Origin of the sequence: Pseudomonas sp. B21-028, from assembly GCF_024749045.1 — a bacterium.
In the GTDB taxonomy this organism is placed as follows: Bacteria; Pseudomonadota; Gammaproteobacteria; order Pseudomonadales; family Pseudomonadaceae; genus Aquipseudomonas.
In genome coordinates this window covers 4,244,710-4,358,852 of sequence record NZ_CP087184.1, presented here as the reverse complement: position 1 = coordinate 4,358,852, position 114,143 = coordinate 4,244,710, and the positions used below count along the sequence as shown (strand labels likewise).

Annotated in this window: 105 protein-coding genes and 1 pseudogene (1 of these 106 running past the window's edge); 42 read left to right on the top strand and 64 right to left on the bottom strand. The window is 62.3% G+C overall.

The annotated features are described in order from the left end of the window. Nucleotides 1-1,415: the 5' portion of an NADH:flavin oxidoreductase gene (locus tag LOY35_RS18385; protein ID WP_258625489.1), read on the bottom strand. Its footprint begins 622 nt before the window's first position; only the first 1,415 of its 2,037 coding nucleotides appear in the window; it begins with the start codon at nt 1,413-1,415; its stop codon lies beyond the left edge, outside the window. Between the two features lie 289 nt (nt 1,416-1,704). On the opposite strand from LOY35_RS18385, the gene LOY35_RS18380 reads away from it, so the two are divergent. Both LOY35_RS18380 and LOY35_RS18375 read left to right on the top strand, forming a co-directional pair. Beyond that, nucleotides 1,705-2,607, top strand: coding sequence for a glycine betaine ABC transporter substrate-binding protein (locus LOY35_RS18380; RefSeq protein WP_258625486.1), 903 nt, complete (start codon nt 1,705-1,707; stop codon nt 2,605-2,607). A gap of 112 nt (nt 2,608-2,719) precedes the next feature. Next, on the top strand, nt 2,720-3,325 hold the full coding sequence (locus LOY35_RS18375) for a dimethylsulfoniopropionate lyase (protein WP_258625481.1): 606 nt from the start codon (nt 2,720-2,722) through the stop codon (nt 3,323-3,325). Between the two features lie 79 nt (nt 3,326-3,404). Here LOY35_RS18375 and LOY35_RS28640 read toward each other — a convergent pair whose 3' ends face one another. Further along, nucleotides 3,405-4,172, bottom strand: a complete 768-nt coding sequence (locus LOY35_RS28640; protein WP_370444541.1) for a methyl-accepting chemotaxis protein — start codon at nt 4,170-4,172, stop codon at nt 3,405-3,407. Between the two features lie 93 nt (nt 4,173-4,265). Further along, nucleotides 4,266-5,348, bottom strand: a pseudogene (locus LOY35_RS28635) (cache domain-containing protein); the annotation flags it as partial. Nucleotides 5,349-5,608: 260 nt separating this feature from the next. Between LOY35_RS28635 and LOY35_RS18365 the strand changes: the two are divergent. After that, nucleotides 5,609-6,649 carry a GlxA family transcriptional regulator gene (locus LOY35_RS18365; RefSeq protein WP_258625476.1) on the top strand — a complete coding sequence of 347 codons (1,041 nt, stop codon included), beginning with the start codon at nt 5,609-5,611 and terminating at the stop codon, nt 6,647-6,649. Nucleotides 6,650-6,712: 63 nt separating this feature from the next. Here LOY35_RS18365 and LOY35_RS18360 read toward each other — a convergent pair whose 3' ends face one another. The 3 genes from LOY35_RS18360 to LOY35_RS18350 form a co-directional block, all read right to left on the bottom strand. Beyond that, nucleotides 6,713-6,919, bottom strand: a complete 207-nt coding sequence (locus LOY35_RS18360; protein WP_258625474.1) for a hypothetical protein — start codon at nt 6,917-6,919, stop codon at nt 6,713-6,715. Nucleotides 6,920-7,126: 207 nt separating this feature from the next. Continuing rightward, entirely contained in the window at nt 7,127-7,528 is a 402-nt protein-coding gene (locus LOY35_RS18355) for a hypothetical protein (protein WP_258625471.1), read from the bottom strand. A 336-nt stretch (nt 7,529-7,864) separates the two neighbouring features. After that, a complete protein-coding gene (locus LOY35_RS18350; RefSeq protein WP_258625469.1) occupies nt 7,865-8,587 on the bottom strand; it encodes a pirin family protein in 723 nt (240 codons plus the stop codon). A 339-nt stretch (nt 8,588-8,926) separates the two neighbouring features. Here LOY35_RS18350 and LOY35_RS18345 point away from each other — a divergent pair, with 339 nt between their 5' ends. Both LOY35_RS18345 and LOY35_RS18340 read left to right on the top strand, forming a co-directional pair. Beyond that, entirely contained in the window at nt 8,927-9,877 is a 951-nt protein-coding gene (locus LOY35_RS18345; protein ID WP_258625466.1) for a GlxA family transcriptional regulator, read from the top strand. Between the two features lie 181 nt (nt 9,878-10,058). After that, on the top strand, nt 10,059-11,522 hold the full coding sequence (locus LOY35_RS18340; protein WP_258625464.1) for a helix-turn-helix transcriptional regulator: 1,464 nt from the start codon (nt 10,059-10,061) through the stop codon (nt 11,520-11,522). Here the strand turns inward: LOY35_RS18340 and LOY35_RS18335 are convergent. After that, on the bottom strand, nt 11,469-14,273 hold the full coding sequence (locus LOY35_RS18335) for a helix-turn-helix transcriptional regulator (RefSeq protein WP_258625462.1): 2,805 nt from the start codon (nt 14,271-14,273) through the stop codon (nt 11,469-11,471). The genes LOY35_RS18340 and LOY35_RS18335 overlap by 54 nt on opposite strands. A gap of 369 nt (nt 14,274-14,642) precedes the next feature. Here LOY35_RS18335 and LOY35_RS18330 point away from each other — a divergent pair, with 369 nt between their 5' ends. The 7 genes from LOY35_RS18330 to LOY35_RS18300 all read left to right on the top strand — a co-directional run bounded on the left by LOY35_RS18330 (nt 14,643) and on the right by LOY35_RS18300 (nt 21,579). Beyond that, nucleotides 14,643-15,464 (top strand): alpha/beta fold hydrolase, encoded by an 822-nt coding sequence (locus LOY35_RS18330; protein ID WP_258625459.1) that lies wholly within the window; start codon nt 14,643-14,645, stop codon nt 15,462-15,464. A 129-nt stretch (nt 15,465-15,593) separates the two neighbouring features. Continuing rightward, nucleotides 15,594-16,541: a LysR substrate-binding domain-containing protein gene (locus tag LOY35_RS18325; protein WP_258625455.1), complete on the top strand. Its 948-nt coding sequence runs from the start codon at nt 15,594-15,596 to the stop codon at nt 16,539-16,541. Continuing rightward, a complete protein-coding gene (locus LOY35_RS18320) occupies nt 16,538-16,951 on the top strand; it encodes a DoxX family protein (protein WP_258625452.1) in 414 nt (137 codons plus the stop codon). The genes LOY35_RS18325 and LOY35_RS18320 overlap by 4 nt, the downstream gene beginning before the upstream one ends. Next, nucleotides 16,944-17,570 carry an antibiotic biosynthesis monooxygenase gene (locus LOY35_RS18315; RefSeq protein WP_258625448.1) on the top strand — a complete coding sequence of 209 codons (627 nt, stop codon included), beginning with the start codon at nt 16,944-16,946 and terminating at the stop codon, nt 17,568-17,570. The genes LOY35_RS18320 and LOY35_RS18315 overlap by 8 nt, the downstream gene beginning before the upstream one ends. Before the next feature lie 186 nt (nt 17,571-17,756). Then, nucleotides 17,757-19,595, top strand: a complete 1,839-nt coding sequence (locus LOY35_RS18310; protein WP_258625446.1) for an amidohydrolase — start codon at nt 17,757-17,759, stop codon at nt 19,593-19,595. Between the two features lie 142 nt (nt 19,596-19,737). Continuing rightward, complete coding sequence (gene ycaC / locus LOY35_RS18305) at nt 19,738-20,367, top strand: isochorismate family cysteine hydrolase YcaC (RefSeq protein ID WP_041024338.1); 630 nt, start codon at nt 19,738-19,740, stop codon at nt 20,365-20,367. 333 nt (nt 20,368-20,700) lie between these two features. Beyond that, entirely contained in the window at nt 20,701-21,579 is an 879-nt protein-coding gene (locus LOY35_RS18300; protein ID WP_258625443.1) for a LysR family transcriptional regulator, read from the top strand. 49 nt (nt 21,580-21,628) lie between these two features. Here LOY35_RS18300 and LOY35_RS18295 read toward each other — a convergent pair whose 3' ends face one another. Then, a complete protein-coding gene (locus LOY35_RS18295) occupies nt 21,629-22,105 on the bottom strand; it encodes a hemerythrin domain-containing protein (protein ID WP_258625438.1) in 477 nt (158 codons plus the stop codon). Nucleotides 22,106-22,419: 314 nt separating this feature from the next. Further along, on the bottom strand, nt 22,420-23,526 hold the full coding sequence (locus LOY35_RS18290) for an NAD(P)/FAD-dependent oxidoreductase (protein ID WP_258625433.1): 1,107 nt from the start codon (nt 23,524-23,526) through the stop codon (nt 22,420-22,422). Between the two features lie 205 nt (nt 23,527-23,731). On the opposite strand from LOY35_RS18290, the gene ltnD reads away from it, so the two are divergent. From ltnD to otnI, 5 genes are all read left to right on the top strand, one after another. Continuing rightward, nucleotides 23,732-24,637, top strand: coding sequence for an L-threonate dehydrogenase (gene ltnD, locus LOY35_RS18285; RefSeq protein ID WP_175362079.1), 906 nt, complete (start codon nt 23,732-23,734; stop codon nt 24,635-24,637). Between the two features lie 9 nt (nt 24,638-24,646). Next, complete coding sequence (gene otnK / locus LOY35_RS18280) at nt 24,647-25,939, top strand: 3-oxo-tetronate kinase (protein ID WP_258625428.1); 1,293 nt, start codon at nt 24,647-24,649, stop codon at nt 25,937-25,939. After that, on the top strand, nt 25,936-26,574 hold the full coding sequence (locus tag LOY35_RS18275; protein ID WP_258625425.1) for an aldolase: 639 nt from the start codon (nt 25,936-25,938) through the stop codon (nt 26,572-26,574). The genes otnK and LOY35_RS18275 overlap by 4 nt, the downstream gene beginning before the upstream one ends. A 181-nt stretch (nt 26,575-26,755) precedes the next feature. After that, a complete protein-coding gene (locus LOY35_RS18270) occupies nt 26,756-28,216 on the top strand; it encodes an SLC13 family permease (RefSeq protein ID WP_258625418.1) in 1,461 nt (486 codons plus the stop codon). Nucleotides 28,217-28,238: 22 nt separating this feature from the next. After that, complete coding sequence (gene otnI, locus LOY35_RS18265) at nt 28,239-29,030, top strand: 2-oxo-tetronate isomerase (protein ID WP_258625415.1); 792 nt, start codon at nt 28,239-28,241, stop codon at nt 29,028-29,030. Between the two features lie 571 nt (nt 29,031-29,601). Here otnI and LOY35_RS18260 read toward each other — a convergent pair. The 24 genes from LOY35_RS18260 to LOY35_RS18145 form a co-directional block, all read right to left on the bottom strand. After that, nucleotides 29,602-30,420, bottom strand: a complete 819-nt coding sequence (locus LOY35_RS18260) for a DeoR/GlpR family DNA-binding transcription regulator (RefSeq protein WP_258625411.1) — start codon at nt 30,418-30,420, stop codon at nt 29,602-29,604. 113 nt (nt 30,421-30,533) lie between these two features. After that, nucleotides 30,534-30,902 (bottom strand): DUF6124 family protein, encoded by a 369-nt coding sequence (locus LOY35_RS18255; protein ID WP_258625409.1) that lies wholly within the window; start codon nt 30,900-30,902, stop codon nt 30,534-30,536. Nucleotides 30,903-31,478: 576 nt separating this feature from the next. Continuing rightward, nucleotides 31,479-32,942: an NADH-quinone oxidoreductase subunit NuoN gene (nuoN, locus tag LOY35_RS18250; protein ID WP_024779325.1), complete on the bottom strand. Its 1,464-nt coding sequence runs from the start codon at nt 32,940-32,942 to the stop codon at nt 31,479-31,481. 7 nt (nt 32,943-32,949) lie between these two features. Further along, on the bottom strand, nt 32,950-34,482 hold the full coding sequence (gene nuoM, locus LOY35_RS18245) for an NADH-quinone oxidoreductase subunit M (RefSeq protein WP_024779324.1): 1,533 nt from the start codon (nt 34,480-34,482) through the stop codon (nt 32,950-32,952). Between the two features lie 39 nt (nt 34,483-34,521). Then, a complete protein-coding gene (gene nuoL, locus LOY35_RS18240) occupies nt 34,522-36,375 on the bottom strand; it encodes an NADH-quinone oxidoreductase subunit L (protein WP_258625407.1) in 1,854 nt (617 codons plus the stop codon). Continuing rightward, nucleotides 36,372-36,680 carry an NADH-quinone oxidoreductase subunit NuoK gene (gene nuoK / locus LOY35_RS18235; RefSeq protein ID WP_024779322.1) on the bottom strand — a complete coding sequence of 103 codons (309 nt, stop codon included), beginning with the start codon at nt 36,678-36,680 and terminating at the stop codon, nt 36,372-36,374. Before nuoK ends, nuoL begins: the two co-directional genes overlap by 4 nt. A gap of 4 nt (nt 36,681-36,684) precedes the next feature. Then, on the bottom strand, nt 36,685-37,185 hold the full coding sequence (gene nuoJ / locus LOY35_RS18230) for an NADH-quinone oxidoreductase subunit J (RefSeq protein ID WP_024779321.1): 501 nt from the start codon (nt 37,183-37,185) through the stop codon (nt 36,685-36,687). A 9-nt stretch (nt 37,186-37,194) separates the two neighbouring features. Continuing rightward, nucleotides 37,195-37,743, bottom strand: a complete 549-nt coding sequence (nuoI, locus tag LOY35_RS18225) for an NADH-quinone oxidoreductase subunit NuoI (protein WP_024779320.1) — start codon at nt 37,741-37,743, stop codon at nt 37,195-37,197. A gap of 11 nt (nt 37,744-37,754) precedes the next feature. Beyond that, nucleotides 37,755-38,762: an NADH-quinone oxidoreductase subunit NuoH gene (gene nuoH / locus LOY35_RS18220; protein WP_258625399.1), complete on the bottom strand. Its 1,008-nt coding sequence runs from the start codon at nt 38,760-38,762 to the stop codon at nt 37,755-37,757. Then, a complete protein-coding gene (gene nuoG, locus LOY35_RS18215; protein WP_258625397.1) occupies nt 38,759-41,473 on the bottom strand; it encodes an NADH-quinone oxidoreductase subunit NuoG in 2,715 nt (904 codons plus the stop codon). Before nuoG ends, nuoH begins: the two co-directional genes overlap by 4 nt. A 135-nt stretch (nt 41,474-41,608) precedes the next feature. Next, complete coding sequence (gene nuoF, locus LOY35_RS18210; protein WP_258625396.1) at nt 41,609-42,967, bottom strand: NADH-quinone oxidoreductase subunit NuoF; 1,359 nt, start codon at nt 42,965-42,967, stop codon at nt 41,609-41,611. Beyond that, nucleotides 42,964-43,461, bottom strand: a complete 498-nt coding sequence (gene nuoE, locus LOY35_RS18205) for an NADH-quinone oxidoreductase subunit NuoE (protein WP_024779316.1) — start codon at nt 43,459-43,461, stop codon at nt 42,964-42,966. Before nuoE ends, nuoF begins: the two co-directional genes overlap by 4 nt. Before the next feature lie 2 nt (nt 43,462-43,463). Continuing rightward, the gene (nuoC, locus tag LOY35_RS18200; RefSeq protein WP_258625394.1) at nt 43,464-45,248 is read right to left on the bottom strand and encodes an NADH-quinone oxidoreductase subunit C/D; all 1,785 of its coding nucleotides are present in this window, start codon (nt 45,246-45,248) and stop codon (nt 43,464-43,466) included. A 73-nt stretch (nt 45,249-45,321) separates the two neighbouring features. Continuing rightward, entirely contained in the window at nt 45,322-45,996 is a 675-nt protein-coding gene (locus LOY35_RS18195) for an NADH-quinone oxidoreductase subunit B family protein (protein WP_024779314.1), read from the bottom strand. A gap of 10 nt (nt 45,997-46,006) precedes the next feature. After that, nucleotides 46,007-46,420, bottom strand: coding sequence for an NADH-quinone oxidoreductase subunit A (locus LOY35_RS18190; RefSeq protein WP_024779313.1), 414 nt, complete (start codon nt 46,418-46,420; stop codon nt 46,007-46,009). Between the two features lie 665 nt (nt 46,421-47,085). After that, complete coding sequence (aceA, locus tag LOY35_RS18185; protein ID WP_041021072.1) at nt 47,086-48,411, bottom strand: isocitrate lyase; 1,326 nt, start codon at nt 48,409-48,411, stop codon at nt 47,086-47,088. 492 nt (nt 48,412-48,903) lie between these two features. After that, entirely contained in the window at nt 48,904-49,665 is a 762-nt protein-coding gene (locus LOY35_RS18180) for a secretin N-terminal domain-containing protein (protein ID WP_047700708.1), read from the bottom strand. A 303-nt stretch (nt 49,666-49,968) separates the two neighbouring features. After that, on the bottom strand, nt 49,969-50,394 hold the full coding sequence (locus LOY35_RS18175) for a GNAT family N-acetyltransferase (RefSeq protein ID WP_258625392.1): 426 nt from the start codon (nt 50,392-50,394) through the stop codon (nt 49,969-49,971). Continuing rightward, a complete protein-coding gene (locus LOY35_RS18170) occupies nt 50,387-51,553 on the bottom strand; it encodes a cupin domain-containing protein (RefSeq protein ID WP_258625391.1) in 1,167 nt (388 codons plus the stop codon). Before LOY35_RS18170 ends, LOY35_RS18175 begins: the two co-directional genes overlap by 8 nt. An 84-nt stretch (nt 51,554-51,637) precedes the next feature. Beyond that, nucleotides 51,638-53,008 carry an adenylosuccinate lyase gene (gene purB, locus LOY35_RS18165; RefSeq protein ID WP_258625390.1) on the bottom strand — a complete coding sequence of 457 codons (1,371 nt, stop codon included), beginning with the start codon at nt 53,006-53,008 and terminating at the stop codon, nt 51,638-51,640. Nucleotides 53,009-53,133: 125 nt separating this feature from the next. Next, on the bottom strand, nt 53,134-53,757 hold the full coding sequence (hflD, locus tag LOY35_RS18160) for a high frequency lysogenization protein HflD (protein ID WP_258625378.1): 624 nt from the start codon (nt 53,755-53,757) through the stop codon (nt 53,134-53,136). Then, a complete protein-coding gene (gene mnmA / locus LOY35_RS18155) occupies nt 53,754-54,878 on the bottom strand; it encodes a tRNA 2-thiouridine(34) synthase MnmA (protein ID WP_258625374.1) in 1,125 nt (374 codons plus the stop codon). Before mnmA ends, hflD begins: the two co-directional genes overlap by 4 nt. 59 nt (nt 54,879-54,937) lie before the next feature. Then, nucleotides 54,938-55,384 carry an NUDIX hydrolase gene (locus LOY35_RS18150; protein WP_258625368.1) on the bottom strand — a complete coding sequence of 149 codons (447 nt, stop codon included), beginning with the start codon at nt 55,382-55,384 and terminating at the stop codon, nt 54,938-54,940. 238 nt (nt 55,385-55,622) lie between these two features. After that, a complete protein-coding gene (locus LOY35_RS18145) occupies nt 55,623-57,848 on the bottom strand; it encodes an NADP-dependent isocitrate dehydrogenase (protein ID WP_258625363.1) in 2,226 nt (741 codons plus the stop codon). Between the two features lie 482 nt (nt 57,849-58,330). Here LOY35_RS18145 and icd point away from each other — a divergent pair, with 482 nt between their 5' ends. After that, on the top strand, nt 58,331-59,587 hold the full coding sequence (gene icd, locus LOY35_RS18140; RefSeq protein ID WP_024779303.1) for an NADP-dependent isocitrate dehydrogenase: 1,257 nt from the start codon (nt 58,331-58,333) through the stop codon (nt 59,585-59,587). A gap of 77 nt (nt 59,588-59,664) precedes the next feature. Here icd and cspD read toward each other — a convergent pair whose 3' ends face one another. Beyond that, a complete protein-coding gene (cspD, locus tag LOY35_RS18135) occupies nt 59,665-59,928 on the bottom strand; it encodes a cold shock domain-containing protein CspD (RefSeq protein WP_258633674.1) in 264 nt (87 codons plus the stop codon). A 241-nt stretch (nt 59,929-60,169) separates the two neighbouring features. Here cspD and clpS point away from each other — a divergent pair, with 241 nt between their 5' ends. Together clpS and clpA are read left to right on the top strand one after the other, a co-directional pair. After that, nucleotides 60,170-60,532 (top strand): ATP-dependent Clp protease adapter ClpS, encoded by a 363-nt coding sequence (gene clpS, locus LOY35_RS18130; protein ID WP_041023703.1) that lies wholly within the window; start codon nt 60,170-60,172, stop codon nt 60,530-60,532. Between the two features lie 29 nt (nt 60,533-60,561). Next, complete coding sequence (gene clpA, locus LOY35_RS18125) at nt 60,562-62,832, top strand: ATP-dependent Clp protease ATP-binding subunit ClpA (RefSeq protein ID WP_258625361.1); 2,271 nt, start codon at nt 60,562-60,564, stop codon at nt 62,830-62,832. A 244-nt stretch (nt 62,833-63,076) separates the two neighbouring features. On the opposite strand, the gene infA is transcribed toward clpA, so the two are convergent. The 4 genes from infA to trxB all read right to left on the bottom strand — a co-directional run bounded on the left by infA (nt 63,077) and on the right by trxB (nt 65,908). After that, nucleotides 63,077-63,295 (bottom strand): translation initiation factor IF-1, encoded by a 219-nt coding sequence (infA, locus tag LOY35_RS18120; RefSeq protein WP_002553999.1) that lies wholly within the window; start codon nt 63,293-63,295, stop codon nt 63,077-63,079. Nucleotides 63,296-63,395: 100 nt separating this feature from the next. Then, complete coding sequence (locus LOY35_RS18115) at nt 63,396-64,103, bottom strand: arginyltransferase (protein ID WP_041023701.1); 708 nt, start codon at nt 64,101-64,103, stop codon at nt 63,396-63,398. Between the two features lie 56 nt (nt 64,104-64,159). Continuing rightward, nucleotides 64,160-64,840: a leucyl/phenylalanyl-tRNA--protein transferase gene (gene aat, locus LOY35_RS18110; RefSeq protein ID WP_258625360.1), complete on the bottom strand. Its 681-nt coding sequence runs from the start codon at nt 64,838-64,840 to the stop codon at nt 64,160-64,162. 108 nt (nt 64,841-64,948) lie between these two features. Then, nucleotides 64,949-65,908: a thioredoxin-disulfide reductase gene (gene trxB, locus LOY35_RS18105; protein ID WP_258625357.1), complete on the bottom strand. Its 960-nt coding sequence runs from the start codon at nt 65,906-65,908 to the stop codon at nt 64,949-64,951. Between the two features lie 318 nt (nt 65,909-66,226). Here trxB and LOY35_RS18100 point away from each other — a divergent pair, with 318 nt between their 5' ends. From LOY35_RS18100 to cysG, 6 genes are all read left to right on the top strand, one after another. After that, nucleotides 66,227-68,632 (top strand): DNA translocase FtsK, encoded by a 2,406-nt coding sequence (locus LOY35_RS18100; protein ID WP_144931154.1) that lies wholly within the window; start codon nt 66,227-66,229, stop codon nt 68,630-68,632. A 56-nt stretch (nt 68,633-68,688) separates the two neighbouring features. Continuing rightward, nucleotides 68,689-69,312, top strand: coding sequence for an outer membrane lipoprotein chaperone LolA (lolA, locus tag LOY35_RS18095; protein ID WP_258625355.1), 624 nt, complete (start codon nt 68,689-68,691; stop codon nt 69,310-69,312). A gap of 165 nt (nt 69,313-69,477) precedes the next feature. Next, a complete protein-coding gene (locus LOY35_RS18090) occupies nt 69,478-70,803 on the top strand; it encodes a replication-associated recombination protein A (protein ID WP_258625353.1) in 1,326 nt (441 codons plus the stop codon). Continuing rightward, a complete protein-coding gene (gene crcB, locus LOY35_RS18085) occupies nt 70,800-71,177 on the top strand; it encodes a fluoride efflux transporter CrcB (protein WP_041023696.1) in 378 nt (125 codons plus the stop codon). The genes LOY35_RS18090 and crcB overlap by 4 nt, the downstream gene beginning before the upstream one ends. A 13-nt stretch (nt 71,178-71,190) precedes the next feature. Next, a complete protein-coding gene (gene serS, locus LOY35_RS18080) occupies nt 71,191-72,471 on the top strand; it encodes a serine--tRNA ligase (RefSeq protein WP_258625351.1) in 1,281 nt (426 codons plus the stop codon). Further along, nucleotides 72,472-73,866 carry a siroheme synthase CysG gene (gene cysG, locus LOY35_RS18075; protein WP_258625350.1) on the top strand — a complete coding sequence of 465 codons (1,395 nt, stop codon included), beginning with the start codon at nt 72,472-72,474 and terminating at the stop codon, nt 73,864-73,866. A 141-nt stretch (nt 73,867-74,007) separates the two neighbouring features. Here the strand turns inward: cysG and LOY35_RS18070 are convergent, their stop codons facing one another. The 7 genes from LOY35_RS18070 to LOY35_RS18040 all read right to left on the bottom strand — a co-directional run bounded on the left by LOY35_RS18070 (nt 74,008) and on the right by LOY35_RS18040 (nt 78,031). Then, nucleotides 74,008-75,006, bottom strand: a complete 999-nt coding sequence (locus tag LOY35_RS18070) for a glutathione S-transferase family protein (protein WP_258625349.1) — start codon at nt 75,004-75,006, stop codon at nt 74,008-74,010. An 88-nt stretch (nt 75,007-75,094) separates the two neighbouring features. Further along, complete coding sequence (locus tag LOY35_RS18065) at nt 75,095-76,096, bottom strand: glycosyl transferase family protein (RefSeq protein WP_258625348.1); 1,002 nt, start codon at nt 76,094-76,096, stop codon at nt 75,095-75,097. Then, nucleotides 76,093-76,428 carry a TusE/DsrC/DsvC family sulfur relay protein gene (locus tag LOY35_RS18060; RefSeq protein WP_041023691.1) on the bottom strand — a complete coding sequence of 112 codons (336 nt, stop codon included), beginning with the start codon at nt 76,426-76,428 and terminating at the stop codon, nt 76,093-76,095. Before LOY35_RS18060 ends, LOY35_RS18065 begins: the two co-directional genes overlap by 4 nt. Further along, nucleotides 76,425-76,718, bottom strand: coding sequence for a sulfurtransferase complex subunit TusB (gene tusB, locus LOY35_RS18055; protein ID WP_258625344.1), 294 nt, complete (start codon nt 76,716-76,718; stop codon nt 76,425-76,427). The genes LOY35_RS18060 and tusB overlap by 4 nt, the downstream gene beginning before the upstream one ends. Continuing rightward, nucleotides 76,718-77,080 (bottom strand): sulfurtransferase complex subunit TusC, encoded by a 363-nt coding sequence (gene tusC, locus LOY35_RS18050; RefSeq protein ID WP_258633671.1) that lies wholly within the window; start codon nt 77,078-77,080, stop codon nt 76,718-76,720. The genes tusB and tusC overlap by 1 nt, the downstream gene beginning before the upstream one ends. After that, nucleotides 77,080-77,472 (bottom strand): sulfurtransferase complex subunit TusD, encoded by a 393-nt coding sequence (tusD, locus tag LOY35_RS18045; RefSeq protein ID WP_047701026.1) that lies wholly within the window; start codon nt 77,470-77,472, stop codon nt 77,080-77,082. Before tusD ends, tusC begins: the two co-directional genes overlap by 1 nt. A gap of 223 nt (nt 77,473-77,695) precedes the next feature. Next, complete coding sequence (locus LOY35_RS18040) at nt 77,696-78,031, bottom strand: DUF6388 family protein (protein WP_258625341.1); 336 nt, start codon at nt 78,029-78,031, stop codon at nt 77,696-77,698. 138 nt (nt 78,032-78,169) lie between these two features. Here LOY35_RS18040 and LOY35_RS18035 point away from each other — a divergent pair, with 138 nt between their 5' ends. Further along, nucleotides 78,170-78,520: a hypothetical protein gene (locus LOY35_RS18035; protein WP_258625339.1), complete on the top strand. Its 351-nt coding sequence runs from the start codon at nt 78,170-78,172 to the stop codon at nt 78,518-78,520. 181 nt (nt 78,521-78,701) lie between these two features. On the opposite strand, the gene LOY35_RS18030 is transcribed toward LOY35_RS18035, so the two are convergent. Beyond that, the gene (locus LOY35_RS18030) at nt 78,702-79,136 is read right to left on the bottom strand and encodes an N-acetyltransferase (protein WP_258625338.1); all 435 of its coding nucleotides are present in this window, start codon (nt 79,134-79,136) and stop codon (nt 78,702-78,704) included. A gap of 131 nt (nt 79,137-79,267) precedes the next feature. Between LOY35_RS18030 and ggt the strand changes: the two genes are divergently transcribed. From ggt to LOY35_RS18010, 4 genes are all read left to right on the top strand, one after another. Next, nucleotides 79,268-80,995, top strand: coding sequence for a gamma-glutamyltransferase (gene ggt / locus LOY35_RS18025; protein ID WP_258625335.1), 1,728 nt, complete (start codon nt 79,268-79,270; stop codon nt 80,993-80,995). 69 nt (nt 80,996-81,064) lie between these two features. Further along, nucleotides 81,065-81,598: a cysteine hydrolase family protein gene (locus tag LOY35_RS18020; RefSeq protein WP_258625334.1), complete on the top strand. Its 534-nt coding sequence runs from the start codon at nt 81,065-81,067 to the stop codon at nt 81,596-81,598. A 66-nt stretch (nt 81,599-81,664) separates the two neighbouring features. Further along, complete coding sequence (locus tag LOY35_RS18015) at nt 81,665-82,891, top strand: helix-turn-helix domain-containing protein (RefSeq protein WP_258625332.1); 1,227 nt, start codon at nt 81,665-81,667, stop codon at nt 82,889-82,891. A 34-nt stretch (nt 82,892-82,925) separates the two neighbouring features. After that, on the top strand, nt 82,926-83,558 hold the full coding sequence (locus LOY35_RS18010) for a DUF5074 domain-containing protein (protein WP_258625330.1): 633 nt from the start codon (nt 82,926-82,928) through the stop codon (nt 83,556-83,558). Between the two features lie 18 nt (nt 83,559-83,576). Here the strand turns inward: LOY35_RS18010 and LOY35_RS18005 are convergent, their stop codons facing one another. Together LOY35_RS18005 and LOY35_RS18000 are read right to left on the bottom strand one after the other, a co-directional pair. Next, the gene (locus LOY35_RS18005) at nt 83,577-84,437 is read right to left on the bottom strand and encodes a CAP domain-containing protein (protein WP_258625329.1); all 861 of its coding nucleotides are present in this window, start codon (nt 84,435-84,437) and stop codon (nt 83,577-83,579) included. Between the two features lie 275 nt (nt 84,438-84,712). Further along, entirely contained in the window at nt 84,713-85,684 is a 972-nt protein-coding gene (locus tag LOY35_RS18000; protein WP_258625327.1) for a DMT family transporter, read from the bottom strand. A 279-nt stretch (nt 85,685-85,963) separates the two neighbouring features. Here LOY35_RS18000 and LOY35_RS17995 point away from each other — a divergent pair, with 279 nt between their 5' ends. Next, entirely contained in the window at nt 85,964-87,055 is a 1,092-nt protein-coding gene (locus tag LOY35_RS17995) for an SMP-30/gluconolactonase/LRE family protein (RefSeq protein WP_258625325.1), read from the top strand. Between the two features lie 74 nt (nt 87,056-87,129). Here LOY35_RS17995 and LOY35_RS17990 read toward each other — a convergent pair whose 3' ends face one another. From LOY35_RS17990 to LOY35_RS17975, 4 genes are all read right to left on the bottom strand, one after another. Beyond that, nucleotides 87,130-87,516 (bottom strand): DUF1850 domain-containing protein, encoded by a 387-nt coding sequence (locus LOY35_RS17990; RefSeq protein ID WP_258625324.1) that lies wholly within the window; start codon nt 87,514-87,516, stop codon nt 87,130-87,132. Further along, nucleotides 87,513-89,540 carry a TRAP transporter permease gene (locus LOY35_RS17985; RefSeq protein WP_258625322.1) on the bottom strand — a complete coding sequence of 676 codons (2,028 nt, stop codon included), beginning with the start codon at nt 89,538-89,540 and terminating at the stop codon, nt 87,513-87,515. Before LOY35_RS17985 ends, LOY35_RS17990 begins: the two co-directional genes overlap by 4 nt. Before the next feature lie 78 nt (nt 89,541-89,618). Beyond that, nucleotides 89,619-90,569 carry a TAXI family TRAP transporter solute-binding subunit gene (locus LOY35_RS17980; RefSeq protein WP_258625321.1) on the bottom strand — a complete coding sequence of 317 codons (951 nt, stop codon included), beginning with the start codon at nt 90,567-90,569 and terminating at the stop codon, nt 89,619-89,621. Nucleotides 90,570-90,673: 104 nt separating this feature from the next. After that, nucleotides 90,674-91,699, bottom strand: a complete 1,026-nt coding sequence (locus LOY35_RS17975) for a LacI family DNA-binding transcriptional regulator (protein ID WP_258625320.1) — start codon at nt 91,697-91,699, stop codon at nt 90,674-90,676. Nucleotides 91,700-91,878: 179 nt separating this feature from the next. On the opposite strand from LOY35_RS17975, the gene LOY35_RS17970 reads away from it, so the two are divergent. From LOY35_RS17970 to LOY35_RS17960, 3 genes are all read left to right on the top strand, one after another. Further along, the gene (locus LOY35_RS17970; RefSeq protein WP_258625318.1) at nt 91,879-93,054 is read left to right on the top strand and encodes a Gfo/Idh/MocA family protein; all 1,176 of its coding nucleotides are present in this window, start codon (nt 91,879-91,881) and stop codon (nt 93,052-93,054) included. A 59-nt stretch (nt 93,055-93,113) separates the two neighbouring features. Beyond that, nucleotides 93,114-94,130, top strand: coding sequence for a sugar phosphate isomerase/epimerase family protein (locus LOY35_RS17965; protein WP_408981261.1), 1,017 nt, complete (start codon nt 93,114-93,116; stop codon nt 94,128-94,130). 181 nt (nt 94,131-94,311) lie between these two features. Further along, nucleotides 94,312-95,541 carry a nucleoside permease gene (locus LOY35_RS17960; protein WP_258625315.1) on the top strand — a complete coding sequence of 410 codons (1,230 nt, stop codon included), beginning with the start codon at nt 94,312-94,314 and terminating at the stop codon, nt 95,539-95,541. 26 nt (nt 95,542-95,567) lie between these two features. On the opposite strand, the gene LOY35_RS17955 is transcribed toward LOY35_RS17960, so the two are convergent. After that, entirely contained in the window at nt 95,568-96,224 is a 657-nt protein-coding gene (locus tag LOY35_RS17955) for a polysaccharide lyase family 7 protein (protein ID WP_258625313.1), read from the bottom strand. A 263-nt stretch (nt 96,225-96,487) separates the two neighbouring features. Here LOY35_RS17955 and LOY35_RS17950 point away from each other — a divergent pair, with 263 nt between their 5' ends. Next, nucleotides 96,488-96,823 carry a hypothetical protein gene (locus tag LOY35_RS17950; protein WP_258625312.1) on the top strand — a complete coding sequence of 112 codons (336 nt, stop codon included), beginning with the start codon at nt 96,488-96,490 and terminating at the stop codon, nt 96,821-96,823. 57 nt (nt 96,824-96,880) lie between these two features. On the opposite strand, the gene LOY35_RS17945 is transcribed toward LOY35_RS17950, so the two are convergent. Both LOY35_RS17945 and LOY35_RS17940 read right to left on the bottom strand, forming a co-directional pair. Continuing rightward, complete coding sequence (locus LOY35_RS17945) at nt 96,881-98,644, bottom strand: L-lactate permease (protein WP_258625310.1); 1,764 nt, start codon at nt 98,642-98,644, stop codon at nt 96,881-96,883. Nucleotides 98,645-98,733: 89 nt separating this feature from the next. After that, on the bottom strand, nt 98,734-99,291 hold the full coding sequence (locus LOY35_RS17940) for a thioesterase family protein (protein WP_258625309.1): 558 nt from the start codon (nt 99,289-99,291) through the stop codon (nt 98,734-98,736). Nucleotides 99,292-99,516: 225 nt separating this feature from the next. Between LOY35_RS17940 and LOY35_RS17935 the strand changes: the two genes are divergently transcribed. Next, nucleotides 99,517-100,947 (top strand): mechanosensitive ion channel family protein, encoded by a 1,431-nt coding sequence (locus LOY35_RS17935; RefSeq protein WP_258625308.1) that lies wholly within the window; start codon nt 99,517-99,519, stop codon nt 100,945-100,947. A gap of 581 nt (nt 100,948-101,528) precedes the next feature. On the opposite strand, the gene LOY35_RS17930 is transcribed toward LOY35_RS17935, so the two are convergent. From LOY35_RS17930 to LOY35_RS17915, 4 genes are all read right to left on the bottom strand, one after another. After that, nucleotides 101,529-101,909: a RidA family protein gene (locus LOY35_RS17930; protein WP_258625307.1), complete on the bottom strand. Its 381-nt coding sequence runs from the start codon at nt 101,907-101,909 to the stop codon at nt 101,529-101,531. A 67-nt stretch (nt 101,910-101,976) separates the two neighbouring features. Then, a complete protein-coding gene (locus LOY35_RS17925) occupies nt 101,977-102,843 on the bottom strand; it encodes an NmrA family NAD(P)-binding protein (protein WP_258625305.1) in 867 nt (288 codons plus the stop codon). 20 nt (nt 102,844-102,863) lie between these two features. Then, the gene (locus tag LOY35_RS17920) at nt 102,864-103,538 is read right to left on the bottom strand and encodes an SOS response-associated peptidase family protein (RefSeq protein ID WP_258625304.1); all 675 of its coding nucleotides are present in this window, start codon (nt 103,536-103,538) and stop codon (nt 102,864-102,866) included. 202 nt (nt 103,539-103,740) lie between these two features. Beyond that, entirely contained in the window at nt 103,741-104,643 is a 903-nt protein-coding gene (locus LOY35_RS17915; RefSeq protein WP_258625303.1) for a LysR family transcriptional regulator, read from the bottom strand. Between the two features lie 100 nt (nt 104,644-104,743). On the opposite strand from LOY35_RS17915, the gene LOY35_RS17910 reads away from it, so the two are divergent. Further along, nucleotides 104,744-105,607, top strand: coding sequence for an aldo/keto reductase family oxidoreductase (locus LOY35_RS17910; protein WP_258625301.1), 864 nt, complete (start codon nt 104,744-104,746; stop codon nt 105,605-105,607). Here LOY35_RS17910 and LOY35_RS17905 read toward each other — a convergent pair. Continuing rightward, nucleotides 105,604-106,380 (bottom strand): MBL fold metallo-hydrolase, encoded by a 777-nt coding sequence (locus tag LOY35_RS17905; protein ID WP_258625299.1) that lies wholly within the window; start codon nt 106,378-106,380, stop codon nt 105,604-105,606. The genes LOY35_RS17910 and LOY35_RS17905 overlap by 4 nt on opposite strands. Before the next feature lie 95 nt (nt 106,381-106,475). On the opposite strand from LOY35_RS17905, the gene LOY35_RS17900 reads away from it, so the two are divergent. Continuing rightward, nucleotides 106,476-107,444: a GlxA family transcriptional regulator gene (locus LOY35_RS17900; protein ID WP_258625297.1), complete on the top strand. Its 969-nt coding sequence runs from the start codon at nt 106,476-106,478 to the stop codon at nt 107,442-107,444. 12 nt (nt 107,445-107,456) lie between these two features. On the opposite strand, the gene kefC is transcribed toward LOY35_RS17900, so the two are convergent. From kefC to LOY35_RS17880, 4 genes are all read right to left on the bottom strand, one after another. Beyond that, entirely contained in the window at nt 107,457-109,283 is a 1,827-nt protein-coding gene (gene kefC / locus LOY35_RS17895; protein WP_258625294.1) for a glutathione-regulated potassium-efflux system protein KefC, read from the bottom strand. 1 nt (nt 109,284) lies between these two features. After that, on the bottom strand, nt 109,285-109,806 hold the full coding sequence (kefF, locus tag LOY35_RS17890; RefSeq protein ID WP_258625291.1) for a glutathione-regulated potassium-efflux system oxidoreductase KefF: 522 nt from the start codon (nt 109,804-109,806) through the stop codon (nt 109,285-109,287). A 100-nt stretch (nt 109,807-109,906) separates the two neighbouring features. Further along, nucleotides 109,907-111,256 carry an ATP-binding protein gene (locus LOY35_RS17885; RefSeq protein WP_258625289.1) on the bottom strand — a complete coding sequence of 450 codons (1,350 nt, stop codon included), beginning with the start codon at nt 111,254-111,256 and terminating at the stop codon, nt 109,907-109,909. After that, a complete protein-coding gene (locus tag LOY35_RS17880; protein ID WP_258625286.1) occupies nt 111,253-111,963 on the bottom strand; it encodes a response regulator in 711 nt (236 codons plus the stop codon). The genes LOY35_RS17885 and LOY35_RS17880 overlap by 4 nt, the downstream gene beginning before the upstream one ends. A 394-nt stretch (nt 111,964-112,357) precedes the next feature. Here LOY35_RS17880 and LOY35_RS17875 point away from each other — a divergent pair, with 394 nt between their 5' ends. The 3 genes from LOY35_RS17875 (at nt 112,358) to LOY35_RS17865 (ending at nt 114,024) form a co-directional block, all read left to right on the top strand. Continuing rightward, nucleotides 112,358-113,134: a VacJ family lipoprotein gene (locus LOY35_RS17875; protein WP_258625284.1), complete on the top strand. Its 777-nt coding sequence runs from the start codon at nt 112,358-112,360 to the stop codon at nt 113,132-113,134. Next, entirely contained in the window at nt 113,127-113,363 is a 237-nt protein-coding gene (locus LOY35_RS17870) for a hypothetical protein (RefSeq protein WP_258625283.1), read from the top strand. The genes LOY35_RS17875 and LOY35_RS17870 overlap by 8 nt, the downstream gene beginning before the upstream one ends. A 181-nt stretch (nt 113,364-113,544) precedes the next feature. Then, a complete protein-coding gene (locus LOY35_RS17865; protein ID WP_258625281.1) occupies nt 113,545-114,024 on the top strand; it encodes a VOC family protein in 480 nt (159 codons plus the stop codon). The last annotated feature ends 119 nt before the right edge of the window (nt 114,025-114,143 follow it).

Genomic DNA, 114,143 nt, shown 5'->3' with positions numbered 1-114,143 from the left:
ACATCCGGGTTTTCCGCCAGCACCGTCTCGGCCTCGGCCCAGGTGTTGAAACGGAATTTCACGCCCAGCCGTTCGCATTGCGCCATGCGCCAGTCGATGATGCTGATCATCTCGCGCCGCCGCTCGCTCTGCGCCGTCAGACGGATCTGGCCGCCGGGTTGATCGGCGACTTCAAACACCGTGACGTCGTGGCCGCGTTCGCCGGCGACCCGCGCCGCTTCCAGCCCCGCCGGACCGGTGCCGATCACCACCACTTTGCGCTTGAGCGGCGCCTTGGAGATCTCGTGGGGCATGGTGGTTTCGCGCCCTGTGGCGGCGTTGTGGATGCAGTACGCCGCGCCACCCTGGTAGATGCGATCCAGGCAGTAGTTGGCGCCTACGCAGGGGCGGATTTCTTCTTCGCGCTTCTCGATGATCTTGCGCACGATGTGCGGGTCGGTCATGTGCGCCCGGGTCATGCCGATCATGTCCACCTTGCCGGAGGCGATGGCATGACGCGCCGTGGCAACGTCGGGAATCTTCGCGGCATGGAAGGTGGGGAAGCCGGTGGCCGAACGGATCTCGCCGGCAAAATCCAGGTGCGGGGAATTGCGCATGCCCTGGATTGGAATCACATCGGTGAGGCCGGCATCGGTGTCGATGTGGCCGCGAACGACGTTGAGGAAGTCGACCAGGCCGCTGTCCTTGAGCATGTGCGAGATCCGGATGCCGTCGCTCGCACCGAAACCGCCGGGCAAGTCTTCATCGCCGGTGTAGCGCACCCCCAGCAGGAAATCCTCGCCGCAGCGCTGACGGATGCCGCGCAGGACGTCGAAGGTAAAGCGCAACCGGTTCTCCAGCGAACCGCCATAGGGGCCGTCGAGGTCGTTGGTCAGTGGCGACCAGAACTGATCCATGAGGTGTCCGTAGGCCTGCAGTTCCAAACCATCCAGCCCGGCGGCCTTCATGCGTTCGGCGGCATCCACATAGTCCTTGATGATGCGGTCGATGTCCCAGTCTTCCAGCTTTTTCGGAAAAGAGCGGTGCGACGCTTCCCGACGGTGTGAAGGCGAGACCACGGGTAGCCAGTCAGCCTTGTCCCACCGCGTACGCCGCCCCAAGTGGGTCAGTTGAATCATCACCGCCGCGCCATGCTCGTGGCATTCGTCGGTCAGGTCCTTCATCCATTTGACCACTTCATCCTTGTACGCCAGCACGTTGTTGAACACCGGCGGGCTGTCGCGGGAAACCGCGGCGGAGCCGGCGGTCATGGTCAGCGCCACGCCGGCCTTTGCCCGTTCAACGTGGTACGCCCGATACAGGTCCTTCGGCATGCCGTCGACAGGGTAGGCCGGCTCATGGGAGGTGGTCATGATCCGGTTCTTGAGAGTCAGGTGTTTGATCTTATAGGGCTGCAGCAAGGGGTCGCTGGACATGGTGTTGCGCTCCGGGAACAGAACATCAGGCTGGGTTTTGACATAACCGTATGTTCAATGTTCATCTGTGTCAACGTTACGTGACACATGTGTACATTTCTCTTGCGTGGCAAAAAAACCGGGACTAGTATCGGTTCGCAACCCGGTCGAACGACCTGAATGCGCGAATCATTTGCATAACTAGATCCAAGCGTTCCCTCGGAGGCACAGGACCACTGCGCTTCATGAGGGAGCATTAGTCTTTCTGCTGCCCTGCCAATAACTATTAATACAGACGCGGAGATGCATCATGATGACGTTGTTCAGCAAAACGAATATCGGATGGCTCGCCGGCCTGGCGATGGCGTCCAGTTGCCTGATGGCCCAAGCCGAGGAACCCACACCCATCCGGATTGGATGGGTGAACTGGTCGGATACGGAAATCGCTGTAAAGCTGGCAGACACGGCACTGCGGGACCATCTGAAACAGCCGGTCAAATTGGTTTTGGCCGATATCGGCATCCAGTTCCAGGCGTTGGCGAACGGCAGTATCGACCTGATTCCGATGGTCTGGCTGCCGAGCACCCACAAGTCTTTTTATGACAAGTACAAGGACAAGCTTGAAGACCTCGGCTCACTGTACGAAGGGCGAATCGGCATGGCGGTGCCGACGTCCATTCCGACCAGTGAGCTCGCCAGTGTCGAAGACCTCAACAAGCCCGAAGTGCGGGAAAAACTCGGCGGCAAGATCCTCACCTCCGAAGTCGGTAATGGTCAGTACAAACTCACGGAGAAAGCCATCCAGGAGTACAAGCTCGATGGCTACAAGATGGTCGCCTCCTCCGAATCCGGCATGCTGAGTGAGCTGGATCGTAATCTCAAGCGTGACAAATGGTCGTTGATCAATGCCTGGAGTCCACACTGGATGTTCTCCAAGTGGTCGCTGCGCTACCTGGATGACCCGAAGCAGATTTTCGGTGGCGCCGAACAGATCCACGCGGTTGCCCGCAAAGGGTTCAGCGCCGAACATCCCGACGTTGCCCGGTTCTTCGCCAACTTCAAGATCCCACAGGCCGATCTTGAGAAGTTGATGGCGACTGCCCGTGACAGTTCTGCCGACAAGGTGGTGGCTGAATACTATGCTGCCAACAAGCCGCGTTTCGAGGCGATGTTCGGCAATCAAACGGCCGCTGCAACAACTGCTCAGCCCTGACGGCGATGGTCCCCCATACTTGCAAACCGAATCAGTCTTCCGGTGGCGCTGCTGGGTGAGTTGAGCAGTTGTTAATCCACTGCAGAGTCGGGCTCAGGAAGGAATGGATACGATGGCGTTATTGTTGAATGCGGATCTCATTGAAAGCGCGCGGTTACTCCAGCGATCGCTGTATAAGATACTGTTGAATAGCGCGTGCCCTGACGCACAGGTTCATGCCGCTTCCATCGACCAGGCTCAATGGACGACCAAGCACCTGTGGGATGAGTCGAATGCGCTGCCAAGGTGCCTGCTACCGGACTTGTCCCAGGCGGTCGATGCAGCACCGAGGACCCACGAAGATCTGGACGCTGTGATAGGGGCGCTAAGTCCCTTGTTGCCCCATCTAACCTGGATCAAGCGCCAGGCCCAGGCGGGCCAGGACGATTCGTTCGTACAGAGACACCGTCATGGAATGATCACCGGCCCGGCGGGATTGTTTGAGTGTCCCTCTTTGACCTTGGGGTTGGCGCTCATGGCACCGCAGACCTGCTACCCCTTCCACCAACATCCTCCAGCCGAGTTCTACCTCGTACTTTCGCCAGGCGAATGGTACCGGGAGGACGTCGGCTGGTGGAGCCCGGGAGCAGGCGGCATCGTGTTCAATCCCCCATCGTGCATCCATGCGATGAGGTCGATGAACGTGCCGCTCCTGGCGCTTTGGGGGTTGATTCATTAATGCTTCGATGCAGACGAGGCGGGGCAGTTGCAATCAGTTTGACCGTTGAGCCGTCCCTGGCTCGTTCAGGCGATCTTGTTTAGAACTTGAATCGTCCGACCAAGCCCCTCAGTTGACCGGAGATGTCCGTCAGGCGGCCCGAACCGGTCTGCGCCGAGTGGGCAAACTCCTCGACCAGCTGCGCATCGGCGTGGATCTGCGCGATGTGCCGGTTGATGTCTTCGGCCACCTGGTGCTGTTCCTCGGCGGCGGTGGCGATCTGGGTGTTCTGGTCGCGGATCGAGTCCACCGAGTTGCGGATCTTGTCGAAGCTGTCGCGAGCCTGCTGGATACGTTCCACGCTGGTTTGCGACACTTGCAGGCTGCTCTGCATCTGTTGGGTCACTTCCTGGGTACGGCGGGCCAGGTTACCGAGCAGGCTGTCGATCTCACCGGTGGAATCGGCGGTGCGCCGTGCCAGGGCTCGCACTTCATCGGCCACGACGGCGAATCCGCGACCCTGATCACCGGCGCGCGCGGCTTCGATGGCGGCGTTGAGGGCCAACAGGTTGGTCTGCTCGGCAATCGAGCGGATGGTGTCGAGGATGGTGTTGATGTTCTTGCTGTCCTGCTCAAGGGCCTGCATGGTCTGGGTCGACTGCTGCAGGTCTTCGCTCAGTTTCAGCACGCTGCCGGTCGCTTCTCCGATGTGGTGCTGGCCGTCGTGCACGTCACGGTAGCCGGTGTCCGCGCTGGTGGCGGCCTGACTGCAGGAGCGGGCGACTTCGTTGGCGGTCGCGACCATTTCGTTGAAGGCGGTACTGACCAGTTCCACTGCCTGGCGCTGGCGACCGGCGGCTTCGTTCATGTTGGTGGCAACTTCGCTGGTGTCGGCCGCAGCGCTTTGCAAGTCGGAGGAGGCGCTGCCGATTCGCTGTACCAACTGCGCAATCATGCCCAGGAACTGGTTGAACCAGCTTGCCAGGGTGGCCGTTTCGTCCTTGCCTTGTACGGAGAGTTGACGGGTGAGGTCGCCTTCGCCTTCGGCGATTTCCTGCAAGCCGCTTGCAACGCCGCGAATAGGTCGCACGATGACGCTGGCAAAGCTTGCGCCGACCACGGCGAAGATCACTGCCAGTACTGCAGCGATAATGGCGATCAACCAGGTCAGGCTGGAGGCTGCGGCCATGACTTCGTCGCTCTTGATCAGGCCGATGAAGCGCCAGCCCAGGCTCTTGGAGGTCACGATGTTGACCATGTAGGAGACGCCATCGATCTCGACCTGGGTCATGCCATCGCTGCTCTTGGCCAGCGCGGCATAGTTGGGGCCGAGGTCGGCGAGGGGTTTGAAGTTGTGCTTGGCATCGCTGGCGTCGACCAGGACGTTACCGTTCCCCTCGACCAGAATGAGGTAGCCGCTTTCGCCCAGTTTGATGTTCTTGACCAGTTCGGTCAGTTGCTTGAGCGACACGTCGAGGCCGACGACGCCCACCAGTTTACCGGCGGCGTCGGATACCGTGTGGACGATGCCGATCAGCGATATATCATCCGGCGCCCAGTAATAGGCGTCTGTACGCGCAGTCACGCCAGGCGAGGCGATGGCGGTCTTGTACCAGGGGCGCACGCGTGGATCATAGTTGGATACCTTGGGGTCATCAGGCCAGCTGGCATAGCCGCCATCGGCAAGGCCCACAGAAAGATAGGCGGTGGTCGGATGGCTCTTGGCGAAGCGGTCGAAGATATCCAGGATCTGTTTATTGGTTTCCGGGAGTGGCGTCTGTGCAGCGTCGGCGGAGGAGTAATTTTTCAGGTCCTTGGCCGCCACGATCCGTGGGTCCTTGGCGAAGAATTCGACGTTCTGGCTGATGCCATCGAAGAACGTCTTCATGCCATTGTCGATCTGACGGATTTCCCGGCCGCTGCTGTCGAGGAAGTTGGTTTTCGCCGCGTCCCGCAGGTTCAGCACGACGAGCACTGCCACCAAGATGACCGGAAGGCAGGCGATGGTCGCGAACGCCCATGTCAGCTTCTGTTTGATATTCATGACTTCTCCCGCGGGTTTTATAAGTGTTGGGTCGGCGGAAACAATGGCGGTGCGCGTTGTGCGTGCTGGAAGGGAAAGCGCCCCTGTCTACGTTCAGTCTATCGACTAAAGGTGTACAGACTTTAGAGCGGAAGGCATTTAAGGCGCAGTGATTGCTGGCCACGTCGCTAATCCACACGATAGCGACGTTCCCCATACCATGGCCGCTTGCCCGAGATGCGAGAGTGACGCCAGTCTGATCGTTTTCAGGAAGAGGCCCTATGCCAAGCGCATTCGAGAGCGTACTTAAAAACAAGAACATGGCGTATCGGCCACTCGGCTCGCCGGGGGTTGATCAGGCGCCGACTCGTGTCGCGTTCGTGTTGATGGATAATTTCTCGATGATGTCCTTCACCGGCGCGGTGGACGCTCTGGTGACGGCCAACCTGATGTGTGACATGCCCCTCTACGAGATCCTGACGGTAGGGGTGTCGGGGAGCCAGGTGACGAGTGACCTGGGGATTGTCATTTCCACCGATATCGAACTGGCTCAGTTGCCTGAAAACCAGGACATTCTCATCGTCGCCGGCGGCTTTCGCGTGAAGCTGCAAGGTGTGCCCCTGCTGCGGCGCAAGCTGCGCGCCAATGCGGCATATGGGGCGATATTGGGAGGGCTGTGGAATGGCGTGTTCTTTGTCGCCGATGCGAGCCTGCTGGACGGTTTCGAATGTGCCGTCCACCCGGAAAGCCGTGCGATGATGATGGAGGTCTTCCCCCATGTGAGGGTGTCGAGCCGAGCTTATGTCGTCGATCGCGGACGGGTCAGTTGCGCCGGTGCGAACAGTTCGCTGCGCATGATGCTCCAGTTGATCCGCCAGACGGGAGGGGAGGCCCTGGTGGGGGCCATCGAGGAAATTCTGCGGTGTGACGAATCGGGCGACGCATCGGATTTGCCGCCGGTCTTCGTCGAGACGGACCCGAGGCTGCCGGAAAGCCTCAAGCTGGCGCTGGAGTTGATGTGGCAGAACATCGAAGAACCGTTGACCATCGATGAGCTGGCGGCGTGCGTCAAGATTTCCAAGCGCCAGCTGGAACGGCGCTTCTGCAGCTTTCTCGGAGCGACCCCGACGCGTTACTACCTGGAGTTGCGCCTGACCCGGGCGCGCCAGCTCATCCAGCAGACCAATCGATCGATGACGGAAGTTGCCGTGGCGACGGGTTTCGTCAGCTCCCCGCATTTCCAGCGGCGTTTCCGGGATTTTTTCGGCGTTCCGCCTGGCAGCTATCGTTCGACGTTTGGGCGAAAGCAAGCGTCGGGATGAGTGTTCTTTGGAGGGTTTAAACCGGACTCGCGCTCATCGGGTCGCGCGAGCCCGGTCTTGGGCTCAGGCCTTGCGCGTTTTCTGGACCATATACAGGATGATGCAGCCTGTAGCGCACAGCCAGATAATCGAACCGGCGGCAGCGACTATCAATGAGAGGTCGGAGTCGTAATCGATCATGCCGGGAACCGCATAGACAAACCAAGTCAGCGTGACAAGGACGAAAGCCAACAGCGTCATCAGAAACTCGAATATCTTTTTTGCGTGCATAAGTGTCTTCCACCCGCCGGTAAAGGGCGAGTACTTCAGGTTGTCGGTCAGGTACCTCTTTCTGTCTGCGCAGAAATAAAGGGGCTCAGCAGTGGAAGGCGAGTCGCCGCAAGGCTTCGTCACCCCCCCTATGCAGACATTCCATGTCCGAGAACTTCACTCAGCAGTGGCATTCGCCCGAAGGCGAAGTGTGACGCGGCATTGGGATCAGGTTCTATCGTCCGGTTGTTCTTCGGCAGGCGGGTTGTCGGTTTGCGAGGCGGTCAGGGTCGTGCCTTTGCACAAAACCTTGCTCACTTCATCGGCAATGGAACCTTCAACGATTCGCCCTTGCATCTGGTCGAGTTGGGCTTTTTCCACACCCTCCAGGCTGTTGTACATCCCCATGTGGCGAACACTGCGATTGGCACAGTCGAGTTCAACCTTTGTATAACTGGTGAAATAAACACCTTCCCTTTGCACGATGGCCTGAATGGCGGAACCGCTTTCAGCAAACGAAACAAGGGAATACTCGGCATCCGAATCATCGTAGCCGTACTGGATTTTTTGCACGTCCGCTGTCGCATGACACGCTACGCAAAGAGCAACGAGGGAGATAACCGTTTTCATGCTTTCTTCCATGAATAAGCAAGCCAGGAGGTTAGTGGCCAAGTGAGATCATTGTGCTTGGCTCGTAACATTGAGTCAACATTCCACAGAGACCGTCACGTCGACCGTTGGTCGGGCGACCTCATTTTGTCGGAACTTTCGAAGCTTGTCCTTATTTTGCGAAAAAATCCTACATCACCGCTCTTTCTCGATACTGATGGCCCACGAAAGTCTTATCGGCAACGGGCATGAAAACGTGAGGCCTGATCATTGTTGAAAGCGAGCCGGAAGGCTCGATGGGGCAACCAGGCCTCAGGTTCCGGGGGAGGGGGCGCCGCGGGTTACCCCGCGGGACAATCATGGTATTTGTGGCAGTTCCCTGGGTTGCAGATCGAACACCAGCACTTCGGCGTCCTGGCCATTGCTCAATGTCAGTACCTGTTCTTCCCGCACCCGCACGCCATCACCTTCCTGTAACGACACGCCATTGAGCTCGACGTTGCCCCGGGCGACATGCACATAGGCATAGCGATGGGGTGCCAATGTCAGGGTGGCGCTTTCGTTGCCATCGAACAGTCCGGCATAGACCCGTGCGTCCTGGCGCACCTCCAGGGAGCCGTCGGCGCCGTCCGGCGAGATGATCAATTGCAGGCGACCGCGTTTCTGCCCGGTGCTGAAATGCTCCTGTTGGTAGCGTGGCTTGGCACCGCTGACATTCGGCACGATCCAGATTTGCAGGAAGTGCACCGGCTCGTCCGCGCTGTGGTTGAACTCGCTGTGGGCCACGCCACTGCCTGCGCTCATCAGTTGCACATCGCCTGGGCGAATGACCGAGCCCGTACCCAGGGTGTCCTTGTGTTCCAGCGCGCCTTCGAGCACATAGGAGAAGATCTCCATGTCCCGGTGGGGGTGCTGGCCGAAGCCCTTGGCGGCGGCGACCCGGTCATCGTTGATGACCAACAGATCGGAAAAGCCTTGTTGATTGAGGTCACGGTAATTGGCGAAGGAAAAGGTGTGGAACGAGGTCAGCCAGCCGTGACGGGCGATTCCGCGGTCCGCAGCTTTGCGAAGGGTCAGCATGGTAGTTCTCCTGGTTCAGTGGGCGACGGCTTTGGCCGTTCGCCGGGGACAGAAGAAGGTTAATGGTTATGCCAATATTCAATAAGTAGATGAAAGATGAAAGACTGTCGCCTATAAGTGGACAATAAACGAAACCTACCGGCCAGTGCATCCCGTTGCCATAATGTCGAAGTTGCGCCTGAGGCCACATCGGACCTGTGGGAGCGAGCCTGCTCGCGATAGCGTTGATACAGTCGACATCCTGCAAGCTGACCCACCGCTATCGCGAGCAGGCTCGCTCCCACAGGTTTTATCAGGCGGGCTTGCTGCGTTCCTCTGGATTCTTTGGCGTGTTAATTGATGAAAACCATTGCAATGGTGCTGTTCCCGGATTTTCTGCTACTCGACATGGCCGGGCCGATGGAGGTGTTTTCCATTGCCAACCGCTATCTTGAGCCGGACCAACGCTACCAATTGCTGACCCTGGGCACTGAGCGTGGCGCGTTGCGCGCGTCCAACGGCGTGGCGGTAGAAGCCGACATGCACATCGACCAGGCCTGGGCCGCCTATGATGTATTGCTGGTGCCGGGCGGACCGGGAGCCTACAACGATCGGCATCCGGGGTTGCACACCTGGCTGCGGGCCGCGACGCAACGGGCCACGCGCTATGGCTCCATCTGCACTGGGGCCTTTGTGCTGGGTGAGGCGGGATTGCTCGACGGATATCGCGTCACCACGCACTGGCATTACACCGAACGCCTGATCCGGCGTTTTCCCAAGGCACTGGTGGAAACCGACAAGATCTTCCTGCAGGACCGGCGCCTGTTCACCTCCGGCGGCGTCACCGCCGGCATTGACCTGGCATTGGCCATCGTCGCCCAGGATCATGGCCGCAAAGTGGCGCTGGATGTGGCCAAGGTATTGCTGGTGGTCATGAAGCGCCAGGGCGGGCAAGCCCAGTTCAGTCCCCTGGTGGCGGCGGTGGCGTCCCAGGAGTCGGCCATCACCCGGGTACAACACTATGTGATGGAGCACCTGGAAGAGCCATTCACCGTCGAGCGCATGGCGACGCTGGCATCCATGAGCCCACGGCATTTCGCCCGGATGTTCGCCCGGGAAGTGACGATGACGCCGATGGAGTTCTTGCAAGGTGCCCGTATCGATCGGGCTCGTCAGTTGCTGGAAAGCACCGACTTGCCCCTCAAAACCGTGGCGTTTCGCAGCGGGTTCGGCAGCGTCCGGCACATGCGCTCGCTGTTCAGCGAAAAACTCGGTCTGACTCCCGTGCAGTATCGCCAGCAGTTCAGTTGAGCCTCCGGTGTCCGTCCAGGGCACCGTGATGTCCGTCATGCGTCCTGTGCCAGCATTGTTCTCCGGTCGTGGACTGCCAAGATAGCGACGAACCCTCTGGATAGGATGCAAAAGAGCCGGGGCAGACGCGTTCGATGACCGCGACGCCATGTCCACACCGGTTCTTTGGCGCTGAATCACCATGAACAGTTTCGTCAAACCCGATACCGAACCGGCGGTGGGCTTCGGTCCGTTTGCCTTCTACCGGCAGCAGCGACTGGTCACCCAAGACGGCGAACCCCTCGCCTTGGGTGGGCGGGCGCTGGACGTTCTCCAGGTACTGGTGGATCACGCCGGCAGCTATATCAGCAAGCAAGCGCTGATAGCCGGGGTCTGGCCGGACAGTGTCGTGGAAGACATCAACCTGCGGGTGCACATTGCGGCGTTGCGTCGGGCGTTCGGTGACGGGCGGGACGGATGCCGGTACATCCTCAATGACCCGCGGCGTGGCTATTGCTTTGCCGCGCCCCTGGCTTCGTCCATACGCGAGAAACACAATCTGCCTGCACGGCTGAGCTCGGTGATCGGCCGCGATAAAGTGCTGGGCCGGTTGCTGGCGGAGGTATCGCGCCGGCGCCTGACCACCGTGACCGGCCCCGGTGGTATCGGCAAGTCCACCGTGGTGCTGCGGGTCGCGGAGCTGTTGCTGGAACACTTTGACGACGGTGCATGGTTCGTCGATCTGGCGGCCATCACCGAGCCTTGCCAGCTACGGGCACGGATTGCTTGCGCGCTGGGCCTGGAGCCCGACGCCTTGAGCGGGCAACTCGAACGCCGGCGGATGCTGTTGGTGCTAGACGGTTGTGAGCACCTGCTCGAGGCCTGTCGTGAGCTGGCCCTGACGCTGCGGGCGTCGGCACCGGGCGTATCGCTGTTGTTGAGCAGCCACGAGCCGCTGAACCTCGCCGATGAACATATCGTGCAACTGCCAGGCCTGACGGTGGCATCGCCCCTTGAGCCCGAGCACCAATTACTGGCATGCCCGGCGGTGCAGTTGCTGGTCGAGCGGGTCGGCGCCCGGCAGCAAGGTTTCAAACCCAGCGACCGCGAGCTGGTGGCGATTGCGCAAATCTGTCAGCGCCTGGACGGTTTGCCGCTGGCCCTGGAACTGGCGGCGGCCCAGGTCAGTGCCTTGGGCGTGGCGGGAGTACTGGAGCAACTGGACGTTGGGCTTTCACTCCTGAGCTTTGGCCGGCGCACGGCCGTACCCCGTCACCGGAGCCTGGAGGCCTTGCTGGACTGGAGTTTCGAGCGTTTGAGTGTCGCCGAGCAGGTGGTGTTCCAGCGCCTCGCGGTGTTCGAGCGGCCTTTTACTACCAAAGCGGCCATTGCGGTGATCAGTTGCCCGGAACTGGGTGTCGGGCAGTTGCCCTGGTTGCTGTCACGGTTGGCCAGCCAGTCCCTGTTGAGGGTCGAACAATGCGCCAGTGGAGTGCGTTTCCACTGGCTCCATACCACGCGTGCCTATGCCGAGGAGAAACTGCGATGCAGCGGCCAATGGCATTTGTATCATCGGCGTTATGTATTGCAGAACGCGTGGAAGCCTGCCCATTCAAGCCCCGTACTGTCGAGACAGGCTGTGGAGCAGCGCATCGGCCTCCACTAGGTCCGGCGTATCGAAGCCTTCGGTGAAGCGTCGATAGACCGGCTCGAGCAACGCCTGTGCGGCCTGTTCCCGGCCCTGACGTTGCCATAGCCGCGCCAGGGTGGTGGCGCTGCGCAGTTCCCAGGCCAGGGCACCCTGACTGCGGGCCACCTCCAGGGCGGTCACCAATTGTTCCTCGGCGCTGTCGTCAAGGGTGGGGTCGTTGCCTGCCAGTAAGGCCTGCGCCCCGGCCCGCAGGATCTCGGCGGTGCACCAGCCCGCGGCGCCGCTGCGGGCGCGATCGAGTTGCCCTGGGCTGACCTGATCGGCCCGCAGGGTCACGACAATATCCTGGATCAGCCCGTTGACCGGATTCGCCTCGAGGGGGGCGTCATTGAACGCACCGTCGTAGTGACGGGCCCAGTCATGAAACAGCAGTACCGAATGTTTCTTGGCCTGGTATCGCAACATGTCGAGCCTTTCCGCCGCGACTGAATGATCGCCGTTGTAGCGCGCAATCACGCAGCCGGCCAACGCGAGGGTGTAGCAGATCGAGGTGCCGTGGTTGATCTGCAAGGCAATCTGCAGAGCCAGATTGGCCGCTCGCCGGGCTTTTTCGGCAAAGCCTTGCAGCCAGAGTATGCGTGCCAATATGGTCAGCGACGCCACGCTCTGGTCGTATTGCACGCCGAAACCGTGGGTGAAACGGCTGAGGTGACCGCTCTGGGCCAGACGCTGGATGACCTGTTCGGCGTCTTGTCGGGCGGCGCCCTGGTCGCCGGCAAAATGCAGCGCCAGCACTCGCAAGCGTTGGGCACTCAAGGACAAGAGTGGGTCGCTCTGGGTGCCCAGCCGGTCGAAATCCTGGCTCTGTTCCAGTGCCTGCTGGTAATGGCCGCAACTGAGGTTGACGGCCATGTGCCCCGACACCGCCCGGAGCTCGCCGGCGCGGTTCTGACAGTGTTGTGCCAGCTGCCGAGCGGTGACGAAGGCTCGGATCGTGGCCGGCGTACCGCCCTCGGTATGGTAGTTGAAACTGGCATGGGCCAACTCCAGGGCGAGGCTCAGCCTGGGGCATGGCGACGGAGTGGCCCGCAGCAATTGCAGCGCTTTGCTGACATAAAGCCCATGCTCCTTGAGCAACGACAGCTCTTGCCAGAGGGGCAGGGTGCTCGCGGTCAAGCGGATGGCCACCTGATGGGCGCCATGCAGGCCCAATCCCCGGTCGAGGGCGGCACGGATGTCATCGCGATAAGCGGCGTAGCGCGTGATCCACACTGGCGTGGCGATGTTTTCCCAATCCTGCTCGGCTTGCTCCATCAGCGCCAGGCAGCGCTCGGCATGGCGTTCCTGGCTGGCTGCCAGTTCGCCAGCTTCAACCAGTTTCTCCAGGGCGTAGCCGCGGGTGGTGTCCAGCAGGCGATAGCGCACCTCTTCATCGCCAACCTCGACGTTGAGCAGGGACTTGGCGACCAATTGGCTGATCGACACCAGCACCTGGTCGGGCGCGACATGGGGACCGATGATCACCGCGGCGGCCGACGCCAGGTTGAAGCTGCCCATGAACATCGACAGCCGCCGCAGGCAGATCTGCTCGCACACGGTGAGCAGTGCGAAGCTCCAATCCAGCGTTGCGCGCAGGGTTTGCTGGCGCGGCGCAACGTCGCTGTCGTTGTGGAGCAGGGCGACGCTGTCTTGCAGTTGCCGGTGAAGCGCCTCCAGCCCGAAGCGGCCCACTTGCGCGGCGGCCAGCTCGATGGCCAGGGGAACCCCGTCCAGTCGCTGGCAGATGTCCGCCACCAGAGGCACCTCGCGGTCGGTCAGTTCGAAGTCGTCATGGCTGGCCATCGCCCGCTCGGCGAACAGTTGCAGGGCCGGGTATTCGAGGGCCGGGTAACCTTCGATGGGCGTCTCCCGGGGCGGGAAGGCCAGGGCATCCAGGTGCTGGACGTGTTCGCCCTCGGCTCGCAGGCCTTCACGGCTGGTCGCCAGGATATGCAGGTGCGGGGCGCCGCGCAGGAGGGTTTCGCAGAGCTGGGCGACGGCGTCGATCAGATGTTCGCAGTTATCGATCACCAGCAACAGATGCCGGTCCTTGAGCTGTCGGGCAATGGTCGCCAGCGGATCGCTGTCCGGCTGCGGCAGGTCCAGCAGCGCGCACAGGTCCGGGGCGATCATGGCCGGATCGTTGAGCAATGACAGGTCCAGCAGATAAGTGCCGTCGCGGTAGTGATCGATCAGCCGCTCGGCGACCCGCAAGGCCACGGTGGTTTTGCCGATGCCGCCGGTCCCGACCAGGGTGATGAAGCGTTTGCGCGGCAGCTGGGCCACCAGGCTTTCCACTACCGCCTGGCGTCCGATCATCCGGTTACGACGCGGCGGCAGGTTGTGGGCCGGTGACGCGGGCGCAATCTCCGCCATGGGTACGAGGGGCTCGGTCGACACTGGCGCGACAAAACTGTAGCCGCGCTGCGCCACGGTGACGATGTAGCGCTGCCCGGCCTGACCATCCCCCAGCGCCTTGCGCAGTGCCGCGACATGCACCCGCAGGTTGGTGTCTTCCACGACACTTCTGGGCCAGACACGGGCGATCAGCTGTTGCTTGCTCACCACTTCTCCGGCGTGCTCGAGCAGCATCAGCAGTATCTCGACCGCCCGTCGCCCCAGGCGCAACGGCTGTCCGCCTTCCAGCACCAGGCGCTGGCGAGGATGGACGTGGTAAGGGCCGAAATGCACCGTCTGTTCGACGGGCAGGGCGGTGGGGTGGTTCATCGTGTTCTCAATGTCTGGTCAGGTGCAGGAGGCATATCCGAGTATGTTCCTCAGGTTTGGCTTCAGGTGCAACGGTTTAGAGCCCTCTCCCATAGCCAGCAGTGAATCCCTGTGGCGAGGGGATTCATCCCCGCTGGGCTGCGAAGCAGCCCCAAACGCTTAATGCTCATAAAAAACTGACACACCGAAGCGCCAGTCTTGGGGCCGCTTCGCAGCCCAGCGGGGCGGTGCGACGTTTCGCTAAATCCCCTCGCCACAAAAAGCACCGCAGTCCTGTCCTCAATCAAAAAATTAACAACGTTTAACTCACGCATACACCCCCTCTGACCGGACCATGAAGACCTTCATCCCTCTCAAGGAAGTCATGTCATGAGCACCTTCATCACCCGCGACGGTACCGAGATCTACTACAAGGATTGGGGCAGTGGTCAGCCGGTTGTCTTCAGCCATGGCTGGCCGTTGAACTCGGACAGTTGGGAAGCGCAGATGATGTTCCTGGCGTCCAACGGCTACCGGGTGATCGCCCACGACCGCCGTGGGCATGGGCGCTCCAGCCAGCCTTGGGATGGCAACGACATGAACACCTACGCCGATGACCTGGCCGAGCTGATCGAGCGGCTCGACCTGAAGGACGCGGTGTTGCTCGGTTTCTCGACCGGCGGTGGTGAGGTGGCGCGCTATATCGGCCGGCATGGCGCTGCTCGCGTCGCCAAGCTCGGGCTGATCTCGGCGGTGACGCCGCTGATGCTCAGGACCCCCGCCAATCCCGGCGGCCTGCCCATCGAAGTGTTCGACGGTTTCCGCCAGGCCTCCCTGGTTGACCGTTCTCAACTATACAAGGATGTGGCCAGCGCATTCTTCGGCGCCAACCGCCCGGGCGCCAAGGTGTCCCAAGGCATGATCGACTGGTTCTGGATGCAAGGCATGCTCGCCGGCCACAAGAACGCGTACGACTGCATCAAGGCGTTCTCGGAGACCGATCTTTCCGAAGACCTGCGCAATATCGACCTGCCGACTCTCGTGGTCCATGGCGATGACGACCAGGTGGTCCCCATCGAAACCGCCGGCATCGCAGCCGCCAAACTGCTCAAGCACTCGCAGCTGCTGGTCTACCCCGGCGCGCCTCACGGCCTGACCGATACCCACAAGGATCGACTGAACGCTGACCTGCTGGCGTTCATCCGAGGCTGATCGAGCATAGAACCTGTGGGAGCGAGCCTGCTCGCGATAGCGGTGGGTCAGCTTGTGAAATGTCGGATGTGTCGACGCTTCGCGAGCAGGCTCGCTCCCACAGGATGGTATTCCACAGGACTTTAACCGATGAATCGCAACGACTTACGCCGTCTCGACATGAACCTGCTGGTGATCTTCGAGGCGTTGATGTTCGAGAAGAACCTGACCCGCGTCGCTGAAAAGCTGTTCATGGGCCAGCCCGCCGTGAGCGCGGCGCTGGGGCGGTTGCGGGATCTGTTCGATGACCCGCTGCTGATCCGCCACGGTCGCGGCATGGAGCCGACGCCACGGGCGATGGCGATCCTGCGTGAGCTGCAACCGGCCATGGACACGATTTCCGGCGCGGTCAGCCGGGCCAAGGCGTTCGACCCGTCCAGCAGTTGCGACGTGTTTCGCATCGGCCTGTCGGACGACGCCGAGTTCGGCCTGTTCCCGCCCTTGCTGAGCCAACTGCGTGAGGAAGCGCCGGGCATCATCGTGGTGGTGCGCCGGGCCAATTACCTGTTGATGTCGTCGTTGCTGGGCAGCGGGGAAATCAGCGTCGGGGTCAGCTACACCACCGATCTGCCGGCCAACGCCAAGCGCAAGAAATTGCGCGACATCCCCTGCAAGGTCTTGCGCGGGGACAAGCGTCCGGGCCCGCTGACCCTGGACGAGTACTGCGCGCGTCCCCACGCCATGGTGTCGTTCTCGGGGGACCTGAGCGGCAACATCGACCTTGACCTGGCGCGCATTGGTCGGACCCGCAAGGTGGTGCTCGGCGTTCCGCAGTTCAGTGGCTTGCGGGCGTTGTTGGCCGGCACCGAACTGATCGCCACCGTGCCCGACTATGCGGCCTGCGCGCTGGTGGAAGGCTGCGCGTTGCGGGCCGAGGACCCACCGTTCGAGATCAACGCGGCCGAGCTGTCGATGGTCTGGAGTGGCGTGCATGACAACGACCCGGCCGAGCGCTGGTTGCGCTCACGCATTGCCACTCATATGTCCCAGTCATTACCGGCCGCCGCCTACGCGGACCCGGACGGAGCACACCGATGAACGTCACCGACCAACGTACGCTGCAGGACTGGGGCCTGTTGTTCCTGCGCCTCAGTGGCGCGCTGTTTCTGCTGTGGGTCCACGGGCTGCCGAAGTGGCTGCATTACAGCGACGAGCTGAGCCGCATCGAAGACCCGTTTCACCTGGGGGCGAGCCTCACCCTGATGTTGGCGATCTTCGCCGAAGTGCTGTGCCCGTTGCTGATCGCGGCCGGTGTCCTGGTGCGCCTCGCGTGCCTGCCCATCCTGTTCCTGTTGGCCGTTGCGCTGTGGGTGGTCCACCCGCAATGGAGCCTCGAAGAAGGGCAGTTCGGTTGGCTGCTGCTGATCCTCTTTACCAGCGTCTTCATCGCCGGGCCGGGCCGCCTGGCGCTGAATACGCGTTTTACCGGAGTGTTACGCCATGTCTGAATCTCAAGCTGTCGAGTCCACAACGGGCGCTGCCTCACCCGGCTCCGACGAAATTGTCACCCTGATCGTCAAGCACCGGATCAAGGCCGGCCAGGACGCGGCCTATGAGGCCTGGTTGCGACACATCGTGACTGTGGCCGGCCGTTGGCCGGGCCACTTGGGCGTGGATGTGGTGCGGGGCAAGCAGGGTGGGTTGTCGCTGTTCACGTGCGTGCTGCGCTTCCTTTCCACCGAGGCCCTGCAGCGCTGGCTCGATTCGCCTGAGCGCCGCGAACTGGTGGAGGAGGCCGCGCCGTTGCTGGCCGACGGCGACCAGACCGAAGTCGCGTCCCACAAGGAGTTCTGGTTCACCCCGCTGGCGGATGCCGCTACACCGCCACCGCGCTGGAAGCAGGCCGTGGTGACGTTGCTGGTGATCCTGCCGCACACCTTGCTGGTGCCGCTGATCTGGGGCCCGGTGCTGCAGCTCAACGCCTTTCTCTCCAACTACATCGTCGCCACGTTCCTGATCACCCTGACCATCGTGCTCTCGGTCTGCTACGTGTGCATGCCGCTGGCGACCCGTCTGTTCGCGCCCTGGATGGAGGCCTCGAAGGCGCACGAGCATCTGGAACCGTAAGCGTTACTACATTGTTGTGGCGAGCGCTCTTGTGGCGAGGGGATTTATCCCCGCTGGGCTGCGAAGCAGTCCTAAAGAGCGGCCGCTACGCGACCGAGCGGGGCGGTGCGACGTTTCGTTAAATCCCCTCGCCACAACAAGCTCCCTCTCCACGGTATTAATTTCTGATAGTTGAAGGAAAACCCGATGAACGCCGATCTGATTCTGTTCAATGGCCAGTTCCACACCGTCGACCGGGAAAAGCCCCGGGCCAGCGCCGTGGCCATCAGCCAGGGCAAGTTCGTTGCCGTGGGCACCGACGCCGAGGCCATGGCCCTGCGTGGCAGCCGTACCCAGGTTATCGACCTGAAGGGACGCACCGTCATTCCGGGACTCAACGACTCCCACCTGCACCTGATCCGCGGCGGCCTGAACTACAACCTCGAACTGCGTTGGGAAGGTGTGCCGTCCCTGGCCGATGCCCTGCGCATGCTCAAGGACCAGGCCGACCGCACGCCGACGCCGCAATGGGTGCGCGTGGTGGGCGGCTGGAACGAGTTCCAGTTCGCCGAAAAGCGCATGCCAACCCTGGAAGAACTCAACCAGGCCGCCCCCGATACCCCGGTGTTCGTGTTGCACTTGTATGACCGCGCCTTGCTCAACCGCGCCGCGTTGCGGGTGGCCGGCTACACACGCGACACGCCGAACCCACCGGGCGGCGAGATCGTGCGCGACAGCAAGGGCGAGCCCACCGGCATGCTGGTGGCGCGTCCCAACGCGATGATCCTCTACTCGACGTTGGCCAAGGGGCCGAAGTTGCCGCTGGAGTACCAGGTCAACTCCACTCGCCAGTTCATGCGTGAACTCAATCGCCTGGGGCTGACCAGTGCCATCGACGCCGGCGGTGGTTTCCAGAATTACCCCGACGACTATGCGGTGATCGAGCAGTTGGCCCGGGAAGAACAGTTGACGGTGCGCATCGCCTACAACTTGTTCACCCAGAAGCCCAAGGAAGAGCTCAGCGACTTCAAGAACTGGACCGGCAGCGTCAAGCTGCACCAGGGCGATGATTTCCTGCGGCACAACGGCGCCGGTGAAATGCTGGTGTTCTCGGCGGCGGATTTCGAAGACTTCCTCGAACCACGTCCGGACCTGCCACCTGGCATGGAACAGGACCTGGAACCGGTGGTGCGGCACCTGGTGGAGCAGCGCTGGCCGTTCCGCCTGCATGCCACCTACAACGAGTCCATCAGCCGCATGCTCGACGTGTTCGAGAAGGTCAACCGCGACATCCCGTTCAACGGCCTGCCATGGTTCTTCGACCACGCCGAAACCATCACCCCGCAAAACATCGAGCGGGTCCGTGCGCTGGGCGGCGGTATTGCCATCCAGGACCGCATGGCCTTCCAGGGCGAATACTTCGTCGACCGCTACGGCGCCAAGGCGGCCGAAGCGACGCCACCGATCAAGCGCATGCTGGCCGAAGGCGTGCCGGTGGGTGCCGGCACCGACGCCACCCGGGTGTCGAGCTACAACCCCTGGACCTCGCTGTACTGGATGGTCAGCGGCCGCACGGTCGGTGGCCTGGCGCTGCACGAAGAAGGCCTGCCGCGCCTGACCGCGCTGGAGCTGTTCACCCACGGCAGCGCCTGGTTCTCGTCGGAGCAGGGCAAGAAGGGCCAGATCAAGGTCGGCCAGTTGGCGGACCTGGCGGCCCTGAGCGCCGACTTCTTCAGCGTCGAGGAAGAAGCCATCAAGTGGATCGAGTCCGTGCTGACGGTGGTCGACGGCAAGGTGGTGTATGCCGCCGGCGACTTCGAAAAACTCGGCCCTGCCAGCGTCCCGGTACTGCCGGACTGGTCACCGGTGGTCAAGGTGCCAGGTCACTGGCGTCCGACCTCGCCGTTGCAGGCCCAGGTGCACCAGTGCAGCGGCCCTTGCACGGTGCATTCCCATAGCCATGAGCGGGCGCGGCTGTCGAACGTCCCGGTCAGCGATTTCCAAGGCTTCTGGGGCGCGTTTGGCTGTTCCTGCTTCGCGTTCTGACAGACACACAACATTCCCCCTGTGGGAGCGAGCCTGCTCGCGAAGACGTCGGCGCATCCGACACCTTCGCAACAGGCACACCGCTTCGCGAGCAGGCTCGCTCCCACAGGATTTGTAACATCCATGCATAAGGAGTCATCCCATGAGCAACGCCCCTGTCTACAACCGCCTGAACAAAGATGATGCAGTCGTCCTGCTGGTCGATCACCAGACCGGCCTGATCTCCCTGGTCCAGGACTTCTCGCCCAACGAGTTCAAGAACAACGTGCTGGCCCTGGCCGACCTGGCGAAGTTCTTCGGTCTGCCGACTATCCTGACCACCAGCTTCGAAAAAGGCCCTAACGGCCCGCTCGTGCCGGAGCTCAAGGAAATGTTCCCGGATGCGCCATACATCCCGCGTCCAGGCCAGATCAATGCCTGGGACAACGAAGATTTCGTCAAGGCGATCAAGGCTACTGGCCGCAAGCAACTGATCATCGCCGGCGTGGTGACCGATGTCTGCGTGGCATTCCCGACCTTGTCGGCGCTGGCCGAAGGTTTCGACGTATTCGTCGTCACCGACGCCTCGGGCACCTTCAACGAAACCGTGCAGCAGGCTTCCTGGGCCCGCATGACCGCGGCCGGCGCGCAACTGATGAACTGGTTCTCGGTGGCTTGCGAACTGCATCGCGACTGGCGCAACGACATTGAGGGCCTGGGCAACCTGCTGTCCCAGCGCATTCCGAACTACCGCAACCTGATGAACAGCTACGCGGCGCTGACTGCCAAGTAAGTTTCAGTGGTTGTCGCTGGACGACGCCCGCCTTGTGCGGGCGTTTTTTTGTCTGATGAGAACCTGTGGCGAGCGGACTTATCTGTGGCGAGGGGATTTATCCCCGCTGGGTTGCGCAGCGGCCCCAAAGTCTGTTTCCCCGGTGTGTCAGGTTGTTCACTGAGTCAGCTATTAGGGCTGCTGTGCAGCCCAGCGGGGATAAATCCCCTCGCCACAGATAAATCCCTTCACCATATATAAATCCTTCACCACATATAAATGCCCTAGCCACAGGGTTTGAATTCAACCTGAATCCCTCTATAACATCCTTCACTGTCCACCTCTGGAGTGACAATGAACCCCTTCGAAGAAATGCGCATTTTTGCCCAGGTCATGGAGTCGGGCAGCTTCACGGCGGCGGCGGACCAGTTGGGGTTGTCCAAGCAATTCGTCAGCCGCAAGCTCATGGCGCTGGAACAGCGGCTGGGGGTTCGCCTGCTCAACCGTTCGACGCGGCGGCTGGACGTCACCCCGTTGGGCCAGCGCTATTACGAAGCCGCGTTGCGTCTGCTCAACGAAATCGAGCAGGTGGAGCAGGGCATCAGCGGCCAGACCAGCGAGCCTCGCGGTACCCTTCGGCTCAGCGCACCGCTGTCTTTTGCCGTGGCGCACCTGGGCTGTCTGCTGCCGTTGTTCTTGCAGCGTTATCCGCAGGTCAGCGTTGAAGTGGACCTGAGTGACCGCTCGGTGGATTTGCTGGGGGAGGGTTACGACTTGGCGCTACGCATCGGTGTGCTGGAGGATTCGACCCTGATCGCCCGCCGCATCGCGAGCATCGACCGGGTCTACTGCGCCAGCCCGTCCTACCTGGCGCAACGCGGCACTCCCTCGCGTCCCGAAGACCTGCGCAGCCATGACTGCCTGCCCTACGGTCATAGCCGTCAGGTGCAGTGGCGTTTCGGAGGAGGGGGTAAACCGCTGGTGTTGGAAGTCGCCGGACGCATGCGCGCCAACAACGGTGATCTGCTCAGGGATGCGGCCATCGCCGGCATGGGCATTACCTATCTTCCTACCTTCATCCTCGGCGATGCGCTGAAGGATGGACGGTTGGTCAAGGTACTGGAGGGCTTCGAAACCGAGCCCCTGGCGCTGTCGGCGGTGTACCCGCAACATCGCCAGAGTTCGCGCCCGGTGCAAGCGCTGGTGGAATTTCTACGGGAACATATGCAGTAGCTGAGTTTTCAGCCGTCCCAGGACGGCTGAAAACATCGGCGATATCCGATCAGGCGGCCATGTTGGCACTGCTCAGTTCTTTCTTGTACTGCGCCTTCATGGTTTCCATCTGCTCACCCAGGGCATCCAGCTTGGCTTTGCCCAGCAGTTTCCTGGCTTGAGGGAACATCTCTTTCTCTTCTTCTTCGATATGGTGCTCAAGCAGTTCCTTGACCACTTTCACCCGGCCGGCAAATTCCGGTTGGGAAGGATCGGTGGCCTTCAGGTCCGGCAGCACCAGCGAATCGACCGTGCGATGTTCTTCCTTGGCCTCGTAGTACATTTCGGCTTCATCCTTGCCCCCTACCTGCTTGAAGGCCGGATACAGGATCTCTTCTTCCAGTCGGGTATGAATGGTGATTTCCATTTCCAGCTTCGCCAACAGGTCGGTGCGTTTCTTGACGCCGCGTTCGGTGGACTCGCTCAGTTGAGCCAGGATGCCCTTGACGCGTTCGTGGTCAGCTTTCAACAGATCGATGGCGTTCATATACAGCTCCTCGGTAATTCACGGTTGCGAGCCGGCTTCAAGCGCCGACGTCGCGTTAACCGAGAGTTGCATCGGCCGTGCCAGCCAAGTGGCTTTATAAAATCCTTTTAAAACAAATGGTTGGAAAGATCGCCATTTTTGTCATCGTGCAGGCTGCATGAAGAGGGGCCAAAGCGCCTTGCACTTTGCGCTGCCCTGACCGAGACCCCTTGTGGGAGCGAGCCTGCTCGCGATAGCGGTCGTTCAGCCAATGATGATGTCGACTGGCCTGGCTTCATCGCGAGCAGGCTCGCTCCCACAGAGGATTTGCAGGCTCAGTTGTCGAGCAACTGCCGTACCCGTGCAGCTATCGCCAAGCAAGACGTCAGCCCTGGCGATTCGATGCCGAACAGGTTGATCAACCCCTGCACCTGGTGTTCGGCGGCGCTGCTGATGAGAAAGTCGCGGGCGGGTTCGCCGGGGGCGCAGATCTTCGGGCGGATGCCGCTGTAGGCTGGTTGCAGGCTGTGGTCGGGCAGGTCGGGCCAGTAAGTGCGAATTGCTGGATAAAAGGCTTCGGCGCGACCTGGATCGACCCGGTAGTCTTCGTGTTCGACCCATTCGGTGTCAGGACCGAAACGGGCCTGGCCCGCCAGGTCCAGGGTCATGTGGATGCCCAGCCCGGCGGCTTCCGGGGCCGGGTAGACCAGATGCCGGAAGGGCGCACGTCCGGCAAGGCTGAAGTAGTTGCCTTTGCACAGATAGTCAGAGGGCACTGTTTGCGCCGGCAGACCCTCCATGCGGCGGGCGAGGGCGGGCGCCTGGAGGCCGGCGGCGTTGACCAGTCGGCGGCAGGACAGGCTCATCTGGGCGGTGCCAGCCAATTCCAGCAGGAACTGCCCGGCGTCGATGCGAACTCCCAGCAATGGCGTGTGGAAAGCAATGGTCGCGCCGGCCGCTTCGGCATCGCCTTGCAAGGCCAGCATCAATGCATGGGAATCGACAATGCCCGTGGAAGGCGAATACAACGCGGCGACACACGCCAGCGCCGGCTCCAGGGCCAACGCCTGCTCCTGATCGAGCAGGCGCAAGTCGTCCACGCCATTCAGCAAGCCGCGTTCCAGCAACGCCCGGAGCCCGGCCACCTGCGCCGGGTCCTTGGCAACGATCAGCTTGCCGAGCCGGCGGGTCGTCACCCCGTGGCTTTCGCAATAGGCATACAGCCGGTGCCGACCTTCGACGCACAACCGGGCCTTGAGGCTGCCCGGTGGGTAGTAGATACCGGCATGAATGACTTCGGAATTGCGCGAGCTGGTGCCCATGCCGATGGCGCCGCCAGCTTCGATCAGCAGCACCTCATGGCCGGCCTGAGCCAGCTCCCGGGCCACGGCCAGACCGACCACCCCCGCGCCCACTACCACGCATTCGATATCGACGCTCAACCTCATTCTCCGTCAGGGGTTCTTTGGCGATTCAGGGTAGCCCTGCTTGGATGGCGGGTGAAGTCCGGTGATGATGTTAAAAAATGTTAGATTGAAAAAATACTTCACAAGATCTGTTCATTGGTGGATGATCGAAACCAACCTGTAGGACAAAGCTTGCTACAAGACCCACCAGAACGGTTCGCTGTCTCTCCCGGAGTGCCTCATGAATAACAAGAATGTCGGTGTGATCGGTCTCGGCGCGATGGGCCTGGGCATTGCCCGCTCGTTGCTGCGCGCAGGCTTCAATGTGCATGCCTGTGATGTGCGTGCCGCCGTCACTGAGCAATTTGCCGGCGAGGGCGGGGTGGCCTGTGTGTCGCCTGCCGACATGGCGGCTCAATGCGATGTGATCATCACCGTGGTGGTGAATGCCGAGCAGACCGACACCGTGTTGTTTGGCGAGAACGGTGCCGTGCAAGCCTTGCGCGAGGGCAGCCTGGTCATCGGGTGCGCCACCGTGGCGCCGACCTTTGCCGTGGAACTGGGCCAGCGCCTGGCGCAGACCGGCCTGCTGTACCTCGACGCGCCGATCTCCGGCGGTGCGGCCAAGGCCGCGGCTGGCGAGATGACCATGATGACGTCGGGCCCGGCCCCGGCCTACGCCAAGGCCGAAGCGGTTCTGGCGGGCATGGCGGGCAAGGTCTATCGCCTGGGCGATGTCCATGGCCTGGGCTCCAAAGTCAAAATCATCAATCAATTGCTGGCCGGCGTACACATCGCCGCCTCGGCCGAAGCCATGGCCCTGGGGCTGCGCGAAGGCGTGGATGCCGATGCGTTGTATGAAGTGATCACCCACAGCGCCGGCAACTCCTGGATGTTCGAAAACCGCGTGCCGCACATCCTCAAGGCTGACTACACACCGCTGTCGGCGGTGGACATCTTCGTCAAGGACCTGGGCCTGGTGCTCGATACCGCCCGCGCCAGCAAATTCCCGTTGCCGCTGTCGGCCACCGCGCACCAGATGTTCATGCAGGCCTCCAGCGCCGGTTTCGGTCGGGAGGATGATTCGGCGGTGATCAAGATTTTCCCGGGCATCGACCTGCCGACCGCCAAGCCCGATTCGATCTGAGGAGCCGCCATGACCCCTTCCAACGCGCGCCCGCTGCTGGGCTGCATTGCCGACGATTTCACGGGTGCCACGGACTTGGCCAACATGCTGGTGCGCGGCGGCATGCGCACGGTGCAGAGCATCGGCATCCCCGGCGCCGACGAGGCTGAAGGCCTGGCGGCCGATGCGATCGTGATTGCCCTCAAGTCGCGGACCCTGCCTGTGGACGAGGCCATCGACGAATCCCTCGCGGCGCTGGCCTGGCTGCGTGAACGCGGCTGCCAGCAGATTTTCTTCAAATACTGCTCGACCTTCGATTCGACCGCCGCGGGCAATATCGGCCAGGTCAGCGAAGCCTTGCTCAAGGCCCTGGACAGTGATTTCACCCTGGCTTGCCCGGCGTTTCCAGAAAACGGCCGGACGATTTTCCGCGGTCACCTGTTCGTGCAGGACCAATTGCTGAACGAGTCGGGCATGCAACACCACCCATTGACGCCGATGACCGACGCCAACCTGGTACGTGTGCTGCAAGCCCAGACCTCCCACAAGGTTGGCTTGTTGCGCTACGACAGTGTCGCCCAGGGCGTGGACGCCGTGCGGGCGAAGATTGCCGAGTTACGCGCCCAGGGTGTCGGCATGGCCATCGCCGACGCGTTGTCCGATGCAGACCTGTACACCCTCGGCGCGGCCTGCGCCGACTTGCCCTTGCTGACGGGCGGCTCCGGGCTGGCCCTGGGGCTGCCGGACAACTTCCGCCGAGCCGGCCAGCTGAGGGATTTCGATGTGTCGACGCTGCCCCAGGTCCCTGGCGGCGAAGTGGTCTTGGCCGGCAGCGCGTCCATCGCCACCAATGGACAAGTGGCCGCCTGGCTCGAGGCCGGGCGGCCGGCCTTGCGCATCGATCCCGTGGCGCTGGCGGCCGGTGAGCCGGTGGTCGCCCGAGCGCTGGCGTTTGCCCGCGACGCGGCGGACACCGTACTGATCTATGCCACCAACAGCGCCGATGAAGTCAAGGCCGTACAACAACAATTGGGCGCTGGGCGGGCCGGTGCGCTGGTGGAGAATGCCTTGGGCGAGATCGCCCGGGGTTTGCGCGAACAAGGTGTACGGCGCTTCGTGATTGCCGGTGGCGAAACCTCCGGCGCGGTGGTCAAGGCGCTGGAAGTGACGCTGCTGCAGATCGGCGCGCAGATCGATCCGGGTGTGCCGGCCACCCTCAGCAGCGGCGCACAACCGCTGGCCCTGGCACTTAAGTCGGGCAATTTCGGCGGCCGCGATTTCTTCGCCAAGGCCCTCGCGCAATTGGCCGGAGGCGCCCGATGAGCCCGGAAAGCGCCCTACGCGAAGAGATCTGCGCAGTCGGCCTCAGCCTCTATCAGCGCGGCTATACCGTCGGCAGTGCCGGCAACATCAGCGCCCGGCTTGACGATGGCTGGCTGATCACGCCGACCGATGCCTGCCTGGGACGTCTCGATCCCGGGACCATCGCCAAGGTCAATGCCGGTGGCGAATGGGTGTCCGGGCACAAGCCGTCCAAGACCCTGGCGCTGCATCGCCAGGTTTACGACCGCAACCCGACGGTCGGCGGTGTGGTGCACACCCACTCCACCCACCTGGTGGCGTTGACCCTGGCGGGTGTCTGGCGTCCGGACGACATCTTGCCGCCGCTCACGCCTTATCAGGTGATGAAGGTCGGGCACATTCCATTGATCGGCTACCAGCGCCCCGGCTCCCCCAAGGTGGCCGAGCAGGTGGCGCAACTGGCCAATCGGGTTCGCGGCGTGATGCTCGAACGCCTGGGGCCGGTGGTCTGGGAAAGTTCGGTGTCCCGGGCCAGCTACGCCCTGGAAGAGTTGGAAGAAACCGCGCGGCTCTGGCTGATGAGCAATCCCAGGCCCGAGCCGCTCGATCAGGCGGCACTGGATGAGCTGCGCGCGATCTTCGGCGCCGATTGGTAAGAGATCCGCCACAAGAACCAAAGCCCTGCACAGCCAGTGGCGAGGGAATCGATTCCTTCGCCAGCGGTGCCGTGCGGGCTGGCTGAAAAAACAATAACAACAGGATTCATTCCATGACCCATTTCAATCGCAGTGTTTGTCGCGCAAGCGTTCTCCCGATCCTCTCCGGGAGGTCGCGCCCATGAGCCCGGTCATCCTGATGATCACGGCCGGTGCCGGGATCGCGCTGTTGCTGTTCCTCGTGCTCAAGTACAAGTTCCAACCGTTCGTGGCGCTGATGCTGGTGAGCATCCTGGTGGCGCTGGTGGCCGGGGTAAAACCGGCCGACCTGGTGGCGACCATTGAAGGCGGCATGGGCAAGACCCTTGGCCATATCGCAATCATCATCGCCCTGGGCGCGATGATCGGGCGCATCATCGAACTGTCGGGCGGCGCCGAGGCCCTGGCGAAAACCCTGATCGAACGCTTTGGCAACCGGCGTACACCGCTGGCCCTGACCATCGCCGGCTTCATCATCGGCGTACCGGTGTTCTTCGAGGTGGGTGTCATCATCCTCATGCCGCTGGCCTATGGCGTGGCCCGTAGCGCCCGCAAGCCGTTGCTGGTGTTCGCCTTGCCGATGTGCGCGGCGTTGCTCACGGTGCATGCGTTCCTGCCGCCGCATCCGGGGGCGGTGGCGGCGGCCAGCCAGTTGGGGGCCGACCTGGGCCGTGTGTTGATGTTCGGCCTGCCGCTGACCGCGTTCCTGTGTTTTGTCGGCTATAAAGTGGCGGGGCGCATGACACGTCGCTTCTATCCGATGACCGACGACATCCGCGCCGAAGTCTACGGTCCCCATGTCACCAACGAAGACCTGGCCGCCTGGAGCAATGGTAACGGCAGGGATCCGGTGCAAGCCGCCGTTGCGGTGTCCCATATGGGGCTGGAAGAGTCCACTGGCTCGCTGGTCGCCAAGCTGCCACCGGCGCCGCCGCCGGGGTTCGGCCTGATTGTCGGGCTGATCCTGTTGCCCATCGTGCTGATCCTGCTGGGCACGTTGTCGACCACGTTGCTGCCGGTGGAGTCCACAGTTCGCGGTGTCATGACGGTGCTGGGTGCGCCGCTGGTGGCCCTGCTGATCGACACCTTGCTCTGCGCCTGGTTGTTGGGCTCGCGGCGGGGATGGAGTCGCAGCCAAGTGTCCGATGTGATCGGCTCGGCGTTGCCCGGGGTGGCGATGGTGATCCTGATCGCCGGTGCCGGTGGCGTCTTTGGCAAGGTTCTGGTGGACACCGGGATCGGTGCTGTAGTGTCCGAGATGTTGCGCACCACCGGGTTGCCGGTGCTGGCGCTGGGCTTTTTGCTGACCATGCTGCTGCGCGCCGTGCAAGGTTCGACCACGGTCGCACTGGTGACCACCGCCGGTATCATCAGTCCGTTGATCGCTACGCTCGGCCTGACCCCCAATCACCTGGCGTTGCTGTGCCTGGCCATGGGCGGTGGCGGGCTGGCGATGTCCCACATCAACGACGCCGGTTACTGGATCTTCACTAAACTGGCAGGGCTCAACGTGGCGGACGGCCTGCGCACCTGGACCGTCATCACCACGCTGCTCGGTACACTCGGTTTCGGTATTACCTTGTTGATCTGGCCTTTTGTCTGACCTTTTTTTAAGGAGCGTCGGTATGCCTCGTTTCGCAGCTAACCTCAGCATGCTCTACCCGCAACATGATTTCCTTGACCGTTTCGCGGCCGCGGCGGCCGATGGTTTCGATGCCGTGGAATACCTGTTCCCTTACGAGTACCGCCCCGAGGTGCTCAAGCAGCGGCTGGATGAGAACGGCCTCGTCCAGGCGCTGTTCAACGCACCGCCCGGGGATTGGGCGGCGGGGGAGCGGGGGCTGGCGACGCTGCCGGGGCGCGAGCGGGAGTTTCGTGAAGGTTTCGAGCGCGCTCTGGAATATGCCGCTGTGCTCGGTAACTCGAACATTCACGTGATGGCAGGCTTGCTCCCGTCCGAAGCCGAGCGTGCCCGGCACCACGCCGTGTACCTGGAAAACCTTGGCTACGCCACGACCCAGGCGGCGAAGGCCGGGATCACGGTATTGCTGGAACCGATCAATACCCGGGACATGCCGGGCTTTTTCCTCAATCGCCAGGATCAGGCCCATGCCATCTGCCGAGAGGTCGGGGCGGACAACCTCAAGGTCCAGTTCGATTGCTACCACTGCCAGATCGTCGAGGGCGACCTGGCGAGCAAACTCAGGCGCGACTTCAGTGGCATCGGGCATATCCAGATCGCCGGCGTGCCGGATCGGCATGAGCCGGACCGGGGGGAAGTCCACTATCCCTTCCTGTTCGAACTGCTGGACGAGTTGGGCTATGACGGCTGGGTCGGCTGCGAATACCGACCCCGTGGCGATACCTCGGCCGGCCTGCAATGGCTGCGGGACTGGAAAGCGCGCCAGGAACTGTGAGAGATGGCGGTGGGTCAGCCGGCTTTGATGTTGACTGACCCATTGCCATCGCGAGCAGGCTCGCTCCCACAGAGATTTCGGCTGTTCGCAAGATCCGCATTCGCCATCAATCCCCCTGTGGGAGCGGGCTCGCTCGCGATAGCGATGGCACAGCTTGCATCAATCTATTTGTGCCGCCGCCATCGCGGGCAAGCCCGGCTCCCACACTGATTTCGGCTGTTCGCAAGATCCGCATTCGCCATCAATACCCTTGTGGGAGCGGGCTCGCTCGCGATAGCGATGGCACAGCTTGCATCAATCTATTTGTGCCACCGCCATCGCGGGCAAGCCCGGCTCCCACACTGATTTCGGCTGTTCGCCAGATCCGCATTCGCCATCAATCCCCCTGTGGGAGCGAGCCTGCTCGCGATAGCGGTGGGTCAGCTTGCATCGATGTTGTTTGTGCCGCCGTCATCGCGGGCAAGCCTAGCTCCCACAGAGATTTCTGCTGTTCGCAAAATTCGCGTTCGCCATCAATCCCCTTGTGGGAGCGAGCCTGCTCGCGATAGCGATGGACCGGCTTGCAACGATCTTAGGCAGGCTGCCCATCCGGCAGCAGCAACTCGATGCCCTGCTTGCGAATGCCATCGGCCGCCGCCGGTGCCAGGGCGTCGTCGCTGATGATGAAATCGAACTGCTCCAGCCCGGCGATGCGGTACATGCTGAAGGTGCCGTACTTGGAGCTGCTGGCCACCAGCACCACTTGCGAGGCCGATTGCATCGCCACCTGCTTGACCTCCACTTTCAAGGCCGACGGCGTGGTGATGCCCCGTTGCAGGTCCCACGAACTGGTGGACATGAAGGCAATGTCCGTCACCACCTGACGCAAGGTCGCCACCGCCAGCCCGCCGACGCAGGAGTGGTTGGAATGATCCAGCTGTCCGCCGGTATGGATCACCGTCACCTGCGGCGCTTCCATCAGCGCCTGGACCACGCCGAAATCGTTGGTCACCACCGTCATCCCCGACAACGCCTTGATGTAGGGCACGATCTCCAGCGTGCTGGTGCCGGCATCCAGGTACACCGTCATGTCATCCTTTAACAGCCTGGCCGCCAGCTTGGCCATGGCCTGCTTTTGCGGCAGCTCCACCACGGCCTTGGACTGGTGGCTCGGCTCGCTGTGCAACTGGCTGGCAATACGCACCCCACCGGTCACCGAATAGGCCCGGCCTTCCTGCTCCAGCAGAGCAATGTCGCGACGCACGGTCATGTGCGAGCAGTCGAACATCTCCATCAACTGATGAACGCTCAGCACCTGATGCTTGCGCAACTGACGCAGGATCTGTTCCCGGCGCTGCTCGGGAATCATCGGTGCGGGGCTGTCGTTGGCCATGTCCTTGGGGGTGGGCATCGGTGTGGGCTCGGTGACTGATAGGGCAGGGGAGCGGACATAGTAGCGAATCTGCGAGTGAATTTATCTGTGGCGAGGGGATTTATCCCTCGCCACAAAAAAGCGCTCGACTGCTAGAGGGCAGTCTCTTTAAGGTCCATGTCATCCACCGCGCGATTGGCCAGCAGCGAGCCCAGTTCGATCAGTTGCTGAATGCCAAGTGCCACATGTCGTCTCGAACCTTCGAGTTCAAACGCCAGGTCACTGACCATTGCATTGGCCGAGGCGAGGGTTTCGCTGAGAGTGGTCAACACCGATTCCGTGTTGATACCCGGAACCACTGAAAAGACCTGCCCGTCCTGGGTGTCGGGTTTACTTGGGTTGGATGGGGATAAATGTACATTCAGCGCCCGGTCGGCGGCTTCGCGAAGCTTTTTTGTATCGAGAGAGGTGTAGGCGGAAAGGTTTTCAGCCTTTGGGGGATTGGGGGTTACCTTGACCATGGTGAAGCTCCTGACTTGGAAGTGGCGCTCATTCCCCGCGTGACCAAACGAGGGTGGTGGGCGGTACGCAGGTTGGTCAACCGGGAAGTCAGGCACCCGGCGCACTCGAAAGTGCCCCGCGCACAGCCCACCGCAAAGCATACCGACAAAAGTGTCGCCATGCTGAGGTTGGCGCGTATGCGCCTGACATTGGACAGGTGACCAAACCTGATCGCTGAATGTGCAGCGACCCGCAAAGCCTATCTTCGCGCCTTCCGAACCGGCAACCGCCGCGACTCGTCAGAAAATTCCTGTTCAGCAAATTTTTTGTAGGAACACTATGCCCCTGTGGCGAGGGGATTTAGCGAAACGTCGCACCGCCCCGCTGGGGCGCGAAGCGGCCCCCATGCTGCTTACTCAATTGAACTGACACACCGCGTCACAGTTGGAGGGGCTGCTTCGCAGCCCAGCGGGGCGGTGCGACGTTTCGATAAATCCCCTCGCCACAAGATTTCCGGTTACTTCCTGGGAAACACAGCCATAAAAAAACCCGCATCTCGCGATACGGGTTTTTTCATAGCGCCGGGGCTCAGGCAATCAGCCTGTCAGGCCCGCCTGCTGGACCAGGGTCAGCAACGGCTGTGGGTACACACCGAGGAAGAACGCCAGGATGGCGATGGCCAGCAGCATCACGCCGCCCGCTTTCTGTTCCCAGTGCAACTCGGCGTCGTGGCGACGCAGGTTGGGTTCCATCAGGTACAGGGTGACCATGACGCGCAGGTAGTAGAACACGCCGATGGCACTGCCCAGCACCAGGGAGCCGACCAGCCACCATTGGTGAGCCTCGACGCCGGTGGCGACGATGTAGAACTTGCCGATGAAGCCGGCGGTCAGCGGGATGCCGGCCAGGGACAGCATCATCACGGTCAGCACGGCGGTCAGGTACGGACGGCGCCAGAACAGGCCGCGGTATTCGTACAGGGCGTCGGCGTCGCGGCCGTTGTACGGCGAGGACATCAGGGTGATCACGCCGAAGGCGCCGAGGCTGGTGATCACGTAGGTGACCAGGTACACGCCGATGGCTTCCACCGCCAGGCCCTTGCTGGCGATCAGGGCGATCAGCAGGTAACCGAAGTGGGCGATGGACGAGTAACCCAGCAGACGCTTGAGGTTGCTCTGGGTCAGTGCCAGCAGGTTACCGAACAGGATCGACACGATGGCGATGATGGTCAGCACGTTGCTCAGCACACCGCTGCTGGCCACTGGCGAGATCTGGAACAGACGCACCATCACCGCGAACACCGCCACTTTCGAAGCGGTGGCCAGGAACGCCGCCACCGGCGCCGGGGCGCCTTCGTAGACGTCCGGGGTCCAGAGGTGGAATGGTACCAGCGACAGTTTGAACGCCAGGCCGATCAGCATCATGCCCAGGCCCAGTTGTGCGATCGGGCTAGGCAGGCCGGTGGCCGCCAGAGCCTGGCCGATGCCGACGAAGCTCAGGGTACCGGCTTCCGCGTAGAGCAGCGCCATGCCGAACAACAGGAACGCCGAACCGGCGGCCGACAGCACCATGTACTTGATGCCGGCTTCCAGGGAGCGCTTGTTGAAGAAGGCGTAGGCCACCAGGCCGTAGACCGGCACCGACAGCAGCTCCAGGCCGATGAACAGGCTGGCCAGGTGCTGCGCGCTGACCAGGACCAGGCCACCGGCGGCGGCCATCAGGATCAGCAGGTACAGTTCTTCGCGGTTGCCCGGGTAACCCGAACCGCCGTCGCCGAGGTAGGCGTGGGCGAGGGTGACGCAGGCCAGGGTGGCGACCAGGATCAACGCCATGTACAGGCAGGCGAAGCTGTCGATCTGCAGCAACGGCGTGACCGCCAGCGGTGCGACTTTCAGGGCCGGCAGGATCGACAGCAAGGCCAGGTTCAGCCCCGCCACCGACAGCAGGAAGGTCTGTGAGTGATTGCGCCGCCAGGCGATCGCCAGCATCACCACGATGATCGTGGCGCTGGTGATCAACAGCGGTGCAAGCGCGATAAAGTGTTGAATCGTGAATTCCATAGCGCTCTTACCGGGCCGAAGCGAGTTGAGAGAAGGCGGTGCCGAGCCACTGCTGCACGCCATGCATGGTGGCGGCAGACGTGTCGAGGAACGGCTGCGGGTAGACGCCGAGGTAGACCAGCAGCATCGCCAGGCCCAGCACCATGATCAGTTCGCGACCGTCCATGCCGCGCAGCACTTCGTCCGACTTTGACGGGCCGAAGTAGGCGCGGTGGATCATGATCAGCGAGTAGACCGAACCGAACACCAGGCCGGAGGTGGCGATGGCGATGATCCACGGCGCGCTGACGAAGGTACCGATCAGGATCAGGAACTCGCCGACGAAGTTGCCGGTACCTGGCAGGCCCAGGGAGGCGGCCGCGAAGAACAGGCTGATGGCCGGCAGGTAGGCGATGCGCGACCACAGGCCACCCATCTCACGCATGTCCCGGGTATGCAGGCGCTCGTACAACTGGCCGCTGAGGATAAACAGCGCCGCCGCCGACAGGCCGTGGGCGAGCATCTGGATCACCGCGCCTTGCAGGGCGAGCTGGCTGCCGGAGTAGATCCCGATCAGCACGAAGCCCATGTGCGAGACGCTGGAGAAGGCGATCAGGCGCTTGATGTCGGTCTGGGCGAACGCCAGGAACGCACCGTAGAAGATCCCGATCAGGCCGAGGGTCATCGCAATCGGCGCGAACTCGGCCGAGGCGTTGGGGAACAGCGGCAGGGCGAAACGCAGCAGGCCGTAGGCCGCCGTTTTCAGCAGGATACCGGCCAGGTCCACGGAACCTGCGGTCGGCGCCTGGGCGTGGGCATCCGGCAGCCAGGAGTGGAACGGCACCACCGGCAGCTTCACCGCGAAGGCGATGAAGAAGCCCAGCATCAGCACGTACTCGGTGCTGCGCGACATCTGCACTTTCAACAGGTCGGCGTAGTTGAAGGTAATCACGCCGGTGTTGTTGAAGTTGACCAGCACCAGGCCAAGGATCGCCACCAACATGATCAGGCCGGAAGCCTGGGTGAAGATGAAGAACTTGGTCGCCGCGTAGATCCGGGTCTTCTTGCCGTCCGAAGAGCTGTGACCCCAGAGCGCGATGAGGAAGTACATCGGCACCAGCATCATTTCCCAGAAGAAGAAGAACATGAACAGGTCCAGCGCCAGGAACACGCCGACGACACCGCCCAGGATCCACATCAGGTTCAGGTGGAAGAAGCCGACGTGACGCTGGATCTCTTTCCAGGAGCAGAGTACCGAGAGGATACCCAGCAGGCCGGTCAGCAGGATCATCAGCAGCGACAGGCCGTCGAGGGCCAGGTGCACGCTGATGCCGAAGCGTTCGATCCAGAGGTGCTTGAACTCAAGCGCCCAGGTCGGGTTGGCGCCAGGGGCCGGGGCGAATGAATAGTCGCCGGTCGCCCACAGCCAGAGGCCGAGCGCGAGTTCCAGGGACATGGTCAGCAGCGCAATCCAGCGCGGGAGCGTGGAGCTGGAGCGCTCCGCGATCCAGCACAACAGGCCGCCGATGAAGGGGATCAGGATTAGCCAGGGCAGAATCATGACGGGCTCGTTTCCTTTCGCAAGTTCGCAAGGTTCATATCAGACCGCTACCAGCACGATGGCGCCGATAACCAGCACGGCGCCAGCCGCCATGGAAGCCGCATACCAACGCAGTTGACCGGTCTCGGTACGGCTCAGGGCAGTGTGACCGCCCTTGGCCATGCGCGGGATCAGGCCAATGGTCTGGTCGAGCGGGTCTTTGCGCAGAATGTGGCTGATCGCAAGGTATGGCTTGACGAACAGTTTGTCGTAGATCCAGTCGAAGCCCCAGGCAGCGAACCACCAGGCCGAAAGGACACGGCCGAGGCCGCTGTTGGCGATCGCGGTCACGAAGCGACGCTTGCCCAGGAACAGCAGGGCGGACAGCAGGATACCCGCCAGGGCGATGGCACCGGAGGCGATTTCCAGGCTGTGCTTGGCTTCGCCGCCGGCATGGCCGACGCTCTCCGGCAGCACACCGTGCAGCGGCGGGGTGATCATGGCGCCTACGAACGTCGACAGCACGATCAGCACCGACAGCGGCAGCCAATGGGCAATCCCGTGGCCGGCGTGGGCTTCGGTCTTGGCTTCACCATGGAACGCGATGAAGATCAGGCGGAAGGTGTACAGCGAGGTCATGAACGCACCCACCAGGCCGGCATAGAGCAGGCCCTGGTTACCGCTGGCGAACGCTTCCCAGAGGATCTCGTCCTTGGAATAGAAGCCGGCGGTGACCAGTGGCAGGGCCGCCAGGGCCGCGCCGCCGACGATGAAGCTGGCGTAGGCCAACGGCAGTTTCTTCCACAGGCCGCCCATCTTGAAGATGTTCTGCTCGTGGTGGCAGGCGACGATCACCGCACCGGAGGCCAGGAACAGCAGGGCCTTGAAGAAGGCGTGGGTCATCAGGTGGAAGATCGCGCCTTCCCAGGCGCCAACGCCCAGGGCCAGGAACATGTAGCCGATCTGGCTCATGGTCGAGTAGGCGAGGATCCGCTTGATGTCGGTCTGTACCAGGGCGGCAAAGCCGGCCAGTACCAGGGTTACGCCGCCGACGATGCCCACCAGATGCAGGATGTCCGGCGCCAGGGCGAACAGGCCATGGGTACGGGCGATCAGGTAGACGCCCGCGGTCACCATGGTTGCGGCGTGGATCAGGGCCGATACCGGGGTAGGGCCGGCCATCGCGTCCGCCAGCCAGGTCTGCAGCGGCAGTTGCGCGGATTTACCGACGGCGCCGCCCAGCAGCATCAGGGTCGCCAGGACGATCCAGAAGTCGCCGACCTTGAAGTGCTCGGGTGCCTTGACCAGCAGTTCCTGGATGTTCAGTGTCCCCAGTTGCTGGAACAGGATGAACAGGCCGATGGCCATGAACACGTCGCCGATGCGGGTGACGATGAACGCCTTGAGTGCCGCGTTGCCGTTGTTGCGGTTGCTGTAGTAGAAACCGATCAACAGGTACGAGCACAGGCCCACGCCTTCCCAGCCGAAGTACAGGAACAACAGGTTATCGCCGAGCACCAGGAACAGCATGCTGGCGATGAACAGGTTGGTGTAGGCGAAGAAGCGCGAGTAACCGGCTTCACCGCGCATGTACCAGGACGCGAACAGGTGGATCAGGAAACCCACGCCGACCACGACGCCCAGCATGGTGACCGACAGGCCGTCGACGTACAGGGCGAAGTTCGGCGTGAAGCCTTCCACCGCCATCCATTGCCACAGCACCAGGGTGTAGTGACCACCTTCGGGCGGGGCGACGTTGAACTGCCAGATCACGTAGGCGGCGACAATCGCCGACAGGCCGATGGAGCCGACGCCAACCAGTGCCGAGAGGTTTTCCGACCAGCGTCCACGGGAGAACGCCAGCAGCAGAAAACCGATCAGGGGAAATACGAAAGTCAGAAAGATCATGTTCATCCGTGCATCTCACTGGCAGCGTCGATATCGAGCGTGTGGAAGCGGCGATACAGCTGCAACAGGATCGCCAGGCCGATACTGGCCTCGGCGGCTGCCAGGCTGATCACCAGGATGAACATGATCTGTCCATCGGGCTGCGCCCAGCGAGCGCCCGCGACGATGAAGGCCAGGGCGGCGGCATTCATCATGACCTCCAGGCTCATCAGCACGAACAGAATGTTGCGGCGGACCATCAGGCCGACCAGACCGAGACAGAACAGGATGCCGGCAACCGCCAGACCGTGTTCGAGAGGGATAGCAGGCATGTGATTACTCCTTCGCCTCGTTACGGCCCAAATGGAACGCCGTGACGGCTGCGGCAAGCAGCAGCATCGAGGCGAGTTCGACCACCAGCAGGTACGGACCGAACAGGCTGATGCCCACGGTCTTGGCGCCTACGGTGGTGTGGCCGATGGCCTGGCCGCTCTGGTGAGCGAACAGCACATACAGCAGTTCACCCAGCAGCAGGGCGGCGAGAATCACCGGTCCTGCCCAGATGCCGGGCTTGAGCCAGTTGCGCTCCTGCTGGACCGAGGCCGGGCCGAGGTTCAGCATCATCACCACGAACACGAACAGCACCATGATGGCGCCGGCGTAGGCGATCACTTCCAGGGCCCCGGCAAACGGCGCGCCGAGAGCGAAGAAGGTCATGGCCACGGCGATGAGCGAAATGATCAGGTAGAGCAGGGCATGTATGGGGTTGGTGTTGGTGACCACACGAAGCGTGGACACCACCGCGATACCCGATGCGAAATAGAAAGCGAATTCCATCTTTCTTCCTTAAGGCAGCAAGCTCTTCACGTTGATCGGTTCGGCTTCGTTCTGCGCGGCGCCTTTCGGCTTACCGGCAATGGCCATACCTGCAACACGATAGAAGTTGTAATCAGGGTTTTTACCGGGACCGGAAATCAGCAGATCTTCTTTCTCGTACACCAGGTCCTGACGTTTGAAATCCGCCATTTCGAAATCCGGCGTGAGCTGGATCGCGGTGGTCGGGCATGCTTCCTCGCAGAGGCCGCAGAAAATGCAGCGCGAGAAGTTGATGCGGAAGAAGTCCGGGTACCAGCGACCGTCTTCGGTTTCAGCTTTCTGCAGCGAGATGCAGCCCACCGGGCAGGCCACGGCGCACAGGTTGCACGCTACGCAGCGCTCCTCGCCGTCGGGGTCGCGGGTCAGGACGATGCGGCCGCGGTAACGCGGTGCCAGGTAGACCGGTTCTTCCGGGTATTGCAGGGTGTCGCGCTTGCGGAAGCCATGGCCGAAGATCATGACCAGGCTTCGCAGTTGGGTACCGGTACCCTTAACGATGTCGCCAATATATTTGAACATGGGTCAAATCCTCACTGAACCGCGGCCGCAGGCGTGTTCAACAACACGATCGCAGCGGTCACCAGCAAATTGATCAGGGTCAGTGGCAGGCAGAATTTCCAGCTGAAGTCCATCACCTGGTCGTAGCGCGGGCGCGGGATAGCGGCGCGCAAAAGGACGAACAGCATGATGAAGAACGCGGTCTTCAGGGCGAACCACAAGAAGGACAGTTGCGGCAGGATGTCGAACGGACCGTGCCAGCCGCCGAAGAACAGCGTTACCAGCAATGCCGAGATCAGGACGATGCCGATGTACTCGCCCACGAAGAACATGCCCCATTTCATGCCGGCGTATTCGATGTGGTAACCGTCGGCCAGTTCCTGTTCCGCTTCCGGCTGGTCGAACGGGTGACGGTGGGTCACGGCCACGCCAGCGATGAAGAAGGTACAGAAGCCGAAGAACTGCGGAATGATGAACCACAGGTTCTGGGCCTGGTACTCGACGATGTCGCGCATGTTGAACGAGCCGACCTGGACCACCACGCCCATCAGCGCCAGGCCCATGAACACCTCGTAGGACACGGTCTGGGCCGAGGCCCGCAAGCTACCCAGCAGGGCGTACTTGTTGTTGCTCGACCAGCCGGCGAACAGCACCGCGTAGACCGACAGGCCGGCCATGGCGAAGAAGAACAGCAGGCCGATGTTCAGGTCCGCCACGCCCCAGGTCGGGGTGATCGGGATGATCGCAAAGGCAATCAGCAAGGCGCTCATGGCCACCACCGGCGCCAGGGTGAAAATCACCTTGTCGACAAAGGGTGGCGTCCAGTCTTCCTTGAAGAACATCTTGATCATGTCGGCGGCGATCTGGAACATGCCGAACGGGCCGACGCGGTTCGGACCGTAGCGGTCCTGCCACCAGCCCAGCAGGCGACGTTCGACAAAGCTCAGCAATGCGCCTGTGACCACCACGGCCAGCAGGATCACGATAGCCTTGAGGACCGTCAGGATCACAGCGATCACATCAGGGGTGAACCAGCTCATTGCGCTGCCTCCTGCAGACCGTCGACGGTTTTACCGAACACCGCCGGCGGGATTCCCGCCAGGCCGGCCGGCAGGGCCACCAGGCCGGCGCCCAGTTCTTCATTGATGCGCAGCGGCAGACGCAGGGTCTGGCCGGCCACGTTCAGGCTCAGCAGGGCGCCGTCGTTGACACCCAGGCGATCGGCTTCGGACTTGGCCAGCGCCACGTAGGCGGCCGGAATGCGTTCCTGCACCGGCGCGGCCTTGGAAGAGTTCTCTTCGCTGCCAAACAGGTGATGGAACGGCACGACCTGCCAGGTGCCCGGTGCCGGGTTGAAGGCGCGCGGCACGCTGGCGAACCAGCTCAGGCCATCGCCCTGGCTTTCGATCAGGCGGGTGCCCGGGTCACCGGCACGCAGGTGACCACCGACTTCGTCCTGGAACTTGTTCCAGGCCTGCGGCGAGTTCCAGCCCGGCGACCAGGCGAATGGCACTTGCGAGCGCGGTTCGGCGGAGCCCGAGTAACCTTCCATGGAGAAGGCGAACGCGGTGTCCGTGTCCTGCGGGGTGCGCGGTTCGTGAACGTTGATGTTCGCGCGCATGGCGGTGCGGCCGGAGTAGCGCAGCGGTTCGCGGGCCAGTTTCAGCCCCTTGATGCGGAACGAGGCGGACGGCGCGGCGTCGACAATGCGGGCCAGTTGCGCGGTGCTCGAGGCACAGGCAGCGGTGACGTGGTCGAGTTGCGTCCAGTCGATCGGCTGGTCCAGCAGGGTGGCGCGCAGGGCATGCAGCCAGCGCCAGCCTTCGTGGACCAGGATGCTGGCGTCCAGGTATTGCGGATCAAAGACCTGGAAGAAGCGCTGGGCGCGGCCTTCCTGGCTGACCAGCGTACCGTCGCCTTCGGCGAAGCTCGCCGCCGGCAGCACCAGATGGGCGCGGTCGCTGGTGGCGGTCTTCTGGTGGTCGGCGACGATCACCACTTTCGCGGCGTTCAGGGCAGCGTCCACACGGGCGTTGTCGGTGCGGGTGTACAGGTCGTTCTCCAACACCACGAGGGCGTCGGCGCTGCCGTCGATCACGGCTTGCAGGGCGGCATCCACCGATTCGCCACCGAGCATGGCCAGGCCGAGGCTGTTGGCTTCCGGCACGACCAGGCTGATGGAACCGTTCTTCTCGCGCAGCTTCAGGGCCTTGGCGATGTTGGCGGCGGCCTCGATCAGGGCCTTGGAGCCCAGGGAGGTACCGGCGATCACCAGCGGACGCTTGGCGGCCAGCAGGGCGTCGGCAATGCGCTGGACCAGGGCGGTCGCTTCGCTGTCCAGGCCTTCGACGGCCGGGGCGCTGGCGTCCAGGGCGTGGGCCACGGCAAAGCCGATGCGCGCCAGGTCGTCAGGGGCGGCGTGGACGCATTCCTCGGCGACGTCGTCGAGCTTGGTTTCGGCCAGGCTGGCGATGAACAGCGGGTTCAGCTCGTGCTGGCCGATGTTCTTCACGGCAGCGTCGAGCCATGGCTGGACGCGCATGGCGTCGGCCATGTCTTCGGCCTTGCCCTTGACCGACTGGCGCAGGGCCAGGGCCATGCGTGCGGCGGTCTGGGTCAGGTCTTCGCCGAGGACGAACACGGCGTCGTGGTCTTCGATGTCGCGCATCGTCGGCACGGGCAGCGGGCTGTCCTTGAGCACTTGCAGCACCAGGCGGATGCGCTCCAGCTCAGCGGCTTCGATGCCGCTGTAGAAGTGCTCGGCGCCGACCAGTTCGCGCAGTGCGTAGTTGCTTTCCAGGCTGGCCCGTGGCGAACCGATGCCGACGATGTTGCGGCCGCGCAGCAGTTCGGCGGCCTTGTCCAGGGCAGCGTCCAGGCTCAGCTTGGTACCGTCGGCCAGCAGCGGCTGGCGTGGACGGTCCGTGCGGTTGACATAGCCGTAGCCGAAGCGGCCGCGGTCGCACAGGAAATACTGGTTCACCGAACCGTTGTAGCGGTTCTCGATGCGACGCAGTTCGCCGTAGCGCTCGCCGGGGCTGATATTGCAACCGCTGGAGCAGCCGTGGCAGATGCTTGGCGAGAACTGCATGTCCCACTTGCGGTTGTAGCGCTCGGAGTGGGTCTTGTCGGTGAACACACCGGTCGGGCAGACCTCGGTGAGGTTGCCGGAGAATTCGCTTTCCAGGGTGCCGTCTTCAACGCGACCGAAGTACACGTTGTCGTGGGCACCGAACACGCCCAGGTCGGTGCCGCCGGCGTAGTCCTTGTAGAAACGCACGCAACGGTAGCAGGCGATGCAGCGGTTCATCTCGTGGGAGATGAACGGGCCCAGTTGCTGGTTCTGGTGGGTGCGTTTCTTGAAGCGATAACGGCGCTCGTTGTGGCCGGTCATCACCGTCATGTCTTGCAGGTGGCAGTGACCGCCTTCCTCGCAGACCGGGCAGTCGTGCGGGTGGTTGGTCATCAGCCATTCGACCACACTGGCGCGGAACGCCTTGGATTCTTCATCGTCGATGGAGATCCAGGTGTTGTCGGTGGCGGGGGTCATGCAGGACATGACGATCCGACCACGGGTGTCGTTCTCGTCGGTGTACTGCTTGACCGCACACTGCCGACAGGCCCCGACGCTACCAAGCGCGGGATGCCAGCAGAAATAAGGGATGTCGAGGCCTAGCGACAGACATGCCTGTAACAGGTTGTCTGCCCCGTCGACTTCGAGCGCTTTGCCGTCTACGTGGATAGTGGCCATGGTTCAAAGTTCTTCGTTGGCCCGGTGTCAGCGGGCGTGGCTAATGGAATCTTGTCGTTCGTCCGAATCCAAACAGCCTGCAAAGGCGTCATCGGACGAAAGGCGAAGGGCACGGACCCTTCGCCTTTAAGCGTGTTACGCGCCGACCATGGTCGGCGTGACCACCTGATTGAGATCGCCTGCGCGGGTGGGCGCGATGCCGGCCTCGAATTCAGAGCGGAAGTATTTGATCGCGCTGCCCAACGGCTCCACGGCACCCGGTGCGTGAGCACAGAAGGTCTTGCCTGGGCCGAGGAAACCCACCAGACCCAGCAGGGTCTCGATGTCGCCGGGCTGGCCTTCGCCGTTCTCGATGGCCATCAGCAGCTTGACGCTCCAGGGCAGGCCATCGCGGCAAGGGGTGCAGAAGCCGCAGGACTCACGGGAGAAAAACTGCTCCATGTTGCGCAGCAGCGACACCATGTTGACGCTGTCGTCCACCGCCATGGCCAGGCCGGTCCCCATCCGGGTGCCCACCTTGGCGATGCCGCCGGCGTACATCTGTGCGTCCAGGTGTTCCGGCAACAGGAAACCGGTACCGGCACCACCGGGCTGCCAGCACTTGAGCTTGTAGCCGTCGCGCATGCCGCCGGCGTAGTCCTCGAACAGCTCGCGGCCGGTGACGCCGAAAGGCAGTTCCCACAGGCCGGGGTTCTTGACCTTGCCGGAGAAGCCCATGAGCTTGGTGCCCATGTCTTCGCTGCCGTCGCGGGCCAGGGATTTGTACCAGTCCACGCCGTCGGCGATGATCGCCGGCACGTTGCACAGGGTCTCGACGTTGTTTACGCAGGTCGGCTTGCCCCACACGCCCACGGCGGCCGGGAAGGGCGGCTTGGAGCGCGGGTTGGCGCGGCGGCCTTCCAGGGAGTTGATCAGTGCGGTTTCTTCACCGCAGATGTAGCGCCCGGCACCGGTGTGGACGAACAGCTCGAAATCGAAGCCACTGCCCAGGATGTTCTTGCCCAGGAGGCCTGCAGCCTTGGCTTCTGCCACGGCACGGTTCAGGTGCTTGGCGGCGGTGGTGTATTCGCCGCGCAGGAAGATGTAGCCACGGTAGGTTTTCAGCGCACGGGCGCTGATCAGCATGCCTTCGATCAGCAGATGGGGCAGTTGCTCCATCAGCATGCGGTCCTTCCAGGTGTTGGGTTCCATTTCATCCGCGTTGCAGAGCAGGTAGCGGATGTCGATGGATTCGTCCTTGGGCATCAGGCCCCACTTCACGCCGGTGGGGAAGCCCGCACCGCCGCGACCCTTGAGACCGGAGTCCTTCACGGTCTGGACGATGTCGTCCTGGGCCATGTCGGCGAACGCTTTGCGCGCGGCGGCGTAGCCGTTCTTGGCCTGGTACTCGTCCAGCCACACGGCTTCGCCGTCGTCACGCAGGCGCCAGGTCAGGGGATGGGTTTCGGCCGAACGCTGGATGCGGTTGGCGGGCCCGAAGGAAGTCAGGGTCATACGTAGCCCTCCAGCAATTTGGCGACGCCAGCGGGTGCAACGTCACCGAAGGTGTCGTCGTCGATCATCAGCGCCGGGGCCTTGTCGCAGTTGCCCAGGCAGCACACCGGCAGCAGCGTGAAACGGCCGTCGGCGGTGGTCTGGCCCAGGCCGATGCCCAGCTTGCTCTGGATTTCGCTGACCACGGATTCATGGCCGCCGATGTAGCAGACCATGCTGTCGCAGACGCGAATGATGTGGCGGCCGACGGGCTGACGGAAGATCTGGCTGTAGAAGGTGGCGACGCCTTCGACGTCGCTCGCCGGGATGCCGAGGATCTCGCCGATGGCGTAGAGCGCGCCGTCAGGCACCCAGCCACGTTCCTTCTGGACGATCTTCAGGGCTTCGATCGACGCCGCGCGCGGGTCTTCGTAGTGATGCAGCTCGTGCTCGATGGCCGAGCGCTCGGTTTCGCTCAGGGCGAAACGGTCTGTCTGGATAAGCGTGCTGTTCATGCTTAGCGGTCCACGTCGGCCATAACGAAATCGATACTACCCAGGTACGCGATCAAGTCCGCGACCATGCTGCCTTTGATCACCGAAGGGATCTGCTGCAGGTGCGGGTAGCTTGGGGTGCGGATCCGGGTGCGGTAGCTCATGGTGCCGCCGTCGCTCGTCAGGTAATAACTGTTGATGCCCTTGGTCGCTTCGATCATCTGGAAGGACTCGTTGGCCGGCATGACCGGGCCCCACGAAACCTGCAGGAAGTGCGTGATCAGGGTCTCGATGTGCTGCAGCGTGCGCTCCTTGGGCGGCGGCGTGGTCAGCGGGTGATCTGCCTTGTACGGGCCTTCCGGCATGTTGCGCATGCATTGGTCGATGATCTTGATGCTCTGGCGCATCTCCTCGACGCGAACCATGCAGCGGTCATAGGCATCGCCGTTGACCGCCAGCGGTACTTCGAATTCGAAGTTCTCGTAGCCGGAGTAGGGGCGTGCCTTGCGCAGGTCGAAGTCGCAACCGGTGGAACGCAAGCCGGCACCGGTGACGCCCCATTCCAGGGCTTCCTTGGTGTTGTAGGCGGCGACGCCGATGGTGCGACCCTTGAGGATGCTGTTCTGCAGGGCGGCCTTGGTGTATTCGTCCAGGCGCTTGGGCATCCAATCGACGAAGTCCTTGACCAGCTTTTCCCAGCCACGTGGCAGGTCGTGGGCCACGCCACCGATGCGGTACCAGGCCGGGTGCAGGCGGAAGCCGGTGATGGCTTCGATCACCGTGTACGCCTTCTGGCGGTCGGTGAAGGTGAAGAACACCGGCGTCATGGCGCCCACGTCCTGGATGTAGGTGCCCAGGAACAGCAGGTGGCTGGTGATGCGGAAGAACTCGGCCATCATGATGCGGATGACGTCGACCCGGTCCGGCACCTTGATCCCGGCCAGTTTCTCGACCGAAAGCACGTACGGCAGGTTGTTCATCACGCCGCCGAGGTAGTCGATGCGGTCGGTGTACGGAATGTAGCTGTGCCAGGACTGGCGCTCGGCCATTTTCTCGGCGCCACGGTGGTGGTAGCCGATGTCCGGGACGCAGTCGACGATCTCTTCGCCGTCCAGTTGCAGGATGATGCGGAACGCACCGTGGGCCGAAGGGTGGTTCGGGCCCAGGTTGAGGAACATGTAGTCCTCGTTGGCGCCGGAACGCTTCATGCCCCAGTCTTCAGGCTTGAAGCGCGCGGCTTCTTCCTCGAGCTGTTGCTTGGCCAGGGACAGGCTGAACGGGTCGAATTCGGTGGCACGAGCCGGGAAGTCCTTGCGCAGCGGGTGACCTTCCCAGGTCGGCGGCATCATGATGCGCGTCAGGTGCGGGTGGCCGGGGAAATCGATCCCGTACATGTCCCACACTTCACGTTCGTACCAGTTGGCGTTCGGCCAGATGCCGGTCACGGTCGGCACGCTGAGGTCGCTCTCGGACAAGGCGACCTTGATCATTACGTCACTATTACGCTCGATCGACATCAGGTGATAGAACACGGTGAAGTCGACGCCGTCGGGCAGGCCCTGGCGCTTGGTGCGCAGGCGCTCGTCCACGCCGTGCAGGTCATAGAGCATGACGTACGGCTTGGGCAGGTTGCGCAGGAAGGTCAGGACTTCGACGAGTCTGGCACGGGCAACCCAAAGCACCGGCATGCCGGTGCGGGTCGGCTGGGCGGTGAACGCCTCGGGGCCAAAACGGTTGTTCAGTTCGACGACCACATCCTGGTCGTCTGCCTTGTAAGGCGGGATGTACAGAGCACTGCCTGTAGTCATGGTTATTTATCGCTTTCGGTCAACGTAAAGAATGAAGCCAGGTTCGTGTTTCTTGTTCAGGAACAGAGCTGGATCAGACTTCGTCGGGGCTGCGCAGGTTGGTGACTGCGATACGCTGTTCGCGGCGCTGTTCCTTTTGCGACGGCATCTCGGCGCGATAGACGCCTTGATCACCAACGACCCAGGACAGTGGGCGACGCTCTTGGCCAATCGACTCCTGCAACAGCATCAGGCCTTGCAGGAAAGCTTCGGGGCGGGGCGGGCAGCCAGGCACGTAGACGTCCACGGGCAGGAACTTGTCCACCCCTTGAACGACGGAATAGATGTCGTACATGCCACCAGAGTTGGCGCACGAACCCATGGAGATCACCCACTTCGGTTCGAGCATTTGCTCATAGAGACGCTGGATGATCGGCGCCATCTTGATGAAGCAGGTACCGGCGATAACCATGAAATCCGCCTGACGCGGCGATGCCCGGATCACCTCGGCGCCAAAGCGCGCGATGTCGTGGGGCGCCGTGAAGGCGGTAGTCATTTCCACGTAGCAGCACGAAAGGCCGAAGTTGTACGGCCACAGGGAGTTCTTGCGACCCCAGTTGACCGTGCTGTTCAGCACGTCTTCGAGCTTGCCCATGAAGATATTCTTGTGGACTTGATCTTCTAACGGATCGGAAACGGTTTCCCGTTCGCCAATCGGATACTGCTCGTTAGGAGCATCGGGGTCGATCCTGGTGAGATTGTATTGCATTGCCAAAGCCTCATTGTTTCAGCTTCGCTTGCCGCTTGCGCCGAGCTTCCGGAGCCCAATCAAGTGCCCCCACCCGGAAAAGGTAGACAAGACCTGCCAACAGAATTGCTATGAAAACGAGAGCTTCGACAAATCCGGTCCAGCCGCTTTCGCGGACGGACACAGACCAGGCAAAGAGAAAGAGGGCTTCGATATCGAAGATCACGAAGAGCATCGCGACCAGATAGAATTTGGCTGAGAGCCGTAAGCGGGCGCCACCGGTAGGCAGCATGCCGGACTCGAACGGTTCGTTTTTGCTGCGGCCCCAGGCTTTTGACCCGAGCAGGCTCGACAGCCCGAGCATGAAGGCACACAGGCCGACGACACCCAGAAGGAAAATGGCAAAGCCCCAGTTGTGGGCCATGAGTCCTGTCGCTTCGGGCATGCTGGAAATCCTTAACAGAGGGCAAAGGGCCTCTGAGCTTGAAAGAAATAACGCAGTGACGATATGTCGCAGCAATCAATCGCGGTGATTTTATGGCTAAACACCGGGCAAGTAAAATTCCTATAGCGAAATTATTTATTGGAATAAGGACATAGCGCACCTCCAAGGCTGCGCAGCCCAGGCCCAGTGGGCATCGGCCGATTATTCATCCACTTTGTTTCGTGGGCGCTGTAACAATGATAATGCCTTCCAAATGATAATTATTATTGTTTGTCCGGGCCTTTCATCAATAACCCGGTGCAGTAGCTGAGAACTTTTCTTACAGGGTCGCTACTGCATTTGTCAGCGCTGGCCGTTTTACTCTTTTTCAGACTGCCTGTTACTGCGTTCGATCAATTTTTCTGAAGACTCTTCGATTTGTTCTGGCCAATGCCTGTCAGTCAAGCTGCAAGACTTGTGGGAGCCGAGCTTGCTCGCGATGGCGATGGACCAGTCAACATCGTTGTCGACAGAGATGCCGCTATCGTGAGCAAGCTCGGCTCCCACAGGGTTCGATGTTGTTATTGAATATGCAGGGCGAAAAAAAGCCCCGAACCAGTCGGGGCGTCAGATCGTCGGCCTTGCGGTTAGCTTTTATTCGGTCCGCAAGGGCCGTTACCCATTGATCAGTGGAACTGTTCTTCTTCGGTCGAACCGGTCAGCGCGGTCACCGACGAAGTGCCACCCTGGATCACGGTGGTCATGTCGTCGAAGTAGCCGGTGCCCACTTCCTGCTGGTGAGCCACGAAGGTGTAACCCTTGGCGGCGTCGGCGAATTCCTGCTCCTGCAGCTTCACGTAGGCGGTCATGTCGTTGCGGGCGTAGTCGTGCGCCAGGTTGAACATGCTGTGCCACATGTTGTGAATGCCGGCCAGGGTGATGAACTGGTGCTTGTAGCCCATGGCGGACAGTTCGCGCTGGAACTTGGCGATGGTCGCGTCGTCCAGGTTCTTCTTCCAGTTGAAGGAAGGCGAGCAGTTGTACGACAGGATCTGGTCCGGGTATTCCTTCTTGATCGCTTCGGCGAAGCGGCGAGCCTCGTCCAGGTCCGGCTTGGCGGTTTCGCACCAGATCAAGTCGGCGTACGGCGCGTAGGCCAGGCCGCGGGCGATGGCCTGGTCGAGGCCGGCGCGGACCTTGTAGAAGCCTTCCTGGGTGCGGGTGCCGGTCACGAACGGCTGATCGTACGGATCGCAGTCGGAAGTCAGCAGGTCAGCGGCGTTGGCGTCGGTACGGGCCAGGATGATGGTCGGTACACCGGCAACGTCGGCGGCCAGGCGAGCTGCGGTCAGCTTCTGCACGGCTTCCTGGGTCGGTACCAGTACCTTGCCGCCCATGTGGCCGCATTTCTTCACCGAAGCCAGTTGGTCTTCGAAGTGAACGCCGGCGGCGCCTGCCTCGATCATGCTCTTCATCAGCTCGTAGGCGTTCAGGACGCCGCCGAAACCGGCTTCGGCGTCAGCCACGATCGGCGCGAAGTAGTCGATGTAGCCTTCGTCGCCCGGGTTCTTGCCAGCTTTCCACTGGATCTGGTCGGCGCGACGGAACGAGTTGTTGATGCGCTTGACCACGGTCGGAACCGAGTCCACCGGGTACAGCGACTGGTCGGGGTACATCGATTCGGCGGAGTTGTTGTCCGCGGCCACTTGCCAGCCCGACAGGTAGATCGCCTGGATGCCGGCCTTGACTTGTTGTACCGCCTGGCCGCCGGTCAGGGCGCCCATGCAGTTGACGAAATCTTTCTCGGGACGGAAGGATGGCTTGGCGCCCTGGGTCACCAGGTTCCACAGCTTTTCGGCGCCCATTTTCGCAAAGGTGTGCTCAGGTTGAACCGAGCCGCGCAGGCGGACGACGTCAGCAGCGGAATAATTGCGCTTCACGCCTTTCCAGCGTGGGTTCTCAGCCCAGTCTTTTTCAAGGGCTGCAATTTGCTGTTCGCGTGTCAGTGCCATGGAGATAAACCTCGTCGCATCGTCGGGTGTGGAAGATTCCTGCTCCTGCCGATCCGCCAGTCATTGGCGAAGAAGGCTGCTCGCTGGCCAGGGGGCCGGGCATGCAAGTCGGTTCAGGCGGGGAGGCGACGGGATGAACGATGGGCTCGAGGGGAAAGTGAGCAGGTAGAGGCGGACTGCGGGCGCATTCGGGCGTCGTGGGCCCTTGTACGAACTCAGAGTGATGCCGGGTTACCTAGTTACGCTTCCGTCCCTCGGGACAACTTCGTTCCAGTCGCAACCTCGTCAAACACACCTTGTGGGCGGTACAGACACGAATCGGCTTGCGGGGTAGGTGCAAGCGACGACCCGAAGGCCCTTGCCAGGGCCCCTGATTAGCGGGAGCGAGGCCATCATGCCTTCGGTTTTTTGGCTCGTCAAACGTTTTGTAGTGCTTTTTTTCAGGCACTACATCTTTGGTCTAATACGACTCATCAGTCAGTTTCTGGTGCTTCAGTTCAAGGTATCGACCTTGACCCGCAGAATCATGTCGTCGCGGCCCTGAGTCGAGTAGCTGCGGGTCAGGCCCTGTTTATCGGCCTGGGTCTGGCGATTCACGCCGGCCAGAGTGATCCATTCACCCAGCCGTCCGCTGACAGTTGTGTCGGTACTCTGAACGTTCACTACATCGGGACGTTCCTGGCTCATGCGGTCACGGTTGGTACTGATGCTCAGATGAACGGTCTCGCCGGTGACGCTGGCGGTGACATAGAAACCCTGAGTGACGTTGCGGTATTCGGTCTGGCTCTGCATGCGACCGTAGCTGTCGGTCTGGTTGCTGGTGAACGGTACGCTCTGGCCGACCTGGATCAGCGCCGGCTGACCTTCGCTGGCTTGTACCTGTTGCACGCCGCCGTCACGGCTGGCCGTGCTGCGGTTGATGATGCGGGTCTGGCTGGGGGCGGCACCGTTGATGGAATAGCCCTGGTCGCCTTGCAGGTTGTTTTCGTTGGTGTCGACGGTGATCAGCAAGCGCTTGGGGGCGGTGTCCAATTGGGCCAGGAATTGGCGGAGCTCCTCGATCTTGCCGGGAGCGGCGTTGACGATCAGTTGATTGCCATAGGCGCTGACCTGGCCGTCCTTGCCGATGAAGTTCTGCGCCACCGGAAGCAGGTCGGCGCTGGTACGGTAGTTCAACGGGACGATTTGCGTGTCGGCCATGACCGACAGGCTGCAGCCGAGCAGCAGGGTGGCCAGGAGGGTGCGTAGGGACATTCCGTTTCTCCGCGGGACAAAGGCTGGATATTGCCAGTTTGTCGGCCCAGGGTGGGGCAAGTTGAATGATAGACGGCAAAACGCCCCGGCATCGGTGGATGGCGGGGCGTTTCAGGTGTTGCAGGTGGTCTTGTGGCGAGGGGATTTATTTGTGGCGAGGGGATTTATCCCCGCAGGGCTGCAAAGCTGCCCCAAAACAGGCGACTCAATCCACCTGATACACCGAGTCGCAGGGCTTTGGGGCTGCCTCGCAGCCCAGCGGGGATAAATCCCCTCGCCACAGAGAGGGCTCCTTCAGGAGCGTCAAGCGGAGCGACGCACCATGTCCACATGGGGGATCCCGGCTTCCAGGAACTCTTCGCTGACCACGGCGAAGCCCAGTCGCTCATAGAACGGCGTGGCGTGCACCTGGGCGCTGAGTTTCTGTTGCTTGAGGCCGCGCTTTTCGGCCTCCACGATCACCGCGTGCATCAGGGCGTCGCCGACCTTCAGGCCGCGCCAGTCCTTGAGCACCGAGACGCGCCCGACATGCCCGTCGGTCAGCAGGCGGGCGGTGCCGATAGGGAAGTCGCCTTCGAAGGCGAGGAAATGCACCGCGCCCTGATCGTCGGCATCCCATTCCAGCTCAGGTGGGACGGACTGCTCGACAATGAATACGCTCTCACGAATGCGCCGGATCTCGGCGTTTTCCTTTTGCCAGTCTGCGACACGAACGTGGATTTTATTCATCGGCGAACCCCAGGCTGCCTTGCTTGACCAGCTCACAGATCAGGCCGCGACCGTCTTCGTCGGCCAGCCATGGGCTGAGGTTTTCAATATGCAGGGCGTCGGCCGCGCAGATCATTTTCAGCAGCTCGCGCAGCTTGCCTGGCAGGTAGCGGCTCTGGCCGCTGGCGAACAGCAGCAGGTCGTCATCGACTTCCGACCAGGCCAGGCGCGCGCTCGGGTTGCGGATGATCACGGCGCCCTGTTCCAGGCCGGCCAGCAGGTCGTCCTCTTCCAGCTCCGGCCCTACCACCAGTTCCGGGTAGCGCGGCTCGGTCATGAACTGGCCGAACCAGGTCAGCAGCAGGCGTTCGTCGCTCATGTGCTCGGCCAGCAAGCCCTTGAGGCGGTCGAGGGCGTCGTGCTGGATCTGGTGCGGATCGCTTACCGGGCGCGCGTCGGCGTCGGTGTAGCGCTCTTCGTCCGGCAGGAACTGGCTGAGGAAGTCGGTGAAGTGGGTCAGCACTTCGGCGGCGCTCGGTGCGCGAAAGCCCACGGAGTAGGTCATGCAGTCATCCACGGCCACGCCGCAATGGGCCAGGCGCGGCGGCAGGTAGAGCATGTCGCCCGGTTCCAGGACCCACTCGTCGGTGGCGTCGAAGTCGGCGAGGATGCGCAGGTCGGCATGGGGTAGCAGCGGGCTGTCGGAGTCGCACATCTGGCCGATTTTCCAGTTGCGCTTGCCATGGCCTTGCAGCAGGAACACGTCGTAGTTATCGAAGTGCGGGCCGACGCTGCCACCCGGGGCGGCGAAGCTGATCATCACGTCGTCGATGCGCCAGCTCGGCAGGAAACGGAAGTGCTCCAGCAGTTCGCTGACTTCCGGGACGAACTGGTCTACCGCCTGCACCAGCAGGGTCCAGTCGCGTTCCGGCAGTTTGCTGAATTCGTCTTCGGCGAACGGGCCGCGACGCAGTTCCCACGGGCGTTCGCCGTGCTCGAGCACCAGGCGCGATTCGACTTCTTCTTCCAGGGCCAGGCCGGCCAGTTCGTCGGCATCGATCGGGCTTTCGAAGTCAGGAATCGCCTGGCGGATCAGCAGCGGTTTTTTCTGCCAGTAGTCGCGCAGGAACTCCCGTGCCGTGATGCCGCCCAGGAGTTGCAGAGGAATATCAGGATTCATGTGTAACCTATTGAAAAAATATACTTTTCAGACGCGAATAAAAACGCCCGGCGCGGCCGGGCGTCTCAAGGGTGCAGCCGTGTGTCAGATGCGCTTGGCTTGTTCCGCCGCGTTGCCGATGTAGCTGGCCGGGGTCAGCTTCTTCAGCTCCGACTTGGCATCGGCAGGCATGTCCAGGCCATCGATGAAAGTCTGCAGCGCTTCAGGGCTGATGCCCTTGCCACGGGTCAGTTCTTTCAATTTTTCGTACGGGTTCTCGATGTTGTAGCGACGCATCACGGTCTGGATCGGTTCAGCCAGGACTTCCCAGCAGGCGTCCAGGTCAGCGGCAATCTTCTGCTCGTTCAGTTCCAGCTTGCTGATGCCCTTGAGGCTGGCTTCGTAGGCGATGACGCTGTGAGCAAAGCCCACGCCCAGGTTGCGCAGCACGGTGGAGTCGGTCAGGTCGCGCTGCCAGCGGGAGATCGGCAGTTTGCTCGCCAGGTGCTGGAACAGTGCATTGGCGATGCCCAGGTTGCCTTCGGAGTTTTCGAAGTCGATCGGGTTGACCTTGTGCGGCATGGTCGAGGAACCGATCTCGCCGGCAATGGTGCGCTGCTTGAAGTAGCCCAGGGAGATGTAGCCCCAGATGTCGCGGTCGAAGTCGATCAGGATGGTGTTGAAGCGCGCGATCGCGTCGAACAGCTCGGCGATATAGTCGTGCGGTTCGATCTGGGTGGTGTACGGGTTGAAACTCAAGCCCAGTTCGTCTTCGATGAAGGCGCGGGCGTTGGCTTCCCAGTCGATCTGCGGGTAGGCCGACAAGTGGGCGTTGTAGTTGCCCACGGCACCGTTGATCTTGCCCAGCAGCGGCACGGCGGCGACTTGGGCGATCTGGCGCTCCAGGCGATACACCACGTTCGCCAGCTCTTTGCCCAGGGTGGTCGGCGACGCCGGTTGACCGTGGGTGCGCGACAGCATCGGTACGTCGGCGAAACGGATCGCCAGCTCGCGGATGGCCTGGGCGACCTGGCGCATCAACGGCAGCATCACGTCGTCACGGCCTTCGCGCAGCATCAGGGCGTGGGACAGGTTGTTGATGTCCTCGCTGGTGCAGGCGAAGTGGATGAACTCGCTGACGTTGGCCAGTTCCGGCAGCTTGGCCGCCTGCTCCTTGAGCAGGTACTCGATCGCCTTGACGTCGTGGTTGGTGGTGCGCTCGATCTCTTTGACGCGCTCGGCGTGCTCCAGCGCGAAGTTGTCCGCCAGGGTGTTGAGCACCGCGTTGGCTTCGGCGGAAAACGCCGGGACTTCGCCGATGGCGGGATGGGCGGCCAGGCGCTGGAGCCAGCGCACTTCAACCAGGACGCGGGCACGGATCAGGCCGTACTCGCTGAAAATCGGGCGCAGGGCCTGGGTTTTGCCGGCGTAGCGGCCGTCTACAGGGGAAACCGCAGTGAGCGAAGAGAGCTGCATGGGGTGTTCTCGGACAGTCGGGCAACGAAATGGGGCGCGTATCATACATGAAAACAAGCGCCGGTCCGTCGCCAACTGACCGGCGTATTACGCGTGATGAAGTAAAAAAAGCGGGTTGAGGCGACTTATTCGTTGCGCATCAACGGGTAAAGCTCTTTCAGCAATTTGCGTCGGCTGATCACTAACTGCCAGCGATGCCCACCCAGTTGCCGCCACAGCCGTGCCGAACGGATGCCCGCCAGCAACAGGGCGCGAATCTTCGAGGCGTTGCTCGGTTGCTGCAGATTGCGCATGTCGCCGTGCACCTGGATACGCTGGCGCAGGGTGCTCAGGGTGTCCTGGTACAGCGCGCCGCAGGCAGCGATGACGTTTTCGTGGGAGGGGCCGAAATGTTCGACTTGGGACTGGATCTGCGGCAGGCGCTTGCCGATGGTGTCCAGCAGGTCGTCGCGCTTGGCGAGCTGGCGCTCGAGGCCGAGCATCGACAGGGCATAGCGCAGCGGTTCGCGTTGCAGGGCGCTGGGGTCGCGCTCCAGGGCGCCGATCAACGCGCGATAGCCTTCGCGCAGGTTCAGGTCGTCGCCGCCGTAGACTTCCAGGGTGTCCTTGGGGTCGCGTACCAGCAGGCTGCCGAGCATGCAGCTCAGGCCGGCCTCGGAGGTCTGGCCGGTCTTGGCGATCCGGTCCACCAGCACGGCGGCGAGGAATACACCGCCCAGCGCTGTCAGTTGCTCCTGGGTCGGGTTCATGCCTTGCTGCTCCACGGCTCTGCGACTTCGATCACGCCGCCGCCCAGGCAGATTTCGCCGTCGTAGAACACCACGGACTGGCCGGGCGTCACCGCCCGCTGTGGGTCGTCGAAGGTGGCACGGTAGCCCGTGGCGGTTTTTTCCAGGGTGCAGGGCTGGTCGCCCTGACGATAGCGCACCTTGGCCGTCAGGCGGCGCGGTTCGCTCAGGTCGATGGGGTTGACCCAATAGATGTCGGAGGCGAGCAGGGCGCGGGAAAACAACCAGGGGTGGTCGTTGCCCTGGCCGACGATCAGCTCGTTGTGCTCCAGGTCCTTGATCAGCACGTACCACGGCTCTTCACCGGCGTCTTTCAACCCGCCAATGCCCAGGCCCTGGCGCTGGCCGATGGTGTGGTACATCAGGCCATGGTGACGGCCGATGACTTCGCCTTCGGTGGTTTTGATCTCGCCCGGCTGGGCCGGCAGGTATTGCTTGAGGAAATCGCTGAAGCGCCGTTCGCCGATGAAGCAGATCCCGGTGGAATCCTTCTTCTTGGCGGTGGCGAGCTGGTGTTTTTCGGCGATGGCCCGCACTTCGGGCTTCTCCAGTTCGCCTACCGGGAACAGCGTCTTGGCAATCTGCTCGCCGCCGACGGCATGCAGGAAGTAGCTCTGGTCCTTGTTCGGGTCCAGGCCCTTGAGCAGCTCGGTGCGCCCGTCGATGTCGCGGCGGCGCACGTAGTGACCGGTGGCGATCAGATCGGCGCCCAGCATCATGGCGTAGTCGAGGAACGCCTTGAACTTGATTTCGCGGTTGCAGAGGATGTCCGGGTTCGGCGTGCGACCGGCCTTGTACTCGGCCAGGAAGTGCTCGAACACGTTGTCCCAATATTCGGCGGCGAAGTTGGCGGTGTGCAGCTTGATGCCGATCTTGTCGCATACAGCCTGGGCGTCCGCGAGGTCGTCCATGGCGGTGCAGTATTCGGTTCCGTCGTCTTCTTCCCAGTTCTTCATGAACAGGCCTTCCACCTCATAACCCTGCTCGATCAGCAGAAGGGCGGAAACGGAAGAGTCCACGCCGCCGGACATGCCGACAATGACGCGCTTCTTGGTGGTGCCGGAAGGAGCTGGATCACGCATAGGGATTCAATGAGTGTCTTGAAAAAGGACGCGATTCTATCAGGCCCAGGCGCGCAAGGCTAAAGAGAAGGGCGTATCAGTGCCAGGCTGTGGCGATGGCCGGCCAGATAATCGTCGATGCAGCGGATGATCAGCTCGCTGCGCCATTGGTCGCGTTGTTCGAGCAGTTCGTCGCGGGTCAGCCATCGGGCGCCCAGGATGCCGTCGTCCAATTGATAGTGGGGGTGGTGCTTGAGGGCTTTGGCGGCGAAGCAGACCCGCTGGTAGGTCACGCCATTGCTGGGAGCGGTGTACAGGTAGATGCCGATCACGCTGGTGGGTTCGACGTCCCAGCCGGTTTCTTCCAGGGTTTCGCGCACGGCGGCTTCGATCAGGGTCTCGTCCGGGTCCAGGTGCCCGGCGGGCTGATTGAGCACGGCGCGCCCGCCCTTGGATTCCTCCACCATCAGAAAGCGGCCGTCGTCCTCAACGATGGTGGCGACGGTGATGTGGGGTTGCCAGTCCATGAAGTGTCCTCGAAAATTTGAACGGTGAAACACAAACCCTGTGGGAGCGAGCCTGCTCGCGATAGCGGTGGGTCAGCCAATACAGGTGTTGGATGATAAACCGCTATCGCGAGCAGGCTCGCTCCCACAGGGGAGGGCGGTGAATGCAAAAGCTGCAGCTAATCCCCGGCCAGAAGGGAATGGGTTGAAAACACAAACCCCGGCACAAGGCCGGGGTTCGTGGTGCTTCCTTACAACCTTACACCAGCGCAGCGATTGCCGCGTTGAAGGTGGCGCTCGGGCGCATGGCCTTGCTGGTCAGCTCCGGGTTGGCGAAGTAGTAGCCGCCGATGTCCACTGGCTTGCCTTGAACGGCGTTGAGCTCGGCAACGATCTTTTCTTCGTTGTCGGTCAGCGTCTTGGCCAGGGTGGTGAACTGCGCCTTGAGGGCTGCGTCGTCATCCTGGGCGGCCAGTGCCTGGGCCCAGAACAGGGTCAGGTAGAAGTGGCTGCCACGGTTGTCGATACCGCCGACCTTGCGCGAAGGCGACTTGTTGCGGTCCAGGAACTCGCCAGTCGCCTGGTCGAGGGTCTTGGCCAGCACCAGCGCTTTCGGGTTGTTGTAGGTCACGCCCAGGTGTTCCAGGGAAGCGGCCAGGGCCAGGAATTCGCCCAGGGAGTCCCAACGCAGGAAGTTTTCTTCCAGCAGTTGTTGAACGTGCTTGGGTGCCGAACCGCCAGCGCCGGTTTCGAACAGGCCGCCACCGTTCATCAGCGGCACGATGGACAGCATCTTGGCGCTGGTGCCCAGTTCCATGATCGGGAACAGGTCGGTCAGGTAGTCGCGCAGGACGTTGCCGGTCACCGAAATGGTGTCCTTGCCTTCGCGGGTGCGGGCCAGGGTGAACTTCATCGCGTCGACCGGCGACATGATGCGCAGGTCCAGGCCAGCGGTGTCGTGGTCCTTCAGGTAAGCCTGGACCTTTTCGATCACCACGCCGTCATGGGCGCGCATCGGGTCCAGCCAGAAGATGGCCGGGGTGTTGCTGGCGCGGGCGCGGTTGACGGCCAGCTTGACCCAGTCCTGGATCGGCGCGTCCTTGGTCTGGCACATGCGGAAGATGTCGCCAGCCTCGACGTTCTGCTCCAGCAGGGTGCGACCGGCGCTGTCCGAGACACGGACCACGCCGTCGGCCTTGATCTGGAAGGTCTTGTCGTGGGAACCGTACTCTTCGGCTTTCTTGGCCATCAGGCCGACGTTCGGCACGCTGCCCATGGTGGTCGGGTCGAAGGCGCCGTTGGCCTTGCAGTCTTCGATCACCGCCTGGTAGATGGTGGCGTAGCAGCGATCCGGGATCACGGCCTTGGTGTCGTGCAGCTGGCCGTCGGTGCCCCACATCTTGCCGGAGTCACGGATCATGGCTGGCATCGAGGCGTCGACGATGACGTCGCTCGGCACGTGCAGGTTGGTGATGCCCTTATCGGAGTTGACCATCGCCAGGGATGGGCGCGCCGCGTAGACCGCCTGGATGTCGGCTTCGATCTGCGCCTGCTGCTCGGCCGGCAGGGCCTTGATGCGGGTGTACAGGTCGCCGATGCCGTTGTTCAGGTTGAAGCCGATCTGCTCCAGCACCTGAGCGTGCTTGGCCAGGGCGTCCTTATAGAACTCGGCGACGATCTGGCCGAACATGATCGGGTCGGAGACCTTCATCATGGTGGCCTTGAGGTGAACCGACAGCAGTACGCCTTTTTGCTTGGCGTCTTCGATTTCGGCGGCGATGAAGTCGCGCAGGGCATTCTTGCTCATCACGGCGCAGTCGAGGATCTCACCGGCTTGCACGGTGGTCTTTTCCTTCAGGACGGTGGCAGTGCCGTCCTGGGCGATCAGCTCGATTTTCACGCTGCCGGCGGCGTCGATCAGGGCGGCTTTTTCGCTGCCGTAGAAATCGCCGGTGCTCATGTGGGCCACGTGGGATTTGGAGTCGGCTGCCCAGGCGCCCATCTTGTGCGGGTGCTTGCGGGCATAGTTCTTGACCGACAGCGGTGCGCGGCGGTCGGAGTTGCCTTCACGCAGGACCGGGTTCACGGCGCTGCCCTTGATCTTGTCGTAGCGAGCCTTGGCTTCTTTGTCGGCTTCGCTGGTCACGGTTTCCGGGTAGTCCGGCAGTGCGTAGCCCTGGGCCTGCAATTCCTTGATCGCGGCCTGCAGTTGCGGCACCGAGGCGCTGATGTTCGGCAGCTTGATGATGTTGGCTTCAGGCGTAACGGCCAGGTCGCCCAGTTCGGCGAGGTGGTCGGCTACGGCTTTGTCACCCAGTTGCTCGGGGAAGCTGGCCAGGATGCGCCCTGCGAGGGAGATGTCGCGGGTTTCCACGGCGATCTCGGCCGAAGCGGTAAAGGCTTCGACGATCGGCAGCAGCGAATAGGTGGCGAGGGCGGGCGCTTCGTCGGTGAAGGTATAGATGATCTTCGAGCGGGTGGGCATATTCGGATTAACTCTCTTCTTTGCTAAAGCATGCGCAGAAACTCGAGGGGCGCCGGGTAAGCGCGTTCGTTCAAAGTCAGCCGTGAGCCGAATGTCGAGGTTTCTTCGCGGTGATGTTGGGTGCATCAGTCGAGCGTCAAGCGGTCGGGCCGCGGTAACGGTCCGGCTTTATAACTGGCGGGAAGGCCCTTGGTAGAGCAGTCAGCCGTAGTGACCCTGCGGTCAGCGGCGGCATTATACATAGGTAGCTGGCAATCTGCCGATGGTTCATAGACCTCCGTACACGTCCATTGGTCTAAACGTCGCAGGTCTGGCGTGGTGGACTATGCTCATATTTGGCGCTTTTCCCTTGTTTTTCAGGCTTGTACGCGGCGAACTGCGCGACTTTCCCGTCGATGGGTCTAACGTAGGGTTTGCGCGTCGATTCAACTGGGGTACGCTCGAACGCAGCCAGATGTTCAATCCAAGCAATGGAGTTCAGCATGGGGTATCAAAAGATTCAGGTTCCAGCCGTCGGTGACAAAATCACCGTCAATGCAGACCATTCTCTTAATGTTCCCGACAACCCGATCATCCCCTTCATCGAAGGCGACGGCATTGGCGTCGACATCAGTCCGGTCATGATCAAGGTTGTGGACGCTGCGGTGCAGAAGGCCTACGGCGGCAAGCGCAAGATTTCCTGGATGGAAGTCTATGCCGGTGAAAAAGCCACCCAGGTCTACGACCAGGACACCTGGCTGCCCCAGGAAACCCTGGATGCGGTCAAGGATTATGTGGTGTCCATCAAGGGCCCCCTGACCACGCCGGTCGGCGGCGGCATCCGTTCGTTGAACGTGGCCCTGCGTCAGCAGTTGGACCTGTATGTCTGCCTGCGCCCGGTGCGCTGGTTCGAAGGCGTGCCGAGCCCGGTGAAAAAGCCTGGCGACGTGGACATGACGATTTTCCGTGAGAACTCCGAAGACATCTACGCGGGCATCGAGTGGAAGGCCGGTTCGGCCGAGGCCACCAAGGTCATCAAGTTCCTGAAAGAAGAAATGGGCGTCACCAAGATCCGTTTCGACGAAGATTGCGGCATCGGCGTCAAGCCGGTCTCCAAGCAGGGCACCAAGCGCCTGGCACGCAAGGCCTTGCAATACGTGGTCGACAATGATCGCGACTCCCTGACCATCGTGCACAAAGGCAACATCATGAAGTTCACCGAAGGTGCCTTCAAGGAGTGGGCCTACGAAGTGGCCGCCGAGGAATTCGGCGCCACGCTGCTCGATGGCGGGCCGTGGATGCAGTTCAAGAATCCGAAGACCGGCAAGAACGTGGTCGTCAAGGACGCCATCGCCGATGCGATGCTCCAGCAGATCCTGTTGCGTCCGGCTGAATACGACGTGATCGCAACCCTCAACCTCAATGGCGACTACCTCTCCGACGCCCTGGCGGCGGAGGTGGGCGGTATCGGTATCGCGCCGGGTGCCAACCTCTCCGACACCGTGGCGATGTTCGAAGCCACCCACGGCACCGCGCCCAAGTATGCGGGCAAGGACCAGGTCAACCCGGGGTCGCTGATCCTGTCGGCAGAAATGATGCTGCGTCACATGGGCTGGACCGAAGCGGCCGACCTGATCATCAAGGGCACCAATGGCGCGATTTCGGCCAAGACCGTGACCTATGATTTCGAACGCTTGATGGAAGGCGCCAAGCTGGTGTCGTCCTCGGGCTTTGGCGATGCCTTGATCTCACACATGTAAGCGGATCGACGAGCAATAAAAGACGCCCGGCTCGAGTAATCGAGCCGGGCGTCTTTTTGACCGATGATTACGGCAGGTCAATGGGTTTCAGTGACTCTGGTTTTGACTTTGACTTTTTCGGGGATGGAGGTGCTTTCGACCTCGACCGGCGAAATATTCACCGCATGCAGGCCCTTGGGGCCCTGGATCACTTCGAATGTGACAGGTTGCCCGGCCTTCAGGGTTTTGTAGCCTTCCATCCTGATGGCCGAGAAATGCGCAAAAAGGTCTTCATCCCTGCCAGACGCCAGAATAAAGCCGTAGCCCTTGGCGTTATTGAACCATTTCACCTTGCCACTCATCTTGACGACCGACATAGACCATTTCCCTCTGCAACGCACTCCATCACTGGAGTATCATCCAGTTCATCCGCAATCTAATCTTGTTTCAAGGATCGATTCCGCGGACCTTTTTAACCCGCGATGGGCTCTATTGGTTGTAACACCGTTTTGCCGATAGTCAAGGTGACCTGGCAGCGGCGGTTGAAATCGCCTGCCAGTGCCCCCATCACTGTATTTGCCAACTAAACGAACCTTTCTTTCCATGCATGCAATCAGCCAGATTCGACTAACATTCAATCAGGATCGCCCGGATCTACATGACGACGATTCCGCGGGCATTGCTGTTCAGGAAGCAAAGCCTACGTTGCAGGCGCCACCGATGTACAAGGTGGTTTTGTTCAACGATGACTACACACCGATGGATTTCGTCGTCGAAGTGCTCGAGGTGTTTTTTAACCTGAATCGCGAGCTGGCGACCAAGGTCATGCTGGCCGTTCATACAGAGGGACGGGCAGTATGTGGAGTGTTTACCCGCGACATCGCCGAGACAAAGGCCATGCAGGTCAACCAGTACGCCCGGGAAAGCCAGCATCCGCTACTCTGTGAAATCGAGAAGGACGGTTAACGCCGACCACTTGGGTATGAGGTGAAGCCATGTTAAACCGCGAGCTCGAAGTCACCCTCAATCTAGCCTTCAAGGAGGCCCGTTCGAAGCGTCATGAGTTCATGACCGTCGAACACCTGCTGCTGGCCCTACTGGATAACGAGGCTGCCGCCACCGTTTTGCGTGCCTGTGGCGCGAACCTCGATAAACTCAAGCATGACCTGCAGGAGTTCATTGACTCCACCACGCCGTTGATCCCCGTTCATGACGAGGATCGCGAAACCCAGCCAACCCTGGGCTTCCAGCGCGTCCTGCAACGTGCTGTCTTTCATGTGCAGAGCTCGGGCAAGCGTGAAGTCACCGGCGCCAACGTGCTGGTCGCCATCTTCAGCGAACAGGAAAGCCAGGCGGTCTTCCTGCTCAAGCAGCAGAGCGTTGCGCGTATAGATGTCGTCAACTACATCGCCCATGGCATTTCCAAAGTGCCGGGGCATGGCGATCATTCCGAAGGCGAGCAGGATATGCAGGACGAGGAGGGTGGTGAGTCCTCTTCTTCGGGCAATCCGCTGGATGCCTATGCCAGCAACCTGAACGAACTGGCGCGCCAGGGGCGTATCGATCCGTTGGTCGGGCGCGAAATCGAGGTCGAGCGCGTCGCGCAGATCCTGGCCCGGCGTCGCAAGAACAACCCGTTGCTGGTGGGTGAGGCGGGCGTGGGTAAAACCGCGATTGCCGAAGGCCTGGCCAAGCGCATTGTCGACAACCAGGTACCGGACCTGCTGGCTAACAGCGTGGTGTACTCCCTCGACCTGGGTGCCCTGCTGGCCGGCACCAAGTACCGCGGCGATTTCGAGAAGCGCTTCAAGGCATTGCTGGGCGAGTTGAAAAAACGTCCGCAGGCGATCCTGTTCATCGATGAAATCCACACCATCATCGGAGCGGGCGCCGCGTCCGGCGGGGTCATGGACGCCTCGAACCTGCTCAAGCCGCTGCTGTCGTCGGGCGATATCCGTTGCATCGGGTCGACCACCTTCCAGGAGTTCCGCGGGATCTTCGAGAAGGACCGTGCCCTGGCCCGGCGCTTCCAGAAAGTCGACGTCTCGGAGCCTTCGGTGGAAGACACCATTGGCATCCTGCGCGGCCTGAAGGGTCGGTTCGAGCTGCACCACAGTATCGAATACAGCGATGAAGCCCTGCGGGCCGCTGCCGAGTTGGCCTCGCGCTACATCAATGACCGGCACATGCCCGATAAGGCCATCGACGTGATCGACGAGGCGGGTGCCTATCAGCGCCTGCAACCGGTAGAGAAGCGCGTCAAGCGCATCGAAGTGCCTCAGGTTGAGGACATCGTGGCGAAGATCGCACGTATCCCGCCCAAGCACGTCACCAGTTCCGACAAGGAGCTGCTGCGTAACCTTGAGCGTGACCTGAAGCTGACGGTGTTCGGCCAGGACGCGGCCATCGACTCGCTGTCGACCGCCATCAAGCTGTCCCGCGCCGGCCTCAAGTCGCCGGACAAGCCAGTCGGGTCCTTCCTGTTCGCCGGTCCTACCGGTGTCGGCAAGACCGAGGCTGCGCGGCAACTGGCCAAGGCGATGGGGATCGAACTGGTGCGCTTCGACATGTCCGAGTACATGGAGCGCCACACCGTATCGCGTCTGATCGGTGCGCCTCCGGGGTATGTCGGGTTCGACCAGGGCGGCCTGCTGACCGAAGCCATCACCAAGCAACCCCACTGCGTGCTGTTGCTCGATGAAATCGAGAAGGCGCATCCGGAAGTCTTCAACTTGCTCTTGCAGGTCATGGACCACGGTACGCTCACCGATAACAACGGGCGCAAGGCGGACTTCCGCAATGTGATCGTGATCATGACCACGAACGCCGGTGCCGAAACCGCGGCGCGCGCTTCGATCGGTTTCACCCATCAGGACCATTCGTCCGATGCGATGGAAGTGATCAAGAAGAGCTTCACGCCTGAATTCCGCAACCGCCTGGACACCATTATCCAGTTTGGTCGCCTCAGCCATGAGGTCATCAAAAGTGTGGTGGACAAGTTCCTCACCGAACTCCAGGCGCAGCTCGAAGACAAGCGTGTGCTGCTGGAAGTCACCGATGCGGCCCGCAGCTGGCTGGCAGAGGGTGGTTACGATGTGACGATGGGCGCGCGGCCGATGGCTCGCTTGATCCAGGACAAGATCAAGCGTCCGCTGGCCGAGGAGATCCTCTTTGGCGAACTGGCCGAGCATGGCGGTGTGGTCCACATCGACATCAAGGACGGCGAGCTGACCTTCGACTTCGAAACCACGGCCGAAATGGCCTGATCGAGACCTGTAGTAAAGCAAAAAGGCGCCGGGAGGCGCCTTTTTGCTGTCTTGAAGATATCGAGTTCGCCGCAGTCCCCTGTGGGAGCGAGCCTGCTCGCGATAGCGTCGATACATTCAACATTAATGCAAGCTGATCCACCGCCATCGCGAGCAGGCTCGCTCCCACATTGGATCTGCGTGGTTATCAAATCCCGGGCAAACAAAAACGCCCGGTATAAGCCGGGCGTTTTGTATTGACCTGTTAGCGAGCGCGGTAAGTGATGCGCCCTTTGCTCAAGTCATAGGGCGTCAGCTCGACGCGCACTTTGTCGCCGGTAAGAATACGAATGTAGTTCTTGCGCATCTTGCCGGAGATGTGCGCGGTAACGACGTGCCCATTTTCCAACTCCACGCGAAACATGGTGTTGGGCAGGGTGTCGACGACAGTGCCTTCCATTTCGAAGCTGTCTTCTTTCGACATGCAGTAAAGCCCTCGGTATCCAGTGAATGGCCCGGTGCAACTGCGCCAGGCAAAAGCGGCGTGCATTGTGCCCGAAAAAGGGGGGGCAAGCCAAGGGGTTCTAGCTGAGGACAACCCAACGCTGGTTAATCAGCAGTTCAATCGGTCGATATTGGGTCTTGTAGTTCATTTTCTTGCAGTTCTTGATCCAGTAGCCCAGGTACACCGCTTCCAGGCCCAGGCGGCGTGCTTCGTTGATTTGCCAGAGGATGGCAAAACGTCCCAGGCTACGTCGTTCTTCCTCCGGCTCGTAGAAGGTGTACACCGCCGAAAGCCCATTGGGCAGCAGGTCCGTGACGGCAATCGCCACCAATCGCCCTTCGAGGCGGAATTCATAGAAGCGGGAAAAGGGCAGGTCGCGCACCAGGAAGGTCGAAAACTGATCGCGGCTGGGCGGGTACATGTCACCGTCGGCATGGCGCTGCTCGATGTAGCGCTGGTACAGGTCGAAATACTCTTCGCTGAACTGTGGCTTGGCCGGCCGGACCTGGAGATCGGCGTTGCGCTTGAAAATGCGTTTCTGCTGGCGATCGGGCGTGAATTGCGCCACGGGAATGCGCGCCGGCACACACGCATTGCAATGCTGGCAATGCGGCCGGTAGAGATGATCGCCACTGCGCCGAAAGCCCATTTCCGACAGGTCTGCGTAGACATGCACATCCATGGGCTGGCTAGGGTCGAGGAACAGCGTCGTGGCCTGCTCTTCGGGCAGATAACTGCAAGAATGAGGTTGAGTGGCATAAAACTTCAAGCGCGCCAACTCGGTCATGATCAACCCTCGGAATAAGCTTTGGATTAAGTGTAAGCCACTGGGGCAAATGTCGCTCAGCAAACCCAGGTTGCGTGGTTGGGCTGGTCCAGGTGCGCCTTGAGGTAACCGGCAAATGCCGTGCGGGCGATCGATCGCGCGCCCAGGCTGTGCAAGTGCTCGGTGGGCATCTGACAGTCTATCAGCACAAAACCGGCCGCCTTGAGGTGTTGGACCAGGGTGGCGAAGCCGAATTTCGACGCGTTGTCGGCCCGGCTGAACATGGATTCGCCGAAAAACAATTGGCCCATGGCCAGGCCGTACAGGCCACCCACCAGCAGGCCCTGGTCCCAGACCTCCACCGAATGGGCAAAGCCGCGCCGATGCAGCTCCAGGTAGGCGGTTTGCATGGCGCCAGTGATCCAGGTGCCGTCCGCATACTCTCGCGGCGCGGCGCAGGCCTGGATGACTGCCGCGAAGTCCTTGTCGAACGTCACTTCATAGCGCTGCTTGCGCAGAAGCTTGCCCAGGCTGCGCGAGACGTGCAGTTCGTCGGGAAACAACACCGTGCGAGGGTCGGGAGACCACCACAGGATCGGTTGCCCTTCGGAAAACCAGGGGAAGCAGCCATGGCGATACGCCTGGATCAGCCGGTCCGCAGACAGATCGCCGCCGGCGGCCAGCAAGCCGTTGGGATCGCGCATGGCTTTTTCCAGGGGAGGAAAATCAAAGGTATTGCGTTGTAACCACGTCAGCATTGTTGTCCGAACTTGCAGAAGGGGAGGGGACCAGAGGTTGTGCGCGGATGAATTGTGGCGGGGATAAATCCCCTCGCCACAAAGGAGCACTGGTTCGAAGATTAACCGTCAAACGGCCGGAATGTCATCGAGATACTTCTCCGCATCCAGCGCGGCCATGCAGCCGGCACCGGCCGAGGTAATGGCCTGTCGATACACATGGTCGGCCACGTCGCCGGCCGCGAACACGCCTTCGATATCGGTGGCGGTGGCATTGCCTTCGCTGCCGCCGCGCACCAGCAGGTAGCCGTCGCGCATGCTCAACTGGCCCTGGAACAAGTCGGTATTGGGCTTATGACCGATGGCGATGAATACCCCGGCCAATTGCAACGTGCTGGTTTCGCCGCTCTGGCTGCTGCGCAGGCGCGCACCGGTCACGCCGCTGGCGTCCCCCAGCACTTCGTCAAGGTTCTGGTTCCAGTGCAGCCTTATATTGCCGTTAGTGGCCTTTTCGAAGAGCTTGTCCTGCAGTATTTTTTCCGAGCGCAGCTTGTCCCGGCGGTGGATCAAATGCACCTCCTTGGCAATGTTGGAGAGGTACAGGGCCTCTTCTACCGCGGTATTGCCGCCGCCGACCACGGCCACCACCTGGTTGCGGTAGAAGAATCCGTCGCAGGTTGCGCAGGCGGAAACGCCTTTGCCGGCGAACGTCTCCTCCGAGAGCAGGCCCAGGTACTGGGCCGAGGCGCCGGTGGCGATGATCAAGGCATCGCAGGTGTAGGTGCCGCTGTCGCCGATGAGCTCGAACGGTCGCTGCTGCAACTTGGCGGTGTGGATATGGTCGTAGACGATCTGCGTGTCGAAGCGTTCGGCGTGTCGCTGCATGCGTTCCATCAGGGCCGGACCGGTCAGCCCCTCGACATCGCCGGGCCAGTTGTCGACTTCGACCGTGGTGGTGAGCTGGCCACCGGCCTGCATGCCGGTAATGACAACGGGTTTGAGGTTGGCTCGGGCGGCGTAGACCGCTGCGCTGTACCCTGCGGGGCCGGAACCGAGAATGATCAGGCGCGAATGCTTCACTTCGTTCATAAAAACACCTCATAAGCCTTTGTCACAAAAGACAATGCGTGGTCCAATTGGCGCTTGTGCGGCCTGTTTCCGGCGACCCTGGCACCCGGCGTGCGGGCAATGCCTCGGAGCCGACAAACCCGTACAATGCTTGAGTTTTGAACGCAGGATGGGCTAAAGATCAACATCTTCGGCAACACCTGCGGTTTTCTGGACGCACCTCTCAGTGGTAAAAGTAGTACCGGTTGTGCACATTCACTTTTTTACCTGCTTGTAATGAGCAGTTTTTTATAGTCATTCAACAGATGGACGCGCCGTTGGCGCAGGAAAAGAAGCGTTTTGAAGAAATCCACCGCAGCACCTAAAACAGTCGTTCCGCTCTGGCGCCAGCAATTGCACTACCGGCTCAAGGAAGGTGCATTGATCGCTATCGGTGCCTTGTGCCTGTTCCTGATGATGGCCTTGCTGACCTATGGCAAGGACGATCCGGGTTGGAGCCATAACAGCAAGATCGACGACGTGCAGAACTTCGGCGGTCCGGCCGGCTCCTACAGCGCCGACATCCTGTTCATGGTGCTGGGTTATTTCGCCTATATTTTCCCGCTGTTGCTGGCAATCAAGGCATACCAGATCTTCCGCCAGCGCCACGAACCGTGGCAGTGGAGCGGCTGGCTGTTTTCCTGGCGGCTGATCGGCCTGGTGTTCCTGGTGCTGTCGGGGGCCGCGCTGGCCCATATCCATTTCCATGCCCCCACTGGCCTGCCGGCCGGGGCGGGCGGCGCCCTGGGGGAAAGCCTCGGCGATCTGGCCAGGAACGCCCTGAACATCCAGGGCAGCACGCTGCTGTTCATCGCCCTGTTCCTGTTTGGCCTGACGGTGTTCACCGACCTGTCGTGGTTCAAGGTCATGGACGTCACCGGCAAGATCACCCTCGACCTGATCGAACTGATCCAGGGCGCCGTGAACCGCTGGTGGGCGGCGCGCACCGAGCGCAAGCAACTGGTGGCACAACTGCGCGAAGTGGACGACCGGGTCCATGACGTGGTGGCCCCGACGGTGCCCGACAAGCGCGAGCAGGCCAAGGTCAAGGAACGCCTGATCGAGCGTGAGCAGGCCTTGAGCAAGCACATGTCCGAGCGCGAGAAACAGGTGCCGCCGGTCATCACCATGGCCCCGGCCAAGCCGCCTGAGCAGAGCAAGCGCGTGCAGAAGGAAAAACAGGTGCCGCTGTTCGTCGACAGCGCGGTGGAAGGCACCTTGCCGCCGATCTCGATCCTCGACCCGGCGGAAAAGAAGCAGCTCAATTATTCTCCCGAATCCCTGGCGGCTGTCGGTCATCTGCTGGAGATCAAGCTCAAGGAATTCGGGGTCGAGGTGTCGGTGGATTCGATTCACCCGGGCCCGGTCATCACCCGTTACGAAATCCAGCCGGCCGCCGGCGTGAAGGTCAGTCGCATCGCCAACCTCGCCAAAGACCTGGCGCGTTCGCTGGCCGTGACCAGTGTGCGGGTGGTGGAAGTGATTCCCGGCAAGACCACCGTGGGTATCGAGATTCCCAACGAGGACCGGCAGATCGTGCGCTTCTCCGAAGTGCTGTCGACGCCCGAGTACGACAACCACAAGTCGCCGGTCACCCTGGCCCTGGGCCATGACATTGGCGGCAAGCCGGTCATCACCGACCTGGCGAAGATGCCCCACCTGCTGGTGGCCGGTACCACCGGTTCCGGTAAGTCGGTGGGTGTGAACGCGATGATTCTGTCGATTCTGTTCAAGTCCGGCCCGGAAGACGCCAAGCTGATCATGATCGACCCGAAAATGCTTGAGTTGTCGATCTACGAAGGCATCCCGCACCTCTTGTGCCCGGTGGTCACCGACATGAAGGACGCCGCCAACGCCCTGCGCTGGAGCGTCGCCGAGATGGAGCGCCGCTACAAGCTGATGGCGAAGCTGGGCGTGCGCAACCTGTCGGGCTTCAACGCCAAGGTCAAGGAAGCCGAGGAGGCGGGCACGCCATTGACCGACCCGCTGTACCACCGCGAAAACATCCACGACGAGGCGCCGCTGCTGCACAAGCTGCCGACCATCGTGGTAGTGGTGGACGAATTCGCCGACATGATGATGATCGTCGGCAAGAAGGTCGAAGAACTGATCGCCCGTATCGCCCAGAAGGCCCGTGCGGCCGGTATCCACCTGATCCTCGCCACGCAGCGGCCGTCGGTGGACGTGATCACCGGCCTGATCAAGGCCAACATCCCGACCCGAATGGCGTTCCAGGTGTCCAGCAAGATCGACTCGCGAACCATCATCGACCAGGGCGGCGCCGAGCAATTGCTCGGTCACGGTGACATGCTCTACATGCCGCCGGGCACCAGCCTGCCAATCCGGGTACATGGCGCGTTCGTCTCCGACGATGAAGTGCACCGCGTGGTGGAAGCCTGGAAACTGCGCGGCGCTCCCGAATACAACGACGACATCCTCAACGGCGTCGAAGAAGCCGGTAGCGGTTTCGAGGGCGGCGGTGGCGGTGGCGACGAGGACGCGGAAACCGATGCGCTCTACGATGAAGCGGTGCAGTTCGTCCTGGAAAGCCGCCGGGCGTCGATTTCCGCCGTCCAGCGCAAGCTCAAGATCGGCTACAACCGTGCCGCACGCATGATCGAGGCCATGGAAATGGCCGGGGTCGTGACGGCTATGAACACCAATGGTTCGCGCGAAGTGCTGGCGCCGGGCCCGATGCGCGACTAACGACCCGGGCGGCCCTGTACGCGCCGCTCGCCCCCCACGAATTCATGAGGACTCCCATGCGCCTGATTCGCATGCTGCTGTTGCCCGTACTGGCCCTGACCACCTTGTCGGCCCACGCCGACGAAAAGGACGTGGCTCGCCTGACCCAGCTGTTGGAAACATCCAAGACCCTGACCGCACGCTTTTCCCAGCTGACCCTGGACGGCAGCGGCACCCAGTTGCAGGAAACCACCGGTGACATGGCGCTCCAGCGTCCGGGGCTGTTCTACTGGCACACCGATGCACCGGCCGAGCAGTTGATGGTGTCCGATGGCAAGAAAGTCTCCCTGTGGGACCCGGACCTGGAGCAGGTCACCATCAAGAATCTCGACCAGCGCCTGACCCAGACGCCGGCCTTGTTGCTGTCGGGGGATATTTCCAAGATCAGCCAGAGCTTCGACATCACGGCCAAGGAAGCGGGCGGGGTGATCGACTTCACCCTCAAGCCCAAGACCAAGGACAGCCTGTTCGACAGCCTGCGCTTGTCGTTCCGTAACGGTCTGGTCAATGACATGCAGTTGATCGACAGCGTCGGCCAGCGCACCAATATCCTGTTCACCGGGGTCAAGGCCAACGAGTCGATCGCGGCGTCCAAGTTCAAGTTCGACATCCCCAAGGGTGCCGATGTAATCCAGGAATAAACAATAGCTGATTGGAACACAGGACCTGTGGGAGCGAGCCTGCTCGCGATAGCGTCGGATCAGTCAGCATTGATGTTGAATGTGGTATTGCCATCGCGAGCAGGCTCGCTCCCACAGAGGGATTGTGCTGTTCAAGAGTGTCCAGTGGAGGTTGCATAAGCAGTGATGGACCTGTTTCGAAGCGCCCCGATTGCCCAGCCATTGGCCGCCCGTCTGCGCGCGGCCAACCTGGATGAGTACGTCGGCCAGGAGCATGTGCTGGCCAGGGGCAAGCCCCTGCGCGAAGCCCTGGAGCAGGGTGCGCTGCATTCGATGATCTTCTGGGGGCCGCCGGGCGTGGGCAAGACCACCCTGGCCCGGTTGCTGGCGGAGGTTTCGGATGCCCATTTCGAAACGGTCTCGGCGGTCCTGGCCGGGGTCAAGGAGATCCGCCAGGCGGTGGAAGTCGCCAAGCAGCAGGCCGGACAGTACGGCAAGCGCACCATTTTGTTCGTCGACGAAGTGCACCGCTTCAACAAGTCCCAGCAGGACGCGTTCCTGCCGTATGTCGAAGACGGCACGCTGATCTTCATCGGTGCCACCACCGAAAACCCTTCGTTCGAACTCAACAACGCCTTGTTGTCCCGGGCGCGGGTCTATGTGCTCAAGAGTCTCGACGAAGCGGCGATGCGCAAGCTGGTGCACCGGGCGCTGACCGAAGAACGCGGCCTGGGCAAGCGCAAGCTGAGCCTCAGCGACGAAGGTTTCCAGATCCTGTGTTCAGCCGCCGATGGCGATGGCCGACGCTTGCTCAACCTGTTGGAGAACGCTTCGGACCTGGCCGAGGACGACAGCGAGATCGGCGTCGAGCTGCTGCAAAGCCTGTTGGGCGATACCCGGCGGCGCTTCGACAAGGGCGGCGAGGCGTTCTACGACCAGATCTCGGCGCTGCACAAGTCCATACGCGGTTCCAACCCCGATGCTGCCCTGTACTGGTTTGCCCGGATGATCGACGGTGGCTGCGATCCGTTGTACCTCGCGCGGCGGGTGGTGCGCATGGCCAGCGAGGACATCGGCAATGCCGATCCCCGGGCCCTGAGTCTGTGCCTGGCGGCCTGGGACGTGCAGGAGCGCCTGGGCAGCCCCGAAGGCGAGCTCGCCGTGGCCCAGGCCATCACGTACCTGGCCTGCGCGCCGAAAAGCAACGCGGTGTACATGGGCTTCAAGGCGGCCATGCGCAGCGCCACCGAACATGGTTCCCTCGAGGTACCGCTGCACCTGCGCAACGCGCCGACCAAGCTCATGAAGCAGTTGGGCTATGGCGAAGAATACCGTTACGCCCACGATGAGCCGGACGCCTACGCCGCCGGCGAGGACTATTTCCCCGAAGCGCTCGACCCCCAGTCGTTCTATCAGCCGGTGCCCCGTGGCCTGGAACTGAAGATCGGCGAGAAGCTGAACCATCTGGCGCAACTGGATCGTCTGAGCCCACGGCAGCGGAGAAAGCCTTGATCCCCCTGATACTTGCAGTTTCCGCTGGCGGTATCGCCGGCACCCTGGCACGTTTCGCCGCCGCGAATTGGGTCAATGCAAATTGGCCCCGGCACTTCTATACCGCGACGCTGACCGTTAATATCGTGGGCTGTCTGCTGATCGGCGTTCTATACGGTCTGTTCCTGATTCGTCCCGAAGTGCCTGTCGAAGTGCGCGCGGGGCTGATCGTCGGCTTCCTTGGCGGCCTGACGACCTTTTCGTCCTTTTCACTGGATACGGTGCGCCTGCTGGAAAGCGGGCAGGTGCCGCTGGCCCTGGGCTATGCGGCTGCCAGCGTATTCGGCGGGCTGCTCGCCACCTGGGCCGGCCTGTCCCTGACCAAACTTATCTAAACGAGAGACCGACATGCTCGATTCCAAATTGTTACGCAGCAACCTTCAGGACGTAGCGGACCGCCTGGCGTCCCGTGGCTTCGCCCTGGACGTCGCGCGCATCGAAGCGCTGGAAGAGCAGCGCAAGACCGTCCAGACCCAGACTGAAAAGCTGCAGGCCGAGCGTAATGCGATCTCCAAGAGCATCGGCCAGGCCAAGCAGCGCGGTGAAGACATTGCGCCGTTGATGGCGAACGTCGAGAGCATGGGCACCGAGCTCAACAACGGCAAGGTGGCCCTGGACAAGATCCAGTCCGAACTCGATTCGATCCTGCTGGGCATCCCGAACCTGCCCCACGAGTCGGTGCCGGTCGGTGAAGACGAAGAGGGCAACGTCGAAGTCCGTCGCTGGGGCACGCCCACAGCGTTCGATTTCCCGGTGCAGGACCACGTGGCCCTGGGCGAGAAGTTCGGCTGGCTGGACTTCGAAACCGCTGCCAAGCTGTCCGGCGCCCGTTTTGCCTTGCTGCGCGGACCCATTGCCCGCCTGCATCGGGCCCTGGCCCAGTTCATGATCAACCTGCACGTCACCGAGCACGGTTACGAGGAAGCCTACACCCCGTATCTGGTTCAGGCTCCGGCCCTGCAAGGCACCGGCCAGTTGCCGAAGTTCGAGGAAGACCTGTTCAAGATCGGCCGCGAAGGCGAAGCCGACCTGTACCTGATCCCGACGGCCGAAGTGTCGCTGACCAACATCGTCGCCGGCGAGATCGTCGACGCCAAGCAACTGCCGATCAAGTTCGTTGCCCATACGCCATGCTTCCGCAGTGAAGCCGGGGCGTCGGGCCGCGATACCCGCGGCATGATCCGCCAGCACCAGTTCGACAAGGTCGAGATGGTGCAGATCGTCGAACCGACAAAATCCATGGAAGCCCTGGAAAGCCTGACCGCCAACGCCGAGAAGGTCTTGCAACTGCTGGAGCTGCCGTATCGGACCCTGGCCCTGTGCACCGGCGACATGGGATTCAGCGCGGTCAAGACCTACGACCTGGAAGTGTGGATTCCGAGCCAGGACAAATACCGCGAGATTTCGTCGTGCTCCAACTGCGGCGATTTCCAGGCCCGTCGCATGCAGGCGCGTTATCGCAACCCTGAAACCGGCAAGCCGGAACTGGTCCACACCCTCAATGGCTCTGGCCTGGCGGTGGGTCGTACCCTGGTGGCGGTGCTGGAAAACTACCAGCAGGCCGACGGCTCGATCCGTGTGCCCGAGGTGTTGAAGCCGTACATGGGCGGCATCGAGGTCATCGGCTAAATGGACTATCTGCCACTGTTCCATAACCTGCGCGGCAGCCGCGTGCTGGTGGTCGGCGGCGGCGAGATTGCCTTGCGCAAGTCCCGCCTGCTGGTCGATGCCGGTGCGCTGCTGCGGGTGGTCGCACCCGAAATCGAGCCGCAACTGCGGGAACTGGTCAGTGGCAGCGGGGGGGAATGCGTTCTGCGCGGTTACCTCGAAGCGGACCTGGACGGTTGCGGGCTGATCATCGCCGCCACTGACGACGAAACCCTCAATGCCCGGGTGTCGGCCGATGCCCACAAGCGTTGTGTGCCGGTCAACGTGGTGGATGCGCCGGCCCTGTGCAGCGTGATCTTCCCGGCCATCGTCGACCGCTCGCCACTGGTAATCGCGGTGTCCAGCGGCGGCGATGCGCCGGTGCTGGCAAGGCTGATCCGGGCCAAGCTGGAAACCTGGATTCCCTCGACCTACGGGCAACTGGCGGGTTTGGCGGCGCAGTTTCGCAATCAGGTCAAACGGCTGTTCCCGGATGTGCAACAACGCCGGGCGTTCTGGGAAGAGGTGTTCCAGGGCCCCATCGCCGACCGCCAATTGGCCGGGCAGGGTGCCGAAGCCGAGCGTCTGCTGCGCGAGAAAATCGCCGGCCAGGCGCCGCACGCACCGGGTGAGGTCTACCTGGTGGGAGCCGGGCCGGGTGATCCGGATCTGCTGACCTTCCGCGCCTTGCGTTTGATGCAGCAGGCCGACGTGGTGCTGTACGACCGTCTCGTCGCGCCCGCGATCCTTGAGCTATGCCGGCGTGACGCCGAGCGGGTTTACGTCGGCAAGCGCCGCGCCGAGCATGCCGTGCCTCAGGACCAGATCAACCAGCAGTTGGTCCAGTTGGCCCGGCAAGGCAAGCGGGTGGTGCGCCTCAAAGGCGGCGATCCGTTCATCTTCGGGCGCGGTGGTGAAGAGATCGAAGAGCTGGCGGCCCAGGGCATCCCGTTCCAGGTCGTCCCGGGTATCACCGCGGCCAGTGGTTGTGCGGCTTACGCCGGTATTCCACTGACCCATCGCGACTACGCCCAGTCGGTGCGTTTTATCACCGGCCATCTCAAGGACGGCACCACTGATCTGCCATGGGCAGACCTGGTGGCCCCGGCCCAGACCCTGGTGTTCTACATGGGCCTGGTGGGGCTGCCGAGCATCTGCAGCGAGCTGATCAAGCACGGTCGCGCGGCCGATACGCCGGCGGCGCTGATCCAGCAAGGCACGACGTCCAACCAGCGGGTGTTCACCGGCACTCTGGCGAATCTGCCGAAGCTGGTGGCCGAGCATGAGGTCCATGCGCCGACGCTGGTGATCGTGGGGGAAGTGGTGCAACTGCGCGAGAAACTGGCGTGGTTCGAAGGGGCTCAGGGGCAGGTCTAGCGAGACCGTGTCGCCTTCAATCGCGAGCAGGCGCGCTCCCACATAGGATCTGGGTACAACCATAAATGCCTGGTTACACCCAGCCAGTGTGGGAGCGAGCCTGCTCGCGATGAGGCCCTCCCATACAGCGAAACTCTCTGATCAGTCCCCGCCCCAGATCCCTTTCCCCGCCAACCGCGCCCGATCATGGGCCCCGTTGAAATCCTGCTCCGGCCCCTTGGGCACGATCCCGTTGGGATTGATGGTCTTGTGGCTGCCGTAGTAATGCCGCTGGATGTGAGTGAGATCCACCGTCTCGGCAATGCCCGGCCATTGATACAGTTCCCGCAGCCAGTTCGACAGGTTCGGGTAGTCGGCGATGCGCCGCAGGTTGCATTTGAAGTGGCCGAAATACACCGCATCGAAACGGATCATGGTGGTGAACAGGCGGATATCCGCTTCGGTCAGGTATTCGCCGGCCAGGTAGCGCTGTAAGCCCAGCAGTGCATCCAACCGGTCGAGTTCGGCAAACAATTGGTCGAACGCTTCTTCGTAAGCCTGTTGGGTGGTGGCGAACCCGGCACGGTAGACGCCGTTGTTCACCGCTGGATAGATCCGTTCGTTCAGCGCATCGATCTTGCTGCGCAGGTGTTCGGGATACAGGTCCAGGTGGTTGCCGGTCAGGTCATTGAAAGCGCTGTTGAACATGCGGATGATTTCCGCCGATTCGTTGTTCACGATGCGCTGTTGGCGCTTGTCCCACAACGCCGGTACGGTGACGCGGCCGGTGTAATCCGGGGTATCGGCGGTGTAGCGCTGGTGCAGGAAGCGCAGGTTGTCCAGTTTGTCGCCGGTGGAGCCGTGGGCCTTGTCGAAGGTCCAGCCGTTTTCCAGCATCAGGTAGCTGACCACCGAGACATCGATCAGGTCTTCCAGGCCCTTGAGCTTGCGATAGATCAGGGTGCGATGGGCCCAGGGGCAGGCCAGGGACACGTACAAATGGTAACGTCCGGCCTCGGCGGCAAAGCTGTTTTCGCCCGTGGGGCCGGCGCTGCCGTCGGCGGTGATCCAGTGACGGCGCTGCGCCTGTTCGCGCTGGAAGGTGCCGTCCTTGCTCTCATACCACTGATCTTGCCAGCGGCCTTCGACTAACAAACCCATCTCGATCTCCTCGGCCAATAAACATTGGAGGCGAGTCTATTCGGATAGGTTCGAACTAAAAGCGCAAAGGTTGGGCGTTGATGATCGATTAAATCGATCGATCCCGGGCATCCCAATACTGCCGGGCCCGCTCGAACGCCTCTTCACGCGCCAGGCCGAGGCCGCGCAAGGCCAGGGCCATGGTGGCGACCAGCGCGAGTTGCGGGTAGCTGTCCTCCACGTCACCGCGCCAGAGGGCTTTCAGGTGTTCAGGGTCGAGGCTCTCCGGCTTGACGTGACGCTGTTGTGACAGCCGTGGCCATTCCTCATCCCAGCTCGCGCCGCCGCTGGTGCCATACAGGTGACTGTCGGCATCCGGGTTGATCTCGATCTCGCCACCGTCGCCCTTGATCACGATAGTCGTATCCCCCAGCAAGCCGCTGGCATCGCGATGCACGGCCTGATAGCCGGGATGGAAGATGCTCTGCAACCCGCACCGGGCCTTCAACGGGTTGAGGATCCGCGCCAGGGAGTGGATCGGCGAGCGCAGGCCCAGGGTGTTGCGCAGGTCGATCATGCGCTGCATCTGGGGCGCCCAGTCCACCAGCGGCATGAAAGCCAGGCCGCCGTTGTCCAGCGCCGTGCCGACCTGCTGCCAGTCACGGCACAGCGGGATGTGCAGAAACCCCAGCAACTGTTCGGTATAAAGCCGACCCGCCGTATGGGCACCGCCGCCGTGCATGAAGATTCGCACGCCGTTCTGGCCGAGGCACTTGGCCGCGAGCAGGTACCAGGGCAGATGACGCTTCTTGCCAGCGTAGGTCGGCCAGTCGAGGTCCACCGCCAGCGCCGGGGCATCCAGGCGTGCGCGCAGGGCTTCGGTGAAGCCGGCCATTTCCTCGGCGCTTTCTTCCTTGTGCCGCAACAGCATCAGGAAGGCGCCAAGCTGGGTGTCCTCGACCTGTTCGTCGAGCACCATGCCCATGGCCTCGCGAGCTTCGTCCCGGGTCAGGTCACGGGCACCGCGCTTGCCTTTGCCCAGGATGCGCACGAACTGGGCGAACGGATGTTCAGCCGGAGTCTCGAGGGTCAGCGATGGAAAGTCGGTCATAAGCAATTCGTCGGTTTGGGCAGGCCCGCCAGCTTGGCGGCGAGTTTGGCTGGAGTGCCTTTGAACAATCGGTTCAGGTGCAGGCTGTTGCCCTTGTCGGCGCCCAGTTTCAGCGCGGTGTACTTGATCAGCGGCCGGGTGGCGGGGGAGAGCTGGAATTCGTCGTAGAAAGCCCGCAGCAGTTCGAGGATTTCCCAGTGCTCGGGGCTCAACTCGATGTCTTCGGCGGCGGCCAGGGCCGTAGCCACCTCTGCTGACCAGTCGTCCCGGTCGGCAAGGTAGCCGTCCTTGTCCAGCGCGATGGCGCGTTCGCCTACGTTCAGCGCGTTCATAGCCAGGTGTTGACCTTGTCATGCAGGATCGACAGTTCGACGAAGGCCGGGTAGTCGATGGCCTTGGCCCAGTCCGGTGCCAGCAAGCCTCGGGCCTGGACGTCTTCGGCCAGTGCGAACAGCTTCAGGCTGGCGGCCTGCATTTGTGCAAACGGTGCGGTGCCGGGCTGCAAGGCGTAAGTCGCGTCGCCACACAGCAGCAGCGCGTCCTTGTCTCCCAGGACCCGCAGGCAACTGGTGAGACGGTTATCGCCGAAGGGTGAATGGGACAACACATGCAAAGTCGACATCAGAGGGTGATCACCTGGTCGTAACGGTCAATGAGAGCGGTGATGTCCGGCGCGGTGAGTACCTTCAGGTCAGCCAGGGCCAGCGCATCGGTGTCGATGCCGCGTTCGGCGGCGCTGTCTGCGCAGACGAAAAGGTCTTCGACGCCGAACATGGGCAATGCCTGCAAATTCGCGCTCAGGTCTTTTTGCTGGACGGCCTTGGCATTCTGGCCAGCGAGCAGCTGGTGCACGCCGTCGTCGAGAAACAGCAGGCCGATGGGCAGGTCGAACGCCCCGCCGGCCAGGACGATGTCCAATGCTTCCCGGGCGCCGGGGCCCGACCATGGGGACTGGCGGCTGATGAGCAACAGGGACTTGGCCATCATGGGCCTCCAAAACAGATCAAGCGGTCGGCATCCTGGATCGCGTCGTGCAACTGGCCGAGCCCGGACAGGGCCCAGGGAGCCTCGACGCTCACGGCCGAGCGTTGATAGCGCTGGGCTTCTTCGGCATTCAACACCCCACGGCGCAACGCCGCCGCGATGCAGACCACGCCGTCGAGCTGGTGGTCGCTGACAAAGCTGCGCCACTGTTTAGGCAGGTCCTGTTCGTCCTGGGGGGTGACCACGCCGCTGTCGGCGTTGTAGACACCGTCCTGATAGAAAAACAGCCGCACGATCTCATGTCCGCCGGCCAGCGCGGCCTGGGCGAACAGCAAGGCACGGCGCGAGGACGGCGCATGGGCGGCGGAAAACAGCGCAATGGCGAACTTCATGGCAGATCCGATCAGCAAACTGCGGCCATGATAAAGCTTTATGGGCGGAGGGGCGATTGGCGCCGCAGGATTGTGAGGACATCCTTGTTGCGAGGGGATTTATCCCCGCTGGGCTGCAACGCAGCCCCTGATCTCAACATCCCGGTGGGTCAGATAGATCGAGTTGGCTGGTTTTGGGGCTGCTGCGCAGCCCAGCGGGGATAAATCCCCTCGCCACAGTGGTTCAGCGGTCGTCCGTGAGCCCATGCAACTCGCAATATTCCGCCCAATCCATCCCCGCCATCTCTGCCACTTCCCTGTGCACGTCCATCCGCTGGGCCTGGTAGTCCTCTGGCGAGGCGGCGGTCAATTGCAGGGTCAGTTCCCAGGCGAACAGGCCCTGGCGCTCGGCCTCGGCTTCGAAGGCCTCATGCAGCCGCTCGGCGCGGTACTGTTCCGCTGTCTCGCCCTTGGCTTGGGCCAGCAGTGGGTTGAGGTGGTCCAGTTCGGCGCGCAGTTCGGGGCGCTCGTCGAGAAACTTTTCCAACGCCCGCTCATGTTGCTGTTCGGTGGCCGCCATGGTGACTCTCTGGTGATGACAAAAGGCGTGACAGGTTGCGCGAATCGTCGTCCGGTGTCGCGTATAAATTTCAGTAAAGCAGCACGAAGACCGGGAGCGCGGTGCTACAGTCCGTTTTTTTCTCGATGAGTGAACGCAATGCGAATGCTGACGGTGGCCCTGGCCGCCACCTTGCTGGCCGGCTGCGCGGGTTCGGCGATGAACCAGGCCCGGAACCAGGCGCCTTACAAGACGCTGGCCTCGGACAAACCTGAACAGATCGTGGCCCAGTGCGTGCAGTTTTCCTGGCAGGACGAGGCGGTGTTCGGCGTCGATGCCGGAGCCTACCTGCAACCGAACAAGAAAGGCGGCTCGACGGTGTACACCCGTTCTGCTGAATCCTTTGTCGACCTGGAAACCGGCGCATCCGGTACGACGTTGAACTACTACGCCAAGCATGACGATTTCATGGCCAAGCGCCGGTTGGCGGCGTTGGCGACATGCCTGTAGGCCGGTAGAGCATCGCGAGCAGGCTCGCTCCCACAGGGATTGGTGGTGGATAGAGATCTTGCGGCCAGTCCGGAACCAGTGTGGGAGCGAGCCTGCTCGCGATGGCGGTGGGTCTGCCGGCGACAGTGTTGAAGGGTAGATCGCTTTCGCGAGCAGGCTCGCTCCCACAGTGGGGTGTGTTTCAAGCAGGCTGGGTCAGGCGCTTCTGGAAGAAGAAGTGCTGGTGACCCGGTGGATAGTCGTCGATCTGGCCGATTTCCGTGAAGCCGTGCTTGCGGTAGAACTCTGGCGCCTGGAAGTCGAACGTGTCCAGCCAGATGCCGACGCAGTTCTTCTCCCTGGCCAGCTCTTCGGCCTTGTGCATCAATGCCGACCCCGTGCCCTGGCCTCGGGCCTGTTCCGGCACCACCAGCAACTCGATATAGAACCAGCGGAAGAACACCCGACCGTAGAGCCCGCCCACGATTTCATTGCTGTGTTCGTCCCGTACCAGCCAGGCGACCAGTTCCGGTACCGTTCCGCCGGTCTTGGCGGTGTTGTAGGCACGCAGCGGGACCAGGATGGCCTCGCGGTCTTCAGCCGTGGGGGTGAATGTACGTTCGATTCGTAGCGTCATCGGCGATGTCCTTATTGCGGGGAGGATGAACGGCATGAGCCTACCCCAAAAGACCGTCCGGCAGTGAACGGGCGCATTTCGCAAACCGGGCCATACTTCCTTGGATTTCAAAAACAAGAAGAGAGTGGCTCATGAAGTTCGAATCCTTGACCCGGACCCTGGTTGCGACATCCCTGACCCTCAGTTGCTTTTACGTGCAGGCCGCCTCCCAGGCCCCGGTCGCCGCCGAGAACGGCATGGTGGTCACCGCCCAGCACCTGGCCACCCACGTGGGCGTCGATGTGCTCAAGAACGGCGGCAATGCCGTGGATGCGGCGGTGGCGGTGGGGTATGCCCTGGCGGTGGTGTACCCGGCGGCGGGGAACCTGGGGGGCGGTGGTTTCATGACCCTGCAATTGGCCGATGGGCGCAAGACCTTCCTGGATTTCCGCGAGAAAGCGCCGTTGGCCGCCACGGCCGATATGTACCTGGACAAGGACGGCAACGTCGTCCCCGATCTCAGCACTCGCGGGCACCTGGCGGTGGGTGTGCCCGGCACGGTGTCTGGCATGGAGCTGGCGCTGAAGAAATACGGCAGCAAACCCAGGGCCGAGCTGATCGCCCCGGCCATCCGCTTTGCCGAGGACGGTTTCACCCTGGAGCAGGGCGACGTCGACCTGCTGGAGACCGCCACCGACGTGTTCAAGAAGGACATGCGTGACTCGGGTTCGATTTTCCTGCACAACGGCGAACCGATGCAGGTCGGCCAGAAGCTGGTACAGAAAGACCTCGCCAAGACCCTGCGGGAAATCTCCGCCAAGGGCGCCGACGGTTTCTACAAGGGCTGGGTCGCCGATGCCCTCGTCACCTCCAGCCAGGCCAACAAAGGCATCATCACCCAGGCCGACCTGGACAAGTACAAGACACGCGAGCTGGCGCCGGTGGAGTGCGACTATCGGGGCTACCACATCGTCTCGGCACCGCCGCCCAGTTCCGGCGGGGTGGTGCTGTGCCAGATCATGAACATCCTCGACGGCTATCCGATGAAGGAGTTGGGCTTCCATTCGGCCCAGGGCATGCACTACCAGATCGAAGCCATGCGCCATGCCTATGTGGATCGCAATAGCTATCTGGGTGACCCGGACTTCGTGCAGAACCCCATCGACCATCTGCTGGACAAAAACTACGCCGCCAAACTGCGGGCCGCCATCGAACCGCAAAAGGCCGGTGACTCGCACGCGATCAAGCCCGGCGTGGCGCCTCACGAAGGCAGCAACACCACCCACTACTCCATCGTCGACAAGTGGGGCAACGCCGTCTCCGTCACCTACACCCTCAACGACTGGTTCGGCGCGGGCGTCATGGCGAGCAAGACCGGGGTGATCCTCAACGATGAAATGGACGATTTCACCGCCAAGATCGGCGTCCCCAACATGTATGGCCTGGTGCAGGGGGAGGCCAACGCCATCGCGCCGGGCAAGGCACCGCTGTCATCCATGAGCCCGACCATCGTCACCAAGGACGGCAAGACCGTCATGGTGGTGGGGACGCCGGGCGGCAGCCGGATCATCACCGCGACATTGCTGACGATCCTCAATGTGATCGACTACGGCATGAACCTGCAGGAAGCCGTCGACGCGCCGCGCTTCCATCAGCAGTGGATGCCCGAGCAGACCAACCTGGAAACCTTCGCCGCCAGCCCCGACACGCAAAAAATCCTGGAAAGCTGGGGGCATAAGTTCGCAGGTCCCCAGGACCCCAACCACGTTGCCGCGATTCTGGTGGGCGCCCCGTCGCTGGGTGGGAAGCCGGTGGGCAAGAATCGGTTCTACGGGGCCAACGATCCACGTCGCAACACGGGGTTATCGTTGGGCTATTAAATAGATGGGGGTTGCCGCAGACTTCGGCAGCCCCCCTCGCTGTTCGTCACTGTTTTGAAGAGGCAAATCATGAGCACCGCTTTGTTGATCATCGATGTCCAGAGCGCTCTGTGCACCGGTGAAGAAGAATGTTTCGAGAGCCAGCGCGTCATCGGGACCATCAACGACCTCAGCGCCAGGGCCAGGGCTCTGGAACTGCCGGTGATCCTGGTCCAGCACGAAGAACTGCAAGGTCCGCTGTTGTACGGCTCTGCGGCCTGGCAACTGGCCGACGGCCTGTTGACCGCCGCCGACGACCTGCGGGTGCGCAAGACCACGCCAGACGCGTTCTACCAGACGGACCTGCTGTCGTTGCTGCAGGCCCGAAGCATCGATCGCCTGGTGATCTGCGGCATGCAGACCGACTATTGCGTCAACGCCACGGTGCGCCAGGCTCATACCCTGGGCTACGAAGTGGTCCTGGTGGCCGATGCCCACACCACCGTGGACAACGGCAGCCTGGCGGCAGAGCAGATCATCGCCAACCACAATGAACGCTTGGGACGCCTGAGCAGCGCGGTGTCACGGATTGATGTGCTGCCGGCGCAGGATGTGCGTCTCTGACCCGGCCTCGTAGTGTGGCGCTCTGAACGCCAGCGGCCACATCCCGTCATCACTCAAAGGAGAACCATGCCAGCGGACCCCTTGATCGCCGCGGCAGCCCGCGCCCTGGCCGCCGGGGATCCAGTGGCTGCACTGAACCGTATCGCCCTGCGCGACGACGCGCCGGCGCTCGCACTGCGCGGTATTTCCATGGCGCAGTTGGGCGATCTGGGGCGTGCCAGGGACTTGCTGCGTCGCGCGGTCCGAGCCTTCGGCGCCGGCGACGCATTGGCCCGGGCGCGGTGTGTGGTTGCCGAAGGGGAGATTGCCCTGGCGGCCCGCGACCTGGGCTGGCCGATGAAGCGGCTCGATGCCGCGCGGGCCGTTCTCGAGGCCCATGGTGATCACCGGAATGCAGCCCATGCGCGTTCGATCGAAATCCGTCGCCTGTTGTTGGTCGGCCAGCTCGATGAGGCCGAGCTCAGGCTCATCGACCTGGACCCTGCCTGTCTTCCCCCTGCATCCAGAGCCACTTGCGAACTGGTTGCCGCCGGGATTGCCATCCGGCGGCTGCACACGAAAGCCGCTCGCGCCGCCCTTGAACGTGCGGGAGAGGCCGCCCGGCAAGCGGGCATCGCAGCCCTGAGCGCCGAGGTGGAAAATGCCTGGCTCCTTCTGCAAACGCCCGCCGCGCGCCTGATTACACGAGGCGAAGAGCATTTATTGGTCCTTGAGGACGTTGAAACACTGCTGGCCAGGCAGACGCTGGTGGTGGATGCCTGTCGATATGGGGTAAGCAGGGCGGACACACGGGTGTCCCTTGCCAAGCGCCCGGTGCTGTTCGCGCTGACCTTGGGGCTGGCGCGCGCCTGGCCGGCCGATACGTCGCGCGAAGCCCTGATGACCCAGGCATTTGGCATGAAGCTGACGGATGACTCCCATCGCGCTCGGTTGCGGGTCGAAATCGGTCGGTTGCGGGCGGCGCTGGGTCCGTTGGCCGAGGTGACGGCGACCCGGCGCGGGTTTGTGTTGGTCCCCCGCGGTGGCGTCGACGTGGCGGTGCTGGCGCGTCCCGTCGAGGAACCCCATGGCGCCGTGCTGGCGTTGTTGGCCGACGGTGAATCCTGGTCCAGTTCGGCCCTCGCGCTGGCCTTGGGCGCCAGTCAGCGAACCGTGCAACGGGCCCTGGACAGGCTGTCCGGGACGGGCAAGGTACAAGCCTTCGGCTGTGGGCGCGCCCGTCGCTGGATGGCGCCACCGATGCCCGGATTCGCGACGGTATTGTTACTCACTGCGTTGCTGCCCGATAGTTAGGATGCAGTCACACCCCTACGATGAGGCTTGCAAGATGAAACGTACAAATGCCCAGATCCTGCGTGAGTATGGCCCTTTTCCAGGCGTCGATTGCGTGCACGGCGTGAGTCATGACGGCGAGCGCGTCTGGTTTGCTTCAGGCGAACACCTGCACGCGGTCGACCCCGCCAGCGGCCAGGTGACGCGCTCGCTGGATGTCCCGGCCAACGCTGGAACCGCTTTCGACGGTAAACATCTGTTCCAGATCGCCGGCGACAGTATCCGCAAGATCGACCCGAACAGCGGCCAGGTACTGGCGACCATCCCGGCCCCCAATAGTGGCGATGACTCAGGATTGGCCTGGGCCGAAGGTTCGCTGTGGGTGGGTCAATACAAGGCGCGCAAGATCCTGCAGATCGATCCGGACAGCGGCAAGATCCTGCGCACCATCGAGTCCAACCGCTTCGTCACGGGCGTGACCTGGGTCGACGGCGAACTCTGGCATGGCACCTGGGAGAACGATGAAAGCGACCTGCGCCGCATCGACCCGCAGACCGCCCAGGTATTGGAAAGCGTGACGATGCCTCCGGGTGTCGGGGTCTCCGGGCTCGAGTCCGACGGCGCCGGTCAGTTCTTTTGCGGCGGTGGCGGCAGCGGGAAGTTGAGGGCGGTTCGCCGGCCTGAGTGAAGGGGAACGATCGTGCTATCAAGGCGCCCCAAACACCATCGTCCAGTAAACCCCCGCATCGCTGCGTGAGTCGTTGGCGGAGGCGGCGCCCACTTGCGTGAACATCGGGTTCATCAGGTTGGCGCAATGCCCGGGGCTGGCGAGCCAGTCTTGCATGGCCTGGTTCGGTGAGCCTTGGCCGGCGGCGATGTTTTCGCCGATCTTGCGCCCACGAAAGCCCGCGCCCTTGGCGCGGTCGGCGACGGAGCGGCCGTCGGGGTCGCGGTGGGCGAAATAGTTGCCGTGGGCCATTGCCTGGCTGTGTCCCTGGGCGGCTGAGCCGAGTGCGGCGTTCCAGCTCAGTGGTCGGGCGGCAGCAAAGCGCTGGCGACCACACACACGCGACCTGGCCCGCGCCGCGTTGACCTGGGCCAGCAGCGCCTTGCCGATCGATGAAGTGTCGCCGACCGGCGCACCGCCCATGGGCTGCGCCAGCACCACTCGCCACTCATCACCGACCCGGTTGACGCCGATGTCGGCGTACTGGTTGTCCAGCAAGACGTCGCAGTGCTCGTCCGCCAGCATGTCGAAGGCTTCTTCGGCATCCCGCGCGTCCGTCAGGCGGATGCTGCGCACGGACCGGGCTTGATAACCGGCGTCTTTCAAGGTTTCCCGCAAGCCGTCGCGAAAGCCGATCGGCAAGGCCAGGCGCGAACGCAGCACCAAGGGCGGGGAAGCCCGGACCGTACGCCATTCACAGCGGCGGGACTGGCTGCGGTAGTCGTTGATGGCGTCCACCAGTTGTCCCTCGCCCCGGGCATGGACAGGGCTGGCGAGCAAGGGCAGCAACGGGAGCAGGCAAAGCGAAACGAAACGGCAAGAGCGAACAGGGTGGCGCATGGGGCGGACGGCTCAAGAGGGAGAGTTGCGCGGGCGCCAGGCCTGGCGCCGATCAGCCGCAAAGCGGCTGGGGTAGGACTGCGGGTTTGAAAACAAGTTTCAGCAGCGGCACACAACCCCCCTGTGGCGAGGGGATTCATCCCCGCTGGGCTGCGTAGCGGCCCCAAAGCCCGATAACGCGGTATCCCCAGGAATATCGATGCGCCTATAGGGGGCTGCTGTGCAGCCCAGCGGGGATAAATCCCCTCGCCATAAAGATAAGAGAGACTGATGGTTCAGTTGTGCCCAGGCGCTCCGGCCACGGTCACCTTGACCCGTTCGACCTTGCGATAGGTCAACAACACGATCCCGGCCACCACGATAGCGCCGCCGAGCACCTGACCGGGGCTGAGCATTTGGTCCAGCACCAGCCAGCCGATCAGCAGGGTCGCCAACGGTTCGACGTTCATCACCGGGGCATTGCGCGGCATGTCCAGGCGCGGCACGGAAATGAACAACACGATAAATCCGGTGCCGTAGAGCGTCACCAGGGTGGCCAGGGCCAACCAGCCGGTGCTGGTGGCCGGCAGGTTGAAGCCGCCGGGGAGGGCGCCGCTCAGGCCGGCGAGATTGACGCTGCTGAACACAATGAAAATCGTCAGCAGGCTACGCACCGAGCCGCGCACCTGGGACAGTTTGTGGTCGGTGATCCACAGCGCGCAAGCGAACGCACAAGCCGCGCAGAAGGCCAGGCCGACGCCCAGCAACCATTGCGGGCCGACGCTCTGTTCGGACGATAACCGGGCCGGCACCTCCAGCACGAACACCAGGCCCACCAGGATCATCCCCATCAGCGCGGCGGTGCGGGTGGTGGGGCGAGGGCCGCCCAGTGCCCAGGTCAACAGCGCGAGCAGAATCGGGAACACATTGCCCACCAGCAGCGCCAGCGCCACCGGGACCCTCGCCACCGCCGAGTACAGACACAGGCTTTGAGTACCGATCAACAGTCCAAGCAGCAACTGCCAGCGCCAGGCGCCTGGTGGAAGGCGCAGGCCCTGGCGTTGCCATAGCACCATCAAGGCCAGCACCAGCAGGGTTCCACCCGAACGCATCAGGATCGCCAGCAATACGCCGGCGCCATCATCGAATGCCACCCGCGCCGCCACATGGTTGCCAGCGAAGGCGCACCCCATGCACAGCAGGACGAGCACCGCGAGGTGGCGTGGAAATGGAGTGGGGGTGTCCGAGGCAGCGGCAGAGCGGGGCATGGCAGGTTTCTCAAAAGAAAGGCCGTCGAAGCGTAGGCCTCGGATCGGTGATATTAATTGTTGTCATCGTACAACTAGGCGGAATTTTTACCTCATCTCATTCGGTGGAACAAGTAGCGCAGCATTCGAAGTCACCCTAAAGCTTCGAAGGTCTGTTGGCTTGAGCCCTCACATATCGTCCGGCCGTCAACGGATAGGAAGACAGTATTCTTGTACGATGTCTTATCACGTAGTAAAACTGTCGTCCCCGTCCAATAATAATTAACGGAGAGACGCGCGATGGAAACTTCACAGCTGACAAGCCCCGCTGACCAAGGCCGCCGGGTATTCCTGAAAAAATCCCTGGTGGTCTCGGCGGCTGCCGCCACCCTCGGGAATCTGCCCGGGCTCACCCAGGCCGAGCCGTTGAGCCAGCGTTACCCCGACCCGTTGATCAACATCCTCGACCCCAGCTTCATGGACCTGCGCATCTTCAACGCCAGTGTGGAAAAACTTGCCACGGGACTGCGCTGGGCCGAAGGCCCGGTGTGGATCGGTGATGGCCGTTACCTGCTGGTCAGCGACATTCCCAACAACCGCATTGTGCGTTGGGACGAGATTACCGGCGGCCTGTCGGTGTATCGCGAGAACGCCAATTTCTCCAACGGCATGTGCCGTGATCGCCAAGGGCGGTTACTGGTGTGCGAAGGTTCCACCACCGCGAGCGAGGGGCGGCGCGTCACCCGTACCGAGCACAACGGCACCATCACCGTGCTGGCGGACAGTTTCGAGGGCAAGCCTTTCAACTCGCCCAACGATATCGTGTGCAAGCGCGACGGTTCGGTCTGGTTTACTGACCCGCCGTTTCAAACCGGCAACAACTACGAAGGCCACAAGGTCACCCCGTCCCAGCCCCACGCGGTGTACCGCGTCGACGGCGAAACCGGCAAGGTCAGCCGGGTGATCGATGACCTGGCGGGGCCGAACGGCCTGTGTTTCTCCCCGGACGAGAAGATTCTCTATGTGGTGGAAGGCAGGGCCAAGCCCAACCGGCTGATCTGGGCAATCACGGTCAAGGACAACGGTACGCTGGGTGAGCGGCGCAAGCACATCGAAGGCCTGGACTACGCCGCCATCGATGGCATCAAGTGCGACGAAAGCGGCAACCTCTGGTGCGGTTGGGGCGGCAATGGCGACCCCAAGGCCGACCTGGAAAAGCTTGATGGTGTACGGGTGTTCAACCCGGAAGGCAAAGCCATCGGGCACATTTCCCTGCCGGAACGTTGCCCCAATGTCTGCTTCGGCGGACGTGAGGGTAACCGGCTGTTCATGGCCGGCAGCCACTCGCTGTATTCGCTGTTCGTGAACACCCGAGGCGCCACATTCAGCTGATGGGAATGGCTGGACCGCGGACCGCGTCGCTCACTGCGGCGAGGGGCTGGAAAACCTCGCCGCAGTGGGGCGGCTCAGGACGGGTCGCAACTCCACAATTCCACCAACGGCTGATCTGCCGTTGGTGGCCCCAGCCAATGGCTCATTGGCTGACATTGCCCATTCAAACACAGTTGGTAATCGCCAGCCTGGGGTGTGCGGCCCAGTCTCAGCGGTTGCAGGGGCGGCAATTGGCGCAGGTAGTGCCAGCTGCCGTTTTTCAGCCAGGCACCGTCGGGAATCTCCATGCCGGCGCCGTTGCCCTTGACCCTGGCTTCACCCAGCACCAGCCCCTGCCCGGTAACGCGGTAGTCTTCCTCCCAGCGGATTTTCTCGATGGTGTGATTCCATGCCAGCGTGAAATCCCGGAGGGGAAGCTGGGCCCAGGCCACGCCGGCCAGGCCCAGGCATAAACCGATCACGCCAGGGCCCGTCCGATGCGCCGCGAGCGCCATAGGTGCTGGAAAATCAACAGCCCGGCCAGTACGAAGCCAATCTCATCGGTCAGCGGCAAGGCGACGACCAGCAAAGCGCCTGCGGCAAAGCACAGCAGGCGTTCCCAGATCGGCATTTTCTGTTGCAGATGGCCGGTGGACGCCATGCCCCAGAGCCCGACGGCCAGCATCGTCTTGATCAGCATGTAAGCCGTCATCCACAGGTTGTCACCCTGGAGCATCAGTGCCGGGTTATAGACTGCCATGAACGGAATGACGAAGCCTGCAAGCGCGATGCGTACCGCCCAGAAGCTGATTTTCAGGCCGGTCTCCCTGGCAATGGGCGCAGCCGCGAAGCAAGCCAGCGCCACGGGTGGCGTCAGGTCGGCGAGGATGCCGAAGTAGAACACGAACATGTGCGACACGATCAGCGGCACGCCCAGTTCCAGCAGGGCGGGCGCGGCGATCGAGCTGGTGATGATGTAGTTGGGGATGGTCGGGATGCCCATGCCGAGCACCAGACAGGTGAGCATCGTCAGGATCAACGACAGCAACAGGTTGTCCTTGCCGATGGCCAGGATGTAACCGGCGAAGGTCGAGGCCACCCCGGTCAGCGACACCACGCCAATGATGGTGCCCACCAGGGCACAGGCAATCCCTACTGGAACCGCATGCCGCGCGCCGTCCACCAGTGCATCGAGGCAAATCGTCAGGGTTTCTCTCGCACCCTTGATGAACCAGCAGACCACGACCAGCACCGCGATCACGGCAAAGATGACACCGATGCCCAGTTGGAAGAACCCCACGCACAAAATGCCCAGCGCAATCCAGAAAGCACAGCGCAAGGCAAAGCTCGACACTCGCAGGATGATCGCCGAGCCGAGGATCACGATGGCGGTGAGCGCCAGTCCCACCATGCCGGAAAAAAGCGGCGTGCGCCCGGAAAACAGCAGATAGATCAGGACGGCGAGCGGGATCAGCAGGTACCAGTTGTCTTTCACGGCGCCCAGTGCGCTGGGGCACTGGTCCTTGGGCAAGCCCTTGAGGTTGGAGCGCTTGGCTTCGAGATGAACCATCCAGAACACCGAGCCGAAGTACAGGCACGCGGGAATCAAGGCGGCCTTGGCGACTTCAACGAACGGCACGTTGATGGTCTCGGCCATGATGAACGCCACGGCACCCATGATCGGCGGCATCAATTGGCTGCCCATGCTGGAGGTGGCTTCCACGCCGCCAGCGAACGCGGCTTTGTAGCCGAAGCGCTTCATCAGCGGGATGGTGAATTGCCCGGTGGTCACCACGTTGGCAATGCCGGAGCCGGTAATGGTCCCCATCAAGGCGGAAGAGGCGACGGCAACCTTGGCCGGGCCGCCGAGCTTGTGACCGAACAGGCCCATGGCAAAGTCGGTGAACAGCTTGATCATCCCGGCTTTTTCGAGGAAGGCGCCGAACAGGATGAACAGGAAAATGTAGGTGGCCGACACGTAGGTCGGCGTACCGTACAGCCCCTCGGTGCCGAAGGACAGTTGATTGACGATCTGATCGAAACCGTAGCCGCGATGGGCCAGATCGCCCGGCAGGTATTCGCCGAACAGCCCATAGGCCAGGAACAGGCCGCAGATCAACGGCAGCGCAATGCCCATCACCCGTCGAGCAGCTTCGAACACCAATCCGATCAGCACGATACCGACGATGAGGTCCGTGCCGGTCAGGTCACCGGAGCGCTGGATCAGATCGGCTTCAAATACCCATTGGTACAGGGCCGTGGTCACGCCGGCCAGGGACAGCACCCATGCCAGTGGCTGCCAGGGGCGACCCGTGCCATGGGCGGGATAACTCAGGAACACCACCCACAACAGGAAGCCCACGTGTACGGCACGCAGTACCTGGCTGGAGACGGGGGCGAACGCCGCGGTGAAGATCTGGAATACCGAAAACAGCAGGGCCACGTAGAACAGTGTCCTGGGCCAGTCCCGAGGGTCGGCGGGAATGCCGGGCTGAATCTCACTCATTAAAGATGTCCTCTTGCCTGCATCGAAGGTGCGAACCGGAGGGCGCGGCGACGGTCACCACCGCCGCGCCGGATCGGCTTACAGGGCGCCGGCTTCCTTGTAGTAGCGCTCGGCACCGGGATGGAGGGGGATAGGCAAGTTTTTCGCGGCTTTATCCAGTGTGATGTCTTTGGCTGCGGAGTGGGCGCTGCCGAGACGGGGGAGGTTTTCGAACAGCAACTTGGTCATCTGGTAGGCCACCTCATCCGAAACGTCTTCACGGGTGACCAGGATGTTGGTGATGGCCACGGTGGGCACGGCTTCGGTCTGGCCGTCATAGGTATTGGCCGGGATACTTGCACTCTGGTAGGCCGGGTTGCCGATTTTCGTCACCACGTCAGTCGGAATCGACACGTAGTTCAGTGGCATGGTCGAGGCCAGGTCACGGATGGCCGCCATCCCCAGTCCCGAGGACTGGAGCGTGGCGTCCAGTTGACGGTTCTTGATCAGGTCCACCGATTCGGCGAAGGGCAGATACTGAACCTTCATGTCGCTGTAGCTCAGCCCCGCTGCCTTGAGAATGGCCCGCGCGTTCAACTCGGTGCCGGATTTTGCCGCCCCCACGGAGATGGATTTGCCCTTGAGGTCGGCCAGTGTATTGATGCCCGACTCCTGGCTGGCAACGATCTGAATGTAATTGGGGTAGGCACCGGCGATGGCGCGCAGTTTGGTCAGGGGTGCCTTGAAGCCGGCATCTTCCACGCCGTTCTTGGCGTCAGCCACCGAATCGCCCAGCGCGAGGGCCAGTTCTCCGCGCCCAGCCTGCAGCAGGTTCAGGTTTTCCACCGACGCCTTGGTGGCTTGCACCGAAGTCTTGGCGTCCTTGATGCCGGTGCTGTAGATCTGCGACAGCCCGACCCCGATCGGGTAATAGACGCCACTGGTGCCCCCGGTCAGGATGTTGATGTACACCGGAGCGGCCTGGACCGTGGTCGTGACCACCAAGGCTGCCGCAGCGGCCAGAAGGGTGAAGCGCTTGTTGACTCGCATGGAAAACTCTCCGTCTTGTTATGGCTTTATGCAGAGTCTTTCCACTGTAGTCGAAACGGACCGCCAGGTGGCGAATCAATAGCGCATTCAAGAGGCAAGGGGGGTCATTTTTCCTTATCCCCGGAGGACGCTGACCCGGGTGCCGCACTGCTACCCCGCACCGTCAATTCAAACGGCAACGTCACATGCCGCTCGGTGACGGGCGTCTTTTCGATCAGCGCGATCAGCATCTCTACAGCCTTGCGGCCAAAGATCTCGGCAGGCTGCGCAATGGTGGTCAGGGGCGGATCGCAATACGCCGCGAACGGGATGTCGTCGAACCCCACCAGAGAAATGTCCTCGGGTACCCGCAACCCCGACGCCTTGATGCGCTTGAGGGCACCGATGGCCATCTCGTCGTTTTCGCAGAACAGCGCGCTGGGGCGCTCGGCCAGCGCCAGCATCGCACCGGCTCCGTCGTACCCGGCGTTCAAGGTGAAATCGCCGTGGCAGATCAAGCCTGGGTCGACGGCCAGGCCGGCCTGGCGCAAGGCATCCTCGTAACCGGCCACGCGGTCCAGCGTCAGGGGGCTGCTGCGGGGGCCCTTGATGATGCCGATGCGGCGGTGACCGAGGCCGATCAGGTATTCGGTCATGGCCTGGGCGGCGGCGCGGTTGTCGAGGCTGATGGTGGGATAGTCGGCATCCTTGACCACTTCGCAGGCGTTGACCAGCGGCAGGGCTTCGGCGCCTGGAGGGAGTGACGCGAAAGGATTGCTTGCCCGCAACTGGATCACGCCGTCTGCCTGGTGCGCATAGACCAGCGCCGCGAATTCCCGCTCGACTTCTGCCTGGCCCTGGGTGTCGCACAGCAGCAGCCGATAACCCGCCGCCTGGGCGGACTGCTGGGCACCGCTGATGACCCGGGCAAAGAACGTATTGGCGATGGTCGGCACCAGAATCACCAGGTTGCCGGTGCGCCGGGAGCGGAACTGCACGGCCATCAGGTTCGGCCGGTAGCCGGCCTGTTCCACCGCCGCGTTGACCTTGTCCCGTGTCTCGGGCAAGACCCGTTCAGGGGATTTCAGCGTTCTGGAAACCGTGGCCACCGACACGCCGGCCAGCCGGGCCACTTCACGGATATTGGACAAAAGCACCTCGATCGAGCGCCGGAAAATAGCGGCACGAAGGGGAGCTTACCGCAGGTTGGTCGCCTCACAAACGTCCCTGCATGAAGACCGTAGGGTTTGACACGTCGCGAAACTGAGCCTAGATTCCGCTGTGATGTAACCGGTTACATTGTCATCAGCCCTGGCCTGAGAGAATCGCGATGAGTCCTGTAGCACCGAAAATAAGACTGGGTTTCGTAGGCGGTGGGGAGGGCGCTTTCATTGGCCAGGCCCATCGTCAGGCCGCGGGCCTGGATGGCGGGTTCGAGTTGGTGTGTGGGGCGTTCAGTCGCGATGCCCGCAACAATCAACAAACCGGCGCAGCCCTGGGGCTGGCCGCTTCCCGCTGCTACAGCGACTGGCAGCAACTGTTGGACGCCGAAGCGGCATTGCCCGCTGACCGGCGCATGGAACTGCTGGTCATCGTGACGCCCAATCATCTGCACGCACCGATTGCCGGCCAGGCATTGAAGGTGGGTTTCCATGTGTTCAGCGAAAAGCCCGCGGCGTTGAACCTGCGTGAGCTGCTCACGCTCAAGGACGTGCTGGACGACAGCGACTGTCTGTATGGCCTGGCCCACACCTACCTGGGGTATCCCATGGTCTGGCAGGCGCGGGAGATGGTGCGCACCGGTGTGATCGGCACGGTGCGCAAAGTGCTGGTGGAGTATCCCCAGGGCTGGCTCAGCCAGGACGTCGCCGGGCAGGGCAACAAACAGGCTGGTTGGCGCGATGACCCCGAGCAGTCCGGCCTGGGCGGCTGCATCGGCGACATCGGCACCCATGCGTTTTCCCTGGCGGAGTTCGTGACCGGGCAGCACGTCGAACAGCTTTGTGCGGCCTTGGGCACTCACATCCCGGGCCGGCAACTGGACGATGACGTCGCGATGCTGTTGCGCATGAGTGACGGCGCCAGTGGCGTGTTGATCGCCAGTCAGGTCTGCGCTGGTGAAGAGAATCCGCTGAAGATCCGCGTCTATGGGGACAAGGGCGCCTTGGAATGGCGCCAGGAGGAACCGTCGAGCCTGATCCATCGTGCCCTCGACCAACCCCTGAGCATCCTGCGTTGCGGCGTCGGCCAACCGTGGTTGTGCGAGGCCGCCACACGCCGCATGCGCCTGCCGGCGGGGCATCCCGAGGGGTATCTGGAGGCCATGGCCAACCTCTACGGCGATTTCGCCCGGGCCATTCGCGGACGGATCGAAGGCCCCGATGCGCCTGGCGTACCCGGCATCGAAACCGGCTTGCGCGGCATGGCGTTCATCGAGGCCGCCGTCATCAATCATCGTGGCGAGGCGAAGTGGACCGCGCTGCAAACCGGAGAGTCGCTGCTGTGAGTACCGTCGATCAAACACCGAGCGGCCTGCGCGGGCCGGCCATTTTCCTGGCCCAGTTCATGTCCGATGAGGCGCCTTTCGACACCTTGGCGAACATCGCCCGATGGGCCGCCTCACAGGGCTACAAAGCCATTCAGTTGCCCACCCTGGGCACGCGTTACATTGACTTGGCCCGGGCCGCCGAGGATCAGGCCTATTGCGATGAACTCAAGGCCACCTGCGCAGAGGCCGGTGTCGAGATCAGCGAACTGTCGACGCACCTGCAGGGCCAGCTGGTCGCGGTGCACCCGGCGTTCGACGCGCTGTTCGACGACTTCGCCCCGGCCCCTCTGCGCGGCCAACCCCAGGCCCGGACCGAATGGGCCATCGACCAGCTCAAACTGGCGGCCCGGGCCAGCCAACGCCTGGGGCTCAAAGCCCATGCGACGTTTTCCGGCGCGCTGTTGTGGCCCTACATGTACCCGTGGCCACAACGCCCGAGCGGGCTTGTCGAGCAAGGTTTCGCCGAGCTGGCCCGGCGCTGGTTGCCGATTCTCGATTGCTTCGAGGCGGCCGGGGTGGACCTGTGCTACGAAATCCATCCCGGCGAAGACCTCCACGACGGCGCCTCGTTCGAGCGTTTCCTGGAAGCGGTCGATCACCATCCGCGGGCGGCCATCCTCTACGACCCCAGCCACCTGCTACTGCAACAAATGGACTATCTGGGTTTCATCGACCGCTACCACGCGCGCATCCGCATGTTCCACGTCAAGGACGCCGAGTTCCGCCCCGATGCCCGGTCCGGTGTGTACGGCGGTTACCAGGGCTGGGTGGAACGCCCCGGCCGGTTCCGTTCCCTGGGTGATGGGCAGATCGATTTCAAGTCGATCTTCAGCAAATTGACCCAGTACGACTTCAGCGGCTGGGCGGTGCTGGAATGGGAGTGTTGCCTGAAGGATTCGCAACAGGGCGCGGCTGAAGGGGCGGCGTTCATCGAGCGGCACATGATCCGCAAGACTCGCAAGGCTTTCGATGATTTTGCCGGGGTAACGGCGGATGAAGCGTTCAATCGGCGGTTGCTTGGATTGCAGAAATAGCCTCTGTGGCGAGGGGATTCATCCCCGCTGGGCTGCGCAGCAGCCCCAATGCGGTCTATCAGGCACACCGAGGTGTCGGGTTTTGGGGCTGCTGCGCAGCCCAACGGGGATGAATCCCCTCGCCACAAAAAGCTTTACCAACGGGCTGGCTTACAAGAACAACAAATAGACGGTGACTGTCATGACCACGATGAACGCACGCTTGAGCGTGATGATGTTCCTGCAGTTCTTTATCTGGGGTGGCTGGTTCGTCACCCTCGGGACCTTTCTTTCCAGCAGCCTGGGCGCCAGCGGTGGGCAGGTCGGCATGGCGTTTTCCACCCAGTCCTGGGGCGCGATCATCGCGCCGTTCGTGATCGGCCTGATCGCCGACCGTTACTTCAATGCCGAACGTATCCTGGCGGTGCTGCACCTGCTGGGCGCGGTGCTGCTGTATCAGCTGTATTCGGCGCAGGACTTCAGTGGCTTCTATCCCTACGTGCTAGCGTACATGGTGGTCTACATGCCGACCCTGGCCCTGGTCAATTCCGTGGCGTTCCGGCAGATGCGCGATCCGGCGCTGGAGTTCTCCCGTGTGCGGGTGTGGGGCACCATCGGCTGGATCGTCGCGGGCGTGGTCATCAGTTTTGTGTTCGCCTGGGATTCACGGGAAGCCATTGCGGCGGGCGGTTTGCGCAATACCTTCCTGATGGCGGCGATCGCTTCGCTGGCCTTGGGCATCTACAGCCTCACGCTGCCGGCCACGGCACCGCTCAAGGCCGAAGCCGGCGGCGGAATCAAACAACTGCTGGGCCTGGATGCCCTGGGGCTGCTCAAGGACCGCAGTTACCTGGTGTTCTTCGTCGCCTCGATCCTGATCTGCATCCCGTTGGCGTTCTATTACCAGAATGCCAACCCGTTCCTGGCCGAGACCGGCATGACCAACCCCACGGCGAAGATGGCCATCGGGCAAGTGTCCGAGGTGCTGTTCATGCTGCTGTTGCCGCTGTTCATCCAGCGCTTCGGGATCAAGTTGGCGTTGCTGGTGGGGATGCTGGCGTGGGCGTTGCGCTACCTGCTGTTTGCCTACGGCAACAACGGTGACCTGGCGTTCATGCTGTTCACCGGCATTGCCCTGCATGGCATCTGCTATGACTTCTTTTTCGTATCGGGACAGATCTACACCGACGCCAAGGCGCCGGAGCATCTGCGCAGTTCAGCCCAAGGGTTGATCACCCTGGCGACCTATGGCCTGGGCATGTTGATCGGCTTCCGGGTAGCGGGGCAGGTCACCGATCATTTTGCCGGGGCGGGCGGTCATGACTGGACCAGCATCTGGCTGTTCCCGGCCGGGTTTGCGTTGCTGGTGTTCGTCTGCTTCCTGTTTGCCTTCAGTGGCCGGCAAGCGGTAGCCGTCCCCTCAAAGGCCTGAAGCGCAGGCATCGGGCTGAACGTCGGTCATAGATGACTGACGTTCAGTTTGGTGTAGGTCACTTTTCCGCCTTCGCTGGCATAGCCGACGTTGTCCAGGGTGTAGACGCCCGCCTTGAAATAGAAGTTGTAGCCATACCAGGACGGGTCCAGTTTCACCTGTTTGCCGACGTTGTTGATCAGCACGGAGACCTTGCCCTGTTTGTCCATCTGCAGGGAATAGGTGAAGACTTTGTTCAAGGCAACGTTTGGCACGGTGAACATCACCGGGCTTTTTGCATCCTTGGGCTTGACCCGGTATTCGACATCCAGGTTGCCGACCCCCTTGGTGAAACGGTAGACGAGCTTGAGCAAGGGGGTGGGCGCATCCTTGGCGTGGATCTGCGCGACGACCACGCGACCGGCCGAGGGCACCTGATTCACGGCCAGGGTGCCTTTGAGGGCATTGACCCCGCTGTTATATCGCCAGTTGCGCAGCTTGCCGTCTTTCGAGGTTTCCCGCAGCTCGGAGCGCGGGTATTCGCTCTTACCGGTGTGGGACCCGGTCACGGGGGCCCAGAACACGATCTTGTCACCGGTGTTGGTGAAGTACTGGTTGCGCAGGGTCGGAACCGCTTTGGTCGCAACGGTCACGGCCGGGGTTTGTATCGGAAGGGTGATATTCCAGACAGTCAGGTCAATCATGGTCAAGCGCTCCAACGGGGTAGCCGGTGCGGATCGATGTCCGCCGGCAAGGGCAGGATTTGCCTTCCGTGGCGCAATCGTCTGGTTATCGACATGGCGCCGATTCACTGGAGGACGTTGGAGGGACAACTGACGAATGGCTCTAACTGGCGCTTCAGGGCGGGTCTGCGAGTTGCGCGTAGATAATGTCAACTTGATGTTGATCGGGTAGAGTACGCGCCGCCCGAGAGATGGATCCCGGGCGTTTTCCCATGGAGTAGTCAATGAAAAGTTTCAGCAAAATTGTCGCCACCGCACTGTTCGGCCTGGTCCTGGCGGGTTGCACCGGCACCCCGATGAAGACCCAGCAGTACGACAGCAGCCAGTACACCGTTGTCGGCCACAGTGAAGCGAAGGCCACCGGCCTGTTGCTGTTCGGCGTGATCCCGATCCGCCAGAACAACCGCTTCGTGCGCGCCCAGACTGCGGCGATCAAGGCCAAGGGCGGCGACGCCATGATCAACACCCAAGTGCAGGAAAACTGGTTCTGGGCCTGGGTCCTGACCGGTTACACCACGTCGGTGTCCGGGGATGTGGTCAAGCTGAAGAACGTTCAGTAAGACATCCCTACCGATCATTCCCACGCAGAGCGCGGGAATGATCGGTAGACGTGCCCGTCAATGCCCTCCGACCACCATGCGACTGAACGGCTCGACATACGCCTGCAGCGTTACCAGCCCGCCCACCAGGATCGCCAGCACCACCGAGTGGAAAAACACGTAGCGCAGGATTTCCCCTTCATGGCCATACCAACGGGTGGCGGTGGAGGCGACCACGATCGACTGGGCATCGACCATCTTGCCCATGACCCCGCCGGAACTGTTGGCGGCGGCCATCAACACCGGGCTCAGGCCCAACTGCTCCGAAGTCACCCGTTGCAGGCCGCCGAACAGCACGTTGGAGGCGGTGTCCGAGCCGGTCAGTGCCACGCCGAGCCAGCCCAGCAGGGTGCCGAACATGGGGTAGAAAATGCCCGTGGCGGCGAAGGCCAGGCCCATGGTGGCGTCCAGGCCCGAATAGCGTGTCAGGAACCCCAGCGCGAGCATCGCCACGATGGTGATCAGTGAGTAACGCACCACCCACAACGTTCGCAGGTACTGGCGCAGCAGCTGCGGGATCGAGTAGCCCATCAGCAACCCACCGAGGATCGCCGCCAGGAAGATGCCGCTGCCGGTAGCGGTGAACCAGTTGAACTTGTAGATCGCTTCCTCGGTTTTAGGCTGCGGCACCACGGGCGGGACTTTCTCGATCTGCTGGTGCAGGGTGCTGAAGGTCACCGTGGGCGAGAACAGTGGATTCGCCTCGCGCATCGGCTTGCCTTGGGGGTCGAGTCTGGCCGACTGGGTCTGTGGGTCGATCGCCGGGCGGGTATCGAACAGGTTCTTGAAGCCCTGGGTACCCCAGGCGAACACGAACACCGTGAGGATGATCCACGGCATCCAGGCCCGCAGCACCGCCGGTCGGCTGTCACTGGAAAACGCCGTGCCGGTCACCGGCTGCTGTTCTTCGCTGGCATCGATCTTCGAATCGTCGTGGCGCCCCGACAACGCTGCGGAGGTATGCACCGTGGCCGGTTTCCAGACCTTGAGGAACCCGGTAAGACAGGCCATGGAAATCAGCGCGGCAATCACATCCACCAGCATCGGCCCATGGTAGTTGGAGACCACGAATTGCGGGATGGCGAAGCTGACGCCGGCCACCAGGATCGCCGGCCAGACCTCCAGCATCTTGCGCCAACCGGCAAAGGCCCAGATCAGCCAGAACGGCACGATCACCGAAAAGAACGGCAACTGCCGGCCCACCATCATCGACAGTTCCATTTCATCCAGCCCGGTGACCTTGGCCAGGGTGATGACAGGGGTGCCCAAGGCGCCGAACGCCACCGGCGCGGTGTTGGCGATCAACGCCAGGCCCGAGGCGGCCAGCGGTGAAAAACCCAGCCCGATCAGGATCGCCCCGGTCACCGCCACCGGCGTACCGAAGCCTGCCGCGCCCTCGAAGAACGCACCGAAGCAGAAGGCGATCAGCAGCAATTGCAGGCGCCGGTCATCGGTGATGCGTGCCAGGGAATCCTGCAGGACTTTGAACGAACCGTTTTCGGTGGTCAGCCGATGCAGGAAGATAATGTTGAGGACAATCCAGCCAATGGGCAGCAACCCGTTGGCCGCCCCGTAGAGCGCCGCCGAACCGGCCATGTCGGCCGGCATGCCGAAGGCGAAAATCGCGATCAGCAGGGCCGACGCCAGGGCCAGCAACGCCGCCAGGTGTGCCTTGATATGAAAGAACGCCAGGGACGCCAACATCACCACCACCGGGACCGCCGCCAGGAACGTCGACAGCACCGCATTACCGAAGGGATCGTAGACTTGTTGCCAGACCATGTTCCACCTCTGCTTTTTATTGTTGGAAGTGCAGGCCCCAGGGGGGATTGGCAGAAGAGTATAGGCGGGGATCGGGCAGGGGCTGACGGTTAGCGTGCGTCGGTGCGTGCGCCTTCTTCCAGTCGAAGCTCGAGGCTCAAGTCATCGCAGCTTTGCGACCAGCTCGTCAGCCATTGCGCCATGGCCGGCGACCGTTCGGCCAGCCCCAGCTCGCGGACAAATTCACCCGGTGCCACCGTGCCTTTAGCCGAGCGGAACAGGCCACGCATGATCACCACCCCGACCACGCGTCCCCGGCTCATGAAACGGTGCTCCATGAACGTCCACTTTTCATCCCAGCCCAGTATCCGGGTATGCACCTCGAACGCTTCGAACAGTTTCAATTCCCTCCGGAACTTGCCCCAGACATCCCCCACGATAGGCACCGCCCGGTTGCGCAGCGCTACTTTGTAGGCGCCGCTGCGCAGCACGAAATCCATGCGGCCTACGTCAGCCAAGGTGAAGTAGCGGCCGTTGGTGACATGGCGGTTGAGGTCCAGGTCCAGTGGCCATACGCGCATGCGCACCACGGTGGTGCCCAGAGGGGCCGTCGGCTTGCGCCAGGGACGACGAAACAGCATCAGCAACAGTCGGAACCAGAGATTCATGAAAACACCGCAAGGGAAAAACGCCCACTTTAGACGGATGGAGTGGCCTGGGCCAGGTGCGTAAATGACTGTTTGCCCGCAAAACGCGCATTTGGGACATGGCTGCATGTTCGTCGCTCATACCCAGGTATGAACCGCTAGCACCGATGTAGAAATGCCCCTCCGTGAGCCGGTCCTTTACAGTGCATGACCAGTGCATCCGGTCACGCGCCGAGGAGGTCCGTCATGATCACGTTTGCGCAACATCATCCGCTGGTCTGTGGCGTCATTCTGATCCTGATCGACCTGGCGCTGTGGCAGTTCATCGGCGCTTCGCGACGTCATCTGCGGATGTGCGCACGTATCGGCGTCTTCGTGATGTTCTGCGGGGTCATGACCGCAGCCGGCATCAGCCCGTTGCAACCACCGCTATGGCCCGACGATGCGATCCTGAACCTGATGGGCACGGTGCTAGGAATTGGCTGGTGGTTGTTCGCGGCCAGGACACTGACCGTAGTGCTGGGGAACGGTCTGTTGTCCCGGGTTGGCCACAGCGCGCGTTTGTTCCAGGACCTGATGGGCGCGGTCATTTTCCTGATCGGTATCATCGGCGCCGCGGCGTATGTCTTGCAGTTGCCGGTCAAAGGGTTGCTGGCGACCTCCGGAGCCATGGCGATCGTCGTGGGCCTGGCGTTGCAGAGCACCCTCAGCGATATGTTTTCCGGCATCGTGCTCAACACCACCAAGCCTTATCAGATCGATGACTGGATCTCCATCGACGGCATCAAGGGCCGGGTGGTGGAGATCGATTGGCGCTCCACTCACCTGATGACCGACATGGGGGGCATGGCCGTGGTGCCCAACTCTCTGGCGGCCAAGGCGCGCCTGCTCAATTTCAGCCGGCCAGGGGACGCCCACGGCGTCAGCGTCTGCATCGCCGTGCCCAGCCACGTGCGCCCGCGTCGCGTCATCGATGCCCTGGAAAAAGCCTTGCATGGCACCCGGGCGTTACTGCCGGCGTTCTCCGCCAAGGCCTCGGTCAAGGCTTCCCATCTGGAATACACCGAATATGAGCTCAAGGGCTTCGTCGCGTCTGCCAGGCACAAGACCGAAGTCTGCAACCTGATGTTCGACCTCGCCCACCGCCACCTCGAAGCCTCCGGCGTCATCTGGGGCAGTGGGCTGGACGCTGAGCCCTGGAGCCGCCAGCGTCAGTTGCTGGAGGACGTGCGTATTTTCCGCGCGCTGGATGGCGACGAGCGCGCACGTCTCGCCGATGACATGGTCCCGGTCGATTACCAGGCCGATGAGGTGATCCTGGCATTCGGCGAGGTTGCCGATTGCCTGATGGTCATCAGTAGCGGGGTGGTTTCCGTCTCGATCCATGACGGCGAGAAAATGGTCGAGGCCGGACGCATGGGGCCAGGGGAAATCCTCGGTGAGGAGGGGATCCTGGCCGACAATCCATCGCGAGGCGAATTCCGCGGCATTACCAGCGGGCGGTTGTTCCGCATAGAAAAAACCGCCCTGTGCCGGGAACTGGTGCACCTCGGCGAGTTGAAAGCGGCCTTGAGCAACCTGCAGGGCCAGCGCGAGGAAATCCGCGAGACGGTGGTCATGCAGAAAGCCGTGGAACCCAAGAGAAACCGATTCCTGCAGTGGTTTAGGCACAGGTGAATGCAGCACCAAGCATCACTGCAAGCTGACCCACCGCTATCGCGAGCAGGCTCGCTCCCACAGGGGATTTGTGGTGTACGTTGGATCTGTGGGCGCCGGAGGAAACTGTGGGAGCGGGCTTGCTCGCGATGGCGGCTTCGCAGTCAACATCACTGCAAGCAGACCCGCCGCTTTCGCGAGCAAGCCCGCTCCCACAGGGGATTGTGGTGTACGTCGGATCTGTGAACGCCGGGAAAAACTGTGGGAGCGAGCCTGCTCGCGATGACGGCTTCGCAGTCAACATCACTTCAAACTGACCCACTGCTTTCGCGAGCAAGCCCGCTCCCACAGGGGATTTGTGGTGTACGTTGGATCTGTGGGCGCCGGAGGAAACTGTGGGAGCGGGCTTGCTCGCGATGGCGGCTTCGCAGTCAACATCACTGCAAGCAGACCCGCCGCTTTCGCGAGCAAGCCCGCTCCCACAGAGGATTTGTGGTGTACGTCGGATCTGTGAACGCCGGGAAAAAAACTGTGGGAGCGAGCCTGCTCGCGATGACGTCGGCACAGCCAACATCTCTGTAAGCAAGCGTGCTGTGAACTCTTCAGCCCTTGGCCGCCATCGCCGTGACTTCCACTCGCATGCCCTCGACCCCCAATGCCGCTACGCCGATCGCGGCGCGGACCGGCCAGGGTTTGGCGAAGAAGCGTTTGTACACTTCGTTGAAGGCTGCGCGTTCGGTCATGTCGGTGAGGTAGATGGTCAGGTGCATGACCCGGTCCAGGGAACTGCCGGCGCCCTCCAGTGCAGTCTTGAGCGCTTGCAAGGTGCATTCGCTCTGCAGGGTGATGTCGCCCAGTTCCAGGCTGCCGTCGGCGCGGGTCGGGATCTGGGTGGTGACCAGCAGGCCGCCGAAGCCGGCGACGTCGGAAGAGATGGAGTCCGCATCCGGGTCGGGAGTGAACGTGATGTCTGGATTAGCCATGCGGTGCCTCATGCAGGAAGGAAAAAGACGCAGTCTACCGTCCATTGGTGCGCCGTTCCCGGTTTCCTTATCTATCCTCGTTTCGCACCAGCGCCCGGATGTAGGCTTCAATCGTGGTGGTGCCGCGCAGCCCATCCTCGACAATCTCGAAGCCACTGTCGACGCTCACCTCGGTCATCCGGGTATAGGATTGCGCGGCGGCAGGGCTGAAGCCGAGGTCCAGGAAGGCCTCTTCCCAACGATCCCTCGGTATCACCTGTACCTCGACCGGCCGACCGAGCGCCTGGGAAAAAGCCTGCGCAACATCGTTGGGTGAATACAGGCGAGGCCCTTGCACATAACGAACGCCAGTATCGGTCAGCGGCGACAACAGCCTCGCCGCTGCCATTTCGCCCATGTCCCGGGGGGCAACCATAGGCAGCGCCAGGTCGGCGGGAATCAAGGTGGGCAGCTTGCCTGTGGTGCGAACGGTGTCGAGCAGGCCGTCCCAGTTGCTCATGTAGTAAACGGCGCGATTGATTGCCGCCGGGATCGATTGATTGCGCAACCCTTCCTCCAGCCCCCACAAGACGCTGAGATCGCCAAGCCGCTCGCCGGGTTGGGCTCCGGCGGTGGATTGGGCGACGATCTTCTCGAGGCCCGAGCCGTCCAGCGCGGCGAGAATGTTGGCCACGGTGTGCCGTTCCACCGCATCGGTGTCGGTACTCGGAGGGGCTGGCGGGTTGAGGATGAAAGCCCGGCGCCCGAGTCGGAAGGCGGCCCGCAGCGATTCGACATCCTGCGCATCCGCCTCGACGATCCGAGCGCCTTTGGCGCGCCATTCCTCGCCATGGGCGGCGTTGCGGGTCAGGACAATCACCGGCGCTGCCTGGGCCAGCAGCGCCTGGACGGTGGCTGAGCCTACATGTCCCGTCCCTCCCATGATCACATACATGTTTCACCTCCCGCCCAGGGTCAAAGGTTGACCGGGACCTGGGCTGTCATCGCCGGTTCAAGGTGCGGCTCCACGCTGTTCAGGCGTTCGGCCAGTTGTTGTGCCTGCTCCCATCCGAACTCGGGCTCCAGCCAATGGAGTGCGTCGTCTGCGCTCAAGGCCAGTACACGCTGCTGTTGGCTGGCAATATCGCCATAAGTCACCAGGGTCAGGCCGTCGCAGCCCAAGGCGGTTTCGCTGGCCTGGGCCAGGGCTGCCAGGAAAATCGGGGCCGATTGCCGGGACGTCGTATAGCTGGAGTGTTGCAGCTGGGACGAGTCGGGTGCTTGCGAGTCGTACCAGCCCTCCACGGGCACCAGCACGCGGCCTTCGCGCTTGATGGGATCAAAGACCTTGGAGCGCATCACCAGATGCAGCGGCAGATGCGTCAGCGGAGGCATCGTTCCCACCGACCAGATGGGTGACCAGCCCCAGCGAACCTTGATGGACTCCAGGTGCCCGCCACGACGGCGAATGGCACTGACCTGCATGTTCGGCTTGATCAGGCTGTGCCGCTCTTGTGGCCCGGTGGGGACCGTCCTGTACAGGTCCAGGTGCGTCACGCTCGTATCGAAACGTCCGCCCGGGGTGTCTCGCTGGGCGAAATAGGCCAGGGCGTCTTTTGCGGAAACGTGTTGAACAAAACCCTCACACATGGCGAAAACTCCCGGAATCGAAACGCAACGGACCGTCGCGCTAGCCGTTCGAGTCTCGACTGCTCAAGCGCGTCATCACTGATTTCAGTGGTGTCATTTAGGTCCGAGCCATGCGCGGGGGCTTGGTTCGAAAATCTTCGGAACGGAGAGACGAGCGGCTGTAGCCGTTTGCGCGAAACAGGATGAGCAGTGCAACGGAGTGTCAGTGACCCCGATTCGCATTGATGAAATCCACAAAAGCCCGCAACGGCGAGGGCAGGTAGCGGCGGCCGGGGTAGTAGAGGTACGGCCCACTGAAACCCTGCCACCAGGGTTCCAGCACCGGCACCAGTGCCCCGCTGTGCAGATAGGGCTTGAGCCAGTCCTCGAACAGGTAGATCACCCCCAAGCCATCCAGCGCGGCTTTTACGGCCAGGTCCACCGCGCCCGCCACGCGGAAAACCAAGGGGCCGCCCGGGTCCACGCTGACGGTTTCGCCGTCACGTTCATACTCCCAGAGTGGCATCGCCCCGCTGGGAAACTTGCCCCGCAGGCAGGCGTGCTGGAGCAGGTCCCGAGGGTGTTCGGGGCGCCCCCTGGCCTGGAGGTAGGCCGGCGAGGCGGCCGTTGCGAAGCGCTGCACGCGTGGACCGATGGGGAGGGCGATCATGTCCTGTTCGAGGCGATCATCGTAGCGAATACCGGCATCACACCCCGCCGCGAGCATGTCGACGAAGCTTTCTTCGGTGATGATCTCCAGGCGAATGTCGGGGTAGCTTTGCAGAAACGGAGTGATGATCGAGGGCAATACCAGCGTCGCTGCACTGACCGGCACATTCAGCCTGAGGGTGCCCGAAGGGCGGTCACGGAACTCGTTGACCACGTCCAGCGCGGATTCGACTTCACCCAGGGCCGGCACGATGCGCTCCATCAGTCGGGCGCCGGCCTCGGTCGGCACCACGCTGCGGGTGGTGCGGTTGAGCAGGCGCACGCCGAGCCGGGCTTCCAGCCGTCGTACGGCATCGCTGAGGCTGGAGGCGGATTTGCCGCTCAGCCGGGCGCCTTCGCGAAACCCTTTTGCATTGACCACGGCCACGAAGGACAGCAGGTCTTGGATATCCGTCATAGTGTTCCCTGTGCCGTACAACCTGTGCGGATTGCACCTGATTATCAGTGGAGTGGTCAACGCCTATAGTCGGCTCACGCATTAATCCAAGGGGTACGCGATGAGCAAGGTAGACAAGGCAGGCAGTTTTTTACTGGGCGACCGCAAGGTCAATCGCATGGGCTATGGCGCGATGCAACTGGCGGGGCCTCATGTATTCGGGCCACCGAAAGACCCGGCAGCGGCCGTCGCCGTCTTGCGTGAGGCCTTGGCGGCCGGGGTCAATCATATCGATACCGCTGACTTCTACGGCCCCCATGTCACCAACCGTCTGATACGCGAAGCACTGCATCCTTATGCCAGCGATCTGGTGATCGTCACCAAGGTGGGTGCCGTCCGTGGCGCCGACGCCTCGTGGAATCCCGCCCTGAGCCCCGCCGAGTTGACCCGCGCCGTCCACGACAACTTGCGCAACCTGGGCGTGGACGTATTGGACGTGGTCAACCTGCGGGCCTGGGGCAACATGCAAGCACCCACGGAGGGCTCCATCGAGGAATCGTTCAGCGCATTGGCGCAGTTGCAACACCAGGGCCTCATCCGCCACCTGGGGCTGAGCAACGTCACGGCTGCGCAGGTCAAGCAAGCCCAGGGCATCGCCAACGTGGTGTGTGTGCAGAACCACTACAACCTGACCCATCGAGGTGACGAGTCACTGATCGCCGACCTGAATCGGCAGGGCATCGCCTACGTGCCGTTCTTCCCCCTGGGTGGTTTCACACCGTTGCAATCGCAGACCCTCTCCAGCGTCGCGGCGCGCCTGGAGGCGTCACCGCTGTGCGTTGCGCTGGCGTGGCTGTTGCAACGTGCGCCGAATCTGCTGTTGATTCCCGGTACATCGTCGGTGGTGCACCTGCGGGAAAACCTCACAGCGAGCGAGCTGCGGATCCCGGCGCCCATGCTGGCCGAGCTGGACGCATTGGCCTAAGTGAACGCCAGCGTCTCGCCGTCTTCGGGTATCCGCAGCCGGCTTCCGAGCCCGGCCATTGTCGCGGCGTCGCGCAGTGCTGTTCGCGTCGTCGGACAATGGCTGATGGCTTCGAGGTGATTGGCGATCACGGTTCCGCGAGACAAACGGGTGAACTCGATGGTTTCTTCAATCCCCATGATGATATCGCCGCCCAGATCGAACCGTGCGCCGCCTGCCGGAACCACGCTGACCTGGGGTTGATGGTGCAGCACGAACTCACGCACGGTGGGGGTGAGCAGGGTATCGCCGGTGAGGTAGACACTGGGCTCGCCGGGGAGCTCGATCAGGTACCCGACGCCGTGCTCCATCAGCTTGCCCACCAGGCCGCGTCCGTGGGTGCACCTGACGGAGCGCAGGGTACCGCCGAGAAACCCGTTGGCCTGGTCAGGGTCCTTGGCGAGCGGCTGGACATTCAAGCCGCGTTTGGCGAGGTAGCCGGCGTCGTGGGCCGTGCAGACGACAGGAATCTGTTTTTCCCTCAGCCACCGTTTGGCCGCACGGTCCAGATGATCGAAATGGCCTTTCTGGCAGTGCGTGATCAGGCAGTGCGTGACGCTCTCCAGGTTTTCTGCCGTAGAGGCCGGCAGTTCCACCAGCGGATTACGCTGGGTGGCGCCGAACAGTCGCAGCGGCGGCAGCGTGCCCTTGCCGGCCAGCATCGGATCGACGAGCACGCGATACGGGCCGGATTCAAGGATGATCGTGGCGTTGCGGATCTGCTGGATCTTCATGAAGCGTTCCTTGATAGGGGGCGAGGGCTCCATGGTGCCGGTCCGGGTTAATGGGCATAATGGCCGGATCTGACATCATTGATTCATTTCATGCCATGCCCCAGACAATTCGTATCGGTCTACTGCTATTCCCCGGCTGCATGCCCGCCGGCCTGTTCGCCTTCGCCGACCTGCTGCACGCGGCCAATCGCAGAAAGGGGCGGACGCTGTTCGAGGCCATCTATGTCGCCCAGCAGGCGGGTTCGGTGATGTGTGCCCATGGCATCAGCCTCCAGCCGCAAGCCGCGCTGGGGGATATCGAGCTGGAGGCCATCCTTGTGCCCGGTTTCTGGGCCGAGTCGGCCGAACAGGTGGATGCGCTCATTGCCGGGCAGGCGCCGCTGGTGAAGGCACTGTCGAAACAGCCACGCCACCTTCAGCTCTGGGCCTATTGCACGGGTGTCTGCCTGTTGGCGGCGGCCGGCCGGTTGGACGGGCAGGGCGCGACGTTAACGTGGTGGCTGGCGCAAGCGATGCAAACGCGGTATCGCAACGTGCGTTGGCAAAGCGAGCAGAACTGCGTGTTCAACGAGCGGACCGCCACCGCGTCGGGGGTGAACGGTTATTTGCCCATCGCTGAAAACCTGATCGAGCGAAGTGTCAGCCGTGATGCGCTGCGCGACATCACCCGATTGATGGTGCTACCGCGTCCGGCCGTCCCTCACGCGGCATTCCAGGGCATTGCCCTGATCCAACAGCCCGACGGATTGTTGCGCCGGTTGCACGGGCTGATCGAGCAAATGCCGGCGGAGCAAATCACGGTCAAGACGCTGGCGGACCGGCTCGCCATGTCCGAGCGCACGCTCGCGCGCAAGGTCGCCAGCGAAACGGGCCAGACCGTCGCTGCGTATGCCCGTTGCATCAAGTTGAACCAGGTTGGCGAGCGCCTGACGCTGACCTCGCTGCCCCTTGCCAGCATCGGCGCGGAGCTGGGTTTCAGCAGCAGTTCCAACCTGCAACGGATGTTCAAGGCGCTGACGGGGTTGACGCCAGTGGAGTACCGGCGCCAGTTCGGTCGCGTGTGATGCCGTGAAACGTCAGCTACGCGCTTCGTCCGTCTCGTTGCGATGATGTTCAGGCCAGCGGTCGACGGGGCGTGCGCGGTCTTCGTTGAACATGTCCGTGAGTAGCGTGTTGGCGCGGCGGTAGGCGTCGTGCCGGAACTTGAGGTCATCTTCCGGCTGGGCGACGATTTCCTCCAGCATTCGCAGGTTCAGGCGACGGAACTGATCCGCTCGCTCGCGGGCTTCGTAAGGCCCGACGCCCATCTGCATCAGCGCACGTCGGCCCAAGGACAGCGCACTCTCGAAGGTTTCCCGTTCGGCCGCCTCCACCCCCATCTGCCGCAGGGTGATCAGGTGCCCCATGTCCCGCGCCCGCACGATCAGCTTCAACGTGGGGAAATGCTCCTGGACCAGCCGGGTCAGCGTCAGGTTGTCCTGCTGGTCGTCAATGGCATTGATCAGCACCACGGCCTGGGCCGCGCCGGCCGCGTGCAACAAGTCGAGGCGCGTGGCGTCGCCGTAGAACACTTTCACGCCGAATTTGCGCAGCGTCTCGATGTTGTCGGGGTCGTGATCCAGGACCACCACTTCGACGCCGCAGGACATCAGCAACCGGCCGGCGATTTGCCCGAAACGACCGAACCCGGCAATGATGATGCGTGGGTTCTGCTGATCGACGAGGTCGGATTCCTCGCGGCTTTTCTTGGTGGCGGATTCCAGTCGGCCCAGCAGCAAGATCAACAACGGGGTCAGGCACATGGACAGGGCCACCGCCAGCGTCAGGCTCTTGCCCCACTGATCGGTCAGGATGCCGGCCAGCGTCGCGGCACCGAACACCACGAAGGCGAATTCGCTGCCCTGGCCCAGCAACACCGCCTGCCATGAGCGCTGGCCCGCCGGCACGTTGAGAAACCGGCTCACCGTCCTGATCACCAGCAGCTTGATCAGGATGAAGCCCAGGGTCAGGGTGGCGACCTTCAATGGCGCGTTGATCAGGGTGCCGAAATCGATCGACATGCCCACGCCGATGAAGAACAGCCCCAGCAGCAAGCCTTTGAACGGCTCGATGTCGCTTTCCAGGGCATGCCGGTATTCGGAACTGGCCAGCAGCACCCCGGCAAGGAAGGCGCCCATGGCCATCGACAGGCCGGCTTCCTCCAGGAGAAAACCGAAGCCGAACACCAGGAACAGTGCCACGGCGCTGAAGATCTCCCGCAGGCCCGAGCGGGCGGCGAAGCGCAACAATGGCCGCGTCACATAACGTCCCAGCAGCACGACGACGCTGATGGCCGCGACGATTTTGACGATCGACAGCGCCAGGGCAGTGCCTGACGGTGTTTCGCCGTGGGCCGACAGCAAGGGGATCATGGCGACCAGGGGGATGGCCGCAATGTCCTGGAACAACAGCACGGCAAAGCTGCTGCGGCCGACGGCGGTTGACGTCAGGTTGCGTTCATTCATCGCCTGCATGGCGATGGCCGTGGAGGACAGGCTCAGGGTCAGGCCGACCAGCAACGCAGCCGTCCAGTTCAGGCCCAGGGCTGCGCAGAACACCGCGATCGCAGCGCCACAGGCCATCATCTGCAAGGCCCCGCCACCGAACACCATCCGCCGCAGCGCCCACAGCCGCTTGGGGTCGAGCTCGAGCCCGATGATGAACAGCATCAGCACGACGCCGATTTCGGCGAATTCCAGGATGGCCTTGACGTCGGTAATGAGCTTCAGCCCCCACGGGCCGATGACGCACCCGGCCAGCAAGTAACCCAGCACCGGGCCCAGGCCGAACCTGACGGCAATCGGCACGATCAAGGTTGCCGAGGCCAGGTAGATGAGCATCTCGATCAGGCTGTGAGTCTCCATATCAATCTTCCTTCCAGGAGGCCAGGCGGGCGCGGTAGTGTTCGATTTGGGTGCGTTGGGCGTGCGATTCGGCGGCATAGGCGCCGTGGACGACGACTGGATCCAGCCAGCGCATGCGGCAATAGAGGGCCGTTGCGTGGAGGGGCTGGGCCAACACGGAGAAGCCCGGATGGGCACCGATCTCGAAGTGGTCCTGCTCGCCACCCGTGGTGACGGCCCACAGCAGGCTCTTGTCCTTCAGTGCGGTGGTGCCTCTGCCGTATGCCCAGCCGTGAGTGAATACCTTGTCGATCCACAGTTTCAGCAGCGGCGGCATGCTGTACCAGAACATCGGGTGCTGGAGGACGACCAGGCCTGCCTGCTCGACGACGCGCTGTTCGGCTTCGACGTCGATGTCGAAATCCGGGTAGAGGTCGTAGAGGGACCGTACGACCACGTCCGGGAGGCTGGAGGCACGTTCGAGCATCTGCTGGTTGACCCGCGATTGGTCGGGGTAGGGATGGGCGTAAACAATCAGGATCATCGGGGGCAATTCCAGGGCGGGTCCAGGCCGAAAGGCCGGCCATCCTACCGAGGATGGCCCCGGTTGTTTAGGCTTTGTTTGCCAACGGACCCTGGGGAGGTCAGGTCAATGGCAGCGAAACCCGGACTTCCAACCCGCCATCGCGCCGATTACCCAGGGTCAACGTCCCACCGTGCTCGAGCACGGTCGCCCGCGCTGCCGAAAGGCCGAGCCCGACGCCACCGGTGTTCTTGTTGCGCGAGCCTTCGAGGCGATAGAACGGGGTGAAGACTTGCTCGTGGTACTTGGCCTCGATGCCTGGACCCCGGTCCAGAACGCGGATTTCAACGTGATCGCTCCAGGTCTTGAGCTGGACACTGGGTTCTGCGCCATATTTGATCGCGTTGTCGATCAGGTTCACCAGCGCGCGCTTGAGGCCGATGGGTCGGCCCACGTAAACGAAGCGAGGGGCGCCTTCGAATGCCACCTCGCTGCCGGCATCCTTGAAATCATCGACGACGGTGTGCAGCAGCCCAGCCAGATCAAAAGCGGTGGCATGTTCGAGCCGTGCATCGTCGCGGAAAAACTCCAGGGCCGAATTGACCATCGCCTGCATCTCGTCCACGTCCCTGAACAATCGGGATTGCTGCTCGATGTCCTCGATGAACTCCCCGCGCAGGCGCATGCGGGTCAACGGCGCACGCAGGTCGTGGGAGATGGCGGCGAGCATTTGCGTGCGATCTTCGATGAAGTGCTTGAGCTGGGCCTGCATGGCGTTGAAGGCGAGAATGGCCTGGCGGATTTCGTAGGGGCCGATGACCGGAATGGGCGGTGCCTTGTGGTCCACACCGAAACGCCTGGCGCCTTCGGCAAAGCGTTCCAGTGGCGCGGCCAGGTGTCGGGTGGCGACCAGCGCGACGATAAACGCCGACAGCAGGATCAGCGCGATGATGATCAGGTTGCGCTCCCACTCCTCCAGGCCCCAGTTGCGCGCGGGCATGGAAAACATCACCCATGAATGGTCGCTCAGCTCGATCAGCGCGGCGTAGCGCCCGCCGGGCTGGTCGGCGGGCCAGTCGCTCGGCTCGTAGCCTTCTATCCGTGCATCGGACCTGCCCAGTTGCCGGCGCAGCCGTGCCGCGCCGTCGCTGTATTCCGGGTCGTCGTCGACCACCGGCACTCGCGCCTCGTCATGGTCTCGCAGCCATTGGGTGGTGAATTCCCGGTCACTGGCGGCCTTGGCAATGGCGGGCCGCTGCTCAAGCGATGCCGAGTCGATGATGCGGGCGATGGCGGAGATCTTTTCAAACAGGCCGGTTTCCATCAGGGGCGGGCGTGCCCAGGCTCCGGCCAGTTGGCTGAACAACGCGTTCAGGGCCAGCAGCGTCAGCATGGCAACCAGGGTGGTCAGGGCGATCCAGCGCGCCAGGGTATCGCGCGGGCGGCGGGTGCCAGGGCTCGGCGGTTTCATCGTTTCACCACCTGGGGGCTGAAGTAGTAGCCGCTGTTGCGCACGGTGCGGATCATCGACGCGCCGCTGATATCGGTCTCCAGTTTGCGACGCAAGCGGCTGACCTGGACGTCGATGCTCCGGTCAAACGCATCGAAGGTTTCGCCCCGCGCCAGGTCCAGCAACTGTTGGCGGCTCAGCACCCGGCGCGGGTGTTCGGCGAACACCAGGAGCAGTTCGAACTCACCCGCGGACAGCGGAATCATGACTTTATCCGGGGAGCGCAATTCACGCCGGGTGACGTCCAGCTGCCACTTTTCGAACTCCAGGACCGGTCGCGAGGCGTCGTTCAGCGGCCCCCTGGCTTCGCCGGTACGCCTGAGCACGGCCCGCACCCGGGCCAGCAATTCCCGAGCGTCGAAAGGTTTGGTCAGGTAATCGTCAGCGCCCATCTCCAGGCCCACGACGCGGTCGCTCAACTCGCCCATGGCGGTAAGCATGATGATGCCGACCCTGTGCTCGGCCCGCAGGCGCTGGCAGAGCACCAGGCCGTTGTCTCCTGGCAGCATGACGTCGAGGATGATCAGATCCGGCATTTGACGCTCGACCGCCTGCCACAGGGCGGCACCGTCGGCGGCCACGTCGACGCTGTAGCCATGTTGTTCGAGGAATTTGCGCAAGAGGGCGAGGACTTCGAGGTCATCGTCCACCAGTAGTAAATGGCTCACGGTGGGTACGTCGGGGTCATGGATACAGGGAGCGATACTAGGGTCAATCCGGGCCCTGCGTCATATATTTCAATCCTGCAACAAAGTTGCCGGCGGGCAATATTCCGGAAATCTCCAGGCAAAAAAACAGCGGCAGGATGGCGCCGTTTCCAGACAGTTAAATAGCCGGACACACCGACCCCTGTGGCGAGGGGATTCATCCCCGCTGGGTTGCGAAGCAGCCCCAAAGCAGACGACTCAATCAAGCAGATGCACCGGGATATCCGGCTTGAGGGTCGCTTCGCAACCCAGCGGGGATAAATCCCCTCGCCACAGGAATCCCCTCGCCACAGGGGAGGCGGGCCTCAAGTTTTAACTGAATGGTATCGCCCACCCTTTGTCGAGATAGCTTTGTATGCCGACGTTCAAACCCGCGCCGCTACGTGTTGGATTCTCTCTGGTCATTGCGCTCGCAGCACTCGCCAGCGGCTGCACCAGCGCACCCGCTGCAAAGCCCGGCAGTTGCGAGAGTGTTCCGTACACCGTTTACGATCCCGGGCAACCCATCAACCGCGGCATCTTTGCCTTCAACCGCACCGTAGACGACTACGCATTGGCCCCCATCGCCCGTGGCTATCGCCATCTTCCGGATGCCGTGCAGACCGGTATGCACAATTTTGTGGCGAACTTCGGCGAGCCCAAGGTGTTCATCAACGACCTGCTGCAAGGCAATGCGCAGCGCTCGGTCAACACCCTGGGGCGTTTTGTCATCAACTCCACGGCCGGCATCGTCGGCTTGATCGACGTGTCGGGCAAACTCGGCATCGAGCGTCACAAGGCTGATTTCGGCCAGACCTTCGGCGTCTGGAACATGGCCCCGGGGCCGACGGTGGAACTGCCGCTGCTGGGGACGGCCAACCTGAGGGACGCCACCGGCAAGGTGATCAGTTTCGCGGTCGACCCGTTTGGCGGCAACAGCAGCACGGTCGACACCCTGGGCACGATCAATACCGCAGGGGGCATCGTCGATGGGCGCGCGCAGGCGCTGCCGCTGACGGACCAACTGCGGACCCAGCCGGATTACTACCTGGCCCTGCGCGACGCGGTCGCGCAGCAGCGCGCCGATGTTGTCGCGCAAGGCAAACTGGGAGCGGTGACCGCCCAATGCGAGGGAGGGCAGGCCGATGACTAATGATGCTTTGGTTCTGCGGCGCAGCGTGAAGGCGCTCGGCGTGGGTGGCCTGCAGTGCCGCGAGGTAGAGCTACGGTTGGCGGAGGATGGCGATCATGTGTTGCTCAGCCGCTACGTCGAACGCTATCACCATGAGCAAGGTGGCGAGTGCGTTATCCAGCAGCATCAGGTGCCGATGGCGCATCTGATTCGCTGGATGATGGCGCATGGGGAGCGGGTGAGGGCATAGCCGCGTGCGCCGGGGATGGAAAATCGCATGCGCCGCCCATTGATTTGCGGGCCCGAGGGGCCGTGGTGACCCGTCATCGCGGCTCTTCAGCCAGAGGCGTGGAAAGCCGTTCATCACCTGCTCGATCCCGGAAAAGGTGCACTGCTAGACTGCATCGACCAGTCCCTCTCGGAGAAGCCGGATGAATAACAAAAGCAGGATCTGTCTCTGGTACGAAGGCGATGCCGTGGAGGCGGCGCAGTTCTATGCCGCGACGTTCCCGGACAGCGCGGTACACGCCGTCCATCACGCGCCTGGCGATTATCCGTCGGGCAAGGAAGGCGATGTGTTGACGGTGGAGTTCACGGTGATGGGCATTCCCTGCATCGGCCTGAACGGCGGCCCGGTGTTCAAACACAACGAGTCTTTCTCGTTCCAGGTGTCCACCGATGACCAGGCCGAAACGGACCGTTTCTGGAACGCGATTATCGGTAACGGCGGTGAGGCAAGTGTCTGCGGCTGGTGCAAGGACAAGTGGGGGCTGTCGTGGCAGATCAGCCCGCGCATCCTCACCGACGCCGTCGCCGGCCCCGACAAAGCTGCCGCCAAGCGCGTGTTCGAGGCCATGATGCAAATGACGAAGATCGACATCGCAGCGATTGAAGCGGCGCTGAAAGGCTAGCCCGTAGGTGACTGTTCCACCGCCATCGCGAGCAGGCTCGCTCCCACACTGGATCTTCAGTGGACCCGATATCCGCAGCACACCCAAAACCCTCTGGGAGCGAGCCTGCTCGCGATGAC

Coding starts and splice junctions, on each gene's coding strand:
- LOY35_RS18380 (WP_258625486.1), top strand. CDS start 1,705: ATGATGACGTTGTTCAGCAAAACGAATATCGGATGGCTCGCCGGCCTG.
- LOY35_RS18375 (WP_258625481.1), top strand. CDS start 2,720: ATGGCGTTATTGTTGAATGCGGATCTCATTGAAAGCGCGCGGTTACTC.
- LOY35_RS28640 (WP_370444541.1), bottom strand. CDS start 4,172: ATGAACGAAGCCGCCGGTCGCCAGCGCCAGGCAGTGGAACTGGTCAGT.
- LOY35_RS18365 (WP_258625476.1), top strand. CDS start 5,609: ATGCCAAGCGCATTCGAGAGCGTACTTAAAAACAAGAACATGGCGTAT.
- LOY35_RS18360 (WP_258625474.1), bottom strand. CDS start 6,919: ATGCACGCAAAAAAGATATTCGAGTTTCTGATGACGCTGTTGGCTTTC.
- LOY35_RS18355 (WP_258625471.1), bottom strand. CDS start 7,528: ATGAAAACGGTTATCTCCCTCGTTGCTCTTTGCGTAGCGTGTCATGCG.
- LOY35_RS18350 (WP_258625469.1), bottom strand. CDS start 8,587: ATGCTGACCCTTCGCAAAGCTGCGGACCGCGGAATCGCCCGTCACGGC.
- LOY35_RS18345 (WP_258625466.1), top strand. CDS start 8,927: ATGAAAACCATTGCAATGGTGCTGTTCCCGGATTTTCTGCTACTCGAC.
- LOY35_RS18340 (WP_258625464.1), top strand. CDS start 10,059: ATGAACAGTTTCGTCAAACCCGATACCGAACCGGCGGTGGGCTTCGGT.
- LOY35_RS18335 (WP_258625462.1), bottom strand. CDS start 14,273: ATGAACCACCCCACCGCCCTGCCCGTCGAACAGACGGTGCATTTCGGC.
- LOY35_RS18330 (WP_258625459.1), top strand. CDS start 14,643: ATGAGCACCTTCATCACCCGCGACGGTACCGAGATCTACTACAAGGAT.
- LOY35_RS18325 (WP_258625455.1), top strand. CDS start 15,594: ATGAATCGCAACGACTTACGCCGTCTCGACATGAACCTGCTGGTGATC.
- LOY35_RS18320 (WP_258625452.1), top strand. CDS start 16,538: ATGAACGTCACCGACCAACGTACGCTGCAGGACTGGGGCCTGTTGTTC.
- LOY35_RS18315 (WP_258625448.1), top strand. CDS start 16,944: ATGTCTGAATCTCAAGCTGTCGAGTCCACAACGGGCGCTGCCTCACCC.
- LOY35_RS18310 (WP_258625446.1), top strand. CDS start 17,757: ATGAACGCCGATCTGATTCTGTTCAATGGCCAGTTCCACACCGTCGAC.
- ycaC (WP_041024338.1), top strand. CDS start 19,738: ATGAGCAACGCCCCTGTCTACAACCGCCTGAACAAAGATGATGCAGTC.
- LOY35_RS18300 (WP_258625443.1), top strand. CDS start 20,701: ATGAACCCCTTCGAAGAAATGCGCATTTTTGCCCAGGTCATGGAGTCG.
- LOY35_RS18295 (WP_258625438.1), bottom strand. CDS start 22,105: ATGAACGCCATCGATCTGTTGAAAGCTGACCACGAACGCGTCAAGGGC.
- ltnD (WP_175362079.1), top strand. CDS start 23,732: ATGAATAACAAGAATGTCGGTGTGATCGGTCTCGGCGCGATGGGCCTG.
- otnK (WP_258625428.1), top strand. CDS start 24,647: ATGACCCCTTCCAACGCGCGCCCGCTGCTGGGCTGCATTGCCGACGAT.
- LOY35_RS18275 (WP_258625425.1), top strand. CDS start 25,936: ATGAGCCCGGAAAGCGCCCTACGCGAAGAGATCTGCGCAGTCGGCCTC.
- LOY35_RS18270 (WP_258625418.1), top strand. CDS start 26,756: ATGAGCCCGGTCATCCTGATGATCACGGCCGGTGCCGGGATCGCGCTG.
- otnI (WP_258625415.1), top strand. CDS start 28,239: ATGCCTCGTTTCGCAGCTAACCTCAGCATGCTCTACCCGCAACATGAT.
- LOY35_RS18260 (WP_258625411.1), bottom strand. CDS start 30,420: ATGCCCACCCCCAAGGACATGGCCAACGACAGCCCCGCACCGATGATT.
- LOY35_RS18255 (WP_258625409.1), bottom strand. CDS start 30,902: ATGGTCAAGGTAACCCCCAATCCCCCAAAGGCTGAAAACCTTTCCGCC.
- nuoN (WP_024779325.1), bottom strand. CDS start 32,942: ATGGAATTCACGATTCAACACTTTATCGCGCTTGCACCGCTGTTGATC.
- nuoM (WP_024779324.1), bottom strand. CDS start 34,482: ATGATTCTGCCCTGGCTAATCCTGATCCCCTTCATCGGCGGCCTGTTG.
- nuoL (WP_258625407.1), bottom strand. CDS start 36,375: ATGAACATGATCTTTCTGACTTTCGTATTTCCCCTGATCGGTTTTCTG.
- nuoK (WP_024779322.1), bottom strand. CDS start 36,680: ATGCCTGCTATCCCTCTCGAACACGGTCTGGCGGTTGCCGGCATCCTG.
- nuoJ (WP_024779321.1), bottom strand. CDS start 37,185: ATGGAATTCGCTTTCTATTTCGCATCGGGTATCGCGGTGGTGTCCACG.
- nuoI (WP_024779320.1), bottom strand. CDS start 37,743: ATGTTCAAATATATTGGCGACATCGTTAAGGGTACCGGTACCCAACTG.
- nuoH (WP_258625399.1), bottom strand. CDS start 38,762: ATGAGCTGGTTCACCCCTGATGTGATCGCTGTGATCCTGACGGTCCTC.
- nuoG (WP_258625397.1), bottom strand. CDS start 41,473: ATGGCCACTATCCACGTAGACGGCAAAGCGCTCGAAGTCGACGGGGCA.
- nuoF (WP_258625396.1), bottom strand. CDS start 42,967: ATGACCCTGACTTCCTTCGGGCCCGCCAACCGCATCCAGCGTTCGGCC.
- nuoE (WP_024779316.1), bottom strand. CDS start 43,461: ATGAACAGCACGCTTATCCAGACAGACCGTTTCGCCCTGAGCGAAACC.
- nuoC (WP_258625394.1), bottom strand. CDS start 45,248: ATGACTACAGGCAGTGCTCTGTACATCCCGCCTTACAAGGCAGACGAC.
- LOY35_RS18195 (WP_024779314.1), bottom strand. CDS start 45,996: ATGCAATACAATCTCACCAGGATCGACCCCGATGCTCCTAACGAGCAG.
- LOY35_RS18190 (WP_024779313.1), bottom strand. CDS start 46,420: ATGCCCGAAGCGACAGGACTCATGGCCCACAACTGGGGCTTTGCCATT.
- aceA (WP_041021072.1), bottom strand. CDS start 48,411: ATGGCACTGACACGCGAACAGCAAATTGCAGCCCTTGAAAAAGACTGG.
- LOY35_RS18180 (WP_047700708.1), bottom strand. CDS start 49,665: ATGTCCCTACGCACCCTCCTGGCCACCCTGCTGCTCGGCTGCAGCCTG.
- LOY35_RS18175 (WP_258625392.1), bottom strand. CDS start 50,394: ATGAATAAAATCCACGTTCGTGTCGCAGACTGGCAAAAGGAAAACGCC.
- LOY35_RS18170 (WP_258625391.1), bottom strand. CDS start 51,553: ATGAATCCTGATATTCCTCTGCAACTCCTGGGCGGCATCACGGCACGG.
- purB (WP_258625390.1), bottom strand. CDS start 53,008: ATGCAGCTCTCTTCGCTCACTGCGGTTTCCCCTGTAGACGGCCGCTAC.
- hflD (WP_258625378.1), bottom strand. CDS start 53,757: ATGAACCCGACCCAGGAGCAACTGACAGCGCTGGGCGGTGTATTCCTC.
- mnmA (WP_258625374.1), bottom strand. CDS start 54,878: ATGCGTGATCCAGCTCCTTCCGGCACCACCAAGAAGCGCGTCATTGTC.
- LOY35_RS18150 (WP_258625368.1), bottom strand. CDS start 55,384: ATGGACTGGCAACCCCACATCACCGTCGCCACCATCGTTGAGGACGAC.
- LOY35_RS18145 (WP_258625363.1), bottom strand. CDS start 57,848: ATGCCCACCCGCTCGAAGATCATCTATACCTTCACCGACGAAGCGCCC.
- icd (WP_024779303.1), top strand. CDS start 58,331: ATGGGGTATCAAAAGATTCAGGTTCCAGCCGTCGGTGACAAAATCACC.
- cspD (WP_258633674.1), bottom strand. CDS start 59,928: ATGAGTGGCAAGGTGAAATGGTTCAATAACGCCAAGGGCTACGGCTTT.
- clpS (WP_041023703.1), top strand. CDS start 60,170: ATGCATGCAATCAGCCAGATTCGACTAACATTCAATCAGGATCGCCCG.
- clpA (WP_258625361.1), top strand. CDS start 60,562: ATGTTAAACCGCGAGCTCGAAGTCACCCTCAATCTAGCCTTCAAGGAG.
- infA (WP_002553999.1), bottom strand. CDS start 63,295: ATGTCGAAAGAAGACAGCTTCGAAATGGAAGGCACTGTCGTCGACACC.
- LOY35_RS18115 (WP_041023701.1), bottom strand. CDS start 64,103: ATGACCGAGTTGGCGCGCTTGAAGTTTTATGCCACTCAACCTCATTCT.
- aat (WP_258625360.1), bottom strand. CDS start 64,840: ATGCTGACGTGGTTACAACGCAATACCTTTGATTTTCCTCCCCTGGAA.
- trxB (WP_258625357.1), bottom strand. CDS start 65,908: ATGAACGAAGTGAAGCATTCGCGCCTGATCATTCTCGGTTCCGGCCCC.
- lolA (WP_258625355.1), top strand. CDS start 68,689: ATGCGCCTGATTCGCATGCTGCTGTTGCCCGTACTGGCCCTGACCACC.
- LOY35_RS18090 (WP_258625353.1), top strand. CDS start 69,478: ATGGACCTGTTTCGAAGCGCCCCGATTGCCCAGCCATTGGCCGCCCGT.
- serS (WP_258625351.1), top strand. CDS start 71,191: ATGCTCGATTCCAAATTGTTACGCAGCAACCTTCAGGACGTAGCGGAC.
- cysG (WP_258625350.1), top strand. CDS start 72,472: ATGGACTATCTGCCACTGTTCCATAACCTGCGCGGCAGCCGCGTGCTG.
- LOY35_RS18070 (WP_258625349.1), bottom strand. CDS start 75,006: ATGGGTTTGTTAGTCGAAGGCCGCTGGCAAGATCAGTGGTATGAGAGC.
- LOY35_RS18065 (WP_258625348.1), bottom strand. CDS start 76,096: ATGACCGACTTTCCATCGCTGACCCTCGAGACTCCGGCTGAACATCCG.
- LOY35_RS18060 (WP_041023691.1), bottom strand. CDS start 76,428: ATGAACGCGCTGAACGTAGGCGAACGCGCCATCGCGCTGGACAAGGAC.
- tusB (WP_258625344.1), bottom strand. CDS start 76,718: ATGTCGACTTTGCATGTGTTGTCCCATTCACCCTTCGGCGATAACCGT.
- tusC (WP_258633671.1), bottom strand. CDS start 77,080: ATGGCCAAGTCCCTGTTGCTCATCAGCCGCCAGTCCCCATGGTCGGGC.
- tusD (WP_047701026.1), bottom strand. CDS start 77,472: ATGAAGTTCGCCATTGCGCTGTTTTCCGCCGCCCATGCGCCGTCCTCG.
- LOY35_RS18040 (WP_258625341.1), bottom strand. CDS start 78,031: ATGGCGGCCACCGAACAGCAACATGAGCGGGCGTTGGAAAAGTTTCTC.
- LOY35_RS18035 (WP_258625339.1), top strand. CDS start 78,170: ATGCGAATGCTGACGGTGGCCCTGGCCGCCACCTTGCTGGCCGGCTGC.
- LOY35_RS18030 (WP_258625338.1), bottom strand. CDS start 79,136: ATGACGCTACGAATCGAACGTACATTCACCCCCACGGCTGAAGACCGC.
- ggt (WP_258625335.1), top strand. CDS start 79,268: ATGAAGTTCGAATCCTTGACCCGGACCCTGGTTGCGACATCCCTGACC.
- LOY35_RS18020 (WP_258625334.1), top strand. CDS start 81,065: ATGAGCACCGCTTTGTTGATCATCGATGTCCAGAGCGCTCTGTGCACC.
- LOY35_RS18015 (WP_258625332.1), top strand. CDS start 81,665: ATGCCAGCGGACCCCTTGATCGCCGCGGCAGCCCGCGCCCTGGCCGCC.
- LOY35_RS18010 (WP_258625330.1), top strand. CDS start 82,926: ATGAAACGTACAAATGCCCAGATCCTGCGTGAGTATGGCCCTTTTCCA.
- LOY35_RS18005 (WP_258625329.1), bottom strand. CDS start 84,437: ATGCGCCACCCTGTTCGCTCTTGCCGTTTCGTTTCGCTTTGCCTGCTC.
- LOY35_RS18000 (WP_258625327.1), bottom strand. CDS start 85,684: ATGCCCCGCTCTGCCGCTGCCTCGGACACCCCCACTCCATTTCCACGC.
- LOY35_RS17995 (WP_258625325.1), top strand. CDS start 85,964: ATGGAAACTTCACAGCTGACAAGCCCCGCTGACCAAGGCCGCCGGGTA.
- LOY35_RS17985 (WP_258625322.1), bottom strand. CDS start 89,540: ATGAGTGAGATTCAGCCCGGCATTCCCGCCGACCCTCGGGACTGGCCC.
- LOY35_RS17980 (WP_258625321.1), bottom strand. CDS start 90,569: ATGCGAGTCAACAAGCGCTTCACCCTTCTGGCCGCTGCGGCAGCCTTG.
- LOY35_RS17970 (WP_258625318.1), top strand. CDS start 91,879: ATGAGTCCTGTAGCACCGAAAATAAGACTGGGTTTCGTAGGCGGTGGG.
- LOY35_RS17965 (WP_408981261.1), top strand. CDS start 93,114: ATGTCCGATGAGGCGCCTTTCGACACCTTGGCGAACATCGCCCGATGG.
- LOY35_RS17960 (WP_258625315.1), top strand. CDS start 94,312: ATGACCACGATGAACGCACGCTTGAGCGTGATGATGTTCCTGCAGTTC.
- LOY35_RS17955 (WP_258625313.1), bottom strand. CDS start 96,224: ATGATTGACCTGACTGTCTGGAATATCACCCTTCCGATACAAACCCCG.
- LOY35_RS17950 (WP_258625312.1), top strand. CDS start 96,488: ATGAAAAGTTTCAGCAAAATTGTCGCCACCGCACTGTTCGGCCTGGTC.
- LOY35_RS17945 (WP_258625310.1), bottom strand. CDS start 98,644: ATGGTCTGGCAACAAGTCTACGATCCCTTCGGTAATGCGGTGCTGTCG.
- LOY35_RS17940 (WP_258625309.1), bottom strand. CDS start 99,291: ATGAATCTCTGGTTCCGACTGTTGCTGATGCTGTTTCGTCGTCCCTGG.
- LOY35_RS17935 (WP_258625308.1), top strand. CDS start 99,517: ATGATCACGTTTGCGCAACATCATCCGCTGGTCTGTGGCGTCATTCTG.
- LOY35_RS17930 (WP_258625307.1), bottom strand. CDS start 101,909: ATGGCTAATCCAGACATCACGTTCACTCCCGACCCGGATGCGGACTCC.
- LOY35_RS17925 (WP_258625305.1), bottom strand. CDS start 102,843: ATGTATGTGATCATGGGAGGGACGGGACATGTAGGCTCAGCCACCGTC.
- LOY35_RS17920 (WP_258625304.1), bottom strand. CDS start 103,538: ATGTGTGAGGGTTTTGTTCAACACGTTTCCGCAAAAGACGCCCTGGCC.
- LOY35_RS17915 (WP_258625303.1), bottom strand. CDS start 104,643: ATGACGGATATCCAAGACCTGCTGTCCTTCGTGGCCGTGGTCAATGCA.
- LOY35_RS17910 (WP_258625301.1), top strand. CDS start 104,744: ATGAGCAAGGTAGACAAGGCAGGCAGTTTTTTACTGGGCGACCGCAAG.
- LOY35_RS17905 (WP_258625299.1), bottom strand. CDS start 106,380: ATGAAGATCCAGCAGATCCGCAACGCCACGATCATCCTTGAATCCGGC.
- LOY35_RS17900 (WP_258625297.1), top strand. CDS start 106,476: ATGCCCCAGACAATTCGTATCGGTCTACTGCTATTCCCCGGCTGCATG.
- kefC (WP_258625294.1), bottom strand. CDS start 109,283: ATGGAGACTCACAGCCTGATCGAGATGCTCATCTACCTGGCCTCGGCA.
- kefF (WP_258625291.1), bottom strand. CDS start 109,806: ATGATCCTGATTGTTTACGCCCATCCCTACCCCGACCAATCGCGGGTC.
- LOY35_RS17885 (WP_258625289.1), bottom strand. CDS start 111,256: ATGAAACCGCCGAGCCCTGGCACCCGCCGCCCGCGCGATACCCTGGCG.
- LOY35_RS17875 (WP_258625284.1), top strand. CDS start 112,358: ATGCCGACGTTCAAACCCGCGCCGCTACGTGTTGGATTCTCTCTGGTC.
- LOY35_RS17870 (WP_258625283.1), top strand. CDS start 113,127: ATGACTAATGATGCTTTGGTTCTGCGGCGCAGCGTGAAGGCGCTCGGC.
- LOY35_RS17865 (WP_258625281.1), top strand. CDS start 113,545: ATGAATAACAAAAGCAGGATCTGTCTCTGGTACGAAGGCGATGCCGTG.